79 protein-coding genes (1 of these 79 cut by a window edge) are annotated in these 115,343 nt (G+C 62.3%); 51 read left to right on the top strand and 28 right to left on the bottom strand.

Annotated features, from left to right (window positions below):
• Nucleotides 1-20: 20 nt before the first annotated feature.
• On the top strand, nt 21-806 hold the full coding sequence (locus ACR9Y2_RS36510) for a carboxypeptidase-like regulatory domain-containing protein (protein WP_435046842.1): 786 nt from the start codon (nt 21-23) through the stop codon (nt 804-806).
• Between the two features lie 122 nt (nt 807-928).
• On the opposite strand, the gene ACR9Y2_RS36505 is transcribed toward ACR9Y2_RS36510, so the two are convergent.
• Nucleotides 929-1,504, bottom strand: coding sequence for a dihydrofolate reductase family protein (locus ACR9Y2_RS36505; protein ID WP_435046841.1), 576 nt, complete (start codon nt 1,502-1,504; stop codon nt 929-931).
• 622 nt (nt 1,505-2,126) lie between these two features.
• On the opposite strand from ACR9Y2_RS36505, the gene ACR9Y2_RS36500 reads away from it, so the two are divergent.
• Nucleotides 2,127-3,467, top strand: coding sequence for an ankyrin repeat domain-containing protein (locus ACR9Y2_RS36500; protein WP_435046840.1), 1,341 nt, complete (start codon nt 2,127-2,129; stop codon nt 3,465-3,467).
• Between the two features lie 206 nt (nt 3,468-3,673).
• On the opposite strand, the gene ACR9Y2_RS36495 is transcribed toward ACR9Y2_RS36500, so the two are convergent.
• Nucleotides 3,674-4,219, bottom strand: coding sequence for a hypothetical protein (locus tag ACR9Y2_RS36495; protein WP_435046839.1), 546 nt, complete (start codon nt 4,217-4,219; stop codon nt 3,674-3,676).
• A 336-nt stretch (nt 4,220-4,555) separates the two neighbouring features.
• Between ACR9Y2_RS36495 and ACR9Y2_RS36490 the strand changes: the two genes are divergently transcribed.
• Nucleotides 4,556-4,828, top strand: coding sequence for a hypothetical protein (locus ACR9Y2_RS36490; protein WP_435046838.1), 273 nt, complete (start codon nt 4,556-4,558; stop codon nt 4,826-4,828).
• A gap of 180 nt (nt 4,829-5,008) precedes the next feature.
• Here the strand turns inward: ACR9Y2_RS36490 and ACR9Y2_RS36485 are convergent, their stop codons facing one another.
• Both ACR9Y2_RS36485 and ACR9Y2_RS36480 read right to left on the bottom strand, forming a co-directional pair.
• Nucleotides 5,009-5,785: a hypothetical protein gene (locus ACR9Y2_RS36485; RefSeq protein ID WP_435046837.1), complete on the bottom strand. Its 777-nt coding sequence runs from the start codon at nt 5,783-5,785 to the stop codon at nt 5,009-5,011.
• 318 nt (nt 5,786-6,103) lie between these two features.
• Nucleotides 6,104-6,730, bottom strand: a complete 627-nt coding sequence (locus ACR9Y2_RS36480) for a PEP-CTERM sorting domain-containing protein (protein WP_435046836.1) — start codon at nt 6,728-6,730, stop codon at nt 6,104-6,106.
• Nucleotides 6,731-6,989: 259 nt separating this feature from the next.
• Between ACR9Y2_RS36480 and ACR9Y2_RS36475 the strand changes: the two genes are divergently transcribed.
• The gene (locus tag ACR9Y2_RS36475; protein WP_435046835.1) at nt 6,990-7,844 is read left to right on the top strand and encodes a DUF4159 domain-containing protein; all 855 of its coding nucleotides are present in this window, start codon (nt 6,990-6,992) and stop codon (nt 7,842-7,844) included.
• A 1,316-nt stretch (nt 7,845-9,160) separates the two neighbouring features.
• Nucleotides 9,161-13,165, top strand: a complete 4,005-nt coding sequence (locus ACR9Y2_RS36470; protein ID WP_435046834.1) for an AAA family ATPase — start codon at nt 9,161-9,163, stop codon at nt 13,163-13,165.
• Nucleotides 13,166-13,214: 49 nt separating this feature from the next.
• Here the strand turns inward: ACR9Y2_RS36470 and ACR9Y2_RS36465 are convergent, their stop codons facing one another.
• Together ACR9Y2_RS36465 and ACR9Y2_RS36460 are read right to left on the bottom strand one after the other, a co-directional pair.
• On the bottom strand, nt 13,215-15,872 hold the full coding sequence (locus ACR9Y2_RS36465; RefSeq protein ID WP_435046833.1) for an ADOP family duplicated permease: 2,658 nt from the start codon (nt 15,870-15,872) through the stop codon (nt 13,215-13,217).
• Between the two features lie 1,396 nt (nt 15,873-17,268).
• Nucleotides 17,269-18,459, bottom strand: a complete 1,191-nt coding sequence (locus tag ACR9Y2_RS36460) for an aldo/keto reductase (protein WP_435046832.1) — start codon at nt 18,457-18,459, stop codon at nt 17,269-17,271.
• A 100-nt stretch (nt 18,460-18,559) separates the two neighbouring features.
• Here ACR9Y2_RS36460 and ACR9Y2_RS36455 point away from each other — a divergent pair, with 100 nt between their 5' ends.
• Nucleotides 18,560-19,597: a YncE family protein gene (locus ACR9Y2_RS36455; protein WP_435046831.1), complete on the top strand. Its 1,038-nt coding sequence runs from the start codon at nt 18,560-18,562 to the stop codon at nt 19,595-19,597.
• 38 nt (nt 19,598-19,635) lie between these two features.
• Here ACR9Y2_RS36455 and ACR9Y2_RS36450 read toward each other — a convergent pair whose 3' ends face one another.
• A complete protein-coding gene (locus tag ACR9Y2_RS36450) occupies nt 19,636-20,574 on the bottom strand; it encodes an aldo/keto reductase (protein WP_435046830.1) in 939 nt (312 codons plus the stop codon).
• A gap of 22 nt (nt 20,575-20,596) precedes the next feature.
• Nucleotides 20,597-21,589: an aldo/keto reductase gene (locus ACR9Y2_RS36445; protein ID WP_435046829.1), complete on the bottom strand. Its 993-nt coding sequence runs from the start codon at nt 21,587-21,589 to the stop codon at nt 20,597-20,599.
• A gap of 258 nt (nt 21,590-21,847) precedes the next feature.
• On the opposite strand from ACR9Y2_RS36445, the gene ACR9Y2_RS36440 reads away from it, so the two are divergent.
• The 8 genes from ACR9Y2_RS36440 to ACR9Y2_RS36405 all read left to right on the top strand — a co-directional run bounded on the left by ACR9Y2_RS36440 (nt 21,848) and on the right by ACR9Y2_RS36405 (nt 33,891).
• Nucleotides 21,848-22,813, top strand: coding sequence for an AraC family transcriptional regulator N-terminal domain-containing protein (locus ACR9Y2_RS36440; protein WP_435046828.1), 966 nt, complete (start codon nt 21,848-21,850; stop codon nt 22,811-22,813).
• A gap of 70 nt (nt 22,814-22,883) precedes the next feature.
• Nucleotides 22,884-23,615 (top strand): RNA polymerase sigma factor, encoded by a 732-nt coding sequence (locus ACR9Y2_RS36435; RefSeq protein WP_435046827.1) that lies wholly within the window; start codon nt 22,884-22,886, stop codon nt 23,613-23,615.
• 40 nt (nt 23,616-23,655) lie between these two features.
• Nucleotides 23,656-27,927 carry a protein kinase domain-containing protein gene (locus ACR9Y2_RS36430; protein ID WP_435046826.1) on the top strand — a complete coding sequence of 1,424 codons (4,272 nt, stop codon included), beginning with the start codon at nt 23,656-23,658 and terminating at the stop codon, nt 27,925-27,927.
• A 183-nt stretch (nt 27,928-28,110) separates the two neighbouring features.
• A complete protein-coding gene (locus ACR9Y2_RS36425; RefSeq protein ID WP_435046825.1) occupies nt 28,111-29,253 on the top strand; it encodes a hypothetical protein in 1,143 nt (380 codons plus the stop codon).
• 144 nt (nt 29,254-29,397) lie between these two features.
• The gene (locus ACR9Y2_RS36420; RefSeq protein ID WP_435046824.1) at nt 29,398-30,801 is read left to right on the top strand and encodes a rhodanese-like domain-containing protein; all 1,404 of its coding nucleotides are present in this window, start codon (nt 29,398-29,400) and stop codon (nt 30,799-30,801) included.
• A 41-nt stretch (nt 30,802-30,842) separates the two neighbouring features.
• Nucleotides 30,843-31,502, top strand: coding sequence for a peroxiredoxin (locus ACR9Y2_RS36415; protein ID WP_435046823.1), 660 nt, complete (start codon nt 30,843-30,845; stop codon nt 31,500-31,502).
• Between the two features lie 94 nt (nt 31,503-31,596).
• A complete protein-coding gene (locus tag ACR9Y2_RS36410; protein WP_435046822.1) occupies nt 31,597-32,997 on the top strand; it encodes a molybdopterin-dependent oxidoreductase in 1,401 nt (466 codons plus the stop codon).
• A gap of 201 nt (nt 32,998-33,198) precedes the next feature.
• Nucleotides 33,199-33,891 carry a PIG-L deacetylase family protein gene (locus tag ACR9Y2_RS36405; protein ID WP_435046821.1) on the top strand — a complete coding sequence of 231 codons (693 nt, stop codon included), beginning with the start codon at nt 33,199-33,201 and terminating at the stop codon, nt 33,889-33,891.
• A 4-nt stretch (nt 33,892-33,895) separates the two neighbouring features.
• On the opposite strand, the gene ACR9Y2_RS36400 is transcribed toward ACR9Y2_RS36405, so the two are convergent.
• Both ACR9Y2_RS36400 and ACR9Y2_RS36395 read right to left on the bottom strand, forming a co-directional pair.
• Complete coding sequence (locus ACR9Y2_RS36400; RefSeq protein ID WP_435046820.1) at nt 33,896-36,526, bottom strand: ADOP family duplicated permease; 2,631 nt, start codon at nt 36,524-36,526, stop codon at nt 33,896-33,898.
• Between the two features lie 6 nt (nt 36,527-36,532).
• Complete coding sequence (locus tag ACR9Y2_RS36395) at nt 36,533-36,892, bottom strand: PadR family transcriptional regulator (protein ID WP_435046819.1); 360 nt, start codon at nt 36,890-36,892, stop codon at nt 36,533-36,535.
• Between the two features lie 102 nt (nt 36,893-36,994).
• Between ACR9Y2_RS36395 and ACR9Y2_RS36390 the strand changes: the two genes are divergently transcribed.
• Genes ACR9Y2_RS36390 through ACR9Y2_RS36375 form a run of 4 tightly spaced genes read left to right on the top strand, consistent with a single transcriptional unit; the run spans nt 36,995 to nt 40,986 of the window.
• Nucleotides 36,995-37,288: a DUF1844 domain-containing protein gene (locus tag ACR9Y2_RS36390; RefSeq protein WP_435046818.1), complete on the top strand. Its 294-nt coding sequence runs from the start codon at nt 36,995-36,997 to the stop codon at nt 37,286-37,288.
• Nucleotides 37,281-38,069 (top strand): MBL fold metallo-hydrolase, encoded by a 789-nt coding sequence (locus ACR9Y2_RS36385; protein WP_435046817.1) that lies wholly within the window; start codon nt 37,281-37,283, stop codon nt 38,067-38,069. Before ACR9Y2_RS36390 ends, ACR9Y2_RS36385 begins: the two co-directional genes overlap by 8 nt.
• A 10-nt stretch (nt 38,070-38,079) precedes the next feature.
• Nucleotides 38,080-39,051 carry a bifunctional riboflavin kinase/FAD synthetase gene (locus tag ACR9Y2_RS36380; RefSeq protein ID WP_435046816.1) on the top strand — a complete coding sequence of 324 codons (972 nt, stop codon included), beginning with the start codon at nt 38,080-38,082 and terminating at the stop codon, nt 39,049-39,051.
• Nucleotides 39,052-39,066: 15 nt separating this feature from the next.
• On the top strand, nt 39,067-40,986 hold the full coding sequence (locus ACR9Y2_RS36375) for a prolyl oligopeptidase family serine peptidase (RefSeq protein ID WP_435046815.1): 1,920 nt from the start codon (nt 39,067-39,069) through the stop codon (nt 40,984-40,986).
• Here the strand turns inward: ACR9Y2_RS36375 and ACR9Y2_RS36370 are convergent.
• Nucleotides 40,976-42,265, bottom strand: a complete 1,290-nt coding sequence (locus ACR9Y2_RS36370) for a Gfo/Idh/MocA family protein (RefSeq protein ID WP_435046814.1) — start codon at nt 42,263-42,265, stop codon at nt 40,976-40,978. The genes ACR9Y2_RS36375 and ACR9Y2_RS36370 overlap by 11 nt on opposite strands.
• A gap of 146 nt (nt 42,266-42,411) precedes the next feature.
• On the opposite strand from ACR9Y2_RS36370, the gene ACR9Y2_RS36365 reads away from it, so the two are divergent.
• The gene (locus ACR9Y2_RS36365) at nt 42,412-45,753 is read left to right on the top strand and encodes a class I tRNA ligase family protein (RefSeq protein WP_435046813.1); all 3,342 of its coding nucleotides are present in this window, start codon (nt 42,412-42,414) and stop codon (nt 45,751-45,753) included.
• Between the two features lie 168 nt (nt 45,754-45,921).
• Here ACR9Y2_RS36365 and ACR9Y2_RS36360 read toward each other — a convergent pair whose 3' ends face one another.
• The 3 genes from ACR9Y2_RS36360 to ACR9Y2_RS36350 all read right to left on the bottom strand — a co-directional run bounded on the left by ACR9Y2_RS36360 (nt 45,922) and on the right by ACR9Y2_RS36350 (nt 54,152).
• A complete protein-coding gene (locus ACR9Y2_RS36360; RefSeq protein WP_435046812.1) occupies nt 45,922-47,280 on the bottom strand; it encodes a Gfo/Idh/MocA family protein in 1,359 nt (452 codons plus the stop codon).
• A gap of 115 nt (nt 47,281-47,395) precedes the next feature.
• Complete coding sequence (locus tag ACR9Y2_RS36355) at nt 47,396-50,584, bottom strand: FG-GAP-like repeat-containing protein (protein WP_435046811.1); 3,189 nt, start codon at nt 50,582-50,584, stop codon at nt 47,396-47,398.
• A gap of 94 nt (nt 50,585-50,678) precedes the next feature.
• Nucleotides 50,679-54,152, bottom strand: a complete 3,474-nt coding sequence (locus tag ACR9Y2_RS36350; protein WP_435046810.1) for a carboxypeptidase regulatory-like domain-containing protein — start codon at nt 54,150-54,152, stop codon at nt 50,679-50,681.
• Nucleotides 54,153-54,433: 281 nt separating this feature from the next.
• Here ACR9Y2_RS36350 and ACR9Y2_RS36345 point away from each other — a divergent pair, with 281 nt between their 5' ends.
• Nucleotides 54,434-55,600, top strand: a complete 1,167-nt coding sequence (locus ACR9Y2_RS36345) for an ROK family protein (RefSeq protein WP_435046809.1) — start codon at nt 54,434-54,436, stop codon at nt 55,598-55,600.
• Between the two features lie 162 nt (nt 55,601-55,762).
• Here the strand turns inward: ACR9Y2_RS36345 and ACR9Y2_RS36340 are convergent, their stop codons facing one another.
• Complete coding sequence (locus tag ACR9Y2_RS36340) at nt 55,763-57,184, bottom strand: Gfo/Idh/MocA family protein (protein WP_435046808.1); 1,422 nt, start codon at nt 57,182-57,184, stop codon at nt 55,763-55,765.
• A 470-nt stretch (nt 57,185-57,654) separates the two neighbouring features.
• On the opposite strand from ACR9Y2_RS36340, the gene ACR9Y2_RS36335 reads away from it, so the two are divergent.
• Both ACR9Y2_RS36335 and ACR9Y2_RS36330 read left to right on the top strand, forming a co-directional pair.
• Nucleotides 57,655-58,230: an ECF-type sigma factor gene (locus ACR9Y2_RS36335; protein ID WP_435046807.1), complete on the top strand. Its 576-nt coding sequence runs from the start codon at nt 57,655-57,657 to the stop codon at nt 58,228-58,230.
• Nucleotides 58,231-58,298: 68 nt separating this feature from the next.
• Complete coding sequence (locus ACR9Y2_RS36330) at nt 58,299-60,875, top strand: protein kinase domain-containing protein (RefSeq protein ID WP_435046806.1); 2,577 nt, start codon at nt 58,299-58,301, stop codon at nt 60,873-60,875.
• Between the two features lie 90 nt (nt 60,876-60,965).
• Here the strand turns inward: ACR9Y2_RS36330 and ACR9Y2_RS36325 are convergent, their stop codons facing one another.
• The gene (locus ACR9Y2_RS36325; RefSeq protein WP_435046805.1) at nt 60,966-61,352 is read right to left on the bottom strand and encodes a hypothetical protein; all 387 of its coding nucleotides are present in this window, start codon (nt 61,350-61,352) and stop codon (nt 60,966-60,968) included.
• A 34-nt stretch (nt 61,353-61,386) separates the two neighbouring features.
• On the opposite strand from ACR9Y2_RS36325, the gene ACR9Y2_RS36320 reads away from it, so the two are divergent.
• Entirely contained in the window at nt 61,387-63,225 is a 1,839-nt protein-coding gene (locus ACR9Y2_RS36320; RefSeq protein WP_435046804.1) for a tetratricopeptide repeat protein, read from the top strand.
• Here ACR9Y2_RS36320 and ACR9Y2_RS36315 read toward each other — a convergent pair.
• From ACR9Y2_RS36315 to ACR9Y2_RS36305, 3 genes are all read right to left on the bottom strand, one after another.
• A complete protein-coding gene (locus ACR9Y2_RS36315; RefSeq protein WP_435046803.1) occupies nt 63,222-64,172 on the bottom strand; it encodes a phosphatase PAP2 family protein in 951 nt (316 codons plus the stop codon). The genes ACR9Y2_RS36320 and ACR9Y2_RS36315 overlap by 4 nt on opposite strands.
• Before the next feature lie 190 nt (nt 64,173-64,362).
• On the bottom strand, nt 64,363-65,208 hold the full coding sequence (locus ACR9Y2_RS36310) for a sugar phosphate isomerase/epimerase family protein (protein WP_435046802.1): 846 nt from the start codon (nt 65,206-65,208) through the stop codon (nt 64,363-64,365).
• Nucleotides 65,190-66,209: a Gfo/Idh/MocA family protein gene (locus tag ACR9Y2_RS36305; protein WP_435046801.1), complete on the bottom strand. Its 1,020-nt coding sequence runs from the start codon at nt 66,207-66,209 to the stop codon at nt 65,190-65,192. The genes ACR9Y2_RS36310 and ACR9Y2_RS36305 overlap by 19 nt, the downstream gene beginning before the upstream one ends.
• 256 nt (nt 66,210-66,465) lie before the next feature.
• Here ACR9Y2_RS36305 and ACR9Y2_RS36300 point away from each other — a divergent pair, with 256 nt between their 5' ends.
• Complete coding sequence (locus ACR9Y2_RS36300; protein WP_435046800.1) at nt 66,466-68,139, top strand: hypothetical protein; 1,674 nt, start codon at nt 66,466-66,468, stop codon at nt 68,137-68,139.
• Between the two features lie 25 nt (nt 68,140-68,164).
• Here ACR9Y2_RS36300 and ACR9Y2_RS36295 read toward each other — a convergent pair whose 3' ends face one another.
• Both ACR9Y2_RS36295 and ACR9Y2_RS36290 read right to left on the bottom strand, forming a co-directional pair.
• Entirely contained in the window at nt 68,165-68,770 is a 606-nt protein-coding gene (locus ACR9Y2_RS36295; RefSeq protein ID WP_435046799.1) for a hypothetical protein, read from the bottom strand.
• Between the two features lie 56 nt (nt 68,771-68,826).
• A complete protein-coding gene (locus tag ACR9Y2_RS36290) occupies nt 68,827-70,020 on the bottom strand; it encodes an acyltransferase family protein (RefSeq protein ID WP_435046798.1) in 1,194 nt (397 codons plus the stop codon).
• Between the two features lie 84 nt (nt 70,021-70,104).
• Between ACR9Y2_RS36290 and ACR9Y2_RS36285 the strand changes: the two genes are divergently transcribed.
• The 8 genes from ACR9Y2_RS36285 (at nt 70,105) to ACR9Y2_RS36250 (ending at nt 81,707) form a co-directional block, all read left to right on the top strand.
• Nucleotides 70,105-72,018, top strand: coding sequence for a tetratricopeptide repeat protein (locus ACR9Y2_RS36285; RefSeq protein WP_435046797.1), 1,914 nt, complete (start codon nt 70,105-70,107; stop codon nt 72,016-72,018).
• Between the two features lie 472 nt (nt 72,019-72,490).
• Nucleotides 72,491-74,560: a S9 family peptidase gene (locus ACR9Y2_RS36280; RefSeq protein WP_435046796.1), complete on the top strand. Its 2,070-nt coding sequence runs from the start codon at nt 72,491-72,493 to the stop codon at nt 74,558-74,560.
• Between the two features lie 56 nt (nt 74,561-74,616).
• On the top strand, nt 74,617-75,573 hold the full coding sequence (locus tag ACR9Y2_RS36275; RefSeq protein WP_435046795.1) for an ROK family protein: 957 nt from the start codon (nt 74,617-74,619) through the stop codon (nt 75,571-75,573).
• 16 nt (nt 75,574-75,589) lie between these two features.
• Nucleotides 75,590-77,086 (top strand): xylulokinase, encoded by a 1,497-nt coding sequence (gene xylB / locus ACR9Y2_RS36270; protein ID WP_435046794.1) that lies wholly within the window; start codon nt 75,590-75,592, stop codon nt 77,084-77,086.
• A 162-nt stretch (nt 77,087-77,248) separates the two neighbouring features.
• The gene (locus ACR9Y2_RS36265) at nt 77,249-77,941 is read left to right on the top strand and encodes a tyrosine-type recombinase/integrase (RefSeq protein WP_435046793.1); all 693 of its coding nucleotides are present in this window, start codon (nt 77,249-77,251) and stop codon (nt 77,939-77,941) included.
• Nucleotides 77,871-78,971, top strand: a complete 1,101-nt coding sequence (locus ACR9Y2_RS36260) for a DUF262 domain-containing protein (protein ID WP_435046792.1) — start codon at nt 77,871-77,873, stop codon at nt 78,969-78,971. Before ACR9Y2_RS36265 ends, ACR9Y2_RS36260 begins: the two co-directional genes overlap by 71 nt.
• Entirely contained in the window at nt 78,928-79,902 is a 975-nt protein-coding gene (locus ACR9Y2_RS36255; RefSeq protein ID WP_435046791.1) for a hypothetical protein, read from the top strand. The genes ACR9Y2_RS36260 and ACR9Y2_RS36255 overlap by 44 nt, the downstream gene beginning before the upstream one ends.
• Nucleotides 79,903-80,588: 686 nt before the next feature.
• Nucleotides 80,589-81,707, top strand: coding sequence for a sensor histidine kinase (locus ACR9Y2_RS36250; RefSeq protein ID WP_435046790.1), 1,119 nt, complete (start codon nt 80,589-80,591; stop codon nt 81,705-81,707).
• 1 nt (nt 81,708) lies between these two features.
• Here ACR9Y2_RS36250 and trmB read toward each other — a convergent pair whose 3' ends face one another.
• Nucleotides 81,709-82,305, bottom strand: a complete 597-nt coding sequence (gene trmB, locus ACR9Y2_RS36245; RefSeq protein WP_435046789.1) for a tRNA (guanine(46)-N(7))-methyltransferase TrmB — start codon at nt 82,303-82,305, stop codon at nt 81,709-81,711.
• Entirely contained in the window at nt 82,284-83,033 is a 750-nt protein-coding gene (locus tag ACR9Y2_RS36240) for a TIR domain-containing protein (protein ID WP_435046788.1), read from the bottom strand. The genes trmB and ACR9Y2_RS36240 overlap by 22 nt, the downstream gene beginning before the upstream one ends.
• Nucleotides 83,034-83,647: 614 nt before the next feature.
• On the opposite strand from ACR9Y2_RS36240, the gene ACR9Y2_RS36235 reads away from it, so the two are divergent.
• The 6 genes from ACR9Y2_RS36235 (at nt 83,648) to ACR9Y2_RS36210 (ending at nt 96,892) form a co-directional block, all read left to right on the top strand.
• Nucleotides 83,648-84,154 carry a DUF1801 domain-containing protein gene (locus ACR9Y2_RS36235; RefSeq protein ID WP_435046787.1) on the top strand — a complete coding sequence of 169 codons (507 nt, stop codon included), beginning with the start codon at nt 83,648-83,650 and terminating at the stop codon, nt 84,152-84,154.
• Between the two features lie 169 nt (nt 84,155-84,323).
• On the top strand, nt 84,324-84,683 hold the full coding sequence (locus ACR9Y2_RS36230) for a helix-turn-helix domain-containing protein (RefSeq protein ID WP_435046786.1): 360 nt from the start codon (nt 84,324-84,326) through the stop codon (nt 84,681-84,683).
• A 357-nt stretch (nt 84,684-85,040) separates the two neighbouring features.
• Nucleotides 85,041-85,706 (top strand): hypothetical protein, encoded by a 666-nt coding sequence (locus tag ACR9Y2_RS36225; protein ID WP_435046785.1) that lies wholly within the window; start codon nt 85,041-85,043, stop codon nt 85,704-85,706.
• A gap of 394 nt (nt 85,707-86,100) precedes the next feature.
• On the top strand, nt 86,101-89,553 hold the full coding sequence (locus tag ACR9Y2_RS36220) for a TonB-dependent receptor domain-containing protein (RefSeq protein ID WP_435046784.1): 3,453 nt from the start codon (nt 86,101-86,103) through the stop codon (nt 89,551-89,553).
• A 489-nt stretch (nt 89,554-90,042) separates the two neighbouring features.
• Nucleotides 90,043-93,948, top strand: a complete 3,906-nt coding sequence (locus tag ACR9Y2_RS36215) for a hypothetical protein (protein ID WP_435046783.1) — start codon at nt 90,043-90,045, stop codon at nt 93,946-93,948.
• Nucleotides 93,935-96,892, top strand: coding sequence for an LVIVD repeat-containing protein (locus ACR9Y2_RS36210; protein WP_435046782.1), 2,958 nt, complete (start codon nt 93,935-93,937; stop codon nt 96,890-96,892). Before ACR9Y2_RS36215 ends, ACR9Y2_RS36210 begins: the two co-directional genes overlap by 14 nt.
• On the opposite strand, the gene ACR9Y2_RS36205 is transcribed toward ACR9Y2_RS36210, so the two are convergent.
• Together ACR9Y2_RS36205 and ACR9Y2_RS36200 are read right to left on the bottom strand one after the other, a co-directional pair.
• Nucleotides 96,873-97,253, bottom strand: a complete 381-nt coding sequence (locus ACR9Y2_RS36205) for a DUF302 domain-containing protein (protein ID WP_435046781.1) — start codon at nt 97,251-97,253, stop codon at nt 96,873-96,875. The two genes, ACR9Y2_RS36210 and ACR9Y2_RS36205, sit on opposite strands and share 20 nt — an antisense overlap.
• Before the next feature lie 51 nt (nt 97,254-97,304).
• Complete coding sequence (locus ACR9Y2_RS36200) at nt 97,305-98,651, bottom strand: APC family permease (protein WP_435046780.1); 1,347 nt, start codon at nt 98,649-98,651, stop codon at nt 97,305-97,307.
• A gap of 69 nt (nt 98,652-98,720) precedes the next feature.
• On the opposite strand from ACR9Y2_RS36200, the gene ACR9Y2_RS36195 reads away from it, so the two are divergent.
• The 10 genes from ACR9Y2_RS36195 to ACR9Y2_RS36150 all read left to right on the top strand — a co-directional run bounded on the left by ACR9Y2_RS36195 (nt 98,721) and on the right by ACR9Y2_RS36150 (nt 108,036).
• Nucleotides 98,721-99,800 (top strand): DUF58 domain-containing protein, encoded by a 1,080-nt coding sequence (locus ACR9Y2_RS36195; RefSeq protein ID WP_435046779.1) that lies wholly within the window; start codon nt 98,721-98,723, stop codon nt 99,798-99,800.
• 40 nt (nt 99,801-99,840) lie between these two features.
• Entirely contained in the window at nt 99,841-101,631 is a 1,791-nt protein-coding gene (locus ACR9Y2_RS36190; protein WP_435046778.1) for a TonB-dependent receptor plug domain-containing protein, read from the top strand.
• Between the two features lie 43 nt (nt 101,632-101,674).
• Nucleotides 101,675-102,460 carry an indole-3-glycerol phosphate synthase TrpC gene (gene trpC / locus ACR9Y2_RS36185; RefSeq protein WP_435046777.1) on the top strand — a complete coding sequence of 262 codons (786 nt, stop codon included), beginning with the start codon at nt 101,675-101,677 and terminating at the stop codon, nt 102,458-102,460.
• Entirely contained in the window at nt 102,457-103,059 is a 603-nt protein-coding gene (locus tag ACR9Y2_RS36180) for a phosphoribosylanthranilate isomerase (protein WP_435046776.1), read from the top strand. The genes trpC and ACR9Y2_RS36180 overlap by 4 nt, the downstream gene beginning before the upstream one ends.
• Nucleotides 103,056-104,270 carry a tryptophan synthase subunit beta gene (gene trpB, locus ACR9Y2_RS36175; RefSeq protein WP_435046775.1) on the top strand — a complete coding sequence of 405 codons (1,215 nt, stop codon included), beginning with the start codon at nt 103,056-103,058 and terminating at the stop codon, nt 104,268-104,270. The genes ACR9Y2_RS36180 and trpB overlap by 4 nt, the downstream gene beginning before the upstream one ends.
• Nucleotides 104,260-105,060, top strand: coding sequence for a tryptophan synthase subunit alpha (trpA, locus tag ACR9Y2_RS36170; RefSeq protein WP_435046774.1), 801 nt, complete (start codon nt 104,260-104,262; stop codon nt 105,058-105,060). The genes trpB and trpA overlap by 11 nt, the downstream gene beginning before the upstream one ends.
• A complete protein-coding gene (locus ACR9Y2_RS36165) occupies nt 105,057-105,359 on the top strand; it encodes a chorismate mutase (protein WP_435046773.1) in 303 nt (100 codons plus the stop codon). Before trpA ends, ACR9Y2_RS36165 begins: the two co-directional genes overlap by 4 nt.
• Nucleotides 105,356-106,384, top strand: coding sequence for a 3-deoxy-7-phosphoheptulonate synthase (gene aroF, locus ACR9Y2_RS36160; protein WP_435046772.1), 1,029 nt, complete (start codon nt 105,356-105,358; stop codon nt 106,382-106,384). Before ACR9Y2_RS36165 ends, aroF begins: the two co-directional genes overlap by 4 nt.
• 7 nt (nt 106,385-106,391) lie before the next feature.
• Nucleotides 106,392-107,234 (top strand): prephenate dehydrogenase, encoded by an 843-nt coding sequence (locus ACR9Y2_RS36155; RefSeq protein WP_435046771.1) that lies wholly within the window; start codon nt 106,392-106,394, stop codon nt 107,232-107,234.
• A 136-nt stretch (nt 107,235-107,370) separates the two neighbouring features.
• Complete coding sequence (locus ACR9Y2_RS36150) at nt 107,371-108,036, top strand: Crp/Fnr family transcriptional regulator (RefSeq protein ID WP_435046770.1); 666 nt, start codon at nt 107,371-107,373, stop codon at nt 108,034-108,036.
• Nucleotides 108,037-108,042: 6 nt separating this feature from the next.
• On the opposite strand, the gene ACR9Y2_RS36145 is transcribed toward ACR9Y2_RS36150, so the two are convergent.
• Complete coding sequence (locus ACR9Y2_RS36145; protein WP_435046769.1) at nt 108,043-108,390, bottom strand: hypothetical protein; 348 nt, start codon at nt 108,388-108,390, stop codon at nt 108,043-108,045.
• A 66-nt stretch (nt 108,391-108,456) separates the two neighbouring features.
• Between ACR9Y2_RS36145 and ACR9Y2_RS36140 the strand changes: the two genes are divergently transcribed.
• The 3 genes from ACR9Y2_RS36140 to ACR9Y2_RS36130 are packed head-to-tail and all read left to right on the top strand — an operon-like array spanning nt 108,457 to nt 112,002.
• Nucleotides 108,457-110,508: a heavy metal translocating P-type ATPase gene (locus ACR9Y2_RS36140; RefSeq protein WP_435046908.1), complete on the top strand. Its 2,052-nt coding sequence runs from the start codon at nt 108,457-108,459 to the stop codon at nt 110,506-110,508.
• The gene (locus tag ACR9Y2_RS36135; RefSeq protein WP_435046768.1) at nt 110,508-110,939 is read left to right on the top strand and encodes a hypothetical protein; all 432 of its coding nucleotides are present in this window, start codon (nt 110,508-110,510) and stop codon (nt 110,937-110,939) included. The genes ACR9Y2_RS36140 and ACR9Y2_RS36135 overlap by 1 nt, the downstream gene beginning before the upstream one ends.
• A gap of 10 nt (nt 110,940-110,949) precedes the next feature.
• Nucleotides 110,950-112,002 carry an aldose 1-epimerase gene (locus ACR9Y2_RS36130; protein ID WP_435046767.1) on the top strand — a complete coding sequence of 351 codons (1,053 nt, stop codon included), beginning with the start codon at nt 110,950-110,952 and terminating at the stop codon, nt 112,000-112,002.
• Nucleotides 112,003-112,116: 114 nt separating this feature from the next.
• Here ACR9Y2_RS36130 and ACR9Y2_RS36125 read toward each other — a convergent pair whose 3' ends face one another.
• A complete protein-coding gene (locus ACR9Y2_RS36125) occupies nt 112,117-112,740 on the bottom strand; it encodes an OmpH family outer membrane protein (protein ID WP_435046766.1) in 624 nt (207 codons plus the stop codon).
• Between the two features lie 60 nt (nt 112,741-112,800).
• Nucleotides 112,801-115,343: the 3' portion of an outer membrane protein assembly factor BamA gene (gene bamA, locus ACR9Y2_RS36120; RefSeq protein WP_435046765.1), read on the bottom strand. It continues 457 nt past the right edge of the window; only the last 2,543 of its 3,000 coding nucleotides appear in the window; its start codon lies off the right edge, out of view — the gene reads right to left on this strand; its stop codon occupies nt 112,801-112,803.

Below are 115,343 nucleotides of genomic sequence, written 5' to 3'. Positions count from 1 at the left end.
AAACAAAAGGTGCGCGCAGAATGCGAGAGCATCTGAGCGAAGATTACGATGGCTGTATGTTGAGGATTGCCGCCGGGCTCTTTCTGATTAATATTTGCGTGCAGGCGCAAGGATATTCTGATCATCTGCTACCCCAAGCACGGCATATTGCCGCCAAGGTGCTGGATGATGACGGCAAACCGGTGGAAGCGGCGCGTGTCGATCATACGGATATTCCCGGCAAAGCGATCATGACGGATTCGGCTGGCCGGTTCGTGATTGATACCAGGGCGCCCTTGATCGTGATTCGCAAAGCAGGATTCCAGAGCGAGGCGGTGCACACGCAGGATGCCGGCGAACTGGCGATTACGCTGCACAAGCGTGGAGCGGACCGGTCCTTCCCCACCTGCCTGAAGGGCCAATCGTACGAGGGGATCGAAGGCTGGTCCGCGGCGTTTCAGTTTCCGAGAATATCCGGGGTGGTGGCACGCCTACAGGGCCAGGACGTTGACTATGGGGCGCGAAGCTACTACATCCAGACGAAAGCGGGGCGGAAGGGCATCCAGCACGGCAGCGGACCGATGTGGAGCGTAGGCTTGCCGTACTCGCCTTTGGTGTGGAGTTCCATTCAGTACGAGGAAAGGTCGTTCCTGCTCGGAAATTCTACGATCATCGATGCCAGAGGGCAGCTTTCGAACGGGCAGCGGTGGAGGTTTCTAGGCAAGTTTGGGGAATCGGCGTCGTACTCGGAGGTTGACGAGGCTGCAGCGAAGGAACTCGACAAGGTGCTGGATGGGGCTTGTGCGTACGCGCATGCGGCTCGCTGACGGCGAGCGGACGATCCGGGCGGTTTTTTGGATGTCGGCAAAGGTGTTTGCTGAACTGGCGGGTCCGCCAATATTGACGATTGCCTGTGCCTTGCCGTTCGCACTGGGGTGGATGAGAGTGGCTAGTGGAGGAGGTTGTAGCGGGCCAGGATGAAACCGTTGGGGTAGACCTTGTGCTCCAGAAGCAGAGTGGACAGGGCGGCGGGTAGTGTATCGAAAAGGGGGATGCCGGAGCCGAGGAGCACGGGGTTGATCTTCAGGATCAGCTCGTCGATTTCCGGAGCGAGGGCCGAGGCGAGTTTGCTGCCTCCACAGAGCCAGATGTCCTTGCCGTCTTCGGCCTTGAGGCGGCGGACGAGGGCTAACGGATCCTTCGGGTGAAGGTGGACGGCCGGATCCGGGCTGCTGGTCATTGAGCGGGAGAAGACGTATTGGCGGAGTGGCGCATAAGGGTTCGTGATGCCTTCGCGGAGCCCGACCTCGTACGTGTTGCGGCCCATCAATACGGTGTCGAAGCGGCGGGCCTGGTCTGAGATGCCCAGGGCCGGACGGATGTGCGCCGGGAATGTTTCCGGGTAGTCTTTGAAGAGATCCGGGCAGTGCTCACCTTGGAAGAGGAAGCAGTCGAAGGAGCCGTCGATGCTGGCGATGAAGCTGTCCAGCGTGCAGGCCACGTAGTAGACCAAGTGTCTCGGCATCCGTCCTCCTTGGGTCTATGTTACGCCTCGGCCTTGGGGGAGGCGGACGCGCGGGGGCCGTGGCCCGCTCCTTCCCAGTCGCGGTTCGCAACGCGGTGGGGACCACTTCCTTACGGTCGTGGTTCGTTGCGGGCGGGCCATGCGGGGGTCTCCTGAAGACGTGCGGGGGCCTTGGCCCGCTCCGTTCCAGTCGCGGTTCCGACGCGGTGGGGACCACTTCCTTACGGTCGTGGTTCGTTTCGGGCGGGCCATGCGGGGGTCCTCTGAAGGCGCGTGGCGGGCCGTGGCCCGCTCCTTGCCAGTCGCGGTTCGCGACGCGGTGGGGACCACTTCCTTACGGTCGTGGTTCGTTGCGCTGCGGGCCATGCCGGGGTCTTCTGAAGACGCGTGGCGGGCCGGCGCCCTGCCCTTGTTTCTTTGCAGTGAGCTGGCCGCGCTTGCTGCAGAGGTTGCGGGCTGGATTTGCGGCTTTGCGGTTTGGATGGTATCTTCGGGTCAAGGCGTACGAGGCGCCTCCTGTCCGCGGAAAGGACCGAGTCCACTCGTTGGCGTTCGAGACCGATACGAACATTCTTTCGGCCTGCACAAGCGGACATCAGGCATAGCGAAAGGACGTTCGTTTATGCAGAGACCTCTTCCGGCTCAACCGAGCCTAATTCAACTGAAGCATCAAGCCAAGGACCTGCTGAAGGAGTTTCGCGACAGCGAGGCTGCGGCTGTGACGCGGTTTCACGAGCTGCATCCCCAGGCCGGCGGACCGGAGGCGGCGACGCTGAGCGACGCGCAACTGGTGATCGCCCGGGAGTATGGGTTTTCGAGCTGGCCCAAGCTGAAGCAGCACGTGGAGCTGCAGACTGAGGTCGAGGCGCGGGTGTCGCGGCTGCAGGCCGAGTTCGCGGCTGGAGACCCGCAGACGAAGCAGCGGCTGCTGCAGCCGGCGCACGCCCGGGAACGCTTCGAGAACTATGATCCGCGGGCTGCCTCGCTCTCGCACCGGGACGCGCGGCTGCTGGTGGCGAATGCGGAGGGGTACGCATACTGGGAGAAGTACGACAGCTATCTGCATCTGGATCCGGGGGTGCGGGCGGCGATTGCCGCGGTTCGGAGTGGGGACCTGGCCGCGTTGCAGGAGATCTTGCGTTTGGATCCGGCGGCGGCGAGCCGGCAGTGGGTGGCGGGCTTCGCGGCTCCGCAGCCTCCTCCTAACGATTCGATTCCATTGTTCTGTGTTTCGGAGGCGGTGTTTCGTGGGACGAACCGGCAAGGGAACGAGTACGAGCTGACGCGAGCCTTGATTGCGGCCGGTGCGGAGGTCGAGGTGGATGGCGGGCAGCCGTTGACGTCGGCGGTGAGCTTCGGAGTGTTGCGCGTGGTGGAGGCGCTGCTGGATGGCGGCGCGCAGGTGGATGGCGTGGATAGGGATGGGCTGCCGATGGGGTACGCGATGCACTTTGCGTTCCAGGAAGTGGCCGAGTTGCTGGCTGCTAGAGGAGCTCGACTCGACCTGCGATTTGGGGCCGGGTTGGGGCGGATGGATGTCGTGCGCGGCTGGTTCGAGGCGGATGGCTCGTTGAAGCCAGGGGCGGGCGCGCTGGCCGATCCGTATGGGCTGGAGCGGAAGCTGAAAGGCTTGTCGCCGTTCCAGTGTGAGCGGACTCGGGCGAACGTGCTGAGCCAGGCGCTGTACTTTGCTTGTGTGAATAACCGGCTGGAGGCGGCTGAGTATTTGCTGGGGCAGGGTGCGGAGATCAATGCGATTGTGCCGGGGCTGGATTGCCGGGTGACGGTGCTGCACCGGATGGCGACGATGGAGCGGTATGGCGATGTCGTCGTGCGGTTCTTGCTGGAGCACGGTGCGGATGTTGGAGTGCGGGATCTGGATTACCGGGGGACGGCGGCGGATTGGGCCCGGCATCATGGGCGCGGGGAGATGGTGCGGTTGCTGGGGGAGGGGCGCCCATAGTGCCAAAGCCTGATCAGGAGTTTTTGACTGGCTTCGCTTCGCGTGGAGGTCGCCGAAATTTTGTGGGGTGAGACGTGTGATTTCGCAACTCTCACGCGCCCCACTTCGCAGGGATCCTGAATCGATCGGACGGACGTCCGCTTCTCCCTGGATGGGCGGAGCGAATGTAAGGCCTAGTGAAGAAGAGAAGAGCCGCCGCCCGGCGCTCACTCTAGGATTGTCACGCCATCGGGCATCTGTCCGCGTCTGAAGGCCTCCCGATGGGCGAGGTTGCCAAGGTCCAATTCAAAATGCCTCCATAGATCTCCGGTGAGTAGGCCGACATTCCACGTACCTTCGGCGGAATCGCTGAATTGCCACAGAATCGTGTATCCGTCTTCGTTGCTGAAGCCCTCGCCGTCAGCCTGAAGAATGCCTCCGGCAATAGTCCAAATCGCATTGTAGACGCGATGCAGTGGTGTCCAGCCGTCGTTGATGTCAGTTCCGCTGAGCAACTGGAAAGCGTAGATTACTTTTACCCGTGGAAGGTACTGCTGAAGCCACTCGACAGACGATTGAGGCTGATACAGCGGCAGTTCATCCAGGAATTCCTGCAACTCCTCAGCACCGAGTTCGCCTTCCACGACCGGGTTCCGTTCGATCACTGCGATCTCGATGCCATCGGGATGCTTGAGAACGGCTTGCTGCCATGGCGCTTCCTCGTCGCTGGATTCAATGAGAGCTGGAGCCGCGGTCGTTCGCAGGTCGGCCAATGGAACGTCATCCAACCTCGCGCCAAGGATTCGAATGTAGTACCCCATTTGTATTGGTCCTCCCAGTTTGTTCAATTCCGGCGGATTCAGGTCAATTGTAGCCAGATGTAATCTCTGTCCATCTGCTGTGCCGCGTTATGGTGATCGTCACGACACGGTGGGGGCGCACCTGCTACTGTCGTACCGGGAATGGAACTCTTCGGATTGGCCGCCGCCATCCCGGCGGCATTCTTGCTCAGTGCACTCTATCGGGCTGTCCTCCTGAGACTACTTGCACGATTCGAATGGTTGGCCCGCCTATTCAGGCCGGCGTCCGCCGTGGTCATGGGTCTATTCGTGGCCGAATTGATATTGTTGGCGAGCGTGGGCAGTATTCGCATCCAGGAACTGTCCGGGTCGATCTTCTATGTGGGACATTTGATCGTCTTCCTTCTTGGCACACCTGCTTTGGCGAATCTCATTCTGATTCGCGGCCGTGACAGGGGTGCCTGCACCTGGTACGTCGTCTCGCTTTCGTGTGCCGCGATGGCCTTTCTTCTGGTCCTGCTCCAGTACACAGTGAGTGAGGAGCTTTTCGGAATCGATGGGGACGGGGTCCCGTTCGGGTGACACGATGCAGCGACGATTCCATCGAAAGGACTTCTCGCCAAGTGCAAGTGCTATCCATTCGGGTCCGGGCATCTGCGTTACCCGATACTTGCTGACAGATGGCCGGAAACGCCGACATTGAGCAATGGCGCGGACTACTGCGGCGTCATGGGAAGGGATACTTCTTCACCAGCCACGCCGCTACTGTTTGGGGCCAGACCGCATTCGCCAGAAATCCAGATCCGGCGCCGCGAATTCGTCAGACACCCAACTCATGGCTGGCTCCACTCGCAGTAACCGCTGCTCGCGCACCAGGATCGTTTCCGACATCGTCTTAGAGGCCGTGCTGTCGTGTCCGCGTCCGCCTGCCTCGCGCCGCGAAATCCCTTCATCCAGCACGCGCAATGAAGTCATTGGCGCCAGCAGCAGATAAGTCCCCGATGGAGCCCCGGCGAGCACCTGATAGGCCATATCGGGCCGGTCCAGGTTCATCGTGTCGAACGCATTGCGCCGGTATCCGGCCACCGTCGCAAAGCCCCCTTCCATCCCCGGCCGCACGCGGTAAATGGTGACGTGCACGTAGCGCGCCCGCGCCAGCGCCTTCAGCGCCTGATCCGGCCGGTAACTGGCGTCCGGACGATAGATCGCCACCATGGCCTTGCTGGGCCCCAACACCTCGTCGGCGACAAACCCGTTGTCTCCGTTGCCCGCGCGCGGCCCGTCCACCGGATTCAGCCGCTTGTCCAACTCCTCAATGCTGGCAAAGGAGTCGTGCGCTTCCAGCGCCCAAGCCTCGGAGACGCCGGTCAGGGTCGTCAGTCCCCACACATTCAGCGGCGCCTGCAACTCTGCATAGGGCCGCATCGGCCGCGCATCGCCGCCCGCACGCCTCACCAGTTGGAGCAGCTGCGGAGGTTCCCCGCCACTCTGGGCGAACGAGCAGGTCAGGCAGACGCAGGCGAGTAGAGGCAGTCTCATGGCTAACTCCTATGACGCTCGATGCTGTCATTTCGTGGAGTCTTTCGCGCCTTTTTGGCGTTAACTTGCTCGGGCATTCGCACAAGCGCTTCCGGTTTACCTGTAACGAACGGGTGGATGCCGTCGCACTGCCCTGTCAGCCCGTGGCAATCGCACGCGCTCAGTGGAAGGAAGAGGGAGGGAGAGGAACCAGCGGGTCCGGGCAGCGCCGGATCTCAGCGGGAAGAGGTGGTGCAGGAGCCGAGTGATACCGCACAGGCGGAAGATCGGCGTCGATGGGCCAGCGGGGCGAATGGGGGGACAGAGTCCCCCCGCCGGCTAAGCCCGCCTGCGCCGGAACCAGACCAACCCGGCCAATCCCAACCCCAGCATCGAAACCGTACCTGGCTCGGGAATCGCTGCCACGCCCAGCGAGTAGTTCACATTGCCAGCCAACGTCCGCGGCGTGAATGAATTGCCACTGAACGCGACATCGTCGGTTCTCGCTGTGTCACTAAACAGGCTCAAATCTGCATTGCTCCAGGTCGTCGTCGGCGGTGCCACGAAATTCCCGTTGTAGTAGATCCCGTGTTGAAAGCTGGTCGAGTGCAAATACACCGCCAGCGTTTGTCCCGCCCCGATCGTAATCCCGCTTGTCAGCGTCAGGGGAGCCAAAGTCGTCGTGCCCGCCGTGTTGGCGACCACCGTCTGTGTCAGGGTCCAGCCTGCGTTGCTATTGTCAAACCCAACATAGGTACCGGGTCGTGTGTAAACCTCCACCGTAGCGGTGGCCGGAGCTCCATCAAAGAACAGATCGAAGCTCGTCACTGTGATCGCGGAACCTGCGGCAGTCATGTCCATGAAAATGCCGCCAGCCCCGTTATTAGCCACAGACGCGGCGTTCAGAGTTGCTCCATAGCTCAAGCCAGGGGCAATCAGCGCCGCCAAGAGAAATATAGTCTTCAAAACTGGATCTCCTCCTCTTTTCCTTCCCAGGGGTCAATCGAGTATACACGGAACACTCGCTGCAACCTTCTGCTTGCAACAGTTTTTTTATGGCGCAACGGCCCAACTGGGGTGAGGATCGGTCCGGGCAGCGCCGGTCCGCAGCGGAATGGGGGCCGCAAGCGCCGACTCGTCCCGCCCGATCCGAAAGATCGGCGTCGACGGGCCTACGGCGCGAATCAGGAGGGGGCAGAGTCCTTGTGCTGTGGAACGGAGAGGGATGGAGTGGACCAAGCCAGTCCGGGCCGCTGTTTCCGGTCTTGCCGTGATTGCCTCGCTTTGCGCTTTCCAACGGCCGTTTCGTGAATTTCCCGGCGTTGAGTACAGTCCTGGGGAGATTCCGCTGCCCGCGGACCACCAGGAGAAGACAGAGTTTGCGTTTGCCCGGCTGATGTTTCCCGGCGGCGGGGTGGATGACGGCTACTACCCGCGCTACCAGGGCGACTACCGGTTGGGGCTGTCCCTGTGGACGCAGGACTACCCTCGGGCGGACCGGCATTTCTCGCTCGCTGTGCGGCGGTTGACGCGGATTCATACACGGTCCGTGGAGCAGGTGGTGGATCTCGACTCGAACGAGGTTTACAACTGGCCGTGGATTTATGCCGTGCAGGTGGGGGAGTGGGGGTTGACGGAGAAGGAAGCGCTCGCGCTGCGGGAATACCTGCTACGCGGGGGGTTCTTCATGGCCGACGACCTGCATGGGCAGTATGAATGGGACCTCTTTGCACGGACCATGAAGATGGCTTTTCCCGACCGGCCGATTGTGGATATCGAGGATGCGGACGCGGCGTTCCACACGGTGTATGACCTGGACGAACGGTATCAGTTGCCGGGCTGGGCGCACTTGGGGCAGGGGTATAAGCGGCCGATTCATGCGATCGGGCCGGAGGATGGGAAGGGCGCGCACTGGCGGGGGATCTACGACGACCAGGGGCGGTTGATGGTGGCGATCTCGTACAACTCGGATGTCGGGGATGCCTGGGAGTGGGCGGATGAGCCGCAGTATCCGGAGAAGTGCGCGGATCTGGCGATCCGGTTGGGGATTAATTATATTGCTTATGCGATGACGCACTGAGGGGGGCTCTAGTTGCTCTAGTTGCGGAACGTAGACGCTAGGCCCAAGAGGCCATCCTAGTGATGGGAGACGGGCGTTCCCCGCTAGCGGCGTTCCCTCCGGGAGGCACAGTTCGTTTACGCCGTATCTCACGACGAATCCCGCTCGGCGGTCGATCAACAGTTGAGCATTTGTTGTGGCCCTTGCAGCATCGACACAAAGTTCACCTCAACGATTCGAGGACGGGCGGCCCGAATTGAGAGCCACCGCCAGGGCCGGCAGGTCGGTCCGGCACCTTCAGGAGCGTCAATCGAGTGCAATTTCCATCAGAGACCAGGGCATACAACGGCGCTCCGTCCTGTGCGCGGAGGCCTGAGACGACGGACAGGACACACCCCTCCGGCTTCCCACGGTCGGTGCGAACAGCAATTCGTGCGCATCCGGTTGCTCGCTCCGCTTGAGTGCGGCCAAATCCAGGCATGCACGCGCGGCGAAGGAGCACGGCGATTGACAAATCCGGTGCACCCGGTTCCGATGTGGGCAACCTCAATGGAACAGAGGCAGTCCTTACGAAGCACGCAGAGTCGTCTCGGAGGATTGGAAGAACTGTGGGTGGCCTAGGCTGGAGCGTGGTGAGGTCCCGGGAGAGGGCGGCTTCGCCCGTAACGCTCAGAGAGTCAGATCCATCCATGAGGAGACAGTCGTACTTCTGAGGGGGCTTCGCATCGCGCACCGCCTGACAATCCAGACTCAGTTCGGTCGACGCTTAGGCGAACCGGCTGAGCTGGATGCCCTGTGCTTGGGGAATGAACAGGGCCTCCCGCGAGCCGCCTGGGACGTTGCTCCCGACTCGCTAGTTTCCATCCAGGTCCCTTCTGACCAATTCCGTGGCCCTAGGATTGGCGAAGCTGAACAAGAGCTTTTCGAAGAGGAATCTGCCAAATAGGGCGGAGCGTGCTCTCCGTCGGTTGGATTCCGGAGATCGCATTGGGCTCGATTGGTTGGGCCGACGGGTCGGCCAGGCAGAGCGGAAGCAGTGTCAGCGCGACTGAGATCGCCACGCAGGTTTCAAAGAAGGCCGGCAGGAAACGGCTGCCAGAGCTGGTTCAATTCTCCCGTGAAACTAGATCTGGAGGCGGGCAAGGTCGATTCACCCGTTCAATATTTAACTATTCGATACTGAACCTTATTCCCAGTTCGATTGTGAACACGCCCTTTTCATCGACATTGCACAGTCGCTTCGTCACGTGAACGCATTGCGGAGCACGAGAATCAGTGGAAGAATTGGGGTGATCACCTGTGTACTCGGCAAATCAACCACAAGAACTCGCAGTTACATGACAGAAACAGATCCCCTTCGTCCACTTCACCTTCACACGATCGATAGTCTCTGCGCAGACTTAATCAGCGGTCGGGCTATTGGAGTAGGGAAGCAGAACCTTGCGCATTCGCTCAATTCAGCTGCTTCGAGGTCGATCCTGAATTGGTATCGCCAGAATCGCTCGAAGTGGGAGAGCAACGTGATGGAGCGCGATGTTGAATTAGTAGCCGAGGCGGCCGCAGGTACCCCTCCAACCCTGGCCGCACTAGGTGGCCCCGTCCAGGCCAAGGCCCACAGACTTCGACTCACTAGGATTGAGGCTCACCAGTTTGGCGGACTGCATGCTTGCTCATCCAAGTCGGAAATCCCGGCAAACTTCCTCTTTGAGCCGAGCAAGCCAATCACCCTCTTTGAGGGATGGAATGGCTCGGGCAAAACTTCGCTCTTGAACGCAATAATCTGGTGCTTGACCGGACAACTCCTCAGAGCGCAGCGCAAGCCGGAGCAAGGAAACCTGGAGTTTGAGTGCCGCATTGAACGCGGATCTCCAGAGAAACCCGAAGAATCAACCCAACACAAGCTCACGCCTGTCAGCCCTCTGCCCAACTCCACTCGGTTTGTGCCAGATTTGGCGCAAAGCAAGCTGCCCATAGATACGTGGGTCGAACTCACATTCGAGAAGGAAGACGGCCAATCCATCGAACCCATCCGGCGGACACAAAGCCGTAATTCGCGCGGTTCTGTGATTGAAGTTGAGCCCAAGCTGGCCGCATTGGGAGTCGATCCCATCGCAGTTCTGATGGGAACGACCATGCCCGGACTGATTCCGTTTGTTCAAGTCGGGTCGGTGTCGGAACTGGGCCAGGCTGTTGCTCAACTCACGGGCTTGGCGGGACTGGTTGACCTTGCACGACATGCTACCAGGGTCCAACAACGGCTCACTGGAGACCTTACGAAATCTCGCTCGTCGGAGATCGAACGACAAGACAAATCGTACAAAGCGATTTCTGAAGAACTTCACACACTACTTACCGAAAACCCATCTATTCATCCAGCAGTCCCGCTCCCTTCGCCTTCGGCGGATAGATCTGTGGAGGCGGTTCTCGGCGTGCTCGAGGAGCACTTTGTGGGGTGCAAGAGTAAGACTCTAGAAGAGGCGCGGGGGGTCCTTGGGCCTTCTTTTGACCCGTCCAACCCTAAGGCGCGAAATGATCTTGAAGCGAACATCAGGCCGGCCCTGGCTCAGCTTGATCAAATCCGCCAACTCGAAAGTGCGGCGCGGCTGTCGAGGCTTGGCAAGCTCGGAGAGGAGCAGTTAGTTGCAGCCGAAGCCATAGTATCAGAGGTGCACGAGGAGGCATCAGTACTGGCAGAGTTGGCCACGACTCCGGTTATTGCGCGTCGCAAACAACTCTACGCTCGCGTAGCGTCATGGATGAAGGAACAGGAACTCGAGGAGGTCACAGATTGTGTCGTATGCGGGGGAAGCCTTGACGGAGCGATCGACAAGGCATCAGGCAATCCGGTCCGTGACCACCTACGGGAAATGCTGGAGGGCAACGCGGATCTGCTGGGGCAAACGATCCGAAACTGGTGCGCAACATGGGTACGCAAACTGCCGCACGCTTTACCAGAACAACTACGTCCGGAGCTTTACACGGATTTGCCCGCCACGCCCGCGGAACTGATCAGGAAGGCCCTCAGCGCAGAACTCTTTGAGACTCTGCCCTTTCAGGGCACTTTGTCATCCCTGAGTGCAAGCACGAAGTCCAAGTGCGAGGAGGTGATCCAATCACTTCCGCTCTTCGACGAACCCCGCCCCACGGAATTCCCACCTCTCGTCGCAGAATCGGCGAAGGAATTGCGGGCGCTACTCTGCCGTCTTGGTCGCGTTATCAGTTTCTCCCGATGGAGATATATTCACCGTGAACCGGTCAAAGAGGCATTCATATCGATCATCGGAGACAGGGTCGCTCATGGCGAACCGGTCGGCCCAACTTCCCCGCTGCGTTCGAAGCTTTTGGCCCTGCATGAAGCCGTGGAGAACGCTCAGCCAATTACCAGAGCCGTATCGCTATGCGGTCGAATGTCAGGGGAATTAAAGGTTCGTCGTGAAAAGGAAGCCTGCATCGAGGCATACCGCCAAGCCGCGGAAGCGATAACCGAGGTGATCCATCTTGGCCAATTTGCCCAAAGACAAGTAGAGGATCTTCGCAGCATTCTCGAGGAACGGGCCATCCATTGGCGAAGCCGCTTCTATCAGAATGCGTACGCTTTTTCAGGCCATTCGCTCCTTGGCACGGAGATGGACTCGAAGGGCACGGTGAACATCTTGGTGGGCTCCTCTGGGACTCTGGCCCCTGCGCAGCATATTTCGAACTCGTCAGCACTCAGGGCGAGCCTCATGGGTTTCTTCCTAGCGTTCTGGGAGTACGTACTCAGAGAACGCGGCGGTTTACAGATTCTTCTGTTGGACGACCCTCAGGAACTGCTAGACGACCACAATTTAGATCGCCTGGCACGTTCGCTCCCGGAACTCGTCGAAGTTGGCGCGCAGATTTTTGTTACCACTCACGACCAACGGTTCGCGAGAATGGCGGTCGCTGAGGCACGCAGGCATAGTAAGATCGAGCATCGCAGCGTTCACCCCGTTAATAGCGGAAGGTCCACGATTGCAACTTCCCCTACCGTCGAAGCTCTAGATGAGAAAAGGACCGAGTTCGAGAACAATCCAGATGTCACGGCCATCGCACAAGATTACGTGTCCGAAGCTCGGGTGTTCATTGAGGCTAGACTCGCCGACCTATTTGACGATCCCACCTACCCAGCATATTCGGCTCCGACGAAGGCCCCGACCTTAGCCGACCATCTCGCGCGGTTGCGCCGCCTTGTCAACTCTCCACCGAACGATTTGTTTCGAATCCCGCTCATTGTAGATTTCTGCCGCGATCAGGCACTAGCCCAGGATGCCGCGTGCCTCTTACTGCTGAACAAAGCGCACCACAACAAGGCCAACATCACCCCGAACGAGGTGTTTCTCGTGCAGGAAGATCTGAAGCGGCTTCGGAGGACTACCGAAGCGCTTCATGAGGAATTCCGGCGTTGGCGGTGGCGAGAACCTGGACCAGAAGCAGTTGCCAAGGTAATTACGCTCCCGGAGAGTATATATCCCACATTCAGTGTGAAAGTTTATCCCGACCTAGCCGCTTTTTCGGGCCGATGCCCCGGAGGGGAGGCGCAAGACTGCGAAGATGCGGACTTCCAGAGCACCTGGTTCGAAGACAAGACGTTCTTCTACCTTAAGTGCGAGCATCTGGGCTTCGCGGCGCCACGCGGCTCACTGGTTGTAGTTGAGCGTGACGCAAAGCCGGGCAACGATCGCAACCTCGTCATTGCCCTGATCGACAAAAAGATCTACGCGCGGCGGCTGCTGCGATCCGCAAATGGAGGGACCGTGTCGCTTGCCGCTGAGAACCCAAACCCACGGAAGAACCCACCGACCCTCGTCGTGGACTCTTTCGCCGTACGGATTCACCGCATTGTCGGGGTCTTGTTTGAAGATATGTATCCGCCACAAGAGAAGCAGGATGCGGTGCAGCTAGATCAGGCTAGCATCCTTGCACAGGTTTCCATTGCATACCGCGTACGCGACGATAGTGCGCTGCCCCTCGCACTTCCGCGTCAGTTGGTGCTTGGAGGTCCCCGCATCATGCCCGCTGAACTAGATGGGTATGAGGGGAAACTCGTGGCACTAACCCTCGATGATGGCAGTGGCATATTCAAGCGCGTGGGACCGCAGTTGCCTAAATCCATGGCTCCCTTGCGAATGTTCGAATCTATTGGCGGGCTTGGGGCCTCGGAGATTGTCGCAACCGAAGACCACGGTGGGCGGTTCTCAGGTGTGCCAGTGATGGCATACGCGCGCCAAGTCATTGGTGTAGTCTACGAGGAAGCTGGCGCGACGCCACGACAGACTGGCGGATTGGGAGATACTACCAAGAGTAAGAGAGCCGATGGTTGATTCGTCTTCATCGTCTTCATCCCGCCGTTCAATTCTCCGGCGGCTGCGACTACTCGGCCCTGAGCGCTACGGTGGGTTCCACCGACATGGCGCGAAGCGCGGGGAAAATGCCCGCCAGGGCTCCGGCGGCGAAGAGGACGGTGACGGCACAGGCCAGGGTGAGGGGATCTGAAGGGGCCAGGCCGAAGAGAAGGCTGCGGAGCAGGCGAGCGGCGGCCAGCGCGGAGGGGACTCCTATCGCGGCTCCGGCGGCCAGCAGGAATAGCGTCTCCTTCATGATCAGCCAGAGGACGTCCGATCTTTGTGCCCCCAACGCCAGACGGACTCCGATTTCCGCCGACTGGCGCGCGACGCGGTAGGCCAGCACGCCGTAGATGCCGATGGCGCTCAAGGCCAGCGCCAGCAGGGCGAAGAAGCCGGCCAGGGCGGCGATCATGCGGTCCTGGCGCAGTTGGGCCCGGACCACTCCGGGCAGGTTTCGGATTTCGCCGAGGAGCGCCTCGCCGTCGATCGCTTGGACTTCGCGGCGCAGGGCCGGGATCAGGGCGGCCGGGTCTGTCCTGGTGCGGACGTGCACTTCGAGAGAGGCCCGGGGCGGCGATTGCCACAGAGGGTAGAAGACCATGGGCCGGAGTTTCTCGCGGATGCTGCCGTACTTGGCGTCGCCAACGATTCCGACGATCTCGTAACGGCCGGTGGAAGAGGGGCCCAGGTCACCGAAGTGCTGCCCGATGGGGTTGCGCGTGCCGAAGAATCTCCGGGCGAAGGTCTGGTTGACCAGGGCCGTGCGCGGGGCCGTTTCGTGGTCCCCTTCACCGAACTCACGTCCGGCCAGGAGGGGGATGCCGGTTGTCGCAAAGAAGCCAGGACCGGTGAGGTTCATGGATACCTTTGCGTCCTTCGCGGGTGGCGACTGGCTCTCGATCCAGACGGTCTGGTTCCAACCGCCATTGCCGAAGACGGCGTCTCCGGCCAACGCCACGCTCTGGACGCCCGCCAACGCGGAGACACGCCGGATCAACTCCTGGTAGAACTGCCGGCGGGCTTCGGACTCCGCCGCGGCCGGTTGGACGCTGAGGAGCAGGAGATTGTCGCGCCGGAGGCCGAGGTCGGCGGAACCGAGGTTTCTTAAGCTGCGCGCGAAGAGGCCCGCGCCCACGAGAAGAATCATCGAGAGTCCGATCTGCACGGCCAGGAGGATGCGAGCCCAGGGGCGGTGCGCCGGGCTGCCCGGGCGGCCGGCATGGCGGATGGAGCCGGAGATGCCGGCTCGCGTGGCCCGGAGCGATGGTAGCAGGCCGAACAGGAGTCCGGTGGCTACGGAGAGCGCAACGCCAAAGGCCAGCAGCCGGTAGTCGAGGCGGAAGTCGAGGGCGACGCGCAGCGGGTCCCGCGTGAGGAAACCGACCATCAGGGGATGCGCCCAGCCGGCTACGAGCAAGCCCAGCGCGCCGCCGAACAGGGCGAGGAGCAGGTTCTCCGTCATCAACTGGCGGACCAGCCGCCAGCGGCCCGCTCCCAGGGCGAGGCGGATGCCGAGTTCGCGGGAACGGGCGGCGGAACGGGCGATGAGCAGGTTCGCGAGGTTGGCGCAGGCGATGAGGAGGACCAGGCCGGTGAGGCCGAGCAGGATTTTCAGCGTGGCGGAGTAGTCCCAGTAAGTCCAGCGGACAGTGGAGGTCCCGGCGGCGGCGGGATTGACGAGGAGCCGTTGGGCGAGGAAGGCGTCGCGATCGTGTTGCGAGGCGTGTTGGAAGCCGGCGGACTGGGACTGCAGGGCCTGGCGGAAGAGCGGGTCGAGGCGCGCCTGGGCGGAGGCGGCGGAGAGGCCGGGCCGCAGGCGGCCGAGGATCCAGACCTCGCCGGGATCGGGGTTGACGGAGAGGGGGACCCAGAGGTCGGGGACGGCGGCGCGATCGACACCGAAGAACTCGGGCGGCATGATGCCGATGATGGTGTAGCGTTCTCCGGAGAGGCGGACGGCGGCGCCGAGGGCGGAGGGATCCTGGCCGAATTGCACGCTCCAGAAAGCGTGGCTGAGGACGGCGACGCGATTGGCGGCGGCGGTGCGGTCATCGTCCGGACTGATGGTGCGTCCGAGGAGAGGCCGGACGCCCAGGGCCGGGAAGTAGGATCCGGAGACCTCGTGAGCGCGGGTGAGCCGGGGCGGGCCGCTCGTCTGGAAGGCGGGGTTGGCCGAGCGGATGGCGAAGAGGTCCGACAGAGCGTCGTGGTCGCGGCCCAGGAATTCAAAGACCTGGTACGGGAGATTCGTCATGGTGGCGTCGGCGCCGGCCCGGGCGAACTCCACGAGCTGCTGGGGGTTTTCGACGGGCAGGGTGCGGAGCAGCATGACGTCCATCAGGCTGAAGAGGGCGATGTTGGCTCCGATGCCGAGCGCGAGGGAGAGGACCGCCACGAGGGTGAAGGTCGGAGTGTTGGCGAGCGTGCGGACGGCGTAGCGGAGGTCCTGCCATAGGCCCTCACCGGTAGGGAAAGTCCAGAGGTCGCGGCAGGTTTCACGGATGCGGGTGGCATTGCCGAACTGGCGGCGGGCGGCGGCCCGGGCTGCGGGGTCCTCGCCACACTGTTCGGCGCGCATGGCGTGGTGGAAGGCGAGTTCCTCGTCGAGGTCGCGTTCAAGGCGGCGGCGGTGGAGGAGGGCCCTGCATCGAAGACGGAAGGCGGTCAGGCGTTCGAGGAGCATGTGGGGCTTCCGGGCCGGGTGGAGTGATTGGCTCCTTTTCCCATAAGTTCTTTATGGGAAGCCTAACACCGGAGAATTCTCGAGGCAAGAAGATTTTCGGACCTGTAACGCTAATTTGAAGAAAAGATTGAGGATTAATTACATTGCTTATGCTATGACGCACTGAGGGGGCTGGAGGGTTGCCTCTCTACTCGGTGGTCATCCTGGTCTTTTTTGCCTCCATAGCAGACAGACATGCACCAGTAGCAGTACAACGCCAAGACCTCCCAGGAGTTGGCCGACGGGCAGCAACCAGGGGCGGCTGGATTTGTCGCTGGCTAACATGCAGATCAAGCCCACCATTGTGGAACCGCGACCAATTGCTATCAGGGTTTTGCTCACTTGGCCAGTATGAGGCCGGCGTCAAGAGCGGGCTGGCTGGCCACGGAATGGCTCGGGGTTCGGCGCGGCAATTTCCTCCGGTTGGGTGGGGTTTGACGGCTGGTTCCCACGCCGGTTAGGACGCGGTGGTGGCCCGTCGCTTGCGCTCCGGGACTGGGTGCGCGTAGCCCGTCACTTACGTTCCGGGACTGGGTGCAGGGGCCCGTCGCTCACGCGGCCCAGTGGGCCAGGTTGACGACATGGAAGACGGGCGTTGGTTCGTGGCCCGCTCTTTTCCAGTCGCGGTTCGCTGCTCGGTGGGGACCACTCCCTGACGGTCGTGGTTCGTTGCGCGGGGACTGGGACGGGGCGGCGGCGGTTGCGTTGAGGACGGGCTTGCGATTGAGCGCCCGAGAAGATGGCCGGCTCGAGAGCCGGCCCGCAAGCCTGGTGGCTCGCCCCACATCTCGAGTGCGTTTTGTCCTCGTTGGGGGGACGGGCGGGTTGTGGTTGACGCCTTTGAGGACGCGCGTAGGGCCGTGGCCCGCTCCTTTCCAGTCGCGGTTCGCAGCGCGGCGGGGACCACTCCCTGACGGTCGTGGTTCGTTGCGCTGGGACTGGGACGGGGCGGCGGCGGTTGCGTTGGGGACGGGCTTGCGATTGAGCCCCCAAAAGGATGGCCGGCACGAGAGCCGGCCCGCAAGCCTGGTGGCTCGCCCCACGTTTCGAGTGCCGCGTTGTCCTCGTTGGCGGACGGGCGGGCCATGGTTGACGCTGCTAAGGAAGCGCGCGGGTCCGTGGCCCGCTCCTTTCCAGTCGCGGTTCGTAGCGCGGTGGGGACCACTCCCTGACGGTCGTGGTTCGTTGCGCGGGGACTGGGACGGGGCGGTGGCGGTGGCGGTGAGGACGTTCGGGTAGTTGAGCGTCCGAGAAAGATGGCCGGCTCGAGAGCCGGCCCGCAAGCCTGGTGGCTCGCCCCACGTCTCGAGTGCGTTTTGTCCTCGTTGGCGGACGGGTGGGCAACGTGCGTCGCGGGCTACGCCAGGAGTTCCTGGGCGCGGCTGACACGCTGTTGGATTTGGACGCCGTTGGGGCAGTCTACCGAACAGGTGGTGCAGTCGGTGCAGCGGATGGCTCTCGCTGGTTCCGGGAGTTCCAAGTAGCGTTCACGGGCCAGGGCGAATTGGCCGTAGCCTTCCGCATAGGTGAGGATGCGGAGGACGTCGGGGACCGGCACGCCGTTGGCACAGACACCGTTGCAGGAGCCGCACATGCGGCAGTAGATGGGGCTGATGCGGGCGAGGTGCTCGGCTAACAGGGCCTCGTCCCTGGGGGTGTAGGGCTCGGCCATGGCGTGGAGGTTTTCCTGCAGCTGGTCGTGGTCCGTCATGCAGACGATGGCCGTGTCGACGGACTGGTTGCGCAGGGCCCATTTGATAGCGGCGAGGGGCACACCGGGCTGGCCGAGGCGCTGGGAGAGGGCTTGGGGGTTGGCGCCGTAGAGACGGTCGCCGCGCTGGACGCGGGTGGTGCCTCCGGCGAGGGTCTTCATCACGACGATGCCCAGGCCGGATTGGCGGGCTTCGCGGATGGCGGCGGTCATGTCGGTCCGGGCGGCGGTTGTATCTGCGTTGGCGCCGGCGGCGACGGAGCGCATGGCGAAGTTGTAGGTGGTGAGGACGACGTCGGTCTGGCCGAGTTTGGCCAGGTGGGGCAGCATGCGGTCCATGTTGAAGTGGGTGCTGACTCCGGCGAAGCGGATCTTTCCGGCCTTCTTGGCGGCGCGCTGCGCTTCGAGGAGCTCCTCAGTTACCTCGGCCGGGTCGTTCTTCATGTGGAGGTACCAGATGTCGAGGTAGTCCGTGCCGAGTTCGCGGAGGCTGGTGTCGAGGTCGGCCAGGGCGGCCTGGGCGGTCTTGCCGCCGCTTTTGCTGGAGATGATCACTTTGCCGCGCCGGCTCTTGAGGGCGGCGCCGACCATGCGTTCGTTGTTGCCGTTCTGGTAGGCGCGGGCGGTGTCGAAGTGAACGATGCCGGTGTCGGCGGCGCGCTCGATGACACTGGCGTCGGTGGTGGTCATGCAGCCGAAGGAAAGAGATGTCACTTTCAGGCCGGTTTTGCCGAGGGTGCGGTAAGCGAGTTTGGGTTCGGCGGCGGGCAGTTGGGTGGAAGCAGCGATGGCGAGCGGAGCGGCGAGGAAGCCACGGCGAGAAGAGGACTGTTTCATCTGAAATTCCTTTAGGAGGAGTATATCGCCTTGGGGCGGTAGGCCGGGACCATTGCGCGCGGGCGGCTATCCTGTGAATCAGGGGGCCGGAGCTGGATCGATGACCAGAAATGACATTCTTCGCCTGGGGCTTCTGGCCGGGCCTTTCGCTTCGGCCGCGCTGATGTCGGCGAGCCCGACGCGGAAGACGGTGCTGGTGGTGCAGGAAGGGTTGGGGCAGGTTACGGCGTTTTCGCCGGGCGACCTGGAACACAGGAAGATCATCCAGGTGGGCGAGAAGCCGCACGAGATTGAGGTGACTCCGGATGGTAGGACGGCTTTTGTTTCGAACTTCGGCCTGCTGGAGGTGAACCACCAGGTTGGGACGCCGGGCACGACGATCTCGGTGCTGGACGTAGAGGCCGGGGTGGAACGCGGCCGGTTCCGCCTGCCGCCGGGCTGTACCGCTCCGCATGGGCTGAAGCTGCGTCCACCAAAGTACCGGGAGTTGTTCACGAATACGGAGGTGGGGCGCGAGGCGATGGTGGTTTTCGAGGCGAAGACGGGTGCGGTGCTGCGGACCTTTGACCTGCCGGCGGGCGTCCACAACTTCGTTTTCGCGGGCGACGGGCGGTCGTTGTTCGCCTTTGCGACGACGGGCCGCGTGATCCGAATTGAGCCGGAGACGGGCAACTTGCTCGCACAGGCCGAGGTGGCGGCTCCGCGCGGGCTGGGGTGGACGGCGGATGGGCGGCGGCTGATTGTGGGCGGAAGGAACGAACTGGTCCTGCTGAATCCAGCGGATCTGACGGTGCATGCGCGGTTTGGGCCGCTGGGGGTGGGGCAGGTCTTCTACCCTTCAGCGAGTCCGGACGGCCGGTGGATTGTGGCGCCGGCGGTATTGGACGGCGTGGTGCTGGTGGTGGATGCGCAGACGGGCCAGGTGGCGCAGCGCCTGAAGACTGGCAGCCCGCTGCTGGCTGTGATGGATGGAAGGAGGGCGTGGGTGTCGAACGTGCTGGTGCCGCCGCAGATGATGCCGGCGGGCGCGGCGCCGCGGCATGGGGGCGTGGTCCTGCTGGATCTGGACACGTTCACGGCGTCCGAGATCGAGGGGATTCCGGACGCGAACGGAATTGCGGTGGCGCGGCTCCCATAGCGCGCGGAGAATTTTCCCGATAGCGGACGATGCCGTCGTCAGATCCTCTTTTTCCAGTATTCCAGCGTGGGGCCGGTGTAGACGCCGGAACCAACGATGGCGCGCTTGCGGACATCGGAGATCTCTTCCGGTGTCATTTTCCTGAAGTTCCGGACAGCCCGGATGTTGTCTTCCATCTGGCCCTGGGTGCCGGCGCCGCAGACGGCCACATGGACGCCCGGCTGGCTGAGGACGTAGCGGAGGCATTCGGTCGGGCTGAGCGAGCGCAGAAGAAAGGCCTTGCCGAAGACCTTGATCGCCTGGGTGCCGAGGCCGCGCTCGATGGCCTCAGGCAGGGCGGTCTTCTCGAAGCTGAGATAGGCGTGGTCGGCCGCATGGATGGGCATCATGACGGTGTCCCACTTGTCATAGGCCTTCATCAGGGCGGCGTGCGCTTCGGGATCGAAGTGTCCGGTGAAGCCGATGAAGCGGCACTTGCCGGCCTTCCTGGCGGCCTCGAAGGCCTCGATCGCGCCACCCGGCGCCAACAGCTTTTCGATGTCGTCCTTGTTCTGCACGGCGTGGGCCTGCCAGAGGTCGACATAGTCGGTCTTCATCAGGCGGAAGGAGGTCTCGAGCTCCTCCATTGCCTCCTTCGCCGTGCGCTTGACGGTTTTGGTGGTGAGGAAGACGTTCCTGCGGACACCCTGCAACCCAAGTCCATAGGCCTCCTCGGAGCGCCCATCCCAGTAGAGCCGTGAGCAGTCGAAGTAGTTAATGCCGAGGTCGTAGACCTTGCGAACGTGCGCGGCGGCGGCGGGCACGTCGGGCAGGAGATCCATGCGGGCTCCACCCTGGGCAAGGACGCTGACCTGGATCCCGGTCTTTCCGAACGTGGTGGTGGGAATGTCCCCCGCTTTCACCTTGGGGGGCGCCCCCGATGCGGCAGTGATGGACATGCCAGTAAATGCGCCTCCAACGAAGATTCGACGGTTCATGGGTCAGTTGCTCCTGAAGAATTCAGCGGCCGGACATCTTCTCGATGTGTTCGGGATACCTGGTTCCCGTGATGGTGATGGCAGCGGCGGCGGTCTCGATGGCCGCAAGGTCGTCCGGTGTCAGCTCGATGGCGTCGGCGCCGATGTTTTCCTCCAGCCGGGACAGCTTGGTGGTACCCGGGATGGGCACGATCCAGGGCTTCTGCGCCAGCAGCCAGGCCAGCGCGATCTGGGCCGGCGTGGCCTGTTTCTGTTCCGCGATCCGGTCCAGGAGATCGACCAGCGCCCGGTTGGCTTTCATGGCGTCCGCCGTGAAGCGGGGCAGGATGCTGCGGAAGTCGCCGCTTTCCAGCTTGGTGGTCTCGTCCATTTTGCCGGTGAGAAACCCCTTGCCGAGGGGGCTGTAGGGTACGAAGCCGATGCCGAGTTCCTCGATGGTGGGCAGGATCTCCGCTTCGGGCCCTCTGGTCCACAAGGAGTACTCGCTTTGCAGTGCGGTGATGGGTTGGATGGCATGCGCGCGGCGGATCGTATTGGCGCCAGCCTCGGACAGGCCGAAGTGCTTGACCTTGCCCTGCTGGATGAGGTCCCTGACAGCACCAGCCACGTCTTCGATGGGCACTTCCGGATCCACGCGATGCTGGTAGAACAGATCGATGACGTCAACCTGGAGGCGCTGCAACGAGGCCTCGGCCACCTCTTTGATATGCTCCGGCCGGCTGTCCAATCCGGCCTGCCTGCCGGTCTCCGGATCCAGTTTAAAGCCGAACTTGGTGGCGATGACCACCTGGTTGCGGAAGGGCGCCAGCGCTTCACCGACGAGTTCCTCGTTGATGTAGGGCCCATAGACCTCAGCCGTATCAAAGAAGGTGACACCGCGCTCCACTGCCGCCCGGATCACCGGGATCATTTCCTGCTTGTCTTTGGCCGGCCCATAGCCGAAGGACATGCCCATGCAGCCCAAGCCGAGAGCCGAGACCTCGAGGTTGCTGTTGCCAAGCGTTCTCTTTTGCACAATGTCTCCTTTGGAGGAACTTCGTTGAGTGGACAGTCCGGCCCGGCCGGCGGGGCAGGCTGATTGCCTCGCCCGCCGCCAGCCTGCAGCCGGCTCTCCCGAGAACGAACCGAAGGTCCTGGTTCCAGACTAGGCGAGGCGCCGCGTGCGCGGTATCCTGATCCTTCCGATTTATTGCCTATTCCTCTGGAAGGGGCGAAAATCAGTACATCCACGGCAACCGCCGAAGGTAATCTAGGGCTGAGGAGGGCGAGACACGTGGCCATCACGAATCGAAGAGATCGTATACCTCTGACGGCGGAGCCAACGCAGGCTGTGCGTACTGAACTGGCCCGGAAGATTGACGCGCTGGTGGGTAGCCAAGTGAGATGGGCAACGGAGATTCCCGGCCTGATACTAGTCCGCAGGACCGAGCTGACCGCCCCAACGTGCATGACCTACGAACCGAGTGTCGCGGTGATTGCCCAGGGCCGGAAGCGCGTCGAGCTTGCGCGGACCACGTTCTGCTATGACGAATCGCGATTCCTGCTGACGTCGGTCGATTTGCCGATTGTCAGCCAGGTGGTGGAGGCGAGTGAAGAAACACCCTTCCTGGCACTGAGCCTGAAGCTCGAGATGCCGGTGGTCCGGGAGATGCTGAGCCGGGACGAGATTCCGGCGCCGGATTTGCAACCGGATCAGCCGGCCATGGCCACTGGCGCCACCACGGTGGAGCTGCTGGGCGCCTGCTGCCGGCTGGTGGACCTGCTGAGCGCTCCGGAGGACATCCCTTTTCTCAGCGGCCTGATCCAGCGCGAGATCATTTACAGGATCCTGCGCGGGCCTGAGGGCGCTCGCCTGCGAGCCATCGCGACCCTGGGCGACCAAAGCCACCGCACAGCCAAGGCAATTGCGTGGATGAGGGCGAATTATGCGAAACCGCTGCGAGTGGAAGATCTGGCGCAACTGGCCGGCATGGGCGTATCCACACTGCACCATCACTTCCGGGCACTGACGGCGATGAGTCCCCTGCAGTATCAGAAGCAACTTCGCCTGCAGGCGGCGCGGACCCGGATGCTCGCCGACGGGCTGGATGCGGCCAGTGCGGCCTACGCGGTTGGTTATGAGAGCGCCAGCCAGTTCAACCGCGAATATAGCCGGTTTTTCGGCCAATCCCCCATGCGTGATATCCGCACGCTGCGATCGCCCAATGCGCTGCCGATGGAGCGCGTGGGGCGCCAGTAAATGCCGGATGGCCGGGGGCCGGGTTTGCCATTGGGCCGACGGCAATCAGGCTACAATTAGAGCACTCGCGATGCAATTCAGCTCCGGTCCAGCTGATTTTCCGACCACCCACTGGACACTGGTTGCGGCCGCAGGCTCGCACGCAGGGCCGGATAGCCGCAAAGCGCTCGCATCCCTGTGCGAGGCCTATTGGTACCCTCTTTATGCCTATGCCCGGCGTAGAGGTGATTCGCCGGAAGCTGCACAGGACCATACGCAGGAGTTCTTCGCCCGCTTTCTGGAACGCGACTATTTCGATCGTGCGGATCCCGACAGGGGGCGCTTCCGCTCATTTCTGCTGACTTCCTTCAAGTACTACCTGTGCGACGATGCCGGCCGGGCCCGGGCGCAGAAGCGCGGTGGAGGAGCGCCGTCGTTGCCATTCGAGTTCTCACGGGGCGAGGAGATGTATGTACGGGAACCGGGCCATAATGAAACGCCCGAACGTATTTATGAACGGCGTTGGGCCCGCACACTGCTTGACCGAGTCGTCGACCGGCTGCGCGAGGAGTTCGTCCGGCATGGCCGGCTGGAGCATTTCAACCGGTTGAAACCCTCGCTGCAGGGGGAGTTCGATGTTCCGTACGCGGAGCTGGCCCGGCAGCTCGACACCACGGAAACGGCGTTGAAGGTCGGGATACACCGGCTGAGGAAGCGGTATCGAGACCTGCTGCGCGCAGAGATTGCCAATATTGTGGCCGATCCGGCGGACATTGACGCCGAGCTACGCCACCTGATTGCGGCCCTGGCAGGCCAGCCCTAAGGCTGATGCCGATAGATCCCGCCCGGTCGTGGAGGAGCAAGTGTCAGTCTGCAGCAAGTGCGGAATAAGCCTCGACCCCGACGGGACTTGTGCCGCCTGCATGCTGGCAGGTGCGCTCGGCACCGATCCCGAACTTGAGGATGACAGCGGCGCGTCCAGCCTCGAAACCAGCGCCCAGGCGGAACCGTCCGCCGCCTTGGATGACGACAGGTTCGGACCCTATCGCATCCTGCGGCTACTGGGCGAAGGCGGCATGGGCGGGGTCTTCCTGGCCGAGCAGACGAAACCGCTGCACCGCATGGTGGCGCTGAAGGTGGTGAAGCCGGGCGTGAGTTCCAGCCAGATCCTGTCGCGATTCAATTACGAACGGCAGGCGCTGGCGCTGATGGATCACCCCAACATCGCCCATGTGCACGACGCCGGGGCCAGCGCAAACGGCCGCCCGTACTTCGTAATGGAGTACGTCGATGGCCTGCCCATTACGCAGTATTGCGACCAGCACCGCCTTACGACAACAGAACGGCTGGAGTTGTTCATCCCGGTGTGCCTGGCCCTGCAGCACGCGCATCAGAAGGGCGTCGTCCATCGCGACATCAAGCCCTCCAACGTGATGGTCACCCAGGTGGACGGGCGAGCCACACCCAAGGTGATCGACTTCGGGATCGCGCGGGCCATCGGGCCGCCGCAGGACGAGGCGGCCGGCGTGACACAGCTGGGACAATTCATGGGCACGCCGGAGTACATGAGTCCGGAGCAGGCCGATCTGGTAACGGGCGACATCGACACGAGATCCGATGTTTATTCGCTCGGCGTCCTGCTGTATGAACTATTGACCGGCGCTGTACCGTTCGACGCGGCCCGGCTGCGCAGGGCGCCCCTGTCCGAACTGCTGCGGATCATCCGGGAAGAAGAAGCCATCCCCATGACCGCGAAGCTGACGGGAATGCGCGACACGGCGATCGAGATCGCAGGCAGGCGGCGCACCGATCCGGCCACACTGAAGCGCCAGGTGCAGGGCGACCTGAACTGGGTGGTGGCGAAGGCGATGGAGAAAGACCGCGGGCGGCGGTATGCAGCCGCCTCCGACCTGTCTGCCGACATCCGCCGGCATCTCGACGATCAGCCTGTTCTGGCGAGTCCGCCGGGCGCGCTCTACCATGCGGGGAAGTTCGTGCGGCGGTACAGGCGATCGGTCATTGCCGCCGCTGCCGTATTGGTAGCACTGGTAGCCGGCATCGCGGCGACCACCTGGCAGGCCGCCATCGCCCGGAGGGAACGGACTGAAGCGGTGGCGGCGCGCACGCTGGCCGAAGCCCGTCTGAATGACGTCCACGCCCTCGCGGAAGCGATGCTGTTCGAGATCAACGACGATGTGAAGGACCTCGCCGGCGGCACCAAGGCGCGGGAAGCGCTGGTAAGGCTGGGCCAGCGGTACCTCAACAAGGAGGCGGCGTTGACCCAAGCCGATCCGCGGCGGCGGCTGGCGCTGGCGGAAGCATTTCTCAAGGTCGGCGACCTGCAGGGCGCGCCGGGCGAATCGAACCTTCGGGACGTAACGGGTGCCCGGCAGAGCTATGCACGCAGTGTCGCGATACTCGAGGGTGAGGTGGCGGCCGCTCCGCAACGGGCGAACATACGCCATCTTCTGACGCTCGCTTACGTGCGGCAGGCGCAGCTCGAAGAGTCGGCGCTGGCGGCCCGCACTTTCGGTTCCGTGGTCCACACATTCGCCTCCTCCTGGGCACAACTCGACGATGGGGATGCGCCCGCGAAGGAGATTCTGGATCGCGCCGCCAGGTCCGCCGCCATCTACACCCAACAATGGCCCAACGACCGCCAGGGCCTGCGCGACCGCTGTGAAGTGCTGCAGGGCAAAGGCGAGTTCGCCGGGGCGGTGGCCTTGCGCGATCGCATTCTGGCCACGAACCCGGGCGATCCGGTGCTGCGCTGGGAACTGGCCCAGGCGCAGCTGGCGCTGGGCTCCTCCCTGGTGCTGAAGAATCGCCGCGAGGCTTTGCAGTGGCTGCAGAAAGGCGCGGATGCCTGCGAGAGGCTGAGCCGCGAGGAACCGGCGAACGTCAAGTACCAGCGGGACCGGGCGGTGGCTCTAGGCACGATGACCCGGGTCCTGCTCAACTTGAGCCGGCTGCAGGAAGCCGTCTCCTGCGCCCGGCAGTCGGTCTCGATTCTCGAGCAGCTCACCGCCTCGGATAGCCGCAATGCCAGCTTCCGCCTGGATCTGAGCGCGGCGCGCGTGGCTCTGTCAAATGCTTACTATGACAACGGCCAGGCCGCCCTGGCCCTGGAGAACGTCACCCTGGCCGCGTCGGTCCAGGAAGAGCAGGCGGCGCGCCATCCCGACAACCCCGACTTCCCGCGGCAGGCGGCCTATCACTATCGAAATGCCGGCCGTTTCAAGACCTACCTGCGCGACTTCCCGGGGGCACTGGAGCAATATCGCAAGGCCGAGGCGATCGACCGGCGGCTGGCCGCTCGCGATCCAGGCCGCTTCGAGCTGAGCGAAGCGCTGCGCGGTGACCTGGATTCGATCGGTGGCGTCCTGCTGGGTATGGGCGACCAGCCGGCCGCGCTGCGTAGTTACCGCGAGGCGTTGCAGGTGGCGCAAGCGGCCAGCCCGGCTCAGCCCACGCCGGAGTCGTTGGTGAGCCTGGCGACGGCGCACCAGGGATTGGCCGCGGGCCTGCGGGCCATGTCGCGCTGGAGCGAGGCCATCCAGTCTCAGTCCGCTGCCGTGACCATCTGGAAAAAGCGCGTGGCGGGCAAGCCGGACAGCCAAGGATTGCAGCGTGCGTTGGCCCGTGCGGGGGAGGACCTGGCGAGGCTATACGACGGCAGCGGCGACTATCGGGCCGCGGTGGCCGCCGCCGAAAAGGCGCTGCCGTTTCTCGCAGCGGACTTCAAGGCCCACCCGGATGACGAGTCCGCCCTGACTGAGCTCCGCAATGCCCTGTTGTGCCTGCGCGTCGAGTGCCTGCGCTCCGCGGAGTATGAACGCGCCTTAGCCGCCGCCCGCCAGGTTCTCGGAATGACGCAACGGACGGGGGTCGTCAGCCGGGTCGCCGCAAACCGGGACCTGGGCGAGACGCTGCTGCTTTCGGGACGCCGCGACGAGGGCTTGGCCGCGCTGCGCCGCGCGCTGCCCATCCTGGACGAGAATTCCACACCCCCTGGCGCCGGCCGGTCGTATCCGATTGAGCAGGAGCCCTCGCCGTACTATCGCAACGAGCTCGCTTCCAGCTACCTGGCCCTGGCCGCTGCGTTCTCCACCGCGCGTGCGGAAGAGGATGCCGCGGTCATTCTGAAACGGATCGTGCCGGTGCTGGAAACGATGGCACGCGACAATCCCGGCAACAGGCTCTACCGCGACACGCTGCTGCGCGCCTATCGACGCGCGGCCTCCGTCGCCCTCAGCCTGGGAGATCCCGCCCAGGCGCTCGCGTTTGAGCAGAAAGCGCTGAGCCGGGCAGAGTCACCTGTCACCGCCAGCGACATCTATGATCGCGCGGCCCGCCTGACCCGCATCGGCTCGCTGCAGGTCCGGCTTGGCTTGCGGGAGGCCGGGCAAGGCTCCTGGCGCGAGGCACTGGCGGGATTCCAGCAAGCAGCACGCGCAAGCGAGCAGTCATGGTCAGCGGATCAGGGCAACCTGAGCGCCCTGGAGTCGCTGCTTCTCGCCGGCCGCGGTGCAGCCTTCGTCCTGGAAAGCCTTGGCGACAGGAACCAAGCCCTGCGCCAACGCGAGTCCAGCTACCGCCACGAGAGCGCCGCGCGCGGCACCGGATCCGCCGCCGACGCCACTCTGGCGCTGTGGAAGATCTCCGGCGACCGGGGTAATTTCAGCCTCTACTTCGCGAAGGGCAAACCAGCGGCCGGGCAGATCCTGGCGGCCCTGGCGCAGGGTTGGCGGAACCAGGCGGAGGCTCTGGAGTCCTTCGCCAGCCCGGTGCCGGCGCGGCTGGAAGCGGCGGGCAAAGCGGTCGAGCTCAGCCGCCGGTTGCTGGCCGAGGATGATGTACCCGCAAACCGCCTGGCCCTGGCCCAGAGTCTCAGGTTGCACGGCGACGCCCAGCGAGCGGCGGCGCGAGGCTCCAGCGGTTTGGAATCGATCACCGCGTACCAGCAAAGCCGCGACTGTTTCGCGGAGTCCCGCTCCCTCCTGGCCGCGCTCAGGCAATCGGGGCAACTTTCCGCCGCCGGGCTGGCCGAACTGATGGCCCGCGCCAACGATCTGGCCGACATCCAGGAGCGTCTGCTCACCGCCACCGGCCGCCCAGCGAGTTCCAGCCGGTAAACCAATCAGCGAGGCTCGCCGAGCCACTTCAGGTTCATCTTCGGCAGATTCAGGAACACCCGTTGAAGGAAGTGTGTAACCTTCCTCCGCGTTCTTCTTATTGCCACATAGAACGCAGTCGAGCGGACCGGCGGGCAGCAAACCCAGGTGTGTGCCGCGGGAAAGGATCAGAGGAGGAATTTCATGGCGACAGCAACTTCCGTATTCGGTGGGCTGAGGGCAAGGTTCGGCCAACGAACCGAAAAGTCCGCCCAGCCGTTGCAGATCAGGAACAAGTTCTACAAGGACTTACGGGAGTTCACCGCCTGGGAACCCTGGGGTGAGCGCCTGGATCACCAGGACGGGAACAACGGCTACATCGGCATCACTGGGATGTTCGTGAAGCAGTTCAACTACTCGGCGGAACTGCAGAAACTGATCAATCATGGTTGGAAATCCTCCTCGCCCAACCGTCCCGCGACGCCCTCCCTGACACCGCGGTCTGTCACCATCGGGACCGGCCGGGGCGGCCAGGAAACACCTTGCACTTTGCGAGCCGGGTTCAAGCGCCCGGCCGGCATGTTGAACGCGTGGGATCACATGCAGATGTTCGAGCAAGTGGGGGCCTACGCCTTTCGCGGCGACCGGCGCACCCCGGACCAGATCCGCGCCGTCAGGGGATTCCAGCCGCCCTCGGCCCGCACCGATTCCTCTTATATGACGTCCATCGCCAAGGAGTTTGTGGGCTACCTGAAGCGCCGTGCGCTCCCGGGCGTCAGTATCCCCACTGAGGAAGACATGGCCGGTTACCTGATCAACCAGGTCTCCCCTGCTGACCGGGGGCTGCTGGCCGAGTATCACTTCTGGCGCAAGGTGCTCTCCAATGAGCAAATGCACCTGCAAGGCATGACGAACGACTCGTTCCTGAAAGGCTACGTCTCCACCACCCGCGATGTCGGCAAAGCAAGGGAAGCGGCCGACGGCAGCCTGGGCGGAGCGCACGGCAAACCGAGGAATCTCGACTGGGACGAGGAATGCCGCATCACCACTCTCGGGCACTGGGTGTACGCCCTGCGAGTGGAATCCGGCTTTCTGATCAAAGCGGGCAAGGGCGGCATCACCAAACACGAAGCGGAGATCGCCCACCTCGGCCCCCTGGAATGGAAAGAGGTCTACGGTTTCGCCGGTACGGGTGCGCTCGGAGAGAGCACTGTTTACATCAGAAACATGTTCCAGCAGCAGGATTACAAGGCCTTCTGCCAGGTGCTCGCACAGCTCTCGTCAGTGGTAGGTAAAGTTCCGGAAGGATACCGGCTCGTGAATGGAGCGGTAATTCCGATCAGCTAACTCCGCGGCGCGGGCTGCCGTGCCCACGAGTGACGGGTACGGAGGTGCTCTGCGTAGGGGGTGAACGCCGCGATCCCCTCTCTCTCTGGGAAAGGGGAGGGGATCGCGCGGGTGGCGGAAAACTCAGTTGGCCCTGGACATCCTATGATCCTGAAACAGTATTATCTGGGCTGCCTCGCGCACGCCTCATATCTCCTGGGCGACGAAACAAGCGGTACGGCCATCGTCGTCGACCCGCAGCGCGACATACAGAAGTACCTGGCCGACGCCGAGACCCTCGGTCTGCGCATCCGGCATGTCTTTCTGAGTCACTTTCATGCCGACTTCGTGGCTGGCCACCTGGAACTTCGAGACCAGTGCGGTGCAGCCATCCATCTCGGCGCCCGCGCGCAAGCGGAGTATGCCTTCACGCCCATGCGGGATGGCGATACGCTCGACTTCCCCGGCCTGCGCCTCCAAGTACTGGAAACACCCGGCCACACCATCGAGTCGATCTCGCTGCTGGTTTTCGACCCGCGGCAGGATGCGTCCAGGCCGCACGCCGTGCTCACCGGGGACACCCTGTTTATCGGGGATGTCGGCCGCCCCGACCTGCGGGCGTCGCTCGGCTGGACAGCGAACGACCTCGGCTCGCACCTCTACGATTCCCTTCACGGCAAACTCCTGGCGCTGCCCGACGAGACCCTCGTCTACCCGGCCCATGGCGCCGGCTCCCTCTGCGGCAAGCAGCTCTCTTCCGACACCGTCTCTGCCTTGGGTACGCAACGCCGCACGAACTACGCGCTGCAGCCGATGCCCAAGGAGGAGTTCATCCGCCTGGTGACGGCCGACCAGCCCGACGCCCCTCCTTACTTCACCTATGACGCGATCCTCAATACCCGCGAGCACACCACGCTGGACCGCAATCTGGAGCAGGTGCTGCGGCCCATCGGACTCGGCCAGTTGCTCGCGATGGGCGATGCCGGCGCCCAGATCCTCGACGTCCGAGATCCTGCCGAATACGCCAAGGGCCACGTGGCCGGCAGTATCAACATCGGTCTCGGCGGCCAGTACGCCACCTGGGCCGGAACCGTGCTCGACCGCGCCAAGCCCATCGTGATCATCTCCGAGCCTGGCCGCGAGCAGGAAGCCGCTCTGCGCCTGGGCCGCATCGGTTTCGATCACGTCCAAGGCTATCTGGAGGGCGGCATGGCGGCCCTCGCTGACCGGCCGGACCTGGTGTGGCCCACTGAACGCGTCAGCGCGCCCTCGGTCGCGGATGAACTGGCCAGCCTCGATCCGCCGCTGCTGCTGGATGTCCGGAACCCGCGCGAGTGGGCCGCCAAGCACATCGACGGTAGCCTGAATGTGCCGCTCAACCATTTGCAGCAGCGTCTGTCCGAGATCCCGCGGGATCGCCGCATCGCCGTCCATTGCGCCGGCGGTTACCGCTCCTCCATCGCCGCCAGCATTCTGCATCAAAATGGAATCACGCTCTTGATTGAAATGGCCGGCGGTCTTGCCGCCTGGGAAGCGGCCAGCCTGAAACTCGCTTCTGCCCCCGGCTAGCCTCCCACATCACGGACTTCGAATCGAAACTGGAGAAAACAATGAGCCTGCGAATCAATGATGAAGCCCCAAATTTCACCGCGGAGACGACACAGGGCCCCATCAACTTCCACGAATGGATTGGGAATGGATGGGCCATCCTGTTCTCCCACCCCAAGGATTTCACCCCGGTCTGCACCACGGAACTCGGTTATGTAGCCCGCCTGCAGCCCGAGTTTGAAAAGCGCAATTGCAAAGTCATCGGTTTGAGTGTCGACCCCGTCACCAATCACGGCAAGTGGGCCGCCGACATCGAAGAGACGCAGGGTTACGCCGTGAACTACCCGATGATCGGAGACCCCGAACTCAGCGTGGCGAAGCTTTACGACATGCTGCCCGCCGAGGCCGGCACCACCTCGGAGGGCCGCACAGCAGCCAATAACGCAACCGTGCGTACCGTCTTCATCGTCGGCCCCGACAAGAAGATCAAGCTGATGCTCATCTACCCGATGACCACTGGCCGCAACTTTGACGAGGTGCTGCGAGTATTGGACTCCATGCAGCTCACTTCGGCCCATAAAGTGGCCACCCCGGTGAACTGGAAGCAGGGCGAGGACGTGATCATCGTGCCCGCGGTGTCCGACGAGGAAGCCAAACAGAAGTACCCCAACGGCTGGAAGACGATCAAGCCTTATCTGCGGATCGTGCCCCAGCCGGAGTAACGACCAGGGAAGGGCCGCTTCCGTTTCCTCCCCAGCCGCATTGCGCGGGGCGGCGGCGCAACGGCCCCTTCCTGTCTGCCCGGTGTGAAAGCCTATGCCTCTCTTCATCGTTCGACACCAGCACGATCCCGAAAGCTGCCCCGCGGCCGATCCTTATCACGGAGCCAACCTCCTCAATCACCTCAGCCGCCCCAATGTGCGAAAACATGGCATCACCATACAGGCAGAGGCCGTGGTGCGCGGCGAGCACACCGTCTACATGATTGTCGAAGCGGCTGCCCTGGATCTTGTTCTCGACTTCATGGCGCCCTTCGCCCTGGCCGGCAGCCTGGATGTCTATCCGGCCTCCACCTGTGCCGGCGTGGTCTCCCGGGGCGGTTGTGGAGCCGGGGATCAGCCCGAGGATCAGGCAATGCCCGCGCTCGATCCGGAAGAGGCCTGCCAGCAGGCGATCGAGGACGGCCTGCTGGTCCACCGTGCTCATCCCCTGAATGGCGAGATCTCCATCCCCGACCTCATCGGCGGCGTCGTGATGCCGAACGCGCGGTTCTACATCCGCAACCACTTTCAGATTCCAAAACTCAACAGGGAAGATTGGCGGCTCCGCGTGCACGGCCTGGTGGACAATCCGCTCAGCCTCTCCTGGCGCGATATCGCCAACTTGCCTTCCCAGTCGAAGCTGGTGACCTTGGAATGCGCCGGCAACGGCCGATCCACGTTGGAGCCCAGGACCAGCGGCGAGCAATGGAATCTCGGCGCCGTCAGCACCGCGGAATGGACCGGAGTTCCGCTGCTGGAGGTGCTCCACCGCGCCGGTGTGCGGCCCAATGCACAGCACATCGTCTTCCGCGGAGCCGACAGCGGCCTGGTGGAAGACCACACCGATCCGGTCTTCTTCGAACGCAGCCTGAGCCTCGACGAGGCTCGCTTCTCCGAAGCCCTGCTCGCCTACGCCATGAACGGCGAGGCGCTGCCCCTGCAGCATGGCTTTCCGTTGCGTGTCATCGTGCCCAGTTGGTACGCCGTCGCGTCGGTCAAATGGCTGACGGAAATTGAAGTCATCGACCGGCCGTTCGAAGCCTTCTACCAGACAGAACGCTACTACATTGATCGTGAGGTCGACGGACGCGTGGAGAGGGAACCGCTCCGGCTGCAGCGCGTACGCAGCATCATCACCGAACCTGCCCCGCACGCACTCGTCGAGCGTGGCGAACTCGTCGTACGCGGTGTCGCATGGTCCGGCGCGGCGCCCATCGCCTCAGTGAAGGTCAAAATTGACGATGGACCCTGGCACGAGGCCCGGCTGCTCGGAGACCGGAAACGGCATAGCTGGCAATGGTGGGAACTGCTCACTCGCGTGGATGCGCCCGGCAACTGCGTCATCCGCGCCAAGGCCACCGATCTGGAGGGCCGGATGCAGCCGGAATCGCCGGAATGGAATCATTTCGGCTACTGCAACAACGCACTCCGGCCCTTGCACATCGTGGTGCGCTGAGCGGGTGGCGCAACGGATGAACCGCTCCTCCTCACCGTCAAAGCGTCGCCGGCGCGGATATCGAGATTCAGGGCCTATTGCAACAATTTCTCCGCGTATTGGGAACTAATCTCTCCACGCCACCTCGCCCACCTCGCCAATGCATCAAACCTCACCACGGCCGGCGCGCCAGTCCGCCGTTCTGCGTTAGCATAATCTCCAATGCCCAAGACGCTGCTGGCCATGGGGGCCCACTATGACGATTGTGTCTTCGGAGTGCCCGGCATCATGCTCCAGGCGGTTCAGCAGGGCTGGCGCGTAGTGATCGCCGCCCTCATCGGCGACTATACGAACTGGGCCCCGGTGAAGGGCCGCGAGCAGGCACTCGTCGACGGCTCGAAGCAGCTCGCCCACCACTATGGCGCCGAGATGCGCTTCCTCGACTTCTCATCCCATATGTTCGACGTCACCACACCCGCCAAACAGAAGGTGGCTGAACTGGTGGCGGACGTGAAGCCGGACATGGCCATCATGCTCTGGCACAGCGATACGCATGACGACCATCGCGTGGCTTCCCCGCTGTGTGAAATCGCCGTGAAGAACGCGAACCAGATCCTGGGCCGCACCGACGCCGTGGCGCCGCGCCAGATCTACTACTACGACAACGGCCCGCGCCATACGCGCGGCTTTGAGCCCGACACGTTCGTCGATGTCACAGCGGAATGGCCCGCCGCCAGCGCCTGGCTGGCCAAACTGATGGCGGTGATGCGCAATCAGCCTTATGACCCGGCTCAGCGCGATTCCGCCGTAGAACTCAAAACCGCCATTGCCGCCTATCGCGGAGCCACCTGCGGCGTCCGTTATGCCGAAGCGCTCAAGGCCTACGATCAGCGGCCAGTGAAACTCTTCAGCTAGCCCGCTACTCGTGCCGCAATGCCGTGAGCGGATCCACGCGGCCCGCCCGCCGCGCCGGCAGATAACCCGCCGCCAGCGCCACCGCGCCCAACAACGCGGCTGCAATCAGTTGCGACAACCCGTCCGCCGGCGTTACGCCGAATAACATCGACGACGCCGCGTGCGACACCAGCACGGACACCGGGATCCCCACGGCCAGGCCCAGGGCGATTACCCCCAGGGTCTTGCGGAGAATCGACCAGGCCACCTGCCCCGGCATCGCGCCCAACGCCATCCGTACACCGATTTCCGGAGTCTTGCGAGCCACGGAATACGACAGCACGCCGTACAGGCCCACAGCCGAAAGCACCAGCGCCAGCAGGCCAAACGCCGTGGCCAGTGTGGAGATCAGCCGCTCCTGGATCAACGACTCATCCATCTGCCGCGCCAGCGTGCCGCTGCGCAGCAGGTGCACATCCGGGCCCAGGCCGCGCAATCGAGCCAGCACCGAGGGCAGCACCGCTTCGGGATCCCCCGCCGTGCGAATGCTCAACGTCTGTCGCGCCCCCATGTCCATCGGCTGCCGGAGGGAGATATACAGGAACCGCCGCGGCGGCTTGCGCAAATCCTCCTGCATCACATCGGCCACTACGCCGATGATCCGCAGCGTCCGCTTGTTCATCACGACATCCGTCCCGATGGGATCCTTGTCGCCGAAGAAGTGCTTGCGCGCACTCTCGTTGATCAACCCAACGTAGGGCGTGCCGGCCCGGTCTCGATCAGTGAAGTCCCGCCCGCGCAGCAGTGCGATGCCCAGGGTCCGGAAGTACCCGTCGCTGGCCGTGATCAATCCGATGCTGTGTGCTTCGCGCGACTCCGACTGGAAGCCCGGAGCATCGAACCCGACCCCTCTTCCGTTCCCATCCAGCGGCGTCATGGACGACAGCGCCGCCGCCACCACGCCCGGCAACGACCGCACCTCCGGCAGCAGCCGGTCCCACAACGCGGTTCGGTTCTCCACCTCCGGATAGGAGTCATGCGGCAGATGCACGCCCACCAGCGCCACCTTGTTGACCTGGAAGCCCAGATCCTGCTCGTGGAGGTTCTGCAGTGTGCGCAGGAACAGGGTCGCGCCCACCAGCAGAATCAGCGACAACGCCACCTGGAAGGCCACCAGCAACTGACCCAGCCGGCCGCCTCCGCGCGACATCGTCGAACGCCCGCCGTCCTTCATCGCACTGTTCGGATCGGAGCGTAGCGCATGCAACATCGGCGCCGCGCCAAACAGCAGCGAGGCCAACAGCGAAGCGCCCACCGTGAAGCCCAGCACGCGCCAATCCCAATGCACTTCGAACCGGATGGGCCGCGCGCCGCCCGCGAAGAATGAGGTGAGCCCGCGTACCGCCCACATCGCCACCAGCAGTCCGGAGGCCGCGCCCGCGGCGAACAACAGGCCCGTCTCTGTCAGCAACTGCCGGAACAGCCGTCCGCGGCCAGCGCCGATCGCCACCCGCAGCGCGAACTCACGCGCCCGCTGGGCCGAGCGGGCCAGCAGCAGATTCGTGATGTTGGCGCACGCGATCAACAGCACCAGGCCCACCACGATCATCAGCGCCCACAACGGCTTCGAGAAGCGCCGCCGCAATTCGTCCAGGCCTTGCGAGGCAGGCGCCAGTTCGATGTGGTGAAACTGGTTGCGCCGCACTTCCTCAGGAACGGGGAACTCATCCATGAATGTTTGGAAGAGGCGGTCTGTTTCCTGGCGCGCCACCTCCGGATTCACCCCCGGCTTCAGCCGTGCCACCGCACTGAACCACCAGGAACCTGTGTCCTTCCGCATGTCGTCATTCAATGACATGGGAATCGTGAGGTCGTCGGTGCGGCCCGGCAGCAGGCCATGGAACTCCGGAGCGGTTACGCCGACAATCGTGAACAACTGCCCGCCCATCACGCCGTCCCACTTGAAGGTGTGCCCAATCGCGCTTGGACTGCCACCAAATCGGCGCTGCCAGAAGTCGTAGCTGATCACCGCCACCGGCGGATCCAGCTTGGCGTCCTCCGGAGTCAGCAGCCGGCCCGCCGCCGGCTTAACCCCAAGCACCCGGAAGTAGTCCCCGGAGACCCGCGCCGCATCCACCTGCTCGATGGGCCCTTCGAAACGGATCCCCACATCGGTGTTCGTGAACGCCGCCATGCCCGCATACGACTTCGTCTGCGTCTGGAAGCGCTCGAAGCATGGATACGGCGGTGCGGGGCCCCGGCCCCTGGGACCTGCGGCTGCCAGAAACACCAACTGCTCCGGCGCCTGTACCGGCAATGCCCGCAACAGTACGGCATCGATCAGGCTGAAGATCGCCGTGTTCGCACCCATGCCCAACGCGAGTGTGGCCACGACAGCGGCCGTGAACCCCGGAGCCTTCCGCATCATGCGAAACCCGTGCCGCACGTCCTGCGCGAATTCGTCCAGCCAGCGCAGCCGGTTCTTCTCATAGAACCGCTCCTCAGCGCCCAGCACGTTGCCGAAGGCTTTCTTCGCCGCCAGCCGGGCCTCCCTTTCGGATAGCCCCTCCTGCTTCAAAGCCTCCGCCTCGAGCTCCAGGTGCGCCCGGATCTCTTCCTGAAAGTCGTTCACACTCCGTTTGCGCCGCCAGAACATGGCCGTCTATGCCTCCTGCTCTTCCGGTCCCAGAATCAGCCCGATCGCGCGCGCCAGCCGCCGCCACTGGCCGGCCTTCACGGCCAATTGCGCCCGCCCTTCGTCCGTGAGCGAGTAGAAGCGTGCCTTGCGGTTGTTGTCCGAGACGCCCCACTCCGCACTGATCCAGCCCTTGTCCTCCAGCCGCTGCAGCGCCAGGTACAACGAGCCGTGATCCACCAGGAACGTGTCCTCCGACGTCTGCTGGATATGCCGCGCAATGCCCTGGCCGTGCCGCGGGCCAAACACCAGCATTCTCAGAATCAGCAGGTCGAGCGTGCCCTGCAGCAGGGCGATGCGATCGTCATCGGGCTTTTGGGTAGGCATCCGACATCAGTATTGGCCGGCTTGGGTCGGATGTCAACCCGAGAGGCTGTAAACCTTTCGCCACTTCATTTTTCCGGCGCCTTCTCCGTACAATGAAGAGCGATGAGCGATTTCGACTTTCTCGTTCTGTCCCTCCGTGCCGACGCGGAAATGCAGCTCGGCCTCTACCCGCGCGGCGACCAGCCGGCCGAAGTCCAGCTCCCCATGGCGCGTAAGATGATCGACCTTCTTGCGATGCTCCAGGAGAAGACCAAGGGCAACCTGTCGCTCGAGGAGCAGCGCAACCTCGACAACTCGGTGACAGAGCTGCGGTTCCGGTACTTGCAGGCATTCGAGGCGGAAGGCAAAAAGGCGGCGGAAGCGGCCAAAGCGGCGGAAGCCCCGGCCAATGGCTGAGGCCCCTCGCAGTCTCACCCTCACCGTCCTCGGCTCCGGCACCAGCGTGGGCGTGCCCACCATCGGCTGCGGCTGCAAAGTCTGCACGTCCACTGATCCGCGCGACACGCGCCTGCGGCCCTCCGTGTGCATCCGCTGGGACCAGCGCGTCGTCCTCATCGACACCGGCCCCGACTTTCGACAACAGGCGCTCACGCATCGGCTGGAGCGGCTCGACGCGGTGCTCTACACGCATCCGCACGCCGATCATATTCTTGGCCTCGATGACCTGCGCCCCTTCAACTACCGCCAGCGCGAGCCCATTCCCATCCATGCATCGCCGTTCACCATGGAGGTCATCCGCCGCATCTTCAGCTATATCTTCCACGACGGCCCCACCGAATCGTCGCGGCCCAAGATTGAGCCGCGTGTTTTCGACGGCACGCCCATTCTCGTCGACGGAATCGAGTTCATCCCCATCCCGGTGAAACACGGCAGCGGCGAGTGCCACGGCTACCGCTTTGGCCGCACCGCGTATCTCACCGACCACAGCGAGATCCCGGAGGAGTCGATGGCCCTGCTGGAAGGGCTGGATGTTCTGTTCCTGGACGCGCTGCGCTACAAGCCGCACCCCACGCATTCCACCGTCGACCAAAGCCTGAAGACGGTGGCCCGCCTGAAGCCGAAAACGACCTACTTCACGCACATCTCGCATGACCTGCTGCATGCGCGAGCGCAGGAACTGCTGCCCGAGAACGTCTACCTTGCCTACGACGGCCTGCAAATTGCAGTAGAAGCCTGAACCCACACTCATGACGACGCCCATCCGCATCTTTCGCGGTCTAGACGAAGCGCGCCACGGTTTTGCGCCTTCCGCCGTCACCATCGGCAACTTCGACGGCGTGCATGCCGGCCATCGCGAATTGATGCGCCGTACCCTCACCACCGCCGCCGAGCTCGACGTGAAACCGTCGGCCATCACCTTCCATCCACATCCCACCACCATCGTGGCGCCGGAGCGCGCGCCGCGCCTGCTCACCACACCCGATGAACGCTGCGCCCTGATGGCCGCCGACGGCATCCAGCAGGTGCTCATCCTGCCCTTCGACCGCCAGTTGGCCAACCTCACCCCGGATGAGTTCCTGCAGCGCGTTCTCCTCGAAATCCTGGGCGCCCGCGCGGTGATCGTCGGCAACAACTTCCACTTCGGCCGCAAGCAGTCCGGCACCATCGAAGATCTGCGCCGCTGCCCCGGCCTGCGCACCGAGATTGTGCCCCTGCTCACCCTGCGCGGCATCCCGGTCTCGTCGAGTGAGATCCGCCGCCTGCTCGCCGCCGGAAACATCGGCAAGGCCAACCGCCTGTTGGAGCGCCCTTACTCCATCACCGGCTCCGTCGTGCCAGGCGACGGCCGCGGCTCCAAACAGACGGTCCCCACCCTGAACCTCCAAACCAGCTCGCTGGAAGACTCGACCTCGGCCCTGCCCGCCGACGGCGTCTACATCACCCGGACGACCGATCCGGACTCCGGCCGCCGCTGGGACTCCGTCACCAACATCGGCTACCGCCCCACCTTCGACGGCCGGCACCTGACCATCGAAACATTCCTATTCGGGCCGTTCGTCGAGTTTGCCCCAGCCCGCATCAAACTCGAATTCCTGTTCCGCCTGCGGGCGGAGCGCAAGTTCGATTCCGCCGACGCGCTGCGCGCCCAGATCATCCGGGATGTCACCCGCGCCCAGAAGTACTTTCGCCGCGTGCACCAATTCGTACATGCGGGTTAAGATGGCGGAACACCCATGTTCCGCCTACTGCTGATCCTCGCCGCCGCCCTTCAAGCCGAGCCCGTCCGCCCTGTCCCGCCCCCGGGTGTGGAAGTTCCGGCCGCCGATCGCAAGGACCTCGAGGCCGGCCTCCAACGCCTGCACACCTCCATCGAGAAACTGAAGGGCAACCCGCTACTGCCCGACGTGCGGATCTATCACGAAGCGGCCCGCTACGCGTTGCAGTACAACGAGTTCTTCAAATCCGAGGAGATCTTCAAAGCAAAGGAACTGCTGCGCGAAGGCCAGGTCCGGGCCGAGCAACTGTTGAAAGGCGAAGCGCCCTGGACCACGGCGACTGGGCTGGTCGTGCGCGGCTACGTCTCGAAGATCGACCAAAGTGTTCAGCCGTATGGGCTTTACATCCCGCCCAAGGGCCCTCGCCGCTGGCGGCTGGATGCCTGGTTTCATGGCCGTAATGAAACGCTCAGCGAGGTGAACTTCCTGTGGGAACGCGAGCACAGCGTGGGCGAGTTCACGCCGCCCGATTCCATCGTGCTGTTCCTGTATGGAAGATACTGCAATGCCAACAAGTTAGCGGGCGAGGTGGACCTCTTCGAGGCACTGGCTGACGTCAAGCGCCACTACCCCATCGACGAGAACAGGATTATCGTCCGGGGCTTCAGCATGGGAGGCGCCGCCGCCTGGCACATCGCGGCCCATCACGCCGGATTGTGGGCCGCCGCCGCGCCTGGCGCCGGGTTCAGCGAGACTCCGGAGTTCCTCAAGATGACCGCGGAGCAGATCGCCGCCACTCCGGAGTGGGAGAAGGCACTGTGGCACATGTACAACGCCACCGATTACGCCTCCAATTTCTATAACTTGCCGGTGGTTGCCTATAACGGAGACATCGACCCGCAGAAACAGGCGGCCGATGTCATGGAACGGGAACTGAAGCTGGAAGGCATGCAGTTGAGCCGTGTCTACGGCCCGAACACCGGCCACCGCTATCACCCTGATTCGAAACCGCAAATCAACGCGATCGTGGACGCCAATTCGACCCGCGATCCGTATCCGTCCAGGATCCGCTTCACCACCTGGACCCTTTCGTACAACCGCATGAAGTGGGTGGTAGTCGAGGGCTTGGAGAAGCACTGGCAGCGCGCGAGGGTCGATGCCCAGCTCACCGAGACCGGCGTCGAGGCCAAAACGACAGGTGTTGTTTTACTCCGTTTCGAGTTCGGGCCGGGCGGCGCGAAGCCAGATTTTCAGACCGTCACCGTGGACGGTCAAAAACTGACGGTCAATTCACCGCAAACTGACCGCAGTTGGACGGTGAAACTGCGCAAAACCGCCGGACGGTGGACGTTGGCCGGCGGAGAGGAGGCCGGACTCCACAAAGTCCATGGACTTCAGGGTCCAATCGACGATGCCTTCCTTGACTCGTTCGTATTCGTTAAGCCGACCGGGACGCCGCTGTCGGAGAAGACCGGTCAGTGGACGGCGAGCCAACTGAGCCGGGCCATCCGGGAGTGGCGGCGCCAGTTCCGGGGCGATGCCCTGGTGCTGGACGACTCCGCCGTGACCGACGAGGTGATCGCGACCAGCAACCTGGTGCTGTGGGGCGACCCGCACAGCAACCGGATCCTAGCCCGGATTCTGGACAAGCTGCCTTTGCAATGGAGTGCTGAAGCCATCGTCTTCCAGGGGAAGCGCTACCCCTCGGCTACGCACGTGCCCGTCCTCATCTTCCCGAACCCTTTGAATCCAAAGAAGTATGTGGTGTTGAACAGCGGTGTGACGTTCCGTGAGTTCGACAACCTGAACAATGCCCGGCAGGTGCCCAAGCTGCCGGACTGGGCGATGATCGACACCACCCAGCCGCCGGACGAACACACTCCGGGCAAAGTGGTAACGGCCGGCTTCTTCAATGAAAACTGGGGACTTACGCCTTAACGTCGTCCCTGGCGAAGTCCCATTGCACCATGCGGCCCTCGCGGGCGCTCTGGTTGACCATGTGGGCGCAGGCCGCCGCATGGTGGCCGGCGACGGCGTCTTCCCAGTAGGATTTGCGGGTCTTGATCGAGTTCAGGAAGTGCCAGAAGTGGATGATGGTGGCGTCCTGGCCCTGCTCGCGCCACTCCGTGCCGCCTTCCACCAGATGGGCCTTGGCGAGCGACGGCATCTCTTCCTTCTGGACCTTCGGGTCTTTGTAATAAGCCTCTTCCAGCTTCTTTGGCCACGACTCGACAATCCAGCGGTTGTCTTCGCCGATATGCTCCGGCCAGTACTTCAGCTCGCCCCAGCCGACGGACAAAGTGCCCTCCGTGCCCAGGAACATGAAGCTGGCTTCCGAGCTCGACTGGTTGTTGAAGGTCGAGCTGAGGTTCACCGTGAAGCCTTCCGGATACTCAAGGACGGCATTCAGGGTGTCGGGCACGTCGCGCGATTCTTTCCAACGATATAGCCCGCCCATGCCCATCACTTTGGAGGGCACCTTGGCGTCCATCAGGAAGTGGATGGTCGTGCAGAGATGCACGAACAGGTCAGTGGCGATGCCGCCGGAGTAGTCGCGGTAGCAGCGCCAGCGGAAGAACCGTTCCAGATCGAAGCCGTGCTTCGGAGCGGAACCCAGGAACATGTCCCAATTCACGGTCTGCGGATTGGCGTCGGGCGGGATGGGGTAGATCCAGGCGCCGGAGGCGGAGTTGCGGTTATAGGCGGCGCGGATCATCGTCACCTTGCCGAGCTTGCCTTCCTTGATCATCTGCTTAGCTCGGACCTGCGACATCGTACTCATGCCCTGGGAGCCTACCTGCAGCATGCGGCCTGTCTCCTTGGCCGTGGCGATGATTTCCAGGCCTTCTGCGGACTTATAGGTGAGCGGCTTTTCGCAGTAGACGTCCTTGCCGGCCTTCATGGCTTCGACCACGATCTGTTTGTGCCAGTGATCCGGAGTGGCGCAGATGATGGCGTCGACGGACTTGTCGGCGATGACCTCGCGGTAGTCGCGGCGGATTTTGGCGGTGTTGCCGCGGGTGTCCTTGATGCGGTCGAGGGCGCGTTCCGTGCGGCCGGTGTAGGCGTCCACCACCTGGGTGATCTCGAATTGCGGGTGGGCCATGGCGCCGGCCATCAGCTCGTGGGCGCGGGCTCCGCAGCCGATGCAGGCCAGCTGAATGCGGTCGTTGGGGGCGACCTGGGCGCTCATGGACGTGGCCAGAGCAGCGTTCATTTCAAGAAATCCACGGCGACTGAAGTCCATGATGGGGGTCTCCTTGCGACCACAAATATTGTATCCCGTGGGGCGAACCGGGCCGGATTCCCGCAAGGCGTGCTGAAATAGAGGAAGGGCCAAAGGTCAGGCCCGTCATCAACACCATGTATCAGCCCGTACCCAAGGTGCCCGATTTCCCCGCTCTCGAGCGGGATGTGCTCCGTTTCTGGGAGCAGAACCAGACGTTCGCCAAGCTGCGCGCACAGAATGCCGGCAAGGAGAAGTGGTCGTTTCTGGACGGGCCGATTACCGCCAACAACCCCATGGGAGTGCATCACGCCTGGGGCCGAACTCTAAAGGACATGTACCAGCGCTACCATGCCATGAACGGCAAGGAGTTGCGCTACCAGAACGGCTTCGACTGCCAGGGCCTGTGGGTGGAAGTGGAAGTGGAGAAGAGCCTGGGCCTGGGCACGAAGCGCGACATCGCCGACTATGGCATGGACAAGTTCGTGCGCGCCTGCAAGGAGCGTGTGCTGACGTTCGCCACGCGGCAGACCGAGCAGTCGATCCGCCTGGGTTACTGGTGCGACTGGGACAAGCCGGAGGTTTTGCTGGGGCTGCGCGACGCCCTGGCCGACGGCGACCGCGTGGTGACGTTCACGATGCCCAGCGGCAAGGAAGTGACGGCCCGCGCCAGCGAGATCATCGGCAAGCTGGGCAGCGCGGAGTACGGCGGCAGCTACTTCACCTTTGCCAATGAAAACAACTACACGATCTGGTCGTTCCTGAAGAAGTGCAATGCCGAAGGCTTCATCTATCGCGGCCACGATGTGATGCCGTGGTGCGGCCGCTGCGGCACCGGCCTCTCGCAGATGGAAGTGGCCGAAGGGCGCAAGATCACGCAGCACACGTCGGTGTTCGTGCGGTTCCCCATCCTGGGCGAGGAGAAGACCGCGCTGCTGGTGTGGACGACCACTCCGTGGACGCTGACCTCGAACGTGGCGGCGGCCGTGAATCCCGAGATGACGTACCTGAAGGTGCGTCACGGCGAGTGGACGTACTACATCGGCAAGGGCAACTTCGAGCGCGACCGTGTGCAGGACCTGCAGGTGGAGGGCAAGCACGAGACACACAAGCTGCAATCGATCCGCACCATTTTGAAGGGCAGCGGGACGCTGGAGGTGCTGGGCGAGGTTTCCGGCTCGTCGCTGGTGGGCCTGAAGTACAGCGGCCCGTTCGACGAACTGCCGGCGCAGAACCAGTCGCGGCACGCGCATCGCGTGGTGGCCTGGACCGACGTCAGCGACGCGGAAGGTACGGGGATCGTCCACATCGCGCCGGGCTGCGGCGCGGAGGACCAGGCGCTGGGCAAGAAGGAAGACCTGGCGGTGATTGCACCGCTGGGCGAGAATGCGCGTTTCCTCGACGGCTTTGGCGCGTACACCGGGCGCAACGCCAGTGAGATCGCCGACGACATCGTGACCGAGCTGCGCGAGAAGGGCCTGCTGGTCTCGAAGGAAAAGTACCCGCACGTCTACCCGCACTGCTGGCGCTGCAAGGAAGAGCTGATCTTCCGCCCCGTGGATGAATGGTTCATCCGCATGGACTGGCGCGACCGCATCCAGAACTCCGTGCCGACCATCAAGTGGATTCCGTCGGATGGGGAAGCCCGTGAGCAGGACTGGCTCAAGAACATGGGCGACTGGATGATCTCGAAGAAGCGCTTCTGGGGCCTGGCGCTTCCCATCTGGGTGTGCGGCGCGTGCCATTCGTTCCAGGTGATCGGCGGCTACGACGAGCTGAAGTCGAAGGCCGTGGAAGGCTGGGACGAGTTCGAAGGCCACACGCCGCACCGGCCGTTCATCGACAAGGTGAAGCTGCGCTGCGAGCATTGCGGCGGCACGGCGACGCGTGTGGAAGACGTGGGCAATCCGTGGCTGGATGCGGGCATCGTGCCGTTTTCGACGATGCGCTTCACCTCAGACAACGAGTACTGGCAGAAATGGTTCCCGGCCGACCTGGTGCTGGAATCGTTCCCGGGCCAGTTCCGGAACTGGTTCTACTCGATGCTGGCGATGTCGGCCATGCTGGTGGACAAGGCTCCGTTCAAGGCGCTGCTGGGCCACGGCCTGGTGCGCGACGCGCGCGGCGAGGAGATGCACAAGTCGAAGGGCAACTCGATTGCGTTCGACGAAGCGGCGGAGGTGCTGGGCGCCGAAGTGATGCGCTACATCTATGCCGAGCAGAAGACCTCGCAGCATCTGAACTTCCCCGACCTGAAACCGACGGCGGGGCAGACCATCGATGGGGAAGCCCGGCGCAAGCTGCTGACCTTCTGGAACTGCTACAGCTTCTTCGTGATGTATGCGTCGGCCGACGGATGGAAGCCCTCCGCCGAGACCAAACCGAGCACGAACGAACTGGACCGCTGGGTGCTGAGCCGCCTGCAACGGCTGGTGGCCGACGCCCACGGCTCGTTCCAGACCTTCGAGCACTACAAGCTGATTGAGCGGTTCCAGGAGTTCGACGACGATTTCTCGAACTGGTATCTGCGTCGTTCCCGGCGGCGGTTCTGGCAGAGCGACAACGACGCCTACCAGACGCTGTATACGGTGCTGACGACGGTGATCCGACTGATGGCGCCCGTGCTGCCGTTCCTGACTGAGCACGTGTACCAGAACCTGGTGCGGGCGGTGGATCCTTCAGCGCCGGAGTCGGTGCACCTGACGGCCTATCCGGTGGCGGATGAGAGCCTGATGGACGAGGAACTGGAGCGGGCGATCGCCGCGGTGATCCGCATCAAGAACCTGGCGCTGCACCTGCGCACGCAAAGCAAGGTAAAAGTGCGGCAGCCGCTGAGCGTGCTGACAGTGCGGCCGAAGGACGAGCAGGAGCGCAAGGTCCTGGAGAATACGAAGTACGCGGCGCAGATCCTGGAAGAAGGCAACATCCAGCGGCTGGCCCTGATTGAAGACGAAGGCACGCTGGTGAAGGCGCGGCTGAAGCCCGACCTCAAGAAACTCGGACCGCGCGCCGGCAAGCATTTGAAGGCGATCAGCGCGGCGTTCGAAGCGGCGACGCTGCGTGAAGTTCGTGCGAGCACAACGTTCCCAGTGAAGGTGGGGGACGAAGTGATCGAGGTGGCGCAGGACGAGTACTTCGTGTTCTGGGAAGGCCCGGCGACGCTGCAGTGTGCGGAAGAGGGCGGGACGTTCCTGGCACTCGATACGACGCTGACGCCGGAACTGCTGCAGGAAGGGATCGCGCGCGATTTCAACCGGCTGGTGCAGGATCAGCGCAAGGCGCAGAACCTGCAGATCTCTGACCGGATTACCGTCCGTTACCAGGCCTCGGCGCGCATCGTCGAGGCGGTGCAGACCCACACGGAGTACCTGAAGGGGGAACTGCTGGCGGAAAGCATCGTGCTGGAACCGGAAGTTCAGGATGGCGCGGCGCTGACACTGGGTGGGGAGCCGCTGACGGTGGCGCTGAGCAAGGTCTAGGGATCCGCTTCATCCTCCGCCCGGGGGCCGGACTGCTGAGCAATAGCAGCCCGGCCCGCCCGCGCGGAACACGCTGAGGACTGCGGTGCAGGCCGCGGGAGTCAGCCACATTTCACCGAATCACGAGCGTATCCGCGCGGGAGCAAACCCTCCAGCCGGAGGGCTGTGTCAGACCTTGTCCGGGATCACGAACGGCGCGCGGTAGCCGCGGTCGGCGTCGCGCAGCAGGCGATTGGCGGCATCGTCGCCGATCACTTTCTCCGCCACGGGATCGAAGTTCAAGGTGCGGCCCAGGCGATAAGACGCGTTGGCAAGGTGGACCAGGGTGCAGGAGATGTGGCCCTCCTCGATGGGCGCGTGCAGGTCCTGCTGTTTGCGGCTGCGGACCACATCAATGAAGTTGGCGAAGTGGTCGCCGCCCTCGTGATGGGTTGGCCCCGGGATCATGTCCTTTCCGATGTAGGAGCGGTAGCCGTTCAGTGTGTCCTCGTCGCCCACGGCGAGATAACCGTTGGCGCCATAGAAGATCGTGCCGATGGTGTTGGGACCCTGGCCGCGGCTGTACATAAAGTCGGTGCCGATCTCGGCTTCGCGATTGGTGATCCAGTGGCGGACCTCAAACTCGATCATCTTGCGCTTGCCGCCGGGCAGATCGTACTGGAAGGCGCAGGACAAGGTATTGGGGGTCTCCTGGTCGTCGTCGAACACGAAGTGCCCACCCATGGCTGTGATCTTGTTGGGGAACTTGAGCTGCATACCGTGGCGCGCCATGTCGACCTGGTGGATGCCCTGGTTGCCGAGGTCGCCGTTGCCGTAGTCCCAGAACCAGTGCCAGTTGTAATGGAAGTGATTCTTCGTGAATGGCCGCAGCGGCGCGGGGCCGGTCCATAGATCGTAGTGGACGCCGGTGGGCGTAGGCTCGGCCGGAGTCTTGCCGATGGTGTCGCGGCGCTTGTAGCAGAGGCCGCGCGCCATGTAGATGTCGCCGATGAGCCCCTGGTGGAGCTTGGTCATGGCTTCCATGCCGGATTTGCGGGAGCGGCCCTGCGTGCCATGCTGCACGATGCGGTTGTACTTCTTCGCCGCGGCGACCAGTTGCCTGCCTTCCCACCAGTTGTGGGAGCAGGGTTTTTCGACATAGGCGTCCTTGCCGGCCTGGCAGGCCCAGATGCCGATGAGCGCGTGCCAGCTTGTGGGCGTGGCGACGGAGACGGCGTCGATGGACTTGTCTTCCAGCAGCCTGCGTACGTCAAAGTAGGTCTTCGGCTTGGGCAGCCCCAGTTTCTCCATGTCCTTGAGGCGGCCGTTCAGCACGTTCTCGTCGACTTCGCAGATGGCGGCCACTTCGACGTTGGGCAGTTTGGCGAACTGCCGGACGTGATCCCAGCCGCGTTTCCTGACGCCGCAGACGGCGACGCGGACCTTGTCGTTGGCGCCGAGGACACGCTGTGCGCCGGCGGCTGTCATCCAAGCTGCCGATGAAGTGCCGATGAACTTCCGGCGGCTCCAAGCTTCTGATTGATTCATAGTCTGTTCCTTTCCTGGAATCCTGTGCGCGTGGGAGACAGCCGGCAGGAGGGTCCCAGCACCTCCTGCCCCACGGCGGCCCCGGCCCTGGGCCTCACGCGCGCCGAGATCAACATCAATTGCCCGTATGTGCGCCCGAGTGCCGGAACTCGCCGACGACAATGGTGCGCGGCGGCCGGCGGGTTTCGGTGCGGATGCAGTTCAAGACAGTCTCGTCGTCGCCGACCACGAGCTCGAGGCGGCCGTCCCCGTCGATGTCGGCGATGGCCGGTGAGCCGCCGCCTTTCATCTTGGCTCCGGTGTAGTTGAGGCTCTTGGGCGCGAAGCTCCAGAGGTCGGTTCCGGAGTTGGCGACGGCATGCATGCGGCGGTCTTCGTTGCACGGAAAGACAAGGTCGAGCTTGCCGTCGGCGTCGAGATCGGTGGCAACAGGGATGAGCGTGACCCGGCTCTGGATGGGGATGCCGCGCAGGCGGCGGCCATCGCGATCGAGGATTGTGAGCTCGCACTTGGGCCAGGGCGAGAGTTCGGTCTCGATGATGACCTGCTTGTAGCCCAGGCCCTGCATGTCGGCCAGGACCGGAGCCCACTCGCCCTCGCGGTGCGCGTCGTGGGCCCACAGGCGGACGCCCTTGGCGTTTAGAGCGACTACCTCGTGCGCAGTGGAGACGGACTTGGCGGCGAAGACGACTTCCGGTTTGCCGTCACCGTCGATGTCGCCGACGGCAGGCGGCAGGAAGCGCGGCCCGCGGGCCTCCGCTGCCCAGAGTTCCCCTTTGCCTTCGACGATGGCGTGGAGTTTGGCATCGGCGCCGCCAAGCAGGATGACGCGGCTGCCGTCGCCCAGGAGGTCGGAGACCACGGGAGAAGTCACGCAGCCGGCGCCGAGCGAGTGCTTCCATTGCACGGCGCCAGCGGGATCGAGGACGAGCAACTCACCGCCGGCGGTGGCGACATAGAGGCGGCCCTGGGTGAAGGCGGGCGCGAGGACGCGGCTGTCGAATTTGCGACTCCACTGTTCCCTGCCCTGGGCGTTGACGAGGTAGAGAGTGTCGAGTGAGGCAAAGGCGATGGCAGGCTGGCCGCCGGTTTGGACCAGGACTGGCGTGCTGAGTGCGCCCTTAGCCGGGAAGCGCCACAGGGACGTTCCATCGGGGCGGAGCAGGTGCAGCGAGCGGTCGATGTCGTTGGTGGCGAGGGCGATCTGGAGGCTTTTGCCGTCGTACTGGAAGTCGGCCACGATGGGCGAGATCAGCAACGCTCCATCGGTGGGCAGGCGCCAGTTGAGGCGAGGCTCGCCACTGATGGCATAGAGGCCGGGCGCACCCTGGGCGGTCAGCAGGCGGGCGGCGAGGTCGACTTTCGTAGGCACGGGCACCCAGGTTTTGTTGACCTGGCGGTAGAGCCGCAGCGAGTTGGGCAGGTAAGGGTCGATCTCCTCCGGCGTCAGGCGGACGCTGACGGAGGAATGCGTGGACGCGGCGGGCAGGCGGAACAACCAGGGCAAAGCGTGGGCTGGTGGCTTGCCGTTGAGTGCCGCGGCGGCGAGCTTCTCGACTCCGGGGGCGGGCTGGCTTCCCAGCAGGATATTGGGGAAGGCGGCGAGCTCACTGGTCCAGACCGTTTGCTGATCGGACCAGCCCTGCCAGGGGATACTGCCTGCAACTCGGAAGCGCGCGGCGAAGTGGCGAGCGCCACCCGTGGTGGAGGCCGGCAGTTCGAACTGGTAGGCGCCCGGGGCGGAGATCGACGGCTTGATCTCCTGGCCCGCACCGGTGACGAGCACAATCTCCGTGCCTTGCGGCAGCGGACCGGGCTTCAGGGAGATGGACACGGGCTGGCCCGATTTGACGAGCTTCGGAAAGGACCAGGAATCGAGAATGGGGAATCGGTCGTCAACGGAAACCGGGACGCCCGCGGCGGAGTCGACTTTGGCAGCGCGCAGCAGCGCATGGGCCAGGTCGCCGGCTCCGGAGGAGGCGTTGTAGATGTAGCCATCTGGAGTCTCCTTGATGAGACCGTTCTCGAACAGGGTGTCGCAGGCTTTGGCGGCGAAGCGGCGGACGGCCTTCAGGTAGGCAGGCTCATGGGTTGCCTCGAACATATCGAGGAGGAACTCGAGGCTTTTGCCGTAGGTTTCGGGATGGATGCCGGAGGACACCGGATCCTCGAGAGCTGCCTGCGCGTAGCGGCGGGCGAACTCCATGAATTGCGGGTCGCCGGTCTCCTGAAAAGCCATGAGGGCAGCCTGGCCGAACATGCCGGATTCGCCCTGGCCGTCGCTCCATGGGGAGAGGTAACCGGGCAGGGGTTTGGCGTCGGCGACATTCACATCGCGATGGTAGCGGCGGGCCACTGGATCCCAGGAGGCCTGCATATAGGCTTTGGCGAGGCCCGCGGCGACATCGCGCAGCACGGTCTGCCGGCGGTCCAGCCGGTAAGCATGAAGCAGGTACCACGAGAGGTGGCCCGGCAGGTTGGTGAGGCCGCCCTGCACCGGCGCCCAGGCTCCGCCGATCAGGTTCGTTTGCGGGTTGCGGACCTTCCAGAACATCTGCCCGGCCTTGAGCGCCCAGTCGAGGTGCTTCTGCTCGCCGGTCTTTGTATAGAGGAAAAGGAAAGAGTAGGCATAGAGGCCGGAGTGCTTGGTATAGGGGCCGCGCACCTGCGGGTCGTCGAACTTGCCGGTATAGAAGTTGCCGTGACGGTCGAAGTTGAAGGTCTCCTTGTCGTGGATGTGGTAGGTGTAGATCGCTTCAATCTCGCGGCGGACGGCTTCGGGATTCAGGCGCCACAGCTCTTCCCACGGCGGAAGCTGGCGCTCGAGTTCGTGGCGGTTGGCCTCAATGTCTTCCCGGACGACGTTATAGAACATGTGCTCGCCCCAGGCGAAGAGGCCGGTGGTGGGGCTGGCGCAGGTCTGCATGAACCAGGACATGTAGGCGTCGGCGGCCTGCTGATAGCGCGGGTCGCCAGTGAGTGCCGAGAGTTCCTGGAAGGTGTGAAGGGTGGCGATGTCGCGATAGAGGTTGCTGCCGCGCGCATTCCGCATGTAGTCTTCGGCGTCGTAGGAACGCTGCCAGTTGGGGTCCTTCGACTCGGGGATGCGGCGGGTCCTGATGTCCAGCATCGAAACCCAGGCGGGTGTGGACTTGCTGCCGTAGCGGTCCAGGCCATTCGCCAGCAAGGTGTCCGCGAAGGTCCGCACCTTTTCGAGGTAGAGCGTCTGCGGCGCCGCGGGGCGGGTCTGGGCCACCAGGAGCGGGAGTCCTGAGAAGACGAGGAGTATCGTTCTAAGCGTCATGCGGTGGAGTTTGAGCGGAAGGCAGAAAGGTGAGTGGAAATGGGCCCGGGGAACCGGCCGCGCCATGGCGGGCCGGCTCCCCGGGGTGGGTCAGCTAGTAGACCAGCTTCAGGCCAAACTGAATCTGGCGCGGGATGTTGGATTGTGACGTCACCTTTCCATAGTTGGAACTGGTGACGCTGACGTTGGGTGAGGCGAACTGTGTGCGGTTGAACACGTTGAAGAATTCAGACCGGAACTGCAGCCGGAAGCGTTCGGCCAGTTGGAAGGACTTGTTGACCGAGATGTCGTAGTTGGCAATGCCCTGGTTGCGGAATTCGCTGATGTACTGAGTGAGCGTGCGCTGCCCGAAGGGTTGCGCGATGCCTTGCTGGACGGCAAAGGCTCCGGTGTTGAACCACTTGTCGACATTGCGTCCGGAGGTCAGTACGGACTGGCCTGTAGCGACCGTGTTGCTGCTGGTCTTGATGGGCGCGCCCGACTGGAAGGCTCCGACGCCGCTCAACTGCCAGCCGCCGATGACGTGATCGAGGATGGTGGAGTTGACGGCGAAACGTTTGCCTTTGCCGACGGGCAGGTTGTAGATGCCGTTGATGACGAGGCGCTGGGTGCGGTCGATGTCGGCCACCATGTTCTCGAAGGCATCGGAGAAGCCGGGGTTCATGTAGTTGGAGTGCGCCATGAGCTTCGACCAGGTGTAGGAGCTCAGGATGCTGAAGTCGTTGGCGAAGCGGCGCTCCAGCGAGAACTGGGCGCTGTGGTAAGTGTTGTGACCCACTCCGGCCACGGCCATGGAAGTGGTAACGGGGTAGTTGGGATTCTTGGCCAGCAACTGGTACAGGGGGAAGGTCTTGGAGCCGAGTGTTCCGGCCGAGGCGGGGATCAGCCCGAAGAAGGGATTGGCCACGGCGGACAGCAGCCCGTTCCCCAGCGAGAGGTACGAGGCGGGCAGCGCGTTGGGCGCCCAGCTGGGATTGAAGCGGCGTGTCGTGGAGCCGACATAGGCGGCGTCGAGCAGCCAGCGTCCGGGCAGTTCAAACTGCAGGCCGGTGGAGTAGTTCAGGACCGCGGGCGTCTTGACCTTCGGGTTGCGGAAGGTGATGCCGGTGCCCAGCAGGCACTCGGGGTTGCGGGTGGCGCAAGGCACCAGGTTGAGGCCCGACGGGAACGGATTGGCCAGCGTGCTGGCGGGCGTCAGGCTATCAATGGTGGTGACCATGGGCGTGCTGGTGTTGAAGCCGCCGAGATCGACGCCGGTCAGGCGCGGATTGAAGAAGGTTCCGAAGCCGGAGCGCAGCACGACGCGCTGGTTGAGTTTGTAGGCGAGGCCGATGCGCGGGCCCCAGCTGTCGTACTCGGGATCGAGGTAGCTGCGGCTCTGGCCGTTGACGCCGGCAAAGAGCGGAGCGCCCTTGACGTCGATGTTGGCGAGGCCGGGGTAGGGGCTCTTGAGGTAAGCGGCCTGGGCGGCTGAGGCGACAGTGGGCACGTAGCCGAAGTCGTACGAGCGGATGACGCGGTCGAAGCGATCGGTCGTCGGACCCTGGAATTCCCAACGCAGGCCGAGGTTCAGGGTGAGGCGGTTGCTCAGTTTGTAGTCGTCCTGGAAATACCACTCATAGTAAGTGGTCTGGGTGGCCTGGTAGCCGCCGACGCCCACGGTGCCGCTGGCCGGCAGGCCCAGCAGGAAGGATGCGGCGCCCCAACCGGAGGCGGCGTTGGCGGTGAAGGGATCGGCCTGGGTCCAGTTGCGGCCGAAGGAGTAGCTGCCAGAGCTGCCGGAACTGGCTCCGCGGTCGTCGTACTCGCGCAGGACAAGAGCATACATGCCGAATTTCATGGTGTGCTTGGACTTCACTTTGGTGAAGCCGATATAGCCGTTCCAGCCGTCGGAGGCGTTGTAGGACGGGCCGCCCGAGCCGAGCCCGGTGGCGTCACCGATGCTGAACTGCGGGAAGACCTGGAAGGGTAGTTGCGTGACCAGGGATTGGGGGAAGCCCAGGGAGGCGACGTTGAAGCCCTGGCTGCCGGCAAAGGTGCCTTCGTACTTTCGGGAGTAGCCGAGACGGGCATTCAGGATGAAGTCCGACTGAAGGTTGCGCACATAGTCGATGGAGGCGATGCGCGTCTTCTGGAAGGAGGTGCTGGCTGTGGTGAGGTTATTGAAGAGGCTCAGGTTGTCGGCGCCGTAATTGGCGATGCCGACGTAGCCGAAGATGCGGCTCTTTTCCCCGAAGTTGTGATCGATGCGGGTGCCGTACTGGTCGTAGTTGAGGACGCCGCCCCCGGTGGAGACATAGTTCAGCGCGCCGGTGATCGGGTCGCCCGGACGGTTGGGTGTGGGAATATAGCCGAGCACGTTCCTGGCAATGCTGCTTTGCCGGTCTGTGGGGATCCTGTTGTTGGGGAATGGCGTGCGGATATAAGTGTTGGGCTTGCCCTCTACCGGCGCCACCGTGGTCGGATCGTAGATGAGGATCGGCGCGCCGGCGGCGGTCTTCAAGGACGAGAAATCGCCTGTGCGCTGGGCTTCGGTAGGCACTGTGGTGGAGGTGGTGGAGGGTGGGGTATTCTGGCGGACCGATTCCCAGTTGAAGAACCAGAAGCTCTTATTGCGGCCATCGTAGACCTTGGGGATGTAGATGGGCGCGCCGGCGGTGGCGCCGAACTGGTTCATGTGGAACTTGGCCTTGGTCGCGCCGGTGCGGTTTGCGAAGAAGCTGTTGGCGTCGAACTTCTCATTGCGCAGGAATTCGTATAGCGCGCCATGCAGTTCGTTGGTGCCTGACTTAGTGGCGACGTTGATGGTGCCACCCGCGGCGTGGCCATACTCGGCGTCGTAGGAGTTCTTCTGGACCTTAAATTCCTCTACTGCGTCGATCGAAGGCGTGAAGGAGACCTGGTTGCCGCCCTTGGCGTAGACGCCGTTGAGGGTGACCATATTCCCGCGATTCGGGGCTCCGCTGACGGAGACGTCGGAGACGCCGTTAGTATCCCAGGGGCGGGTGAGGTTCACGTTGCCGCTCTGGCCGGTGGGGATGACGCCGCTGACGAGTTGCTGGAGGGCGAGCGGATTGCGGCCATTGAGGGGCAGTTCGACGAGCGTCTTGTTGCTGATGACCTGACCCATGGAGGCGGACTCGGGTGTGAGGAGAGGACCTTCTCCAGTGACGGTTACACTGTCCTTGACCTCGCCGACCTGCAGGGAGACGTCGATGGTCATGCGGTCGTTCACCTGGAGGCTGATGCCCGGGCGGACGGACGACTTGAAGCCAGTAGCTTCGACGGTCAGCCTGTAGCTGCCCGGCAGCAGGAAGGTGATGACGTAGAGACCTTCCGGGTTGGTGGCCGCCTTGGTTTCGATATTGGTGGCGGTGTCGGTGGCTCGGACGGTGGCGCCGGGCACGGCCGCTCCGCTGGGGTCAGTGACTTTGCCTGTGATACTGGCGCGATAGCCTTGCGCAAACGCGGGGGCGGCCGCGAACAGAATCAGCAGTCCGGCCAGGGCGGCCCTCAGCCCCAGCGGCGATCGCCCACCCTGATGGAGCGTGTGATCTGTAGCACTCATTACTTACCTCCCGAAGTCGCGTCGTGGATTCCTTCAGTCGTGGCGAGACATTTAAGGTGCGACTCGCACCTAAATAGTATTAGCGAGTTTGTCTTGAGTCAATACAAAAATGTGACAGCCGGGAACAAGGGCTGATACGCTATCATTGCGGCCAGTGCGGTGGGGCGCATGGCAGCATGTCCGGCACCTCGGCCACCTCGAATGCAGGGGCGGCCGAAGGGATTAAGCCGGGCAGACAGCGTTGGCGGCACAAGATTGAACCATCAAAGGAGGCCCAGCCAATGGTCAGCCCAAACACTGCGACACCGGCCACGGTGAGGCAGGTGAACCGTGCCATCCTGCTGAATCTCATCCGGACACACCAACCGGTCTCACGGATCCAACTCTCGGCCTTGACCGGGATCTACCGCAGCAATGTGTCCTTCATCGTAGAGGAGCTGATTGAGGAAGGGTTGGTGTGCGAGAGGCGCGGCAAGCCCGAGGGCCGCGGGCGCGTACCCATGTTTCTCTCGCTGAACCCGGACGGGTTCCAGGTAGTGGGGGTCAGTATCCGGGCGGGCGAGACAATATTGGCGGTGGCTGACCTGACGGGACGCATTCTGCAGTCGACGTCTTTCCGGACACCAAAGTCGCCTTCGACCTGGCTGGAGCATTTCCGCACTTCCGTGGCGCGGCTGCAATCGGCAGCGGGGCCGGTCACTTTTCACCACCTCTGTGTCAGCGTACCGGGGATGGTGAACCATTCAAGCGGCGAGATCCTGTGGATGAATGCGCTGCCGAACTACTCCGGGTACAAGCTGCGGGCAGCGGCGGAGGCGGCGACCGGGATTGCGACCAGTGTGGCCAACGATTGCCACCTGGCCACGACCTGCGAACGTTGGCTGGACAAAACGGCAAGCGCCCTGAAGAACTTCGTCTTCCTGGAGGTCGGCGATGTGGGTGTGGGTGCGGGGATGATCGTGAACGGCGAGCTCTGCACGGGCCACAATTCCACGTTCGCGGCAGAATTCGGCCATATGGTGGTGGACCCGTCAGGGCCCAGGTGCAACTGCGGGCGGAAGGGCTGCTGGGAGTTGTTCATCTGCGACCGCGCGACCTGGGAGTACTATGATTCAACCCACGAGTTTTCGGACAGCCGCTTTGCGGAGCTGATTCAGTCGGCGAAGGCCGGTGACAGGAAGGCGCTACGCGCATTTCAGAAGACGTCCGCGCACTTATCGGTGGGCATCTCCAACATCGTCATGGTGCTGAACCCGGAGGTCGTCGTTCTGGCCGGACGCCTGACGGAAGTCTGGGACCTAATCTACCCGCCCATGGCGAACGCAGTGGGGACTCTTCCGGGGAAACCGCAGATTCGTCCGGCACAGATGTCGGCGGAGGAGTTGTTCCTGCATGGCGCGATACAGCATGCCTTGAGCGGACTGTTTGCAGCACCGCAGTTGGGATGAAGGGGCAAAGCCTGAGGGTGGGTGGGCTGCTGAAGGATTGCAGTGCAACGGATCGACTAGTAAAAGACCGGGTGGAACTCGACCGAGCTGCCTGGCAGCCGCTCGCGGCAGCTTCGACAGCTCGATACCAGAATTCCACCCGGACGATGAATCAGGCCGGATCTACACTTCGTACGGCTTGCGATAGGCCGGCCGCGTGACCATTTTGGTCGCTTCCGAATCGCCCGTGAACTTCGGAATTGGACCAGGTTCGATCTTCAGCCCGCGGCCAACGCGGAAGCTGATGTTCGCCAGATGGCACAGGTTAGCGCTGGGCACGGCGTTGGCGATGGGGTCATGAAGGTCCTTCTCCTGGCGTGATTTCACGCAGGCCAGGAAATTCTGCATGTGAAGCCCTGTGGAATCGCCGCCACGGCCGCGCTCGGGCCGTTCTTCCATGATCAGCTCACTCGAATCGCCCTTATAGGCCTGGAACCCCTGGTCGCTCATTGCGGCCCAACCATCGCTGCCATAGAAGAGATTGCCGACTCCGACGTTGAGCGGATTGTTGGCGGGTCCGACCTGAGTGGGCGCAGGGGCGGCGGGAGGCGCCCCGGCGGGAGGAGGACCGCCCTCGGGCCGCGGTCCACGGCCTCCGGGCATGGGTCCGGCTGTTACCACGCGAGACTGCCGGACGCCTTCTCCGTTGGTCATTTTGCCGCGTACCTCAACGACGAGTTGTTCGTTTCCGTAGCTGAAGCCGGCCGTCAAGGTGTTGGGGGTTTCGGTGTCGTCGTCGATGCCGAACTTGCCGCCGAACGCCATGGCGGTTTTGGGCCACACAGGATCGGCCAGTGCCCATCGGGCGATGCCTGTCTCGTGGACCCCCTGATTGCCGATATCGCCGTTGCCGGTATCCCAGAACCAATGCCAGAAGTACGCGAAGCGCTTTTGATTGAAGGGCCGCATCGGGGCGGGACCAAGGAACAGATCCCAGTTCACACCGGGCGGCGTGGGCGCATCCGGCGTATGGCCGATGGAGGGACGCAGTTTATAGCAGAGCGCCTTGCTCATGTAGAGCTTGCCGATGAGGCCCTGCTGAAGGGCGGCGATCGCCTTGATCTTGAAGGGCAGGCTGCGATGTTGTGAACCCACCTGCATGATGCGTTTGGTTTCGCGCTGCACCTGGATCATCCGCATGCCTTCGTGGATGTTGTAGCAGGCCGGCTTTTCTCCGTAGACGTCCTTGCCGGCTTTCATCGCCCAGATGGCGGAAAGCGCGTGCCAATGGTTGGGAGTTGCGATGGAGACCGCCTCGACCTTGGGGTCGGCGAACATCTGCCGCATATCCTCGAACTCGGCGGCTTTCTCCAGGCTCTTTCTAGCCAGCGTGGCCTGGCCCTTTTCGCGGGCGGCCTGGTTGACGTCGCAGATGGCGACGACCTGAGCTTCTGCCAATCCGGTATAGGTATTGAGGTGGCTGCTACCGCGGCCGCCCAGGCCCACGATGCCGACGTTGACCTTATCATTGGCGCCCCAGACGCGCACCGCCGACGCAGCACTAAGGGCGCCGAGGAAGAACCTGCGAGTTTTTGGATCTGACACCGTGAGTCTCCTTTGCGCGCTCATTGTATCAAGCAGGGGACCGGACTTCCGGGTGGCGGTCCGGTAGAGATGCCGTGGAGAAAAGTGAAGCGGGTGGACAGCCAGGGAACGGTTCGGGAAGAAGCGTGGGGGCGGAGGTGAGCCCAGGGAGAAAGGAGTCGGCAGCCAGGCTCAACCGCCTCGCCAGAGCCGGAAAGGCTGACCCCAGGATGATCGAAGTTTGGCCGTATTCCGCGCGAGCGCGGAATCGTTTAGTGGCTCCACATTTCGGCCCGGGAAAGCCAACCCCCAAGTGGGGGTGAATGGCCTGCCAACTCTGAACAATGACATCTCGCGAGGGGCAGTGCGGCGGCTGGACAAATCGAAGATGCCGATCAATGTCAGGCCACAGCCCTCAATTTAGTATGTTTCTACAATCCACTTGGCAACAATCCCGCAAATCTCGAGTACACTCGATCTATTCATCGGTCATGTCTACGCAAGTTGAGATCACGGGTCTGTTGAACCGCCTCTCAGAGGGAGACCGGTCGGCCGAGGCTGAACTGGTCCCCCACATATATATGGAACTCCACCGCCTGGCTGCGCGGTATCTGAAAAACGAGCGGGCCGGGCATACGCTGCAGCCGACCGCGCTGGTAAATGAAGCTTTTATCCGTCTGACAACACCACCTGCCAGTGGATGGGCCGGGCGCACCCACTTTTTTGCGACATCATCGCACGTAATGCGCAAAGTGCTGACGGATTATGCGCGGCAGAGGAAGGCCGCCAAGCGAGGCGGCGCCAACAAGCGGGTGGAGTTGAGCGACGAAATGATGGTCACCGGCGGGGGACTGGAGATGGTGCTGGCCCTGGACGAGGCGCTGGACAGGCTCCGCATCTTCGCGCCGCGCCAGGCGCAGGTGGTCGAGATGCGTTTCTTTGCGGGACTCTCAGTGGAAGAGATTGGCGACTACATGGGCATCGCGTCGCGAACTGTCAAGCGTGACTGGAATGTTGCGAAGGCCTGGCTGACCGGAGAGTTGTCGCGGCGCGCGGATTCCGCATAGGAGTCCGGCGAAACAATTGACCCCTTCGACCAGTAGTCTACGCTTCTACCATTTGAGGCACTGAACGAATGACTCCGGAGAGATGGCAAAGAGTGTATGCGCTCTACGAGCAGGCACTCGAATTGCCTCCGGAGACCCGTGAACGGTGGTTCGAGAGCTGCAGCGGCACCGAGCCAGAGGCGATCAGGGAAGTGATCCGGTTGCTGGAACTGGGCGAACAGGCAGAGCCGCTGCTGGAGACATCGGCCGCGTCGATGCTGGGCCTGAGGCCGCAAGCGCGGCCTGTTTTCGCGCCAGGGGACCTGGTGGCGAACCGGTACCGGGTGGACAGGCTGATTGGCCGAGGGGGCATGGGCGAGGTGTTCTCTGCGTTTGATGGGGAGATGAATATCGAGGTGGCCATCAAGACAGTCCAGTTGAATGGCATCGACGATCCATTTGCCCAGCAACGCTTACGCCAGGAGGCTCTGCTGGCCCGGGAGGTCACCCACCGCAACGTCTGCCGGATTCACGACCTGGTGCGGCACTCGTTGGACGGAGACAGGGGGGAGGTGGTCATCCTGGCGATGGAACTGCTGAATGGCCCCACGTTGCGGGACTATCTGGCCACGGACTCCAGGATCCCCGATACGCTGGCCTTTCACATTGCGGTGCAGCTCTGCGCGGGGCTGGACGCCGCCCACAAGTGTGGAATCATCCATCGCGACCTCAAGGCGGCCAACGTAATTCTGGTCCCGGGAGCCGACGGTCCGCGGGCGGTGATTACCGATTTCGGCCTTTCCCGAAGACAGGCGGCCTTCAGCGGGATGGAGGGGGACCGAACGGTGGGCGATCTCTTCGGAACCCCGGATTATCTGGCGCCGGAGATATTCTCCGGTGCGCGGGCAGGCGTTCCGACCGACATATACGCGCTGGGCGTCATCCTTTTCGAACTGGCCACGGGGGAGAAGCCTTACGGCATCGCGGAGAATCTGGAACAGCTGACGCGCCGCGCCGACGGTCCAACTCCGTCGCCCAGGCAGCGGAACCCGGCCATCAGCAGCCGTTGGGATGAAACTACGCGAACCTGCCTGCATCGCGATCCGGCGCGCAGACCCGCGAGCGCAGCTATCGTCGAAGGGCTGTTGCGCGGCACGATCAGCCTGCGCTCCTCCGCCTTTACGCGACGCCGGGCGGCGGTGATCGCCGGCGCGGGCCTCACCGCTTCCCTGGCAGGGCTGGCATTGTGGCAATCCCGGACAATCCCCATTGTGGTCTTTCCGATTGAGAATCTGAGTGGAGACAAGGGCCTGGACTACCTGGCTGGCGGCCTGTGGATCGAGATGGTCCGCCAACTCGCTTCCATCGGCGGGTACAGGATTCTGCGGCACCCCGAGCCCCGGCGGAATGCTCCGCAACAACTGCCGGCCCAGTTCGCGCTGGCCGGCGCAGTGCAGCCGGACGGGAGCATTGTCCTGAACATGACCGACCTCTCGAAGGCGGCTGTGATCTGGACCGAGCGCCAACCGCGGACGGGCGGCGACCTGAGGAAGGTGCAGCAGCAAGTGGTGCTGGCGGCTGTACGCGGGTTGCGGCGGGTACGTCCGCTCTACTCCGCTGCTGCCGTCATTTCCGGCCAGAGCGGGGAGATACCGCCAGTCACGACCAGCCCGCAGGCGTTCCAGGATTATTTCCAGGCGATCCACATGTTGCGGTCGAGAGTTCTGGAGGACACGCTGCGGGGCATCCAGCATCTTGAGAATGCGCTGCGCCTGGATGCGCACTTCGGTTTGGCCTATGCGGCGATGGCGGAGGCGCATATCGGCCTGATCGAAGCATCGTACCATTCGACAGCGGAACTGCTGCTGGCGGGCCATGGGTACGCCGACCGGGCTGTGCGCGAGGGACCTCAGTTCCCGGAGACACACCTGGTGCTGGCATCGTTTCGACAGATGGCCTGGGACTGGGATGGAGCGCGCGCGAGCTACGAGGAGGTCTTCCGGCTGCGGCCCGATCATGGCCGCGGGCAGGCCTGGTATGCCGGCATGTTGCTGCAGTTTGGCACGACTCCGGAGGTGTTGGAGAGGTACCACCGGGCGATGGATCTCGACCCATTCGATCAGATCGTCAGAAATGGGTACAGCATTGGCCTCTTTTTCTGCGGGAATTACGCGGAAGCGATCAGGGTGCAGGAGGAAGCGATCCGGGTTCGGAATTCCCAAGTCGGCCGGCAGCAGACGGGCAATGTCCATGCCTACCAGGGTTGGCTCAGCAGCGGCCCGGAACGGACGGAGCATTTCCGGATCGCGATGGAACATGCAGCCGCAGTGGAGCAGGCGGAGCGCAAATCAGCACGAACGGTGCAGCCTGGGATGCGGAGTTCCGATCGAATGTATTCCCTGTATTATGCCCTGGCTGGAGATGCCACCGCGGCCGCGCCTTACATTGCGAGGCTGGAGGCAAACATGGGGGACGGACGGGTTTCTCCGGCCACCATTGCACGCGCATATGCGGCGCTTGGACAACACGACAGAGCGATGGACTTAATCGAATTAGCTGTTTCCCGTAGGGACCGGGTGCTGATGTATATTCGAACGAATCCGTTTTTTCGAGTACTCAGCGCAAATGCCCGATATCAGGCCGTGCTTCGGACGATGCAAGTGTAAGAGACCTCGGTTGGAAAGGATGGCATTTCAATGGCCAAAAAGAAAAAGCCTGCCCCCAAGGCGCCAAGACAGAAACTGTCGACTGTCGAACTAACAGCCCCAAAGACCGGTAAGAAGAAAGCAGATCCGGGTCACGAGAAGAAGGCGAACAGGGATCCGCACCCCAAAAAGTCGGCGCGGCCCAATCCGGAGGATGTTGGACATGAGAAGTCCAAGCGCCCGGTCAAGGAAGATGTCGGGCATGAGAGGGAGCGGCGCGTTGTCACCGAAGATGTCGGGCACGAGCGGTCGCGGCGCCTTGTCACCGAAGATGTCGGGCATGAGCGGGCTCGGCGCCTTGTCACCGAGGATGTCGGGCATGAGCGGGCTCGGCGCCTTGTCACCGAAGATGTCGGGCACGAGCGGTCGCGGCGTCTCGTCACCGAAGATGTCGGGCATGAGCGGGCTCGGCGTGGCGTGAAAGAGGACGTCGGGCACGAGAAGCGCCCTCCTCGAAAGAAACCCTGATCCGATGTCCAGACAGTCCCTGTCGATGGCGCTCGGTCACAGAGCGGCCGGGCGCCACACCCGTGCGGAAGCGATGCTGGCCGCTTCAGCTGACCAACTGGAGCCCGAACGGAGCCGGCTGCAAGCGCTGTGCGCCGCGGAATTGGGCAGGACGTCCGAGTCCGAGCGAATCCTCGCCAACCTCACACGGCGATTCCCTGCCTCGCCTATCATTCAATCGGACCTGGGCGTCCTGCTGTTCCGCGCCGGCAGGTGGCGGGCCGCCTGCGCGCGATTTCGGCGGGCGTTGTCCCTGGATCCCGAGGATCACGAAAGCGCACTGGGACTAGCAGCGGCGTTACGCCAGAGCGGACGAGCGAAGGACTCGGTCGCGGAGTATCGGCGGCTGATCGAGACGGGTCACCGCCTGGCGGTTGCGCTGGAAGGGCTGTACCTGGCGGCAGGGGAAGCAGGCGACCTGGAGTCTATCCTGCCGGACATCCAGCGGGTGCTGCGCAGGAATCCAAGGTGCCCCACCGCCCATTCGATCCTGGCCGAGATCCTGTTTGACCAAAGCGAGGGGGCTCGCGCGTGCGACCACCTGAAACGGGAGGCACGGTTGAGCCTCGCGCAGATCGACTCTATGCGGATCTACTACTCCCTGGGCTCGCCCAGCCAGACTCCGGCGGCGGAGTGCAGGAGGATCGGCGGTTGGATCCGGAAATACACACCAGCGCCCAAGGCCTCGATGGCGCCAGCACGGCCGGTCCGCTCCAGGGGCAAGCTGCGTGTCGGCTACCTCACGGGGGAGTTTACGAGAGTCCCCGCTTATTACTTCGTCTTCCCTCTGGTGAAGTACCACAACCCGGAAGCCGTGAACATTTACGGCTACCATTCGCGAGCGCGCGAAGACGACCGAACCGACGAGTTCCGGGCGTTGACCACGCGCTTCCACAGCGTGTCGAACTGGAGTGACGATCGGATCGCGGACCAGGTCAGGCGGGATGGGATCGATGTACTGGTCGACCTTTCCGGCCACTTTGACGACCAGCGGCTGGCGGTCTTCCGGCAGAGACCGGCGCCCGTATCCTTCAGCTATCCAAACCATCCCAGCACGACCGGCGTCCAGGAGATCGACTACATATTCACTGACCGGTGGATCGATCCGGCCGGCAGCCCGCGTAAGTACGTTGAGCGGCCGTGGCACCTCGCGGGCGGATATCTGCCCTTCATGGGCATTCCCTTTGCTCCGGCCGTCGCGCCGCCTCCAGCCGTGCGGAATGGATTCATCACGTTCGGGGTCCTGCAGAAGGCGCTGAAATTGAACAACGTCGTGTTCGACTGCCTGGCTGGGGCGCTTTTGGAGACTCCACGGTCCCGGCTGATTCTGCGCTACAACAGCGAGGACCTGGAGAACCGGAACTCCGCTGCGTCGCAGCGCTTGCTGGGCGAATTCCGCAAGCGTGGCGTCTCACCCGATCGCATTCAATTGGGCGGGAATCTGCGACGCGCGAAGTATCTCGCAATCCGGCGCGAGTTCGACATTGCCTTGGACACATTCCCCTACAACGGCCAGACAACAACGTGCGACAGCCTTTGGATGGGCGTGCCCACGGTGACGATGGCAGGAGACACGCACGTCTCGCGGGTCGGCTATTCCCTGATGGCCCGATTAGGCTTGGAGGATTGGACTGCGTCGAGTGTCAAAGAATACGCAGCAGTGGCAGCGCGGCAGGCAGGGCGGATCTCAGATCTCGTCGAATTGCGTAGAAATCTTCGAGGACTCGTGAGAAAGCATCTCAGCCCGAGGACCGTTGGAAAAGAAGTAGAGCACGCGTATCTGGCGGCCGCGGGCAGGAGCTAAGGCTTCAGGGAATGGAGCAGTTCCAGCGCAGGCTCGTAGGCTATGTGACGCGACTTCACGATCAAACTGTAGACATACGAGTTCTTCGTGATCGCGTCATAAAGGTGTTGGAGCGTTTGCGGAGACTCAAACACTTCTTTCCCGAGCTTCATCGTGGTGATCCAGGAGGCCAGGTTGTCACCGGGATAGTGAACCCCAGCGTAGACGCGGCGGTCACCGATGTCCACGGCATATTGCTGGAGAGCAATCCAGGAGCCCTGGCTGAGGCGGACCTTGTTCTTGATCCAGGTGTCGATGACCGTACCCACGGCAATGGTACCGGCCAGGGAATGCCCGCTGACCATGGACGGAGAGTCAGCCGTATCGGCATGCAGGTATTTGTAGTTATGAATGCCGGAGAGGGTTGCCATCTGGTACGCGCGAGGCCGCTGGAAATTGCGTTTGAGTTGTTTCGCGGTGGAAGCACTTTTGTTATTCAGGCCTTCCACGATGAGTAGTGGAATCTGCGCGAACAGATCAGGCGGCAATGAGGCGTCATACTCAGCGTGCAATCTTCCGAGGGACGACTGATCCTCGCGTTCGAAATGCACGCGATGCTTGGAGACGACGGGGCCACTGACAGGAGAGGAGATCAGCTCATCAATGATTTGCACGGGCCGGTTCTGCAGTTCGAGCAGGATGAGCAGGTCGGCTTCGGTCAGCTGAAGACGCTGCTGTACGGTTCCGGGTGGCCAATCCAGATCCTGAAAGCTAAACGGAGGCCAGAGGACGGCGCCGATTTCCTGGAGTGTCTTGGAAATGAATGTGTTCCAAGTGTTGCGCAGCGCCCCAGCGCCGAGATTCTGGTTGATCTTCCAATGTGGCGGTACGCCCAGATTCTCTTGAGTCGCCGCGACATCCTCTACCGTCTGCTGTCCCCAGGGTGGAAAAAAGGGCGGCGCCTGCATGGTCTCTCAATCCTACAATGACTCCCGAAGAAATGTGCCTCGAATTAATGCGGTTTGAGCAAGAGAATCCGGCCGCACCGGTGGACAACTTTGGGGGATCTGACAGGCTTGAGATACCGTCCTGAAATGAGGAGGGGCCGCAGCTGGCGGAATTTCCACCGGCCGCGGCCCTTTCGGTTTGAGAATCAATTTAGCGCAGGCTATTGAGGAGCTTCACTGCGTTGCTGAGCGTCTGCCAGCGCTGCTCTTCTCCGTGGACTCCGGACTCCACGCAGACGGGCCCGTTGTAGCCCTTTTCGCGCAGAGCCGCCATGAATTTGGGGATATTGACGGAGCCTTCACCCAGGATCCGTTCCGTACCGAGGGAGCCGGGCTGGGCTGGATCGGGCCAGTCGCCATCCTTGCCGTGGACACTGATCACCTGGCTGGCCAGGAGCTCAAAGGCGGCCACGGGTTCGCCGGAACCGTAGAGGATCATGTTGGCGGGATCGAAGTTGATTTTGACGTTGCTGCGGTCTACGTCGCCGAAGAAAGCGAGGAGCTGATCGGCCGGCTCCTGGCCGGTTTCCAGGCAATAGGTCATGCCGAAGGTGGCGGCGTAGTCGGCGATGCGGCGGACGAGATCGCGGACAGCGATGTACTCGGGATGGGTGGGGTCGTGCGGGATGAAGCCTACATGGCAGCCGAAGCTCTTCACACCGAGCGCGGCGGCGAAATCGATGACCTCGCGGGTGCGCAATTCGCGGGCAGCACGAGTATCGGCGGGCATGAAGCCGACGGTGCGGACGACGGTGGGGATGTCGGCGTAGCTTTCGCCTTCATAGGCGGCGAAGACGGTAAAGACATGGAAGTCTTCAGCGGCGATGGCGGCTTTCCAGGCGTCGGTGGTCTGCGGTGTGAGCTGCACGGTGCCATCGATAGCCAACTGGCCCGAGACGACGCCGCAGGACTTCACCGTGCGCAGGGTGGCCAGCGCGTCGGGCTCGGCCCAGAAGAAGATACCGACTTCGCGGTCTTTCAGAGTGAGAATGGACATGGCAAGATTTCTCCTTGACGGGCCCGTGCTTCTTCAAGAAGGCGGGTCAATTTCACGGCTGCGGCCGAGGACTGCGGAGTGCAGCGTTCGGGCTTCGAGCCGGTCTGGATGCAGTGGACGAAGTATTCGATTTCGGCCTGGTACCCGTCGACGTCAGAGAGCGGCAGGGCGCGTTCCTCGCCGCGGCCGTACCAGTGGGGCGGCCGGCCAGCGGAGCTGTACTCGATGGCGGCGTCCTGGCCGACGACGGTGTACTCCATGGAGAACGGGTAGTTGGACGGCAGGTGCCAGCCGCCGGTGATGGTGACGGCGAAGCCCGAGGGGTAGTGGAGCTGCGCGGTCAGCATGTCGACGCCGGCGGGGAGATCTTCATAGCCGGTGGCCGAAACAGCGGTTGGCATGCCGAAGCAGACGAGGGCCATGTCGACGTCGTGGATGAGGAGGTCGAAGACGCCGCCGCCGGAGGTGGATTTATTGGTGAGCCAGGCGCTCCAACCGGGTGCGGCGCAGCGGCGGCGGAATAGAGCGTGGCGGGGCTCGCCGAGTTTGCCGGCCTGGGCGGCTTCGATGAGCGGGGTATAAGCGGGGAAGAAGCGCAGGACCTGGGCGCTCATGAGCAGGCGTCCGGCCTTTTCGGCCTCGGCCATCATCTCGTCGCATTGCGCGGCATCGAGCGCCATGGGCTTCTCGACGAGGACGTGTTTGCCGGCGCGCAGGGCGGCGATGGCGATGGGCGCGTGCATGGCCGTGGGCAGGCAGAGGTCCACGGCGTCTACGTCCGCCTCGCGCACACATTCGAGGGCGTCGGCGAATTTCTGGGCCGATTGAAAGTCGACCGCCTCGCCGGCGACGTCGAGGTTGCCCTGGATGGAGGAGAGGTCTCCGGCCAGGACCTTGGGATCATTACAACTTACGGCGCCGACGTCGACGCCGGGGATACGTTTGTAGGCTTTCAGATGGGTGAGCCCCATGAAGCCAAGTCCGACCACTGCGATGCGCATAGACTTTGCCATCGTAGCAAGGTGATCGAGTTGGCGTGTCTGACCGGCCAACGAGAAGATTCCGTATTCGTTGGAGAGTACCGGCGGGCCCTGGCCGGAGTTATCAGGCCTCGCCCTCAAGATGCTGAAATCTTAATGTTAAGCGCACCCGGATTCGTCGCTCCTGCGAGTCTTTGGAGTGACAAGGGCGTTGCCCCGGAATCTTCGGCACAGCAACGGTCCAAGAATAAGGAAATTGAAATCAGTGCTGACTCGTATGAGGTTCGTCCTCCTTCTCATCGCGGCGGCCTCCGTTGCCGAGGCCCAGTTCTCCATCCTGGCCACGGATGCGAGTGCGAGCCACGTTCGATTTACCGGCGGGACGTTGCGCAACGATCCTTCAGGGCCGCAGGCGGGCCTGTACGAATGGAGCGCGGGCGTCGCGGGACTCGTGCCGGCAGCCACTGGGCCGGCGGGCTATGGCGGCTTTCTCAGACCAGCGCTGAGCGACGGTGGCGAGGTAATGGCCTGGACCCTGGAGAATCCGAACTGGTGGCTTAGCAACCCGATCGGCGGTCCCGGCTATGCCTGGACCGCCCACTATTACGGGATGGTGGAGAACAGGAATGGGCAACGGTGGGGACGAGCCGGCAAGGTGGAATTGAGCCGAAATGGGCGTTGGGCGTGGTTTGCAGCGGAAGCGAAGAACATCCCCGGAGCCGCGGAGGGCCTCGTACCGGCGGCGGCGGTCGACTTGTGGACTGGCCAGGAGTTCCCCGCTTCGGGCATCCTGCCTTTCAGCGTGGCCGACGATGGTACGGCGATTGTCACTACAGGGTCTGGCTCCATCGCGTTGCTGAAGCCCGGCGGGTCTCCCGAATATCTGCCACTTTCAATTGCCTATTCAAACCAGATCTCGATGGACCGCTACGCCCGGCTCGCGACCAGTTTCAGCACTGATTTGACTCACAAACTGCCGGTCCTCACACTGTTGGACGTGGCAACGAAAACCCGGCAGGTGCTCGCGGAGTCCTGTGATACCTGTGGAGAGCCATCCATCAGCGGAGAAGGAACGAGAGTCCTGATCACCGCCAAGTCGATCAACGGTATCGAAAACCCGGGTGGACGGGTCGGCGCGTGGATCTACGATATCGAGACCGCCACCTGGAGGCGCATATCAGACCCCGAAGAGGAGGTTCTCGCCGCCGCACTCTCCGCTGACGGCTCGAAGGCAGTTTTGGCATCCGACCGCGCCCGCATTCTCAGCATCGATCTTTCGACGCAAGACTCCATCGAACTGGTGCCGGACACGCCGTTCATGCAGGGTGTGGACGGATCCCTGGTGCCTGGCTCGAAGGTCACCATTACAGGCTACGGCCTGAAGGACGCCGCGCTGACCGTTTCGGGGCGGCCCGTCGCTCCTCTCGTCAACGAGAACAAGCGGGTGGAATTCGTCGTTCCAGAGGATGCACCCGAAGGGCCCGGGGAATTGGTAGCAGACCAACCGGAATCGCCGTTCGCAGCTGTGACGTTCCGGATGGAGGTGAAGAGGAATGACCCGACGTTCATCGTGCTGCGCAACCTGGGGTTCACCCTGTGGTATCAAGCCCTCAAACCGTTCGTGGAGAATGGAACCCGCGGCGGGCTCGTGGCTGAGGGGAATCCAGCCTTCGCGGGAGAAGAGCTGTGGATCTGGATGCGAGGCATCTCGGCGCCGGATGAGGTTCAGATTCAGATGGCCACAGGCTTCCAGGGGCCGTATGAACCTGTCCAGCCGTTGGTGATTGACCGGGTAATGGAGTGGCCCGGCTGGCAAAGGGTTCGAATGCGCGCGCCCGCGCTCGCGGGCACCGACCGCTTCTACCTGCATGTCGCCGGGGCCGACAATATCGACTCATTGCGCAATATTCAGGTCTACGTTGCCCCCGCGCCAACCGGCGGAGCGAACTGAATCGCCAGCCGAGCCTGTTCCCGGCCTAGATCGCGTGCACCTCAAACGAGAAGCGCTCCGGCGGGAAGGCCGAGATCGGGTCCGGTGAGAGGTTCGACCACGTCTGGTAGGCCGTAGAGGCCAGGGTCGCCTTCAAATAGAACAGGAACTGGTCGGAGAAACAGTTCAAAGGCGGCGGCTGGCGGAACGACAGGCGCGTGCCCACAGCGCTTTCCGGAGCGATGCCCTTGGTGTCGACGGCCTTGTCGCGCAGCAACATCACAAAGCTCGAGCGGCCGGCGTGCGGCCACACGTCGGGGCGCAGCAGGGGACGCAGGTCCTGCCGCATCTCAAAAGTCATTTCGCACTGGCGAATCCAGTCCAGAATCGCATCGCCCAATCGCCAGTGCTCGATGAGGCCAAGGTATTGCTCAACGAGTTGGATGGCGAGGTCCATCCTGCGGCGTTCCTGGTCGATAGGCTCCATCGGAAGCGCCGGCAGCATGTCCTCGGATTCGATGAGCGTGCTGGCCATCTCGATGGTCCGGCTCATTCGCGCGGCTTCGGCGCCCACGCGGATGAGGAGAGGCGGCAACTGGTGGAGTTTGTCGCCCGGAATCTCGACGAAGTGTCTGTCACCAAGGATCTCCATAAAGACCTCTGTAATGCGATCGGCAGACCTGGCCGCTTTCCTGATGGTTCTGTCGATTATACGGATGCTTGGGCCTCCAAACAAGTTTCATTTGCAGTGGTTTGGGGCTGCACCGGGAATTTGCGTCCATTCAGGATGACACCCAGCCAGGTGGCTCGAACGAAATAGTGATAGCTGGCGAGCAGGATCGGGATGGCCAGCGACAGGCCTATGATTGCTTTGAGTTCGGCCGGCCAGGGCAGAAACATCAGGGGGAGTTGCAGGATGACCAGCACCGGCGGGTGGACCAGGTACAGCCAATAGGCGGAGTCGGAGAGGTAGCGCTGGCGGGAAGAAGCCGCGGAGAAGTACCGCAGGAACAGCCCGATGAGGCCGAAGATCATGCACCAGGCGGAAAGCGCGGTGCCGGCGCAGGTGGCGAGAAAGGCCGGCCAGTCCCGGACGGCGCGATTGGCCATCTGACGGTCGATGGCGCCGATCGTGATGAAAGTAAACAGCACAGCGAGCGCCAGGTGGGGCCAGCCGGCGGCGCGGAGCAGTGGAAGCGAGTCGCGGTGGCAATAGAGCCCCCAGCCGAAGGCGAAGAAAACAGCATAAGCGCCCAGGATGCGGAAGTGGGGGGCAAAGCTGTGGGGGGTGTCGAGGATACCGAACTCCATGGTGAGGAGCGTGCCGAAGGTCAGCAGGCCCCAGAAAAGGGGCGCCAGGCGGCTGGCGAGGAGCGAGCGAAACCAGGGCCGGCTCAGCCAGCGGCTCAGGCGCGGGGCAAGCGGAGCGGCGGCGAGGCAGAGCCACATCAGGATTTCGAGGAACCAGAGGTGCATGGGTTCAATGGCGCGTTCCAACCGGCCCTCCCGCAGCCAGCCGAGGGTCCTGTTCCAGGCGTCGGGCTCCCGGACGAGAAAGTAGGCAAAGACACTGCAGATCTTCAGGAAGGGGTACATGACCAGCATCCCGAGGAGGAAGGGGAGGCCCAGGCGGGCAACGCGATTCTCCAGGAAACCCTGCCACCCGCGGCGGGTGATCAGCAGGGCGGCGAAGAAGCCACTCATGACGAAGAACGCGGGCAGGCGGAAACTGTGGATAAAAAGAAGGAAGGCGTCGAGCCAGCGGCTGGTAACCGGGTCCTTCAGCCACCAGACATCGGGGAACGTGGAGTAGGCGGTGGAGCTGTGCAGCGCGACCCCGAGCAGCATCATGGCGGCGCGGAGGGCGTCGAAGGCGTGAAAGCGTTCGGAGGCGTGTTTCATGCAGCCATGGTGGCGTGCCGAGCGCCGTCAACGTGAGTAGCGAGGGGTAGGATTAACGGTATACTCAAGCTGTAACCTACTGAAATGACTGAACAACGGCCGACACAGCAGGAAGTCCGCGATGCATTGGGGCGGATTGTGGAAAGCGCGGGATTTACTGGCGCGGGGCGGTTGTCCTCTTTCCTCACCTATCTGGTGGAGCGGACCCTCAGCGGCGAAACCGACCGCTTGAAGGAGTCCGTACTGGGGGTGGAAGTCTTCCAGCGGAGCACCGAGTATGACCCGCGGACCGACCCGATTGTGCGGGTGGAGGCGAGGCGGCTGCGCAGCCGGCTGGAGGAGTATTACGCCGGCGCAGGCAAGCCCGAGTCGGTACGCATCGAGTTGCCGAAGGGCGGGTATGTTCCTGCCTTCAGCAAGCTGGCCGAGGTTTCACCGGCAATCGCTGCCCCCGTGGCCCCAATCGCAGCACCGAAACCGCCCACGGTGGAGGTGGAGTCGGCCCCCATGCCGCGCGGCTGGAAACTGGTGGGGATCATAGCGGGCCTGGCCGTAGTGGGCATCTCCCTGGGGTACTGGCAGACGTCGTACATGAGGCGCGTGCGGCAGGCTCCGCTGGCGACGGTGGCCGTCCTACCCTTCGCGAATGTGGGCGGTGAGGCGGAGAACGAGTACTTCAGCCAGGGCCTGACTGAGGAGATCATGGACCGGCTGGCGCGGGTCAAGGGATTGAAGGTGATCTCGCGCACGGTGATGGCGCAGTTCAAGGGCCGCGAAGCGGGTCTGGATGAGGTGGCCATGCGCGTCAACGCTTCTATGGTCCTGGAAGGCAGTGTCCGGCGGCAGGGTGAGCGGCTGAGAGTGTCGGCACGGCTGGCCAATCCCAAGGACGGTTCGTCGGTCTGGTCGCAGACGTACGACCGGCCGATGAAGGACGTCTTCGCCGTGCAGGACGAAATCGCGCAGTCGATTGCCAATGCGTTGCGGGTGCAGGTCGGTCCAGCCCCTGCAAGCGCAAGCAAGCGCACGACTTCGAGCATTGAGGCGTACAACGCCTACCTGAAGGGCAAGTATCAGGCGAACCTGTATTCGCGGCAGGGTTTGCAGAAGAGCATCGAGTATTTTGAAGAATGCCTCAGGCTCGACCCGGACTATGCGCCCGCGCTGGCGGGATTGTCGTCCACCTACTCCCTGCTGGGGTATTACAACTCACTGCCGGCCGATGTAGCGTGGCCGAACGCGAGGCGGACGGCGGAGCGGGCCATTGCGCTGGATCCGACACTCGCTGACGCGCATTCGGCCCTGGGCCTGACACTGGCCTTCCATGAGTGGAAATGGCGCGAAGCCGAGGAAGAAGCACGGCGCGCCCTGGCGATCGATGATAATTCGGCCGTGGCGCACGGCATGTACGCGGCGGCGGTTCTGCTGCCGGAAGGGCGCATGAAGGAGTGCCGCGTCGAGTACCGCCGCGCCCTGGAGTTGGATCCGCTGGCCTCGTTCATTAACTTCTCGTATGGCTACGCCTTGCTTGTGGAGGGCCGGTACGACGATGCGGCTGCGCAGTACAAGCGTACGCTCGAATTGAAGAACATCCACCCGGACATGTACTGGGACCTCGGCATGGCCTTGGGTTTCGCGGGGCGCCGCAAGGAAGCAGAGGAAGCGATGCGGAAGTCCCTCGAGTTGCAGGGACTCAATCCGAATCGTCCCCTCACCGGGCTGCCCGCCTATTTCGCGGGGGATATCGAAGCGGCGCGGCGCAGCTTGCCGGCCATCGAGGCTGAGGTTCGGGCGGGCCAGGAAGACCGGATGGACCTGGCGCGCACGTATTCCATGCTGGGTGAGAAGCAGAAGGCACTGGCCATGCTGGCCGAGGCGATCCAGGCCCGCGAGAGCCAGGTGATCTGGATCAAAGTGGATCCACGTTTCCGGCCCTTGCATGAGGAAGCGCGTTTCAAGGAACTGCTGCGGCAGGTGGGCCTGGACGCTGCCCCCTAACCCTGGACGTCGCCCGACGTCGCCCCCTAAAAAGGAGAAGCGGCCCGGCAGAGGAGGAGGTTCGCCGGGCCGCTTATTTTAAGGAAGGCGGCATTCGGAGGGGTGTATGCCGCCTTCGTCCTCGAAGCGAGCATTGACAGCCTGGGAGCTGTCCTTGCCGCTCGTACTCGTCTCAATGCAGTAATTAGGACCTGCTTGTATTCAATACCAAAAAACGTCGGGGCGCAAGAGGCAGCGCTCAATCTGAGAGAAATTTAACTGAACAGTGGAAAAATCGCGGAGGAATGCCGTCGGATGCGCGATTTGGGGCTGTTTCTCTCAATCTGCCGGATCTCGACGGAGTTTACCGTCAGTGAGGTCGACTCGTTACGGCGCCCGGCGGTCATGGTGCGGGCATGGTGCGATCATGGTGGTTATGGCATCCCTGTCCCGTTGCGGCGCAGCCGCGCTCTGGATGAGCCTTTCTTTATCTATGTCAACTCCCGCCCAAACGGCTGACGTCAAGCCGCCCGCCCTCAAGACGGTTCCCAAGGAACTGGAGAAGCATGGTGACCGGCGCACAGACAATTACTTCTGGTTGCGCGACCGGTCGAATCCGGAAGTCGTCTCTTATCTGGAAGCCGAGAACAAGTACACCGAGGCGCAGATGGGGGACACCAAGGCGCTGCAGGAGCAGATCTATCAGGAGATTGTGGGCCGGATTCAGGAGGATGACACCTCCGCTCCGGTGAAGCGCGGAGAGTATTTCTATTTCACGCGCACCATGAAGGGCAAGCAATATCCGGTATATCTGCGCCGGAAGGGCGCCGGCGGTCCGGAAGAGGTCCTGCTGGACGGCAATGTCCTGGCGGCGGGCGCGAAGTACTTCCAGGTGGGCGCATTCTCCATCAGCCCGAACCAGAAACTGCTCGCCTATGCGACCGACACCTCCGGGGATGAGACGTTCACCGTGCACGTGAAGGACCTGGCAACCGGGCAACTGCTCCCGGACCAGATCAAAAACTCCTACTACAGCGTGGAGTGGGCCGCCGACAACAAGACCCTTTTTTATAACGTATTGAACGAGTCGAAACGGCCGTTTAAGGTGTTCCGGCACACTTTGGGCTCGACGGCGGCTGACGTCGAGGTCTTCCATGAAGCGGACGAGCGGTTTGAAGTCGCAATCAGCAAGACCAGAAGCCAGGCGTACCTGTTGATCGACTGCGACAGCCAGACGACTTCCGAAGTCTGGTACCTGGGCACGGGCCAGCCCGAAGGCAAGTTCACCCGGCTTTACCCACGAATCCAGGATGTCGAGTATCAGGTAACGGACCACGGCAGCAACTGGTATGTGCGGACCAGCGAGGGCGCCAAGACATTCCGCTTGATGGAGGCGCCCATCGCGCATCCTGAGGCGCGCAAGGAGCTCATCCCCGCCCGGAAAGACGTCACGCTGGAGGATGTCGACACCTACGCCGACCATCTGGTGGTGACAGAGCGGGCACAGGGGCTGCTGCGGCTGCTGGTGCGGCGGTTTTCCGACGCGCAGGAGCATCTGGTTTCGATGCCCGAGCCGGACTATACGCTCAAAGGCGGCGGCGGAGTGGAGTACGACACGCCGGTGCTGCGGTTCAACTATACGAGCCTGGTGACTCCGCCCTCGGTGTTCGACTACGACATGAACCTGCGGCAGCGGACCCTCGTCAAGCAGCAGGCCGTGCTGGGCGGATTCAAGCCGGAGAACTACGTCAGTGAGCGCATCATGGGCAAGGCCAATGACGGCACGCTCATCCCCATTTCCGTGGTTTCACGGAAGGGCCTGGTGAAGGACGGGTCCAATCCATGCCTGCTGTATGGCTATGGCGCCTATGGCATCTCATCGGATCCCACCTTCAGCGTGGAACGGATCTCGCTGCTGGATCGCGGGTTTGTCTACGCGATCGCCCACATCCGCGGTGGCGGCGATCTGGGCAAGCCGTGGCACGAGGCCGGGCGGATGCTGAACAAGCAGCACACCTTCTCAGACTTTATAGCGGCGGCGCAGATGCTGATTGCCAGGCGCTATACACAGCCGAAGAAGCTGGGCATCCTGGGCGGCAGCGCCGGCGGGTTGCTGATGGGCGCGGTAGTGAATCTGCGGCCTGACCTCTTCGGAGCGGTCGTGGCCAAGGTGCCCTTCGTCGACATGCTCAGCACGATGATGGACGCTTCCCTGCCCCTGACCGTGGGCGAGTATGAGGAATGGGGCAATCCCGACGATCCGAAGTACTACTCCTACATGCGGACCTACTCTCCCTATGACAACGTCGAACGCCAGACTTACCCGAACATGCTGGTGACGGCCGGATTGAACGATCCGCGCGTCAGCTACTGGGAGCCCGCCAAGTGGGTGGCGAAGCTCAGGACGATGAAGAAGGGCAACAATCTCCTTCTGCTGAAGACGAACATGGGTGCCGGGCACTTCGGGGCATCGGGCCGGTATGAGCGCTTCAAGGACACAGCGTTCGACTATGCCTTCCTGCTGAAGGCGCTGGAAGTGAGCGGCCAAACCGCCGCGAAATAGCGGGATTCACGGGTCCGATTAAATTCGGACCATCGAGTTTGTTATCATGCGGCTTCATGGTGACGACGAACCGCTACTCGATTGGAGTCGACCTGGGGGGTACAAACCTGCGGGCCGCGGCTATCGATTCCAACGGGCAACAACTAGGTAAGAGCTCCGGAAAGACCAACTTGCGCGAAGGCCGCGAGGCGGTGATCGAAGACATCGTCACAGCCATCAGGGCCTTGCGGGACGAGTTCGGCCAGGACAAACTGTCGGGCATCGGCGTAGCCGTCCCAGGCTTCATCGAACTAAAAAAAGGGCTCATCGTCGGTTCGAACAACCTGCCTGCGTTCGACGGCTTCCCCTTGCGGGACGACCTGGGCGAAAAACTGGGCAAGCCCGTGATTCTGGAGAACGACGCGAATGCGGCCGCGCTGGGCGAGAAGTGGCTGGGCGCGGGGCAGGACGTCGACGACCTGGTGCTGCTGACCCTGGGCACCGGGATTGGCGGCGGCATCATCTCCGATGGGCGAATCCTGCACGGCTTCGTGGGCATGGCGGCGGAACTGGGCCACATGACGGTGATACCCGGCGGGAACCCGTGCGGCTGCGGCAACGAGGGCTGCCTGGAGAAGCATGCGTCGGCGACGGCGGTGGCGTCCATGGGGCGGCTGCTGCACCTGGGCAATAACCCGACCTCGAAGGACATCTATGAGATCGCGATGGGCGAGGGCGAGGACGCGAAGAAGGCCCGCCATGTCTTTGAGCTGATGGGCACTGCGTTGGGCATCGCGATCGGCAACCTGATCAACATCTTCAATTTTCCCTTGTACCTCTTGAGCGGCGGACCGCTGCCGGCATGGGATTTGTTTGCCCCGGCGATCTTCCGGGAAGTGGAGAAGCGCAGTTTTACTTACCGCAACACGAAGACACGCATCGAAAGAGCGACCCTTGGCGGTGAAGCGGGGCTGTATGGCGCGGCCTATCTGCCTTTCCAGTGTTCCGGTGAGTTGAAGCGCGCAGAGACTTAGCAAAGGATTCATCACTATGTATTGGCTTGGAATTGATATCGGCACGGGCGGCAGCCGGGCCCTATTAGTGGATGCACAAGGCAAGGTGAAGGCGGGCTTCACGGCTCCTCACGAAGAGATGAAGATGGAGCGGCCATTGTGGGCCGAGCAGTGTCCGGAAGACTGGTGGGGCGCGGCACAGAAGGCAGTACAGGGCGTACTGAAGGAAGCGGGCGTCTCCGGTGCTGAAGTGAAGGCTGTCGGGTTATCGGGCCAGATGCACGGCCTGGTGCTGTTGGACGAGAAGAACGAGGTCGTCCGGCCGGCGCTCATCTGGTGCGACCAGCGCAGCCAGCCGCAGGTGGACGCCATCAACCAGACCGTGGGCAAAGCCAATGTGGTGGCCCACACCGCGAATCCGATGCTCACCGGCTTCACATTGCCGAAGCTGCTGTGGGTGCGCGACAACGAGCCGGCGAACTTCGAGAAAGCGAAGAAGATGCTGCTGCCCAAGGACTATGTGCGGTTCATGCTGACGGGCGAGCATGCGACAGAGGTGAGCGATGCATCGGGCACGGGCCTGCTGGACGTCGTGACGCGGCGCTGGTCCGCCCCGATGATCGAGCGCCTGAAGCTGGACTCCTCCCTGCTGCCGGAAGTGAAAGAGTCAGTGGATGTCAGTGGGACGATCAGCAAGGCGGCGGCCGCGGCTACGGGCCTGAAGGAAGGCACGCCGGTGGTCGGCGGCGCCGGAGACCAGGCAGCCAGCGGCATTGGCAACGGGATTGTGAAGAGCGGCGTAGCGTCGTGCACCATCGGGACGTCGGGCGTGGTCTTCGCCTACCTGGACCGCCCGCAGTACGACCCGACAGGCCGGGTCCACACCTTCTGCCACGCAGTGCGCGGCAAGTGGCACGTCATGGGCGTGACCCAAGGAGCGGGCCTCAGCCTGCAATGGTTCCGCAATCACTTCGCACCCGGGGTGGAGTATGACGCCCTGGTGGCCGAGGCGCAGCAGGCGCCTCCGTTGTCGCATGGGCTGTACTGGCTGCCTTACCTGATGGGCGAGCGCACTCCTCACCTGGATCCGATCGCGCGCGGCGGCTGGATCGGTTTGACGGCCAAGCACGGCCGGGGCGACCTGGTGCGGTCGATCATCGAAGGCGTGAGCTACAGCCTGAAAGACTGCCTGGGCGTGATCGAAGGCATGGGCGTGGAAGTGAACGCCGTGCGGGCCTCGGGCGGCGGCGCCAAGAGCCTCTTCTGGCGGCAGATGCTGGCCGACATTTTCCGGCGCGGCATTTCGACCCTGGAGAATTCCGAAGGTTCGGCCTACGGAGCGGCCTTGCTGGCACTGGCGTCAGCGGGTGAGTACAAGAACGTGGAAGAGCTGTGCGAAGCGGCGGTGAAGGAAAAGGATTGCCTGATCCCCAGCGTGCACGAATCGGCAGCCTACGACCGTGGCTATGAGGTGTTCAGTGTGTTGTATCCGACGCTGAAGCCGGTGTACGGGCTGATTCACCAACTGGCGTAGAGACGGGAAGTGTTCAGAAAACGGGCGGCGCTCCCCTGACTGGAGGGCCGCCCGTTTTGCGTGGGGGGCTAGGGAGAGACGGGATGAGGCAGAACCTCGACTTGTCACCAGTTCCATGCGGGATGATTTCTTCTCGTGTAAATGCGCGAGTGACAGAGCAGGATGGGCGATGGCTGGCTGAAGCTAAGGCTAAAGTGGTCACACCAAATTGACCGTGGGATGGAATCCATCTCCGACTGGCTGTCAGGCCATCTCCGTTTACAATACTTGGATGACGGAGGAGAGAATCAGCCGTGGTCCGATTCTCCGCGCGATCAACGAGGACGGCCGGATCGCTGCGCACGGTTTGAGTCCCGAACTCATCTGGGCGTCGTAAAGCAGGGGTGCCAGGTCTGCAATCTCGGCAACTTGTCGCCTCATGACCTCCGTCACACGTGCGCTCGGCGGTGCCATCAACGTGGCGGAGACTTGGAGCAAATCCAGTTCTTACTGGGAGACATGAGCGTCCAGACGACCGAACGTTATTTGGGATGCAAGCAGCGACTCCGCGACAAAGTCCACGATCTAGTCGGGATTGAACCGGAACTGATTAAACCCGAAGGCCGGCCGACCTGTCGTTCCCGTTGCCGGGAGCATCATCGCCAACAACGCAGCCACCTCCCCTCGCTGCATTTCCACGACCGACCGAGATTAGAAATCTGGGCGACTGAGGCGGGCCGAGCGGAAATGCCGTACGCGTCCCTGGTGTGCGGAGTCGTGGCAGGCGGAGTGGAAGAATGTAATAATGTCGGCAGTGCCATCGCAGCCAAGACGCCAGAATTTCCAAACGATCTCGTGGTTTTCAGATCTGTATAAGCGAAAGCTCCTGGAGCTGGACCCTCCGTACCAACGGCGGAGTGTCTGGAACCAAGCATACAAGGACGACTTCATTGATACGGTGCTCCTGCAGTACCCCGCGCCCGCGATCTTCCTCTACGAAGAGGTTAGCCCCGAAGGCGTTTCGATTTACCAGTTAGTGGATGGAAAACAGCGACTCAAGTCAGTACTCGAGTTTGCTGCCGGAGAGTACCCAGTTTCCGAGAAATCGCCGGTCTCCAACCTGCGCGGAAAGTATTTTGCACAATTTCCGCCAGACGAAAAGACCGCTTTCTGGACGTATCAGTTCCCGATCGAATACCTTCCAACCAATAACGAAACAATCATCAATACGATATTCGAGCGGATCAACAAGAATGTCGCCCGACTCACACGACAGGAATTGCGACATGCGCGTCTTAATGGCATCTTCATAACGACTGTCGAAGAGCTGGCTGAATATCTGGACGCTACTCTGCCAGAGGGCTTTCCACGGGTGGAGGGACAGGCGCGAAAACAGATGAAGGACGTCGAACTTGTTGCCAACATCCTTCTCTCGCTTGAAAGAGGTGTTAAGAGCTTTTCTCAAGACGAACTCGATGTGGCGTTTAGCGAGCGTGATGACAACTGGCCGGAAGCAACTCTGACTCGAAAGGCGTTCAGCGACGCCATCAACTGTGTGGATAAGCTCTGCCGCAGACCCGCCGACTCTCCACTCCACAAGACCCGGTTACGCAATCAGGCTGATTTTTATTCATTCGTCACTGCAGTAGCAGAATATAACCAATCTGCCGCTCTCGATTGTAACGCCGACATTTATGTGCAGCGTCTCGTCCATTTCTTGACACTCGTAGACAACGAAGAGCAACGAAACGCGAGTGAGGCGGCTCGTGAGTACTTCCGTGCGGCGCGGTCCAACTCTAATGACACCGGCCCGCGCAGACAGCGACACGAAATAATGCTTCGCGTGCTTAGGGGGACCGTCGGTGATTACTCCTCTGCCGATAATCAACAAGTACAAGGAGATTGAAAGATTCCTAGAACCGTTGCGACGACAGGTCCGCGCATCTGTACTGATTTTCTGCGACGAACGTGGACTCGCTCACGTTTCACGTGTAAAGACACTCGAGTCCTTGACTGAGAAGATCGAATCTGGGCGATTCTCTGCTTGGTCAGACCTAGATGACCTAGTAGCATTCACAATCGTAGTCCCAACTCTGTCCGACGAGCCGGAAGTACTCACGTTTTTACAGAGCACCTTTGAACAAGTGAACCTCCGCAGCCGCAACACAGCCTTGAAAGCTCCCGACGTCTTTCGTTTTGATTCTACACGCTTTATTGGCCGTCTTAAGGCGAACGACGAGACAGCCGCAACAGAGTTGCATAACGTCAGGTTCGAGATACAAGTGAGAACCGCTTTCGAGCACGCCTGGGCAGTCACCACGCACAGTCTGGCATATAAATCGGCAGACGTGAGTTGGAACCACCTCCGCCTCGCGGCCCAGTTGAAGGCAGCAGTGGAGCAGATGGACACGCTAATCCTTGCCTTTGAAGGTGCCAGCGAAAAAGTTCAATCGAGCGTATGGCCGGAGATAAAGGCCAAGGCGTCATTGAAGAAGTACATGGATTCAGCGGTTACGGACGGCCACATTCCCGTGGAACTCACTCCGAAGGACTGGAGTCGCTATGTTGACAATGCGTTTCGCGTGCTGCAATGCGCCGGAATGCGCAGTCCCGACAAGATCAGCGAAGCAGTTCAAGCGGCGTTGACCAAGGAAGTAAATGAATTGGGCATAGGTAACGTGCCGCTGAGCATTTCTTTATGGCAGTTTACATTCGCATGTCTTTGCAGAGCTGGGTTCCTAGATCGCCTAACCAATCACTGGCCTCTGATCACCAGTGAACTGGAGCTCCTTTATCCAGATGTAAAGGGCGTCACGAGTCGCTTCAACTACGAGTAGTAATCGGTTCCACGGTTCCGTGAGCTTGGAGGCTCTCGTCCAAATAGCACCGAAGTGAGCGAAACGCTTCAGCAGTGGGCTTCCGCGGCGAATGTCCGTGGTTCCAAATACGGCCTCGCTTGGGACTATTCCAACGGCGTAGCAGCTTTTGGGAGGGAGAGAGAGGGGACAGCCCTTCCGATTCAACTTCGGACAGGATCGGCACCTCGTACGGCACGGCAATCAGGTGGATCTGATTGGACATTAGGCAGCAAAGTAAAATCGGGAGACTGCTGACGGCCGCCTGCTCGCGTAACAAGCCCGAGTATGTCAGCCAGCCCCAGCGGGAAAGGAACACCGACCTGGGACGATACCACGTTGGGTACTGTGATGAGCTATCGTTTGGCGCAGTGAATCGAGCCGATCGAGGCGTTCTGATCAATCAGTCCCCTGCAGAATGACTTTTTCTAGTCCAAATGCGAGGGTGACATGCCAGGACGTCCACCTTTCCCGCGACCATATATTGGGGCAGTCCGCACGTAGGTTGCGTATCGGGGGCTCCCTCGCTACGGCCTCGGGTCAAGCGAATTGAACCTCGACCGGCGCGGGAGGCCGCTTCCATTCAGCCACCAGCGTAGCGCTAGGCTGGCACGCAGGCATCGCCAAATTGAAATATACTGAGGATCTGGCGTTCAACCAGCCGATCTATGTGCGACGAAGCCACTGCCAAACCCAACGATCCCCATAGGGAGGTGCCATCTCGACTATCTCCGATTCGAGAAGAAACGTGGATTGCTTTATCGCACGAGTATGGCAGCACCGTTCTTAATTCCTTTTTTGTGTTGGAGCAGGTCGAGCAATTGCTCGCGAAGCAGAACCCTTTTTCTGCGAAGCTTACCAGCTCAGAGGCAACTCTATCCGTCTTCCGTCCGCATCTCCGGAAATGCGCGACATTGCTCGGCCAATTATCCGACATGCTCTCCCAGTCAGGTGCGGATTCCCATCAAATCGGCCGACTGAGCGAGTTCGCCGCTCGAATAGAAACATATGCTAGCGAGGAAAGTCAGCATTTCACGGCGGAGGTGATCCGTCAGACGATAGCCGACATCATTCTAAACATTAAGGACTATACGCCACAAACAAAAAGCGATACAGAGGTTCGAGACGAAGCGCAGAAGCTCTGCCGCTATGTTCGCATCTTGCTCTGTTTATACGCAATCGCTGAAACAAAACCAAGACTGCTTAAGTCTTATAGAGATTCTGTGTCATTCCGAACCACCGCGACAATATCCCAGGAGACAGTGGTGACTTCCACTACAACCTTTGACGAACTCCTAAAGGAAGCTGTTCGATCTGTCCTGCCTTTTGCGGAGCAGAGGCGGATTGATATTCGCGAGTCCTGGGGTGGTGGAAATGCCATAATTAGCGGTGATTTAAGCGCGCTCTCGCGCGCCATGAAAGCAATTCTCGATAATGCAATCAAGTACAACTGGCAGCTACCTAAGCACAAAGGCAATGGCTGGGTGACAATTCGCACTAGCGCTAGTTTTCAATACGTCGAGGCAACCATCGAAAATTGGGGAACCGCTATTGAACCAGAAGAAATAGCCTCGGGCAAGATCTTCATGCCGCGAATTAGAGGAAAACATGCAAAAGATCAGGTTTCTGAGGGCACTGGCTTCGGACTTCCTGACGCAAAAGCGGTGCTTGAGCGAGATCACGGAGGTTGGCTCAAAATTAGTTCAAGGCGCACTCGAAGGGCGGAACTCTCACCCGGAGGCCCGCATGTCGTAACGGTCCACATTAAGCTTCCACGTTTTGGGTAAACTACTTTAGCGCCTGCAGCGCCCATATTGTTCGACCCTCTCCTCGATACCTGGCCTCGGAGGAGGTTCCAGCGAGAAATCCCGTCGGCTGACCAACGCTCATCGGCTGCCAGATCGATGACCACCAGCGCATCGGCGAGAAGAGTGATTCTATTTCACCAAAGTAGTTAACTTCGTCTGTGAGAACGCGGAGCGAACCTCCGGGCAAAAGGGCCTGATGCACTGCATCTATGAAGGCGGCTGAAACCAGCCTATGCCGTTGACCAATAGCCCTAGGATACGGAGTGGGGAAGTAAATATGGACTTCGCTAATTACCGATTGAGGGGTTGCGTCTCGGAAGAACATTAGTGCATCGCCGCACACTATCGAGACGTTTTCGAGCCCCAGCCCTAAACATAGCTCATTTGCTGCGTCAGCATATTCGCTGTTTATCTCAACACCAACAACATGCTCATCCGGGCACATCATTGCGAGGTGGCTGAGGAACCTACCTCGATAGCAGCCAACGTCAACGTGGATGCGCTTCAGTGGGTAGTGCGTCAAGACCGACCACTGCGCTTGCCAGTCTGATACGCTTAAGCACCCTTCGAGAGCCATTCTGCAACTTCTCGCCGAATACGTTCTCCTGCTGACTCGACGCCATTAGTGATATCTACATACACGACACCCGCAATATCGCTTGGAATCTCCACGGCACCCTTCGTAAGCAGAATCACACGACCGGACGTACGCTGTAGTTTCGCGTAAAAGAACCCGAGTTCGAAAATCACGTTTTGCCTGGCTCGGCGGGAGCAACCCCCAACTGAATCGAATGGTCGGTCGTCGGGAGTAGCTAGAACGAAGACGAGATCAGCTGAGGCCCCCTCCTCTTCAAATTTTTCTATTATCGTCCTACCCCTATCGGGCCTTTCTCTCAAGACGACCGGCTCCGGAAAGCCAAGCGTGTTCTGAATGTAATTCTTGAGAGCGAGCAGTTCTTCGGTATCGTGCCCATGGACGATGAATACCGACGGCTTCAACTTACTTGCTTTTCTGGCAAACAGATGTTCTACAGAGGAAACCAATGGGTGCGGAGATTTCCTGCTCCCTACCCATTCAGTTTTCGGTATGTACTCATCAACAAAATTCTCTATCACCGGTCCAGGCTCCCCACCTGAGTACATGGATGTCGCGAGTATCTTCATCCTCCTTGGGTGTGCCCTTATGCACTTCGCAACCTTCAGCCCGCCTGGCTCAGCAGCGTGAATAGGAGCGTCGGTTTCCCGAACCATCAAATCAAGGACAGCAGCATCGAAATGGAAGTCTGCGCGCACCAGAAGCGCCATCGCGGTTTCCACGCAAGTCGCCACCGTCACAGAGCATCCGGCCAAAGTTAGCTGGCCAGCGATCAGATCCATCTGCATTGGATCGTCCTCGACGACCAAGATCCGGCGCCCTTTAAGCCTAGAACTCGCCACTTTTGAAGTGTATCGTATCGTGAGTTGCGAAGAGCGACGCCCTGGCGGAAAGGGAGGAGTCTGTGGCCAACGCTCCGGCCACCGTCGCCCGAAACACAACCTGTCGCACCTGCGTTTCCCCCAAAACGCCTGATCCCCAAACGGCCGACCAGAGCATGCCGCACGACGCCGCGCGTTTAACTCGATTCCGGCTTCCGGCTTATTCAACTGGCGCGGCCAGGCGGAAGCGCCACCCGCCCTGCGCCAAAACGACAGTTCCGCAATCCGCGCAGCGCCAGTTTCCCGCCTGTCCTTCTCCGCGGGAATCGGCGAACACAAGCCGGCGGATCGGCACCTATCGTAGGGGCTCGCCGGGCGCCGTTTCTGCCAATCTCACCATAGGCAACTTCTCGGTCATGGGGTGTGGTGTAGACTCGATCGTGAAGCCAGCGAGGGCGGGACAACAGTCTGGCCAACAGACTTCCGAGGCGCAGGAGACAACCATGCCAGCCCGCAAAGCAGACAGTACAGCCAAGCCCAAAGTCCGGAAACCGGCAAAGCAATCGGCGGCACAGGCCAACGCGCCCACGACGCTCCCGGAAACCATGGTCACCGGCAAAGCAAGCCCCGCGAAGGCAGCGGACGGCGACAAGCCGGTCTTTGCCTACATCGCCAGCTTGCCGCAACCGCAGCGCGGCATCGCCGAAAAAGTCGATGCCCTGGCGGCTAAGACGCTGCCCGGCCTCCAGCGCTCTGTGAAGTGGGGCATGTCGTACTACGGCGTCGGCGATGGCTGGTGCTTTTGTTGCGGCGGCTTCGCCAATCACGTCAAGCTCATGTTCGTGAATGGCGTGACGCTCACGCCGGTACCGCCAGTAACGCCAGTGGCCATGGGCAAGGCCACGCGAGGCGTGGAACTCGAATCCCTAGACGACCTCGACGAACGCCAGATCGCGGATTGGATGAAGCAAATCACAGCCGCCCCCGGTGTCGGGGGAAAGAAGCGATAGCAGTCTGTGGCAGAAGTCCCGCTAGCCGCGAGGCAGGGCTAATGAGCCCAGGGTGCGAAGAGCCGGCCTTCCTGCCTGAGTGCGGCGAACTGCATATAGACAGGGCCCAAGACCGCTTTGACGCACATCTGGCCGTGATCAGCAAGCAGAAGGAAAGGAAATAGAGGCCATGACCAACCTGGAACGGATACGGAAACAACTGAGCCCGGCCCGTCGCAAAAAGGTTGAGGCCCGTGCGGCGCAGCTCATTGGCGAGGAGATGACTTTACAGGAGTTGCGGCAGGCCCGCAGGCTGACACAGGTCCGGATGGCTAAGGCCCTCGGAATCGGGCAGGACGGCGTATCCAAACTTGAGAGACGCGCCGATCTCATGATCTCGACTCTGCGCAAGACCGTGGAAGCCATGGGCGGCACACTCTCTCTCGTCGCGGAGTTTCCAGATCGCGAGCCCGTCATCCTCTCCGGCATTACCGGGGAAGAACTGGAGCAGAAGCCACCAAGCCGGAAGCACGCTCAGGGCAGGGCCTGATCGCATCTCGTCGACAGCCCCCCGTCTCGTGCACGGACGATCGGGTGCGCGCGCCGGCACAGAGTTGTAGTCTGCACCGGGTGAGGCTGTGGTAGCCAAAAACCAAATCACCCGGTGAAGATCCCTCGTCGACGCGTCTGAGGAACCTCTCAGCCGCGGCATCCCGCCAGTTGCCCCCCACTTCTCCCCCATTTTCCGCATGAAGCCATCTTCAGTCACAGGAATTCAAGATCTTTATTTCCTTTATTTGCAACAGCGATCGCGAAGAAACAGAGAAACCGCCTTGACCTCGCCAGCTACCCTGGAATCGCGCCGGCTCTCATGCCGGCCGTTTTCATTTCCAAGGAGACTTTCATCATGGCTTCCGCTGCTCAGGTCACCGCCAACCAGGCCAACGCTCAATGGTCCACTGGGCCCGTCACCGCCCAGGGCAAAACCCGTTCCGCTCAGAACGCCCGCCGACACGGCCTCACCGCGCGCACCCCTCACATCTCGGCAGACGACTGCGCCGAATTCGCTGCCCTGGAAGCGCGCCTCCTCAGCGAGACCCAACCCAAGTCCTGCCTCGAGGAAGAGGTCTTCCATCGCATCCTCGCCCATACCTGGAACCTCCGCCGCATCGAATCCTTTGAGTCCGCCATCCTCGCCGAAACGGACCCAATCGACTTCTCCGAGACCGACGCCGCCCGCCTGAACCACTTCGCCCGCTACCGCCGCGACCTGGAACGCGGACTCTATCGCGCCATGAACGAGCTCCGCAAACTCCAGACCGAACGCGCCCTGCTCCAACTCCAGAGTGCCTTTGCCATCCATGCCCTGACCGAAGCCGCGCCCCTGGCCGAAGTCTCGAAACTGCAGCCGCGGCTCAGCGAATACTTCGTCGGACACAACGTCGACCAGGCCCAGGCGCAAACCCGGTTCACCTCCGGAGCAGAAACCGCCATCAAGTTCAGCCAATCCTGGACCGACGCCTGGCTCCAGGTAGCCGGCAAAGAGCAACTGATGGCCGAATCAGCGGTTTAACGGTTCTCAGCCGGTTTTACCGAAACAAACCCAACTGCCCCCGGAAAGTCGACCGGGCACGGCGAATCCCTGCCCGGCATGCTCTTTGACAATCGAATCTTGCCTTCACAGTTTGGGGCAGAAGTCCCGCAAGCCGCGCGGCAATCGCTTACATGCGCGGGAGAGGTGCGGAGGCGGCCTGGCCAGGGCCCCTCCGTTCGTCATGCAAGCTGCCTGACAGTTGCATAATTCGCTTTATTTTCGCGTTCAGATGGGGCTTGTCCGCCGGTCTATTAGAAAGATATTAGATCGTTTATCCTTGACATTTTTGTAACGCGATGACATAAGGTATTCAATGCGGTTGAGCGCCTATCGTACGGCGCAAATAAGCCGCGACATTCCAAGGGGGGATGCGATGTTCCAACGCTCCAAGTGTGCGCGGTTGAGCCTTGCCTGTGCTCTGTTTGCCGCCACCCTGTCTGCCCAGTCATTTACAGCCGCCGTGCGCGGCACTGTGACCGACGCCAGCGGGGCGGCCATCCCCGCGGCTCGGATTGTGATCACCGAATCGGAGCGAAACGTTCCTCACTCCGCGGTCGCGGATGATTCCGGCCGCTTCCAACTGTCAGCACTGCCGCCGGGCCTCTATAACGTGAACGTCGAGGCCAAGGGGTTTCGCAAGTACGTCCAGACAGCCCTCACCCTCGCCGTACAGCAACAGGCTACGCTCGACATCCAGCTTCAGGTGGGGGACATCTCCACGGCCGTGGAAGTGACTTCCAGCGCGGCCCTTCTCAACACCACCATCTCTAACCTGGGCCAGGTAATCGAGAACAAGTACATCCTATCCCTGCCCAATATCGGTAGAAACGCCATGGGCTTGACCTACATGACGCCCGGCGTCGTCGGCTCGGGCGGACGGGCGAACTCCGATGCTAATACGAATTTCGTCGCGAATGGGTCGCGCAATTCCACCTCGGACGTGCTGTTGGATGGAGTAACCGTCGTGACAGTCGAACAGAACTCCGGCATCACCGACCTGAAGTTCAGCCCCTCGGTCGACGCCGTGCAGGAGTTCAAGATGCAGACGAACTTCTTCAGCGCGGAGTACGGCCAGACCGGCGGCGCGGTCGTGAACATGGTGACTAAGTCCGGCACCAACGAGTATCACGGCACCGGCTACTATTTCCTGCGCCATTCGGACCTCAACTCAAACAACTGGTTCTCCAACAGGTCTGGCCGCGACCGGCCGTACTATCGCCGCGATCAACTGGGCGGCGTCATTGGCGGACCCGTGGTCCGAAACAAGACCTTCTTCTTCGCCTCCTACGAATACACCAAGTCCAAGAGCCCGACAGAGCAGACGGTGTCGTGGCCGACCCTGCTGCAGCGGGACGGCAATTTCTCGCAGACCTTCAACGGCTCCGGCCAGTTGATGACGATCTATAACCCCTACGACACCTTTACCAACGCCGCGGGCAATATAGAACGCAGGCCCTTCGCGGGCAACATCGTCCCCAAAGCGATGATGGATCCAATCGCACTGAAAGCCCTGGAGTACTTCCCCAAGCCCAATCAGCCTGGTGCGCCCTTCACCGAAACCAACAACTGGTATGAGCAGGGCATCAACCTGAGCAGCGGCCATCAGACCAACTTGAAGGGCGACCACAACTTCAGCGACAAGAGCCGCATCACCGGCCGCTATAGCTACAACCGCGGCACCGGCAATCCGGCGAACCTCTTCGGAGACGGGAATCCCGCCTTCACCTTCAACGACGGCCCGAATATGGGTACGACGCACGCCATGGTGGCGGAGTTCACCCGCGCGGAGAGCCCCACATTCCTGTGGTCAGCGCGCTACGGCCTCACCTACTCCACCTACTTCCGGAATCCGATGGTGCCCAACTTCGACCTCACCACCCTCGGCTTCCCGAAGTACATGAAGGATAATGCCACGCTGCTGGTCTTCCCCACCATCGGGCCCGAAGGCTACCAGGACATCGGCACGGAAGGCTGGGTCGTGATGGATCGCCAGGAAGGCGTGCATCACTACTCCGCCTCCGCCAATAAGTTCATCGGCGGCCACAGCATCAAGTTCGGTGGCGAGTATCGCAAGAATTTCCTGGATTACGCGCAGCCTGGCTATCCGTCAGGGCAGTATTCCTTCGCTCGCGGCATCACCTGCAAGGATCGCTTCTCCTGCCCCGGCGATGAGGGCAACGGCCTGGCCACCATGTTGACCGGTTGGTGGACCTCGAATCAGTTCCACATTGATCCCAAGGCCTATACGCGGTCCGCCTACTGGGGCTTCTTCATCCAGGACGACTGGAAGCTGACGCGCAGGCTCACGGTGAACCTTGGCCTGCGCTACGACTTCGATGTGCCGCGCTGGGAGACCACAAACCGGCAGAGCTACTGGGATCTCGATGCCCAATCGCCTGTGCAGGCGCCCGGCTACAACACCCGCGGAGTCTTCCGGTTCAACGACGACAACAAACGTTCACCGTTCAACTCGGACATGAACAACTGGCAGCCGCGTATCGGGCTGGCCTACGCCCTCAACAACAGGACGTCGATCCGCACGGGCTACGGGCTGTTCTACCAGTTGAGCCGGGCCACCGTGTTCGGCCACACCGGCGCCGGGTTCAACGTCAATTCCACATCGAACTCGTCGCTCGACTCGAACGCCACGCTCTATGCCAAGCTGAACAATCCCTATCCGGATGGCATGCTGCTGCCGCCCGGCCGCTCGCTGGGCGACAACACGTTCATCGGTCTTGGCGCCGGCACCATTCTCGGTTCGAACAGCCGCAACCCGGAGTACCACTCCTGGAACTTCTCGATCCAGCGGGAAGTCGGCTGGCAATCAGTCTTCGAGATGAACTACACGGGCAGCCGCGGGACGCACTTGTTCCTGCCTGTGACAACGCTCTCACCGCTGGCTCCCCAGTATTGGTCCATGGGGCGCACGGCGCTCACCGCCGCCGTGACCAATCCGTTCTATGGACAGATCACCGACCCCCGGGCCACCAACCTGAAGAATCCGACGATCCAACAGTACCGCCTGCTGCGCCCGATGCCGCAGTTTGACGGGACGAGCGTAGGGACGGCGGAACCACCCCGCGCCGATTCGAACTACCATGCCCTGCAGTTGAAGTGGGAGAAACGGTACTCGACCGGGCTCACCATGCTGGCTCACTACACCTGGTCCAAGATGATCGACGACGCCTCGTACGGCTCAGGCAACTACGGCTGGCTAGGCGGGAACTCGTCGCTGCAGAACATCTGGGACCTGCGTGGTGAAAGGTCGCTCTCGTCGCACGACATCTCGCATCGCGCTGTCATCACCGGCGCGTATGAGATGCCGTTCGGCAAGGGCCGCCGTTGGGGCGCAAACATGAACCGGGCCTGGCAACTGTTGGCCGGCGGGTGGAACGTCAGCGGCCTGGCCACTCTTTCCGCGGGCATGCCGCTGCAGGTCACACAGTCGGGCGGCAACATCTGGGACGGCACGCAGCGGCCGAACCTGGTGGGCGACCCATCCACGCCAGGCTCGATCCAGAGCCGCACGAACGGCTGGTTCAACCCGGCCGCCTTCACCAAGCCCGACATCGACGTGCCAGGTTCTGCTCCGCGCACGCTCAACTACCGCGGCCCGGGCATGAAGATGTTTGACGCCGCGCTCCTAAAGAGCTTCATCGTGACGGAACGCCAGCGGTTCGAGTTCCGTCTCGAAGCGCAGAACGCCCTCAACCACCCGGTCTTCGGAGATCCCAATGGCAGCTTCGGCTCCACCAGCTTCGGCCAGATCACCGGCACGAAGGTGGGGAACCGCAACGTGCAGCTCGGGTTCAAGTACTACTTTTAAGACTCGGCCTCACCCGCAAACGACAAGCTGGAACCGCAAGCCGGCCCCGGCTGCGCCAGAAGGATGGCCTTGTCGATACGAGGAACCGGAGTCAATCAAAGTCGCCCGGCGGCATATGGCAGGGGAGCCGGACCAGCAATCCGACGGAGATTGGCTGACCACTGCGTTCTGCCGCCAAGGGAGACGATCGACAAGGAACTCATAGCAGAGCGCACGTTCAGGTCTCAAGTAGTGCTACCAGCCCGTCTCGGCATGGAAAGCCCAGGTATTCATTCGCCGATCCGTGGAACCCCGGCCAATACCCGTCAAGTCCGCTAGAATTAGGCCCAAAGGGTGTGGAGCTCCGAAAAAGCTCCACACCCTGAGGCCTGTCCCGCCTCGGATTTCCGTCTGCTTCGAGTGAACATGCGCTGTTCCAGGTTGGTCCTCATCACCACGATGGCTTTTGCGGCGGGAGGATGGTCTGCGCACGCGGTGGAGGTACGCACGGTGAGTCTGTCTGCCCCGGTCGCGGAAATGGCCTGGGATGAGACGCACAATGTCTTTTTGGCTGCGGTCGGGCGAGAGGTATTGGCCATTGATCCCTCGACAGCGAGCGCGGAGACACGGTTTTCGATGGAGTCGACCGTGCATCATCTTGCGGTCTCGGGAGACGGGCGGTACCTCTATGCGGCGCTGAACGACCGCGGCGTCGTGAGGCGCTACAGGATGGCTGACGGAGGACTCGACCTGGAAATCCCATTGGGGGATAGCCTAATGGGACCAGCGCGAGCGTCGGCCTTGGCGGTGGTGCCGGGCGAGCCGGCGGCCGTCTTGATTTCGTTCGAGGAACGCAGACGGAGTATGGCGGTGTTCGACGGCACCCGAAGCCGGGGAAAGACTGAGTCTCTATCGGTAGAATCCATCGAGATCCGGCGTCCAGACGGAACAATATACGGTTCGGCAAAGGGTGAAATCTACCGGCTTGCCGTGGACGCCACTGGCATACAGGCAACGAAGATACGGCCGGGACTCTTCGTCGCAGAGCAGTCGAGGCTGCCGGCATGGAACGGGAGGCTGGTGACAAGTAGCACTGGGCAGGTGATGGACGTGGAAAGGGGCGTCCTACTCGGACAGATTCCAGTGCCCCATGGGATCAACATATCTGTGCCGCTGGCGACAGACGCAGCGGGCCAGATTGTGGTCGTAGCCCAACCAGTGCAAGGTGGTTATGAATTGGTGGGCTATTCCGTGTCGACATTCCGGCCAGTAGGGAGTGCTCCATTGGCGCCGGATCAGGCGCAACGAATGGGGCTGGAAAACCCTGCCCGAGTGTGTGTCTGGGGTACCGACGGCATCGCGGTAGTGAACAACCGTGCTACGCCCGGGGCGGTGCTATCTTTCTTCAGGGTAGGTGAGTGGACGCCCAAGGTGGGAGGGGAATGGCCGAAGCCAGTGAGAGACAGTCGGGGTGGGACGCGAGTCGCGGTGGCAGCGAACGATCTGGTTTACGACGCGCGGCGCAACAGGATCTGGGCAAGCGTTCCTGGTTCGGTGGCGGACCTCGGGAACAGCCTAATTTCGATTGACCCGGCCTCGGGGGAAATCCTGGAGCGCCTGGACGCCGGCAGCGAACCGGATCGGCTGGCGCTCGCAGGCGACGGCAGCCATATATTTGTGACCCTCAACGGAGCGATGGCCGTGGCGGAGATTGACCTCGAGACCCGTCAGCGCGTCCATACTTTGCAGCCGCCGGCCGGCGAACCCATGAAACCTCAGAGCCTGGTGGCGCTGGAAGGATCCGCGGCCAGCGCGGCGGTGGGATGGTCGCACGCCGCAGTCCCTTATGGGATCGCGATAGCCGTCTATGACGGTGGGGTCGCACGGTCCAAGTCGTACTTGAATTTCAAGCCCACTGATTTTATCGCCGACCTGACGGCGACTCCGCATCTGACACACATCTACCCCGGGGATCGACCCGACGATTTGTTTGCGATTGACGAAGAGATGCATAGCGCCTCCGGCCATGTGGTGGCACGAATGCGATTGGACGAAAACGGGATCTCACTGGAGCGCACGCTGGGGTGGGCCGGCCTGGGGGCGCGCTCCTATCAGACCTCGCTTGTTTACAATTCCGGCGTTCTTTGGACCGGCGGGGGCGAGTTGTTCAATGCAGACATGTCGCGGCTTTTGGGCCGGGTAGCGATTCAACAGTCCTACGCAACCAGGGCGGTGCCGGCCGTACGCCCGGGACGGGATGAGACCCTGTTCGTTTACTCGGCCGGGTTCGGAGACCGGACAGCCGCGACTCTGTTCGATCGCTCCACACTGGTTCCCACTCGTTCGGAGGACATCCTCCCGACGCTTGCTATGAAGCTACCGGCCGTGGCGTTCGCCGGCCCGGACGTTCTGGCTCTTGCCTTCGAGGATCACATCGAATTGAAGGCGCCCGGCGGACTACCCGCCTATCCTGCGCCGACGATGGGCATTACGCAGGTAGGGCAGGGTGTGCGGAGACTGGGCCTGAAGGTTACCGAACTGCGAGCGGTTCCAGGAACCTCGAAGCTATTGGTGGCGATTCCGAGCAAAGCCGGGCCGGACGGCAACCGGGTCGCCCTGGTGAATCCCGAAGACGGCGCCATCGAGAAGTCCTCCTTCGCGGGCAGCGAACCGACGTTGCCGCGCACCTCGGCGGACGGCTCGTTTGGGTATGTCTACCTCGACGGGGAAAGACAGGTTGCGAGGTTTGACATCAGGTCGGGAGAGATCGACTTGAAGTTCGTTCCGGACCCGACCGGAGGGAACACGCAGTATCCGGCTCGCGATATGGAACTGGGCCCGGACGGAGGACTCACGCTCAGCTACGACGGAGGGTGGCTCGCCACGTTCGACAGCGGAGTCCTGCGGCCGATGGTCGACCGGAATGCGGAGGGAGTGGGTGTCGGCAACACCCAGGCGTACTCCATAGCGCTGAATGAAGCTGGGACCATCGTCTATGCCAACGACGAGTATTGGTCCACCGCCGAATTCAAGCGGATTGCGGCGCGCCCGGATGGGCTTCAGTATCTGTCGGGTACGTCGAACCTGATCGGACCTGGGATGATCTCCGCGGGCGGGCTTCTGTATAACTCGTTTGGGGCCGTGGTGGACCCCGAGAAGTCGCGGGTGGTAGGGCTGTTGGCCCTGCCGTCCTACGGTTGCAGCTTGGCGCCAGATCCCGCCGCGGGGCGCGTGTACTCGTTATGTGGACAGAGGCTCGATGCCTATGACGGGCGGAGTTTCTCCCTCATCGGCTCTCTCTATATGACGGCGGCACCCGGAGGCAACGGACTCATCCGCTTCGGCGCCGACGGGCTGGCTTATGTGGGCGCGGACGGGCTGGTGTACGTCACGCAAACCTCAGCCATTCCCGCGCTAAGCCGGCCGGTGTCCGTGCCACAGCCGCAACCGCCTTCCACGCCCGGGGTAACCGTTATCGACATGGAGGCGCAGGGACTGGAGTACGACAGCGGACGCGGGTTGTTGTACGCTGCCCTGCCAAACTCCGAGGCGGCGAACGGCGACCACATTGTCGCGCTGAATCCGGGGACCGGAGACGAAGTCCGGCGGTGGCCGACCGATCACAACCCGACGATGTTGGCATTGAGCGCGGAACCCGGGCCGGTCTACTTCGTGGCAGGCACTGAACGGAGACTCTTCTTCAGCGGGTACTCGGCAAAGCCGGGGATGATCTTCCCTCTGGACAGGGAAACGGGCACTATAGGCCCGGCCTTCAGCGGGGCGGCTCCGCATAAAGATATTTCGTGGAGCCTGCTCGGACTGGCAATACCTCCGGGTTCGGTGGGGGCGGTTGCGGCATTGGAAACCCGGTCCTATAGCGTGCAGGGCGGTGTGGGGTCGGAACCTCCGTTCTTGCGGATTTACCAGGATGGGATCACGTTGCCGGACTTTCTGTGGGCACATACCTTCTCCTGCACAAGATTCGTGGCCGGGGCGCCTGGCCGGATGTACTGCAGTGACGGCAGCACGTTGACACGACTGACGGTGACGGAACGCGGCGTGCAACTGGCTGGCTCTTTCCGTCTGCTGCCTGGGATGGAGTCCTTGACGGACCTGGTGTACCGGGACGGGTTCGTCTACACGAGCACCGGCCTGGTGATCGATGGCGAGGCCGGCACCATGCGCCGGATGGAAACGCACGGCGCTGTCGCCGTGGATGACGGGCGGGTGTATTGGGCGGAGCCCGCCGTCGGTTCCCTGACGGTGACGTTGAAGAGCTTCGACCGGGCAACGCTGGCGCCGGTGAAGACGAAAACAGTGAATGTTTCGAGCACGGAGGTCCGCCGGATGGTGGCGTGCGGCGGCGGCCGGGTTGCCTTTGCGGCCGGAAAGGAGATCTACCTTGTTCAACCGTAACCGGCCAGGCGTGTCTTTGACCGCAGCCGCGGTGCTGACGGCGATGGTATGGGCAGGACCGGCATCGGGCGCTGCCCGCATTACGTCGACGATTCCGGCTGTCGGGCATCCAGGCGAGGAGGTTCAGTTCCAGGTGGACGGGACCACTCGCTGGGTGGGGACTGCCTGGTTTACGGCGGCCGATGGATCGCGAATCCGGAGCATGGGACAGAGTGGGAATCCCATCGTGCCGCACGGGGCGGTAAGCGGTCCTGTATGGGTCGAACTGAACGCGGAGACGCTGACGGAAGCATACGACCTTACGGTGCTGCCGCGTCTGCGGCTGCACGCGGAGCGGCAACGGGTTTCGGGGGGAGAGACCATTCAGATCGCGGCGAAGACGCCTTCGATTCCCGGCGATTGGGCCTTGACGTGGAGAGCGGATCTGGGAACCGTGGACGGCACGGGCCGGTTCCACGCGCCGATGGTGGCCTCGACGCAGTATGCGCGAATCTGGGCCTGCCTGCGGGGCGGCACGGAGTGCGGCACCACTGTGGTCGCGGTGTCTCCAATCCGGCTCGAGCCGGAACGGTTGGTCCTGACGCCCGGAAAAGAAACAGCGCTACGGGTGGTTCAAGGCGGGAATGAGGTGAGTGCGGCATGGAGAGCAGTGACCGCTAATGTGAGCATCACCTCGGACGGCAGGGTGACCGCGGGCACAGGCCCGCTGGATGGGGGCGTGGCGGTGGTGGAGGCCACGGCGGCGGGTGCGACACAGGAGTTCCGCCTGCCGGTCAGAACGGCGGGCGTGGTGGCGAATACATTGGAATGGTCCGACTGGATCGCCCCTGACAGCAACAATCCAAACAACCGCCTGGCGCTGGGCTCTCACGCCGAGTCAGTCGCCACGCACGGGGATTGGCTGTACGTCCTGCAGAGCAGCATCTTGTCCTACCTCGGCCCATCGTCCACGACATGGATTGACGTGTATTGGCTGGACGAGGATCGGAATCCAATATGGGTCGATTGCGTCGACGCGCCCAGAGCCTATTCCGGGGGGCTCTGGGTAGTAGGCGACACCCTATATGTGGCCGGGTCCGAACAGCCAACGACGACGATGCAGTACGACATCAGCGGCGGACGGGCGGTCTTGCGCTCGCGAGGTCGAGTTGACGGCCCGGTGAATGCCTCTCCGCCAGGTGGAGTCCAGGTGACGGCGCAGCGGTACTACTCAAGCGCGACGGCGAACCAGTGGAACGTGGTGATCCAGAACCAGGCTGAAGGATGGAAACGGACGCTGCCGCTGGAATACCAACCGTTGACCGATGCGCCTATAGGTGTGCAGGCAGCGGGGACCAGCACCTGGGTGGCGATTACATTTGGATACAGCCTCGGCTATGAGACTTTGGTCGCGGACGTAACCGGGGATAGAGCGGTGCCGTTCGCGCTGCTGGCAAGCGGAGGAATCAATCACTCACTGACGGTGCTGGGCGACGTGCTCGTGGTCGGAGGAGACATCTACCGGGTGTCCGGCGGGAAGGTCGCGAAGCTCGCCGAGATTCCCTGGCACTTTGTGCTGGATGCCGATCCGTCGACGATGCGTCTGCTGATGGGCCCGGACGTCTTTCTTCAGGAGGACGGCTTCCGCGTGGTGGACCTGAGTAACCCTGAGCATCCACGAAGCTCGGCTCCGGTGGCGCACCCGAAATCGTGGGCGGAAGGGCGATTGGGGTCAGATTACTTCGTGCTGGTGGGCCCTCCACAGGGCGTGTCGGTGATCCCGATCGACTGGACGTCGGGCATGCGGAAAACCGACGCATTCCCCGCGAGCCCGTGGACGAACGCGCTGCGTTACAGGGATGGGTACCTATTCTGGACTGGACCGGGGTGGGGCTACCGAGGCCGGAGTTGGACGTATAACCTGCTGGAAGTGAATGACATGACCGGGCCGCAGGCTCGGCTGGTGGCAACCGCCGACCGGCCCGGCGATCAAGTCGGTTGGGCCCTCCAACTGGTTGGCCCCTACGCCTATGTCGGCACGGACACGGAACTGATTGTCTATGACGTCAGCGTCCCGACAGCTCCGGTGGAACGGTACGTCGTGCCCGCACCGGCGATCTCGATGGCGGTGCAGGGCCATTATCTGTATGCAGGCAGCCAGGACGGGCCACGGAAGACACTGGTGGTATACGACATCTCCGCACCCGAGAGGCCTCAGCGCGTCGGGACGGTGGCGCTGAAGGACTGGGCCTACGGTCTGGCGGCTGGACCGGGTTGGCTATGGGTGGCGCTGGGCCAGAACGGGTACGAAGTCTATTCGACCGTGAATCCGGCTGCGCCGAGTCCGCTGTTTGAGACGCATACAACGGCGTGGGATGCCGCGGCGGTTGGCAATCTGGCTTATGTGGCGGCCGACGGAGCCGGACTGCAGATCCTGGACATGACTAACCCTTCCGCACCGCGGCTGCTGTCGGAGACCTCGTTGGCGGCTGGTTTCGAGGCGCATCTCCAGGACTATCCAAACGCGTTGAGTGTAACGCTGGACGAGAGAGGGGTGGCGTGGCTAGCCACATCCCGGGAGGGCCGCGTGGTGGGTGTGGACGTCCGGCGTCCAGAGGCGCCGCGACCGATCGCGGTGGCCAACACTAGTCAGGGTTACACGATTCTGGAGGCGATGGCGGCGGTGGCAGTGGATAACCGGCTGATCATCGCCGGCAACGACGCGGCGTTTGATGTGGCCAGGCCGCAGAACCTGGGCTTGTATCAGGTGCCGCAAACACAACCCGGCGAGGTGCTGCCCGACCGGTTTGGTGATCTGCCGCCGGTGACCCAGAGTATGCGACCCGGCCCGTTGCCGTGGAAAGCCCGGTATCTAAACGGCGACCAACGCCTGCGCGAAACCGAGACGACGGGCGCACGCCCGTTCCGCGCCGAACGTCCGGCGTCTACGCCGACTCGTCGATGATCGACTTCAGCGTCTCCTCCACCTCTCCGGCCACCAATCTGATCTCCGGATCAGAGAACATCGACATCATGGCAGACGGGAGAATGGTGGAGAGCATCAGGCCATCAGACGTCTCGTAAACGGAGATCCGGCAGGGGAGCAGCGACGAGACGGCCGGGTCGGATTCCAGGACGCGCTTGGCGTGGCGCGGATTGCAGACTTCGAAGACAAAGCATTGTCGATGGTAGTCGATGCCTTTGTTCTTCATCGCCTGCCGCAGATCGTGGACGTGCAGGACTCCGAACTGGTGGCGGCCCGCGGAATCACGCAGGGCCAAGTCGATTTCGTCGATGGTCTTTTCCGAGAGCTTTTCGTACAACATGGGACACCTCTCGATTGAGAGCATAGCGTCTCGGAGCGGTGTGCGTGCGAACTACTCGCCCACGGGCACGTCGAAGTCGATCATGTTCTTCCGGAAGCCCGACGTCTTCCAGGCTCCGTAGGCAACCCCGGCGATCAGCCAAATGGCTCCGGCCGTTTTGGCCAGCAGGCTGAGGCTGAGCCACAGGTAGAGACAGACTAGGCCGCCGACTGCCGGCAGGACGAGATGAGACCAGTGGCGGTCGCGCCCCCGCACATAATAATGGACCAGGCTGGCGACATTGACTCCGGTAAAGCCGATGAGGGCGCCGAAGTTCAGCAGCTCAGCTCCGGTCTGGTAGCTCATCGCGAAGGCACCCACGGCGCAGAGCACTCCGATCAGCAGGACGTTCCGGCTGGGGATGCGGCGCACGGGATGCAGGTAGCCGAAGAAGGACTTAGGGATGGCGTTGTCGCGGCCCATGCCGTAGAGCAGGCGGGCTCCGGCCAGCATGGCTCCCGAGGCGGAACCGATCGTCGCGACGACAAGGGTCCACGACATGACCTGGAAGAGGAGGCGGCCACCGGCACGACCGGCGATATGGATATAGGCGGTGTCGCTGTCGGGATAGGGCTGCGAGGCGGGCCAGACCATCTGGGCTGCGTACACTTCAATCGCGGAGAGGACGCCTATGATGAGGCAGGTTCCGACCATGGCCCGCAGGATGTTGCGCCGCGGGTCCTTCACCTCCTCAGAGAGCGTGGAGATGCCGTCAAAGCCGATGTAAGTGAGGACGGCGATGGAGGCTCCGTTGGAGATCGAGCCCCAGGTAAAACGGGCTGGGTCGTAGAACGGACGGACGAAGTCGGAGTCGGAAAGCTGAGGAAGAGCGAAGATGTAGCGGGCCGAGACGCCGAGCATCCAAAGGATGACGGCGCCCATGGCAACGGTGAGCAATTCGTTGGTGCGGGCCGTCGCCTGGATGCCGCGCAGGTTCATCCCGGTGAAGAGGATCACGAAGGCAATCGCCCAGAACCAATAAGGTGTGCCGGGGAACAGGCCCATGGTGGCCCGGGCACACCAGATGGTGCAGATGAGGGGGTTGACGACGTAGTCGAGCAGCATGCTCCAGCCGGTGAGGTAGCCCAGCGCGGGATGGATCTCGCGGGCCACATAGGTATAGGCGCTCCCGGCGCTGGGGTACGCTCGAGCCATCCGGCCGTAGCTCAAAGCCGTAAGCAGCATGGCGAACATGGCAATGAGAACGGTGGTGACCACGTGCCCGTTGGCGCCGGCGCTGATCGCCCCGAAGGGGGGCATGGGCGCCGTGGGCTGCACCATGATCACGCCCATGATGAGCAGTTGGAACAGGCCGAGGGTACGGCTTAGGCGGACGGGTTCGGCGGTATTGCTCGACATGAGAACTTTGATTGTGCCATGTTGGGATCGAACGCGCCCGGCCGGACAAGACCAGCGATGCGATCTTCGATGCGAAGGAAGCGGATAGAGCTTAAGCAGTGGCTGGAGGCTCGGGTTCGCGAGCGCGTGACCTCCACGGGCCTGGTCTTCCTGCTTGCCCTGGCGCTGACCGGGTTTGCGGCTTTCGCCTCGGCCAACAACCTGCTGTTCCTGATGTTGGCCGCCATGCTAGCTACCCTGCTGGTGAGCAGTTTCGTGAGCCGCATCGGGATTGCCGGGCTGGAACTCGACATTCAGCTTCCGGACCATATTGCAGCCAAGCGGCCAGTCGCCGCAAAGGTGGTGCTGCGCAACGAGAAGAACTGGATGCCCTCGTTCTCCATCCGGCTGGTGGGGGTGGAAGACAGTGTCTTCACAACGGACCTATACTTTCCCGTGATCCCGGGCGGCGGCTCCATTGAGACTACCGTGGATGTGCGGTTTGGACGGCGGGGCCTGCGAACGGAAGATAGCTTCCTGTTTTCCTCGCGGTTTCCGTTCGGTTTCGCTGAGCGCCGGGCCCGGGTCACGATGAAGCGGGATGTGCTGGTCTATCCTTCCCTGGAACCGCAACCTGGATTTGAGCAGATTGTAGCCGACGTGAACGGGGAAGCGGAGACTCGATTTCGGGGGCGCGGGCATGACTTCTACCGGATTCGTCCCTACGAGATGATGGAGAGCGCCCGGCACGTCGACTGGCGCGCCACGGCGCATACCGGTGAACTGCAGGTGCGGGAGTTCGCCCGCGAGCAGGAGCACCTGATCACCCTGTTCCTGGACCTGGAAGTGCCACGCGAACGGGAGGAATGGTTCGAGCAGGCGGTGGAGTTCTGCGCGTTCCTGGCGTGGCGCTGCATTCAGAGCGGAGCGCGGGTCCGGTTCCGGACCCAGGACTTTGAATTGCTGACCCCGGTCGAGGGTGACGTGTACGTTATCCTAAAGTATCTGGCTCTGGTGGAATGCAGACACAGGGCCGCTCCCCTCAGGAACCTGGAAGAAGAGAGTGTTGCCATCGTCTTTACCTCATCGCCGCGCCGGCTGGAAGATTGCGATTGGAGCAACGCTCGCATTCTGGCTCCCGACCATTGGGCATTCACAGCAAAAGACTGATTCAGAACCAATTAAGACATCGATCACGGTGACGGAGCGGGTGAGCACAGAGGCTCCGGCGGCGTTGACGGTCTTGAATTCACTGCAGGTGCAGCAGGCTCCGGGCATCAATATGGATGACCGGCTGCGGCTGGTGCCTGGGTTCTCCCTGTTCCGGCGGTCCTCTTCCCTGGTGGCCAATCCGACGACACAGGGTGTGAGCCTGCGGGGGATTGGCTCGAGCGGCGCCAGCCGCAGCGTGGTGCTGTGGGATGGGGTGCCGCTGAACAGCCCGTTCGGTGGATGGATTTACTGGACGCGTGTGAATCCAGAGGAGTTAGAACGCGTAGAGGTGTCTCGCGGGGCCTCGACGAGCGTCTTTGGCGACAAGGCGATGGGCGGCGCGGTGACCCTGTTCTCGAAGGAACCGCAGAAGACCCGGGCTTGGTTCGGCTATGAGGGTGGGAACCAGCAGAGCCACATGGTGGAAGGTGCAGGCTCGATCTACCTGGGGCAGAGCTGGGCGATCTCCGGCAACGGACGCGGCTTCACCACAGACGGGTATTACATCGTGCCGGCCTATGCGCGCGGGGCGATCGACACGAAAGCGAACGTCAAGTTCGCGACCGGGACGGTCCGGGCTGATTACTTCACCCAGCACGACAAGCTGTTCCTGCGGGTGGATGCGCTGAGCGAAGAGCGGGACAACGGGACCACGCTCACACAGAATTCGACCGTTTTGGGCACGATATCCGCGAACTACACGCGCGAACAAGGCTCCTCGACCTTTACGCTGTTGGGCTATCACAACCGGGAAGAGTTCCACGCGACCTTCTCCTCGATTGGGGCAGGGCGCCTGACGGAATCGCTGACCCTGCGGCAAAGCGTCCCGGCGGAGTCAACCGGCGGTGCGGGGCTGTGGCGGAAGTCGGGCGCGAAGTGGAACCTGCTGTCGGGCGGCGACTTCAACCGTTCGGAAGGCTATTCGCTGGAACGGGTCTACCCCACAGGCTCGCGCGTGGGCGGCGGCACACAGTTGCAGTACGGACTCTTCAGCCAGGGCGACCTCACCCTTGGAATCCTGAAGTTCTTCGGTGGCTTGCGGGGGAGCGACGCCGGCAACGGGACGGCTTTTTGGAGCCCGAGCGGCGGAGTGACGGTGGGCTTGGAGCGGTGGCGATTCCGCACAAGCGCGTACCGGGCGTTCCGGGCACCGACCCTGAACGAACTTTACCGCCAGTTCCGGGTGGGCAACGCCCTGACGCTTGCGAATCCGGCCCTGCAGCCGGAGTCGTTGCGAGGAGTGGAAGCGGGCGCCGACTTCAACGCTGGAACGACGCGGATCTCAGTGACGGGCTTCGACAACCGCCTGGACGGCCTGGTCACCAACGTGACTCTTTCCGTGACTCCGACACTGATTACCAGGCAGCGTTTCAACGCCGCCGACGCGACGGCACGGGGTGTCGAGGCTACAGCTTCGCACCGTTGGGGCGCGTGGCGTGGCGAAGCATCCTATCTACTGGCTGATTCGCGGTATGCGACGGGTGAGCGGATCCCCCAGATCCCGAAACACCAGGGCTCCGCCCTGCTGACGTGGATGCGGGGCCGGACGCTGGTGAGCGGCGGCCTGCGAGCCGCGGGCCTGCAGTTTGAAGACGATAGAAACTCGTTCCTGCTGCCGGGTTTCGCTGTGCTGCACGCGGCCGTGCGGCAGCAACTGACGCACAATGTGACGGCAACATTCGCCCTGGAGAATGCGCTGAACCGCGAGTATGCGGTGGGATTCAGCCCGACGGTATTGACGGGGTCTCCCCGGCTTTGGCGATTGGGGCTGCGCTGGAACCTCCGGTAGCCGCCCCGTCTCCAAGCATTTGATATCGTAGGAGATTCCCCTGATGTCCGCATCTATTCCTGACATCCTCGCCCGCATTGTCGAGGTCAAGCGCCAAGAAGTCGCTGAGAAGAGCAAGCTGCGCCGGAGTATCGAGCAGAGTGCCAACTTCCAGAAAGGGCAGAGGCGCGATTTCCGGCAGGCCCTGGAGAAGAAACAGCCTGCCATCATCTCAGAGATCAAGAAAGCGTCGCCCAGCAAGGGTGTCCTCAGCCATGATTTCAACCCGGGCCTGCAGGCCAAACAGTACTTCGAGGGTGGCGCGGCCGCGCTCTCGGTCCTGACGGACAAGCAGTTTTTCCAGGGGTCCCTCAGCGACCTGAAGACGGCACGGGCGACAGTGGTCCTGCCGGTACTGCGGAAGGACTTCACGATCGATGAGATCGACATCCTGGAGGCGGCGGCCAGTGGCGCGGATGCGATTCTGCTGATCGCGGCGATCCTCACGCGGGACGAACTGAGGAACCTGCGGGAACTGGCGACGCGGTTTGAGCTGTCCAGCCTGGTGGAAGTGCACGACGAGGAAGAGCTCGACAAGGCGCTGGAGAGCGGCGCCGGGATCATCGGGGTGAACAACCGCAACCTGCGCACCTTTGAAGTGAACCTGGAAACCAGCGAAAGGCTGGCGGCGCGCATGCCGGACGGCATATTGAAGGTGGCGGAGAGCGGGATCCACTCGCGGGCCGATATCGAGCGGCTGTCGGCTTCGGGTTTTCGCGCCTTCCTGGTGGGCGAGCATCTGATGAAATCGAACGATCCGACGGCGGCGCTGAAGGCGCTGATCGGATGAGTGTCTTCGTCAAGATCTGCGGCATCACCAGCTTGGAAGATGCGCTCCAGGCGGTAGAGGCCGGCGCTGATGCGTTGGGGTTCAACTTCTGGCCGGGCAGCCCGCGCTATATTGCTCCGGCTGCGGCCCGGGTGATTACGGATGCGCTGGCCGGCCGGGTATTATGTGTCGGCGTCTTCGTCGATGCGAATGCTGCCCACGTGCGCGAGGTCGTGGAGGTGGCGGGACTGGATGTCGCCCAGCTGCATGGATTGCCTGTGGAACTGGATGGGCTGCGGCTGTGGCAGGCATGGTCTGCCGCGAGCGAAGGCCTGAGGGAGAGAATAGAGGCAGGCGGCGCGGAGGCCTATTTGATCGATACGCCCAGCGGAGCGTTGCGCGGGGGCACAGGGAAGACATTCGACTGGTCGCTCGCCATGAACTTGCCGGGCCGGATCGTGCTGGCAGGCGGGCTGGGGCCCGAGAATGTGGCCGAGGCGATTGAACAGGTGCGGCCGTGGGGCGTGGACGCCTGTTCCCGACTGGAGCTGGCGCCAGGACGGAAGGACCATGGAAAGGTCTCCAGTTTCCTGGCTGCGGTGCGGCAAACGAGATTATGAGCACAACAACACAAACACCGGATGCCGGCGGCCATTTCGGGCCGTACGGCGGGCGTTATGTTCCGGAAACGCTGATGGCTCCGCTGGAGGAGTTGGAGCGGGCATTCCACGAAGCCCAGCAGGACGAGGGCTTCCGGGCTGAGTTGCGGGATCTTCTGGCGAACTTCGCCGGACGTCCGACGCCGCTGTATGAAGCCAAGCGGTTGAGCGAGACTCTGGGCGGGGCCAGGATCTTCATCAAGCGGGAAGACCTGCTGCATACGGGCGCGCACAAGATCAACAACTGCCTGGGGCAGATCCTGCTGGCTCGGCGCATGGGCAAGAAGCGGATCATCGCGGAGACGGGGGCGGGACAGCACGGCGTGGCCACCGCTACGGTATGCGCACTGTTCGGGCTGGAATGCGTCGTCTACATGGGCGAAGAGGACATGCGCCGGCAGCGGCTGAACGTCTTCCGCATGAGGATGCTGGGCGCCCGGGTGGTGAGCGTGACCAGTGGCAGCCGGACGCTGAAGGATGCGGTGAGTGAGGCGATGCGCGACTGGGTAACGAACGTGTCGGGCACACACTATTTGCTCGGCTCGGCCCTGGGGTCGCATCCCTACCCGATGATGGTGCGTGAGTTCCACCGCTGCACGGGCGACGAAGCGAGGGCGCAGATTCTGGACCGGATAGGCCGTCTGCCCGACACGATCTTCGCGTGTGTGGGCGGCGGTTCGAACGCGATTGGAGTATTCACGGCCTTCCTCGGGGATGCCGGGGTGAAGCTGGTCGGCGTGGAAGCCGGCGGACGCAGCGGGAAACTGGGTGAGCACGCGGCGCGCTTCTCGGGCGGATCTCCGGGTGTGCTGCAGGGGGCATACAGCTACCTGCTGCAGAACGACGACGGGCAGGTCTCCTTGACGCATTCGGTCTCCGCCGGTCTCGATTACGCCCTGGTGGGGCCTGAGCACGCATGGCTACACGATCAGGGCCGGGCGGAGTATGTCTCCGCGACGGACTCATCCGCCTTGGATGCAGCGAAGACCCTGGCGCGGACGGAGGGGATCATCCCCGCCCTGGAATCATCGCATGCGGTGGCGGAAGCGCTGCGCAGGGCGCCGGCGGCCCAGGGCCAGGTGTACTTGATCAATCTTTCGGGGCGCGGCGACAAGGATACGGACATCTACCGCGAGAACTTCCCAGAACTGGACAAAGACGATGCCGAGTAGTGAACGGATCGCACGCTGCTTTCAGGCGTGCAAAGAGGCTGGCCGGCCGGCGCTGGTGGCGTACCTGACAGCTGGGGATCCACACCCCGACCGGACAGTGGAACTGGCGCTGGCGCTGGAGCGCGGCGGCGCGGATGTATTGGAACTGGGTGTTCCCTTCTCCGACCCCATCGCGGACGGACCCGTGATCCAGCATGCGTCGGACCGGGCCCTGCACGCCGGAACAACGGTCGTACGGGTGTTGGCGATGGCCAGGGAGATCCGGGCCCACAGTGAGATGCCGATCGTCCTTTTCAGCTACATGAACCCGCTGCTGCGCTACGGTTTCGACCGGCTGTGCACCGATGCGCAGGCGGCTGGGATCGATGGATGCCTGTTCACGGACCTGAGCGTGGAAGAGGCCGACAGCACTGTCGCATCAATGAAGACGCATGGCTTGGATACGGTCTTCATGGCCGCGCCGACCAGCACGGAGCGCCGGCTGAAACTGGTGGCTGAGTATTCGACGGGCTTTGTCTATGTCGTTTCCAGGACGGGCGTGACGGGTGAGCAGGCAACGGTCGCTGGCGGCGTGCACGAACTGGTGGATCAGTTGAAGGCCTTGACTCCGCTGCCACTGGCGGTGGGCTTCGGGGTTTCGCGGCGCGAGCACGTGGAGGCGATTGGCGGCTACGCTGACGGTGTAGTGGTGGGCAGCGCCCTGATGCGGGTGGTGGAGCAGTACGGCGCCTCGGCCGACCTGGCGGCGCAGTTGGAGTCATTCACGCGGGGGTTGAGCGGGCGGCTATGACAAATGAAGAAGCACAGGCCGCGCTAGCTGACCTGCGAAGTATGATCGACAACGTCGATCTGAGAATTCTGGCCCTCTTCAACGAGCGGGCCGACGTGGTTTCCCGAATTGGCGACATCAAGAAGACGATGACCATGCCAATCTATGAGCCAAAGCGGGAAGATGAAGTATTCCGCAACGTGTTGCAGGGCAACTGCGGCCCTCTCTCTGAGGGCGCGGTGCGACGGCTGTTCGAGCGCATCATCGATGAGATGCGTACCCTTCAGCGCGAGCGCATGGAAAGGGACAAAACCAAATGATCGTCGTGATGGAGCAGGGCGCAACCGAGGAGCAGATTCAGAACGTCATCACAAAACTGGTGAACCTCGAATTCTCCGTGCACCGTTCGACGGGCGTAGTGCATACGGTCCTGGGCGGTGTTGGTCCGGCCGAAGTGGTGGATCCGGAAGAGTTCCGGGTGATGGACGGGGTGAAAGAGTGCCTGCGGGTGATGTCGCCTTACAAGCTGGCCAGCCGGCGTTTCCGGCCGGAAGGCACTGTGGTGAGGCTGGAGCGAGCAGGAGCAGGGACCGTGGAAATCGGCGGCCAGAAGGTCGTCGTGATGGCGGGGCCCCCGAGCGTTGAGAGCGAAGACCAGGTGCGGCGGACAGCGGAGGCTGTGGCTAAGGCAGGGGCGCGGTTCCTGAGGGCGGGCGCATTCCGGCCAAGGAATTCTCCTTACCAGTTCCAGGGCCTGGGCGAAGACGGTCTCAAACTCGTGCGGCAGGCTGCGGACGAGTTTGGCCTGTTTGTCGTCTCCGAAGTGATCGACCTGTCGCAGCTCAAGCTGGTGGATGCCTACTCAGACATGTTTATGGTCGGTTCGCGCCACATGCAGAATTACGTGCTGCTGCGCGGCCTGGGCGAGGTACGCAAGCCGGTGCTGCTGAAGCGAGGTGTGGCCTCGACGATGGAGGAGCTGCTGTTGTCGGCTGAGTACATCCTGCTGGGCGGCAACTACGAGGTCGTGCTTTGCGAGCGGGGCATCCGGACGTTTGAGGCCGATACCCGCAGTACGATGGACATTTCGGCCATTCCGGTGGCGCACAAGCTGTCCCACCTGCCGATCATGGCCGATCCTTCGCACGCGACCGGGCGGCGCGACAAGGTGACGCCGATGGCGCGGGCGTCCGTGGCCGCTGGCGCGGACGGACTGTTGATCGACGTGCATCCGGATCCGGATGCAGCCCTGGTGGACGGCGCACAGTCGTTGAATCCCGAGCAGTTTGCCGAGCTGATGGCACAGCTTCATAACATCGCGCCCGCCGTTGGAAGGACGATCTAGGCACGTCATGGAGACGGTGGCCATAGTCGGGGTTGGTCTGATTGGCGGCTCGTTCGCCCTGGCGCTGAGACAGGCTGGATTCGGCGGCAGAATCATTGGAGTGAGCTCGGAACGGACCATCGCCCAAGCTCTCAAATACCAGATTATCGACGAAGGCCTGCCGCTGGAGCAGGCCTGCCGGCAAGCGGACCTGATCTATCTGGCCGGACCGATTCACTCCATCCTGGAGACCATCCCCAAGCTGGACGCCTGCACCAGGGAAGGCGCGCTGATCACTGATGCCGGCAGTACAAAACGGGAGATCGCGGCGGCGGGCGCAAAACTGCGCGGGGCTCAGTTCCTGGGTGGACATCCGATGGCGGGCAAAGAGTCGCGCGGCGTGCAGGCGGCGGAGGGACAACTGTTCTCCGGCCGGCCCTATCTTCTGACCCCGGCGGCCGAAGGAGACCTGGAGACGCCGGCGGCTCGTGAATTCCTAGGCTGGATTCGCGACATCGGCGCAGTTCCGCGGGTCCTGTCGCCGGCCCAGCACGATCGGATAGTAGCTCATTCTTCGCATTTGCCACAGTTGTTATCTACAACGCTCTCTGGAACTTTAGGCCGACATTCTGAATCAGAACTAATTGCCGCGGCGGCAGGACCCGGATTGGTAGATTCCACTCGGCTCGCCCTCAGCGGCTGGGATATATGGCACGATATTCTGGAGACCAATCGGCCCTCTATTTTGGAAGCCCTCGACCTGTTTATCGCTGACGCGCAAGCCCTGCGGGCCCGCTACGCCGGGGCTGAATTGGAAGCAGACTTCGCGCAGGGTAAAGAATTTGCCCTCCGCCTGCGCAATACGCGCTGACCGCCAAAAGCGAACAGGCGGCAAAATAATCGACCCCCGATTAGCAGCCTCGATTATTTCGACTATAATGGCTCTTAGATTTTAACCAGCCGCCTGTCGAAGCGGCCAATCTCGCTCAGCTTCGCAGTTCTGATTCATGAAACCCAGTGTTCACGCAGGTTTGCAATTCGTGCAGGCGATGGATGGAGAGCGTCTGGCGTCGTGGAAATACCCCTCTGCCCTCTACCAGGCGGGCGACGCCGCGGACAGCTTCTATTTTGTGGAAAGCGGGGCGGCGCGGCTGTTTCAACAGCGCCGCGGCAACCTTGAGTATGTCCTGACGCTAGTCCATCCCGGAGAAGTTTTGGGCGATGAGGCGGTCTTTGGCAGGCGGAAGCGGGAAACCAGCGCCGCGCTGATGGACCCCTCCCTGGTGTGGCGCATCAAGCGGTCGAACCTTCTGAAAGCAAAGACGGAAGACCCCAACGTGGCGCTATGGCTCGCGGAACGATTCGCGACGCAGCGCCGGTCGTTGCTGGCGCGCATGAGCCAGCATTCGCAAATGGGGGTGGAGCAACGACTGGTGTCTGCCCTGCTCGAGCTGGCAACGGTTTTCCCTGCCCCGGCGGGTGACGCCATGCAGGCGCACATCGGAATCTCGCAAATCCAGGTCGCCGGCCTGGCGGGATCGACCCGGGAGACTGTCTCGACCCAGCTCAATCGACTGGAGAAGCTGGACCTGGTGCGGCTGGGCAAGAACCGTGTGAGCATCCCCGACCTGAACCTATTGCGGGAATTGCTCTCTAGCAACGGAGACGACTAGTCGCGATCAGGTGAGCTCGACCGCGCCGTGATCATCACAGTGCGAGCCGTGCGGATGATGCAGGTGGCCGTCGACCAGGAAGTCGACGTGGTCACCATGAGGCACGGGCTCGTGCCCGCAGCCCACGCCGTGGCGGTGGTCCGGATCGTGCCCCGTGCACGAATGCTGCGGCGTGCACGCGTCCGGATTGTCCCCTGAGACCTGGATGCGGCATTCGTCAAAGTGATCACCATGCGCGGTATGCAGGCACCCGTCGTGCAGGTAATCGACATGACCCGCATGCCGGATTGCCGTGTGTCCACAATCCTCGCCGTGCACATGGGAATGATTGCCGTGGATCTTGTGCGCTGCCATCGTATCGCTCTTCCTCCATTGTTACCCAGGTCGCGACCAGTTCGGCTACAATGTTATTGAGGATAGATTCTCATTAACAAGACGACCCAGTATCGCGTTCACGGGATGGACTGTGCGCAGGAAGTGTCCCTGCTTCGTTCACGGCTCAGCCGGGTGAACGGAGTGCGCGACCTGCGTTTCGATGTCGTGCAGGCGCGGATGGACGTCGAGTACTCGTCCGAGAAGACCTCACCGGAAGAGATTGAGTCCGCTGTTGCCTCGATTGGGATGCGGTGTGAAAAGTGGACGCGGGCGGTCAACCCGGGGGCGAAATCCTCGAGGATCGATCACGCCGTGATTTACACCTGGGGCAGCGGATTGGCGCTGGCCTGCGGAATGGCGCTGGAAGCCTGGGCATCGGGTGACCTGGTGCATGCCGTACTGGTGCACGAGCATTCCGGGCACCACCTGCCACTGCCGGTACAAATCTGTTTCTGGGCGGCCATCTGCGCGGGCGCCATTCCGGCGTTTCCCAAGGCATGGGCTGCGCTGCGCGCGCTGCGGGCGGACATGAACCTGCTGGTCCTGCTTTCCGTGGCCGGCGCGAGCATTCTGGGCGAATGGACGGAAGCAGCCACGCTGTCCTTCCTTTTCGCTTTGGCGGGGCGGATGGAACATTGGAGCATGGTCCGGGCGCGGGATGCGATTGCGCGTCTGCTGGCGGTGGCTCCGCCGGAGGCGTCAGTGATCCACGGGAGCCACGAACACAGGGTGGCCGTGGAGACAATCCGGGTGGGAGCACGGGTTCGGGTGCGGGCGGGCGAGCGGATCCCGGCGGACGGCAAGGTAGTGGAGGGTGTCTCGTTCGTCAATCAGGCACTGATCACCGGCGAATCGGTAGCGGTGGAAAAGCGACCGGGGGAGGAAGTTTTCGCGGGGACCATCAATGAAAGCGGCACTCTGGATGTGGAGACCAGCAGGGAGGCCGCGGACAGCACACTGGCGAGGATGATTCGCATGGTGGAGGAGTCGCACTCCAGAAGGGCCCCCAGTGAACAGATTGTCGAACGGTTCACGCGATACTACACACCGGCGGTGCTGTTGCTTGCACTCTGCGTGAGTACGCTGCCCCCATTGTGGAAGGGCGGCGGCTGGAACGAATGGTTCTACCAGGGCATGGTGGTTCTACTGATCGCCTGCCCGTGCGCGCTCGTGATTTCAACGCCGGTCTCCATTGTGGCGGCGCTGACCAGTGCGGCCAGGCACGGCGTACTGCTGAAGGGCGGGACGTTTCTCGAGGAGGCGGCGCAACTGCGGGTGCTTGTACTCGGGCGGGCGGGTGTTCTGACCCGGGGTTTACCGGAGACGGCCGATCAGCGGATGTTGAACGAAGGGGAGGTTCAGGAAATCCGGAACTGGCAGGCATGGAAAGGGGAACAGGGTGTGGATTGGCCCTTGACCCCCCGAACGTTAAGAGAGTCCGGCGCGCAGGGTAGTGTTCTCGGCAGCGTTGGGGACATTGCTCGCAATGGCTGGACGGCGGCCGTAAAAGAAGAATCAGGCGGCCTGCTGCTGGAGGCGCACTGCGACGCGCCCCGCCGAGGCGCCGGAGACGTGCTGAGACAATTGCGGCAGCGGGGCATAGAGAGGGTACTGGTGCTGACAGGCGACCCGTGCGAAGCTGGCCGCGCTGCCGCCGCTGCCGCGGGTATCAGCGAAGTGGAGTCGGACCTATATCCGATGGAGAAGGCGGAGCGGGTGCGCGAGTTGCGGCGGCTCTACGGGCATGTCGCTATGGTGGCGGATGGCCTGACCGATGCGGAGGCCCTGGCGGAAGCGAACCTGGGCATCACGATTGGCAACCAGGGCACGGACATGGCGCGGGAAACTGCCGACGGCGTGCTGATGACGAACGATTTAGGCCGGATGGTATTCCTGGTTGATCACGCGCGGCGCACGTTGCGGGTAATCAAGGGCAATATCCTATTTGCCTTGGGAGCCAAGCTCCTCTTTCTTGCGGCTGCCATGGCAGGACTGGCCACCCTTTGGATGGCGGTGGCGGCCGATATGGGCGCGACCTTCCTAGTTACGCTGAACGGGCTGCGACTCTTGCGCAGCAAACCGCATCCAATGGAGTAATGACGCGCCGCGGACTGCTCCTGGCCACAACGCTGCTACCCTTCTGGATCAAAGCGGCGGAACAGCGTGTAGCTCTGCGAGGCCGGTTGCGCCAAGCCGAGGGAACCAAGCCGGGTATCATCACGAAAGACGGGAAAGCCGTGGATGTGACCGGTGATTCGGCCACCGTAGGCGTATTGCGCGACGTGAGACTGAAGGACGCTGATTTTGAGGCGATGGGCCACTTCACCGGGCCGTCGCAGTTCGAGGCGGATCCAATTTACAAAAAGGCGCTGTTCGCCTGGAGTGGCGGGAAGCGGCTGATGGTTACCTACTGGTGCGAGATCTGCTCCATTCGAGCCTGGACTCCGGGTAACTGCCAGTGCTGTCAACGTCCGATGAAGTTGGATTTGCGGGACCCGGCATTGGAAGATACTGATCCAACGAACTAAACTCAGGAGCATGCGCAACGCGCTCGTTCCACTCGCGGCCGGACTCTGCCTGTTCGGCGCCACATCCATGACACAAGCTGCCAACTACTCAATCGAAAAGACGACAGTCGATTCCGTCGAAGTTTACATCCTGCGCGACCAGGCGCACGCGACCGAGGTCCGCATCGCCCCGGGCCTGGGTAACAACTCCTATGAGATGACGGTGAAGGGACAGAAGGTCTTCTGGTCGCCCTACTCCAGCGTTGGAGAATTCGCGGCGAAACCGGCCCATCTGGGGAACCCGCTGCTTTGGCCATGGGCCAACAGGATTGACGGGACTACCTATTACACGGCCGGTCGAAAGTATTCTCTCGACCTCGAGGTTGGGAATGTGAAGCCAGGGCCGGACAATACGCCCATCCACGGGCTGCTGGTCTACACCAAGCTCTGGCGCGTCAAGAACGCGGAGGCCAACGGCAAAGGTGCTGCCCTCACCGCCCGGTTGGAGTTCTGGCGCCACCCTGAACTGATGGCGCAGTTTCCCTTCGCGCATAACATCGAAATGACGTACCGTCTAGCGGATGGCGCCCTGGAGGTGGAAACCGCGATCGAGAACCTGAGCGCCGAGCCGATGCCTGTTTCCCTTGGATACCATCCATACTTCCAGGTGACCGACGCGCCGCGAGACGACTGGAAAGTGCATCTGCCGGCGAAAGACCGGCTGGCTCTTTCGAACCGCCTGATTCCGACGGGGGAACGCGCATCGAATCCGTATAAGGATCCGCAGCCCCTGCAGGGAGTGAAGCTGGACGACGTATTCGACGGACTCGTCAGGGACGCCGACGGCAAGGCCCGCTTCTGGGTGGAAGGGAAGAAGCAGCGAATCACGGTAGAGTACGGACCGCACTATGAGGTTGCCGTAGTGTATGCGCCGCCTGGACGCGGCTTCGTTTGCTTCGAACCCATGACCGGTCCGACCAACGCATTCAATGCTGCCCACGATGGGTGGTACAAGGGGCTGCAAAGCGTGGAGCCGAACGGAAACTGGCGCGAGAGTTTCCGGATTGTGCCCAGCGGTTACTGAGAACGAGGCTTAGCACGGATCCGGTACTGATCGCTATCGGGTCCGGGGCGATGCCCAAAAATGGAACGAGCCCGGCTTGCGCCGGGCTCGTTCTACAGCTATCCGAAGATTGCCTTACTTTGCGCCAGCCGGCTTCTTCGGCGCGGCAGCGGGCGGAGCAGCAGGCTTGGCGGCAGGGGCAGCCGGAGCGGCGCCTGGAGCACCTGCAGCGTACTTTTTGTCGTACAGTTCGATTATCTGCTGGGTAACGTCGATACCGTTGGCGGCCCAGAGGACGGGGCTCTGTTGCGTGCTGACATCGAGAACGATGGTGAAGCCCTGGGCTTTGGAGTATTCGTCGAGGACCTGGATCATGCGCTGACCGATGTCGTTGACGAGCTTGCCCTGCTCCTGCTGCACTTCCTGCTGCATGTCTTCGCTATCCCACTGGAGCTTCTTCTGGAAGTCGTCGATTTCGCGAGTGAGTTTCTCGCGAGCCTCGGCGGACATCATGTTGGCGCCCTTGTTGAGGGTTTCCCGCTTCTTCTGCAACTCGCCCCCGCGGCTTTCCAAGTCCTTTGCACGGGGCTCGAACTTCGCGGTCAGAGCGTTACGGGCCTTTTCGCCGTCCTTCGTAGCCAAGATGGCACTCTGGATATTGATAATGGCCACCTTGGTGGGCGATTGCGCCGGGAGGGCCGGAGCCGTCAGGATGAGGGCCAGGACAGAGAGGCCCATCTGCTTCGCGTCGAATCTCACTTGTGTCAAACTCCTCAAACTATATGATCCTAACATGCCGCTGCAGCGTCAGGCTGAGGCTCAGAAGGTACGACTGATGGTGAACCGGAACATCGTTCTCTTTTCGTAGTAGGGCGCCGGGTTCGCAAAAGTCTGCGATGCGTAGGCATAGGTCGCATAGTTCGGGAACATGGCGGGCGTCACAGCGATAGGAGGGACAAAGTACTGCCTGACAACCGTCGGGTTGTAGGCCCAGTAGAGACGGAATGGCGCATTGACCACCGGCATCATGATCTGCAGTTCGAGTCCGGTGGAGGTGCGGATCTTCTGACTCTCCCCAACAATGTAGGCCTTGTTGTCGAAACCAGCCTGCGGGAACGCTCCGTTGAGCGTATCCACTCGGCTGGCGTTCAGCCGCAACTGGCTAGCCCTGCTGATGCGGTTCACGCCGGCATCAAAGAAGGCAGCTAAGACTAGAGGACCAACAATCGGGATTCGGTATTCGAAGTTGCCGACACCCTGCGTGTCGCCACCCGGGAACACCAACTGGTAGATGGGGATATTCTGTGTGATGTTCTGCGTCTGGGCCACGCCGTTGACAACGACGGTCTGCGTACGCGCCGAGCCATCGTTGTTGAGGACATTCACAGCCGCCGAACTGGGGATATAGGCGAAAGGACCGATGCCCCAGATTTCGAATCCGCGGACGTCCTGTTCGCCGCCCATGAAGACGCGATTGAAAGGCGGAGCGACACGATCTCCATAGCCCGAGATGTAGCGACCCAAGGCGCGCATACCGATCACATGCTTGGGTGAGAACCCTCTGCGGAAATAGGTAGCGGAGACCGTCGGCTCGATCAGGTTCACATTGCCGCCGAGGGGGCCGCCGGCGAACGAGAACGAGGCGTAGAGGCTGCGGCCGCGGCTCGGCGTGATCGGGTGGTCTACCGTGTTGTAGGTGTAGGCCGGGATCACTCGGCTGGTCACAATGCCGTTGAGCGAGTTCGGACCGTCGAAGTTGAGGAAGTTCGAGTAGTCGAAGTAGCTCTTCGATCCGTTGTTGTTCGGAACGATGTTCGAGCGATCAATGCCGTAGGTCAGGCTCAAGCGGGCAAATGAACGCTTCAGCGGGTAGCTGAGAAACACTGTGGCGCCGTAGCCGTTGGAGGTGTAGTTCAACAGGTTGTCACGGCCGAGGGCGTCGTAGAGCGGGATCAGGTTGCGGCCGGAGAACAGCGACACTTCGCGGGCCTGGTCGTAGTTGAAGTGCTGCGTGTAGATCGTAAAGCCGGCCTGGATGGGCTTGTCGAAGAGATAGGGCTCGGTGAAGCCGAACGTCACATTCTTCATGCGGTCACCGAGTTCGGCGCTGAGGCTCAGCGTTTCCCCGAGACCAAGGAAGTTGTTGGTGGAGTATCCGAAGCCGATGAAGCTGCCGGCGATACCAGAAACGCCGCCGTTCAGGCTGATCGAATTCTTGCCACGTTCCTTCACCTTGACCGTGAGGTCGACGGTGTTGTTCTTGGTATCGCGGGTAACGTTGGTGGATTCGTTCTCTTTCAGCGCCTCGAAGTAGCCGAGCTGGTTCAGGCGGAGGATGCTGAGGTCCCACAGGCGCGTGTTGTACATGTCGCCTTCATCCACCAGCAATTCGCGGCGGATGACCTTGTCACGGGTAGTGGTGTTGCCCTGGAAGTCGATGCGGCGGACGAAGAATTGCTTACCTTCGTCGACATTGAGCGTGAGATCGATCTTGCCCTCGGGCAGCGGATTGAAGTCCGGTTCCGGGACAGCGTCGATATAGCCGAATTCGCCGTAGAGCTTGGTGAGGTTCTTGAAGCCCTTCTGAAGTTTCTCTGTCGAGAAGACATCGCCCTTGTCCATGCCGAACAAAGGCCGCATGAGAGTCTCCGGAGTGCGGAACAGCTTCACACCGACAAAGTTGATGTTGTTGAGGCGATAGAGCACGCCTTCATCCATGTTCATCGTGACGTCAGCCACCTTGCCGGGCTTGGCGCGTGTGAACGGCATTGCGGTGCCAGCCTTGTCGCGCATCGTCACCTTGTGATCCGTGACTCGCGCCAGGAAGTAGCCGTTGGAGGCATAGAACTGGCGAATGCGTTCTTTGTCCTCCTCGAGCTTGGTGGAGTCGAAGGTCTTGGCGAAGAGGCTCTCCAGGACGACGGAATGGGGGACGCCAATCGGACGTAGATTCTTCATGGCCCGAATCACGGCCCGGTCCGCGTAAACCTTATTGCCCTGGATGTCGATCTTCCCCACCTTGACCTTGGCGCCTTCCTGAATCTTGAAGGTGACTTCGACGGAAGATGGGGGGATTTGCCGAATTTCCGGAGTGACCGACGCGAATTGGCGGCCGCGCTCAGAGAGGAACTCCTTCAGTACGTTGGTAGCGCGCTGCACGCGGCCCTGTTCATACTGCTGTTCCACTGAAAGTCCGACGCGCCGTTCCTTGAAGCGGTCGAGAATTTCGGATACGGTAATCGATTTATTGCCTTCGTACTTGATCGAGCGAACGACCCGGCGCTCAGTGACCAGGAAGCGGATGATCCAACCGACCTTGCCGGCTTCCCGTTCGATAGTGATGTCGTCGAAACGGCCGGTGT

It is taken from the genome of Paludibaculum fermentans (genome assembly GCF_051172195.1).
GTDB lineage: Bacteria > Acidobacteriota > Terriglobia > Bryobacterales > Bryobacteraceae > Paludibaculum > Paludibaculum fermentans_A.
This window is presented reverse-complemented; position numbering and strand designations above follow the sequence as displayed.

What these genes read in the sequence shown, in the direction of transcription:
- ACR9Y2_RS36510 (WP_435046842.1), top strand. Translation starts at nt 21, where the DNA reads ATGCGAGAGCATCTGAGCGAAGATTACGATGGCTGTATGTTGAGGATT.
- ACR9Y2_RS36505 (WP_435046841.1), bottom strand. Translation starts at nt 1,504, where the DNA reads ATGCCGAGACACTTGGTCTACTACGTGGCCTGCACGCTGGACAGCTTC.
- ACR9Y2_RS36500 (WP_435046840.1), top strand. Translation starts at nt 2,127, where the DNA reads ATGCAGAGACCTCTTCCGGCTCAACCGAGCCTAATTCAACTGAAGCAT.
- ACR9Y2_RS36485 (WP_435046837.1), bottom strand. Translation starts at nt 5,785, where the DNA reads ATGAGACTGCCTCTACTCGCCTGCGTCTGCCTGACCTGCTCGTTCGCC.
- ACR9Y2_RS36475 (WP_435046835.1), top strand. Translation starts at nt 6,990, where the DNA reads ATGGAGTGGACCAAGCCAGTCCGGGCCGCTGTTTCCGGTCTTGCCGTG.
- ACR9Y2_RS36470 (WP_435046834.1), top strand. Translation starts at nt 9,161, where the DNA reads ATGACAGAAACAGATCCCCTTCGTCCACTTCACCTTCACACGATCGAT.
- ACR9Y2_RS36465 (WP_435046833.1), bottom strand. Translation starts at nt 15,872, where the DNA reads ATGCTCCTCGAACGCCTGACCGCCTTCCGTCTTCGATGCAGGGCCCTC.
- ACR9Y2_RS36460 (WP_435046832.1), bottom strand. Translation starts at nt 18,459, where the DNA reads ATGAAACAGTCCTCTTCTCGCCGTGGCTTCCTCGCCGCTCCGCTCGCC.
- ACR9Y2_RS36455 (WP_435046831.1), top strand. Translation starts at nt 18,560, where the DNA reads ATGACCAGAAATGACATTCTTCGCCTGGGGCTTCTGGCCGGGCCTTTC.
- ACR9Y2_RS36450 (WP_435046830.1), bottom strand. Translation starts at nt 20,574, where the DNA reads ATGAACCGTCGAATCTTCGTTGGAGGCGCATTTACTGGCATGTCCATC.
- ACR9Y2_RS36435 (WP_435046827.1), top strand. Translation starts at nt 22,884, where the DNA reads ATGCAATTCAGCTCCGGTCCAGCTGATTTTCCGACCACCCACTGGACA.
- ACR9Y2_RS36425 (WP_435046825.1), top strand. Translation starts at nt 28,111, where the DNA reads ATGGCGACAGCAACTTCCGTATTCGGTGGGCTGAGGGCAAGGTTCGGC.
- ACR9Y2_RS36420 (WP_435046824.1), top strand. Translation starts at nt 29,398, where the DNA reads ATGATCCTGAAACAGTATTATCTGGGCTGCCTCGCGCACGCCTCATAT.
- ACR9Y2_RS36415 (WP_435046823.1), top strand. Translation starts at nt 30,843, where the DNA reads ATGAGCCTGCGAATCAATGATGAAGCCCCAAATTTCACCGCGGAGACG.
- ACR9Y2_RS36410 (WP_435046822.1), top strand. Translation starts at nt 31,597, where the DNA reads ATGCCTCTCTTCATCGTTCGACACCAGCACGATCCCGAAAGCTGCCCC.
- ACR9Y2_RS36405 (WP_435046821.1), top strand. Translation starts at nt 33,199, where the DNA reads ATGCCCAAGACGCTGCTGGCCATGGGGGCCCACTATGACGATTGTGTC.
- ACR9Y2_RS36400 (WP_435046820.1), bottom strand. Translation starts at nt 36,526, where the DNA reads ATGTTCTGGCGGCGCAAACGGAGTGTGAACGACTTTCAGGAAGAGATC.
- ACR9Y2_RS36395 (WP_435046819.1), bottom strand. Translation starts at nt 36,892, where the DNA reads ATGCCTACCCAAAAGCCCGATGACGATCGCATCGCCCTGCTGCAGGGC.
- ACR9Y2_RS36390 (WP_435046818.1), top strand. Translation starts at nt 36,995, where the DNA reads ATGAGCGATTTCGACTTTCTCGTTCTGTCCCTCCGTGCCGACGCGGAA.
- ACR9Y2_RS36385 (WP_435046817.1), top strand. Translation starts at nt 37,281, where the DNA reads ATGGCTGAGGCCCCTCGCAGTCTCACCCTCACCGTCCTCGGCTCCGGC.
- ACR9Y2_RS36380 (WP_435046816.1), top strand. Translation starts at nt 38,080, where the DNA reads ATGACGACGCCCATCCGCATCTTTCGCGGTCTAGACGAAGCGCGCCAC.
- ACR9Y2_RS36375 (WP_435046815.1), top strand. Translation starts at nt 39,067, where the DNA reads ATGTTCCGCCTACTGCTGATCCTCGCCGCCGCCCTTCAAGCCGAGCCC.
- ACR9Y2_RS36370 (WP_435046814.1), bottom strand. Translation starts at nt 42,265, where the DNA reads ATGAACGCTGCTCTGGCCACGTCCATGAGCGCCCAGGTCGCCCCCAAC.
- ACR9Y2_RS36365 (WP_435046813.1), top strand. Translation starts at nt 42,412, where the DNA reads ATGTATCAGCCCGTACCCAAGGTGCCCGATTTCCCCGCTCTCGAGCGG.
- ACR9Y2_RS36360 (WP_435046812.1), bottom strand. Translation starts at nt 47,280, where the DNA reads ATGAATCAATCAGAAGCTTGGAGCCGCCGGAAGTTCATCGGCACTTCA.
- ACR9Y2_RS36355 (WP_435046811.1), bottom strand. Translation starts at nt 50,584, where the DNA reads ATGACGCTTAGAACGATACTCCTCGTCTTCTCAGGACTCCCGCTCCTG.
- ACR9Y2_RS36350 (WP_435046810.1), bottom strand. Translation starts at nt 54,152, where the DNA reads ATGAGTGCTACAGATCACACGCTCCATCAGGGTGGGCGATCGCCGCTG.
- ACR9Y2_RS36345 (WP_435046809.1), top strand. Translation starts at nt 54,434, where the DNA reads ATGGTCAGCCCAAACACTGCGACACCGGCCACGGTGAGGCAGGTGAAC.
- ACR9Y2_RS36335 (WP_435046807.1), top strand. Translation starts at nt 57,655, where the DNA reads ATGTCTACGCAAGTTGAGATCACGGGTCTGTTGAACCGCCTCTCAGAG.
- ACR9Y2_RS36330 (WP_435046806.1), top strand. Translation starts at nt 58,299, where the DNA reads ATGACTCCGGAGAGATGGCAAAGAGTGTATGCGCTCTACGAGCAGGCA.
- ACR9Y2_RS36320 (WP_435046804.1), top strand. Translation starts at nt 61,387, where the DNA reads ATGTCCAGACAGTCCCTGTCGATGGCGCTCGGTCACAGAGCGGCCGGG.
- ACR9Y2_RS36315 (WP_435046803.1), bottom strand. Translation starts at nt 64,172, where the DNA reads ATGCAGGCGCCGCCCTTTTTTCCACCCTGGGGACAGCAGACGGTAGAG.
- ACR9Y2_RS36310 (WP_435046802.1), bottom strand. Translation starts at nt 65,208, where the DNA reads ATGTCCATTCTCACTCTGAAAGACCGCGAAGTCGGTATCTTCTTCTGG.
- ACR9Y2_RS36305 (WP_435046801.1), bottom strand. Translation starts at nt 66,209, where the DNA reads ATGCGCATCGCAGTGGTCGGACTTGGCTTCATGGGGCTCACCCATCTG.
- ACR9Y2_RS36300 (WP_435046800.1), top strand. Translation starts at nt 66,466, where the DNA reads ATGAGGTTCGTCCTCCTTCTCATCGCGGCGGCCTCCGTTGCCGAGGCC.
- ACR9Y2_RS36295 (WP_435046799.1), bottom strand. Translation starts at nt 68,770, where the DNA reads ATGGAGATCCTTGGTGACAGACACTTCGTCGAGATTCCGGGCGACAAA.
- ACR9Y2_RS36290 (WP_435046798.1), bottom strand. Translation starts at nt 70,020, where the DNA reads ATGAAACACGCCTCCGAACGCTTTCACGCCTTCGACGCCCTCCGCGCC.
- ACR9Y2_RS36285 (WP_435046797.1), top strand. Translation starts at nt 70,105, where the DNA reads ATGACTGAACAACGGCCGACACAGCAGGAAGTCCGCGATGCATTGGGG.
- ACR9Y2_RS36280 (WP_435046796.1), top strand. Translation starts at nt 72,491, where the DNA reads ATGTCAACTCCCGCCCAAACGGCTGACGTCAAGCCGCCCGCCCTCAAG.
- ACR9Y2_RS36275 (WP_435046795.1), top strand. Translation starts at nt 74,617, where the DNA reads ATGGTGACGACGAACCGCTACTCGATTGGAGTCGACCTGGGGGGTACA.
- xylB (WP_435046794.1), top strand. Translation starts at nt 75,590, where the DNA reads ATGTATTGGCTTGGAATTGATATCGGCACGGGCGGCAGCCGGGCCCTA.
- ACR9Y2_RS36265 (WP_435046793.1), top strand. Translation starts at nt 77,249, where the DNA reads ATGGGCGATGGCTGGCTGAAGCTAAGGCTAAAGTGGTCACACCAAATT.
- ACR9Y2_RS36260 (WP_435046792.1), top strand. Translation starts at nt 77,871, where the DNA reads ATGTCGGCAGTGCCATCGCAGCCAAGACGCCAGAATTTCCAAACGATC.
- ACR9Y2_RS36250 (WP_435046790.1), top strand. Translation starts at nt 80,589, where the DNA reads ATGTGCGACGAAGCCACTGCCAAACCCAACGATCCCCATAGGGAGGTG.
- trmB (WP_435046789.1), bottom strand. Translation starts at nt 82,305, where the DNA reads ATGGCTCTCGAAGGGTGCTTAAGCGTATCAGACTGGCAAGCGCAGTGG.
- ACR9Y2_RS36240 (WP_435046788.1), bottom strand. Translation starts at nt 83,033, where the DNA reads ATGGCGCTTCTGGTGCGCGCAGACTTCCATTTCGATGCTGCTGTCCTT.
- ACR9Y2_RS36235 (WP_435046787.1), top strand. Translation starts at nt 83,648, where the DNA reads ATGCCAGCCCGCAAAGCAGACAGTACAGCCAAGCCCAAAGTCCGGAAA.
- ACR9Y2_RS36230 (WP_435046786.1), top strand. Translation starts at nt 84,324, where the DNA reads ATGACCAACCTGGAACGGATACGGAAACAACTGAGCCCGGCCCGTCGC.
- ACR9Y2_RS36225 (WP_435046785.1), top strand. Translation starts at nt 85,041, where the DNA reads ATGGCTTCCGCTGCTCAGGTCACCGCCAACCAGGCCAACGCTCAATGG.
- ACR9Y2_RS36220 (WP_435046784.1), top strand. Translation starts at nt 86,101, where the DNA reads ATGTTCCAACGCTCCAAGTGTGCGCGGTTGAGCCTTGCCTGTGCTCTG.
- ACR9Y2_RS36205 (WP_435046781.1), bottom strand. Translation starts at nt 97,253, where the DNA reads ATGTTGTACGAAAAGCTCTCGGAAAAGACCATCGACGAAATCGACTTG.
- ACR9Y2_RS36200 (WP_435046780.1), bottom strand. Translation starts at nt 98,651, where the DNA reads ATGTCGAGCAATACCGCCGAACCCGTCCGCCTAAGCCGTACCCTCGGC.
- ACR9Y2_RS36195 (WP_435046779.1), top strand. Translation starts at nt 98,721, where the DNA reads ATGCGAAGGAAGCGGATAGAGCTTAAGCAGTGGCTGGAGGCTCGGGTT.
- trpC (WP_435046777.1), top strand. Translation starts at nt 101,675, where the DNA reads ATGTCCGCATCTATTCCTGACATCCTCGCCCGCATTGTCGAGGTCAAG.
- ACR9Y2_RS36180 (WP_435046776.1), top strand. Translation starts at nt 102,457, where the DNA reads ATGAGTGTCTTCGTCAAGATCTGCGGCATCACCAGCTTGGAAGATGCG.
- trpB (WP_435046775.1), top strand. Translation starts at nt 103,056, where the DNA reads ATGAGCACAACAACACAAACACCGGATGCCGGCGGCCATTTCGGGCCG.
- trpA (WP_435046774.1), top strand. Translation starts at nt 104,260, where the DNA reads ATGCCGAGTAGTGAACGGATCGCACGCTGCTTTCAGGCGTGCAAAGAG.
- ACR9Y2_RS36165 (WP_435046773.1), top strand. Translation starts at nt 105,057, where the DNA reads ATGACAAATGAAGAAGCACAGGCCGCGCTAGCTGACCTGCGAAGTATG.
- aroF (WP_435046772.1), top strand. Translation starts at nt 105,356, where the DNA reads ATGATCGTCGTGATGGAGCAGGGCGCAACCGAGGAGCAGATTCAGAAC.
- ACR9Y2_RS36155 (WP_435046771.1), top strand. Translation starts at nt 106,392, where the DNA reads ATGGAGACGGTGGCCATAGTCGGGGTTGGTCTGATTGGCGGCTCGTTC.
- ACR9Y2_RS36150 (WP_435046770.1), top strand. Translation starts at nt 107,371, where the DNA reads ATGAAACCCAGTGTTCACGCAGGTTTGCAATTCGTGCAGGCGATGGAT.
- ACR9Y2_RS36145 (WP_435046769.1), bottom strand. Translation starts at nt 108,390, where the DNA reads ATGGCAGCGCACAAGATCCACGGCAATCATTCCCATGTGCACGGCGAG.
- ACR9Y2_RS36135 (WP_435046768.1), top strand. Translation starts at nt 110,508, where the DNA reads ATGACGCGCCGCGGACTGCTCCTGGCCACAACGCTGCTACCCTTCTGG.
- ACR9Y2_RS36130 (WP_435046767.1), top strand. Translation starts at nt 110,950, where the DNA reads ATGCGCAACGCGCTCGTTCCACTCGCGGCCGGACTCTGCCTGTTCGGC.